The sequence below is a fragment of the Vibrio sp. Vb0598 genome, from assembly GCF_033338935.1.
Taxonomy (GTDB): domain Bacteria; phylum Pseudomonadota; class Gammaproteobacteria; order Enterobacterales; family Vibrionaceae; genus Vibrio; species Vibrio alginolyticus.
Map to the genome: position 1 here is coordinate 173,014 of NZ_JAWOTP010000003.1, position 114,706 is coordinate 287,719.

Genomic DNA, 114,706 nt, shown 5'->3' on the forward strand with positions numbered 1-114,706 from the left:
CTTCTTCTGCATCGATTGTGATTGCAACGTCGACTTCAATTGCACGTTTCAATAGCTGCATTAGTGAGTCATACAACTCTGTCATTACACGTTCTTCATTTGCGACTTCGTAGCGCGGGTGTAATGCAGAAAGCTTGATGGAAATCGAAGGCGCAGGGCTGGTGTCGTTACCGTAAGTCTCGCGACCCACCGCTTCGATCGCCATTAGGTAATCTTTGAAGTACTTGTTCGCGTCCGCTGTAGTTAACGCCGCCTCACCCAACATATCAAATGAGTAGGTGAAACCTTTGTCGCGCATTGGACGACCGTTCTTCTGCGCTTCTTCGATCGTACGACCACGAACAAACTGGTGACCCATGATCTTCATTGCCTGATACATGGCTTTACGAATCACAGGCTCAGAGAATTTATTTACCAGACGGTTTACAGCCTGACCTGGGCTCTGGGTGCCTTGCTCACCAAGACCAACCACTTTACCTGTTAGCATGAGGCCCCATGTTGATGCGTTAACAAACACAGAGTCAGAGTTCTTCAGGTGAGATTTCCAGTCTGCGACACTCAACTTATCTTTAATCAAAGAATCTGCTGTCGCGGCATCTGGGATGCGCATTAATGCTTCTGCAAGACACATCAGCAAGATACCTTCTTGAGTATCTAAGCTGTATTCCAGCAATAAAGCATCAATCATCTGGATTGACTTCTTATCGGCACGAATGGCTTCGATAAGGTGGGTCGTTTGGGTAGTGATCGCCGATTTTTCATCCTCTGTCGGCGTCGCTAGTGGCAATAGTTGCTCTAGCCATTGAGACTCGTCCACCATATATAATGGCGAGATCAGTGACCACAACTTATCAAGCGGCTGCCCGATAAATTCCGGTGTCAACACGTTCGTAGCTGTAAACATGTGTGTTCCTCAATCTCACTCCTCGAAAACCGCTTCGAGGATTATCAATGGCTGGCAGTGTATTTTGAGGCCGATAAGAATACTTGTCAAAAACTACGACATTTTTGCCAAAAACTCGCTTTTATAACAAAACATCCACATAGTCACATTCAAATAGGTAATATTTTGTGTTGTAAATTTTAATTTTTTCATTGCATTCACAACAAAATATCAAGAATATCAATAAGATTTTTGTGAAGAGCTCGTTCTAAGAGAAAATGTAGGATCAAGTGGCATATCAACCACTGCAAAGAACAGAGAATTTAAAAAAACGAGAGATAGGTCACGTGAATAAAACATAAAAAAACCATGCATAGTGCATGGCTTTATTCTGATTGATGATTATTTGACCTAAAAAACGCGTTGTTATCCAACTTGTTTTTTATAACGGGAAGGTGATATTCCCTGTAAGCGAGTAAAAGTATGAGTAAAAGTACTCTGGCTTGAGAAGCCAGTAAACTCGGCAATTTGCCCTAAAGAAAGGTGCCCTTGCTCGATTAATTCACGAGCCATGTCGATACGCTTTCCAAGAACATATTGATGAGGTGTAATCCCCATCTGCTCTTTAAACAAGCAATGGAACTGACTTTCCCCAAGAAACACTCGCCCGGCCAATTGAGCCACACTAATCTTATGACTCAGGTGCTGCTCAATGTAACGATCAATCGCCTCCAAATCAAAGCGCGACTCTTTTCGACTGGTCTCAAATGCCGAGATATGGCGCTGCATTAATGCAATCACAGTGTCGTTACACGCACGACTTAACAGCAGGTCATCCGGATGGTTTCGCATTTCCTGAACCAACATCTGTATCAACTTCTGAATTTGACTATCTAACTGGAAGTAGACATGATCTCTCTCCAGGTTATTGATTTTTTGAAGCATTTCAGGATCATCATTTGTCGGTTTGGGCATATTCAGCACCAAAATATCCGATTGATTGATGACGCCACCGAAAGCATGATCAGAGCATGCGGTGACCACACAACCTTGACCAGGGCCGACAAGATTACCTCGCCCGCGCACTTCAAATTCGGCTTGCCCTTTTAAACCAATCACGATCTGCGTATAAGAATGATCGTGGCAATCCATATAAGACGGAAGTGTGATCAGCTCCGCCGGCTTTGGCAGAATAATCTCTTGATATGAAAGGATTTTTTGGTTATCTGAGTCACTCATTTCAAACAGTCGTCTTTACACGGTCAGCTTACGTCTTCGCATCATATACCTTCTTTGTTGGGTTGCAACTTTTACCCAACTCAATCGACAAGATCAAATCAGCATGATCAAGTTCATTTACATGATCATAGTTCCGGAACGATGATCATGCGAGGTTAATTTACGGTCAGTGATCAACCAATTTTATTAACAAAAACGGATAGATAGGCAACACCTTACGTATATATAATCAATCAATGTAAAGATCCTTATTACCGAACAATCTGTTATTTTGTAAAACACCGTGCTCCATATTAGATAAGTCGTCCCTGAAACGGATCGAAACCCACTCTTAAGCTCAACATAGAGGGATTTCCCCCCTTACTAATATGCTTCTGATTCAATACATTAGTTATCGAGCTTTAAGATGCATACGATCTAAAGCTCTCGGTATCTCATTGATACCTCTAACTTACTTAGCAGACCCTCGCTAGGTAATTTAGAACCTCTTCTACACGTCGACAAGATTATATCTTGTGTTGCCAGCCCGTCTTCAGGCTGGCTTTTTTTTTTCGCTTCTCAACAATGAAAACAATGGCATAAGCTGATATCATAGCGTTTGTCTCACTGTCCCTCTCATATGCTTAGGTGCTGCTCTTTCGCTCACAAGTGATATGAACGTCAACCACATTACAACTGAGTTGTAGGAAGCATGATCAAGGACGATACGAGTTGTAAGCCGAACATTGGCGGACATCCGTGAGCGCACATATCTGTAATGAAACAGACCATTTTCCCAATTAAACTCTTCGTTCCATTTCGTCGTTGTCTATGACTACCTGACGAAAACATCGAACACCATGAATTTAATTGGATTGAGCGCCAATCAACGAACGTGTTCTAGCAACGTAACTGCCTACTTGGCAACATCAATACGAGCCATGTAACACGGACGTCTCTGTATTGGTAAAAGCAGTATGTAGTGAGTCCTTTTGTGAATATTTCAGTCGATACCATAGAACAATCCCTCCTTAAACAGCTACCAGGTTGTTGGGGATGCAAAGATAAAGATTCGGTATTCCTATACGTAAACCAGGAATACGCAGAACTGTTAGGGCACACGTCGCCCGAGGAGTGCTTGGGTAAAACTGATTTTGATATGGCCAGCCCAACCACTGAATGCGCGCAAGAATTTCAACGCCAAGATAAACACGTTCTCGAAACTGGCGAGTCACTAAAAATTCTGGATATCCACCCTTATCCAGATGGCCGCTGGCGAGCACATATATTTACTAAAACACCGTGGCGAGATGACAAAGGCGACATCGTAGGCACCATTTTCTACGGAAGGGAACTCACCGACACCGCCGTGATTGAAGTCGGGTATTGGGTTTGTCGTGCAATCAGTACCAACCCAAATCAACAATCCATCTTTCGTTTTTCTGACTTACAACCAAAACCAGAGAAGCTCACATGCCGCGAGCAAGAAACGCTTTTCCTCTTGCTCTATGGCAAAAAGCCTCAATTTATCTCTCAGGTCATGGGCATATCAACAAAAACCGTTGAAGGTCACGTCGCACGCTTACGTAATAAGTTTGCAGCGAACAGCAAGAACGAGCTAATAGATAAAGCAATGGAAGCAGGCTACGGCTCTGTTGTACCCAAAACGCTGCTTAAGCATCAATTATCGGTTGTGTTGAATGGAGAGCGATAATTCACATCGCTTCCACCTACAAAAACACCGCCCCAATTCGGCGGTGTTTGTTTATTCATGAGGGACCATAAGCCTATGGCGCTAAACGATCAATGTCCCAACTTCCATCATGCTGGGAGAAAAGAAAACGATCGTGAAGGCGATGTTCGCCACCTTGCCAAAATTCGATGCTCTTTGGTTTTACGCGAAAGCCCCCCCAAAAGGTTGGTACTGGTATTTCACCCTTAGCAAACTTCTGTTTTAGCTCTAAAAACTTACCTTCCAACACACCTCTGGCAGAAATACGGCTACTTTGTTTGCTCGCGATTGCGGCCAACTGGCTCTCTTTAGGACGAGAAGTAAAGTATTTCATATTCTCTACGGCGGTAAGCTTTTCAGCCACACCAGTAATATGAACTTGGCGCTCTAACGGATGCCAAGGGAAGTGCAAACTAATATTGCTGTTATGCTCTAGCTGCTGGGCCTTGCGACTGCCTAGGTTGGTGTAAAACACAAAACCATCTTTGTCGACGTTTTTCAATAGAACAATGCGTTGAAACGGCATGCCATTTTCATCAACCGTTGCAACTGTCATCGCTGTCGGGTCCGTTAAACCCGCTTCAACTGCTTGCTCTAGCCACAGATTAAATTGATCAATAGGATCAGCTTTCAAATCTTTACGACGCAGCCCACCTTTGGTGTACTCACGACGAATATCAGCAAGTTCCATCTTTACTCCTTCACTCGTTTTTGTCGATTGTGCTCCCGATACTGAGGAAATACAAGAACATCATTGTGCTTGTTATCGTTGCCGCTCACAGCATCACAGTGCGTCATTTGATACCATGACACAAAAAACCAGTGAGCCGATCGTGAACTTACTCAACCCCAAAGCCCTACGTCATTTTTTACTGCTACTGTGTGCCGTTGGCATTTCAGGGCTTGCGCTTACTCATCATTACGCAACTCAATACCAACATGATCAATGGCAACAAAAGCTAGAGAGACAAGCCGCGCAAGTATCACAAGAAGTGGACTACGAACTGGCAAAGTTTGAACAGATACCAAACCTATTAAGTCACGACCCAAGACTACTCAAAGCAGTCGAGCGCGGAACGCCCTCTCAAGAGCTCAACCTACTGTTATCAGATTGGTTGAAGCAAAGCTTGGCCGATACGATTTACGTTCATGACCGTACCGGGTTAGTCATAGCCTCAAGTAACTTTCAGCAAGAAGATACGTTTGTTGGCTCTAGCTTTAGCTATCGCCCCTATTTTAAAAATGCGCGACGCGGTGAGCCCGCTCAATACGTTGGATTAGGCGTACGCTCGAATAAACGTGGGTACTTCTTCTCATCTCCGCTGAGGGTAAATGAGGAAGTCGTTGGCGTGATCACAGTAAAAGTGAACTTGGAGCAATTAGAACAGCGCCTTTCGCAAACCACGACTGACGTACTCATTACAGATAAACACAATGTCGTGTTTATGAGCAATTTACCAGACTGGCGCTATCGTGCACTTTTCCCACTGTCATCGAGTGCAATAAATGAACTTACCGAAACGCGTCAATATGGCGATACCTTACCCGAATATTTTGGTGAGTTAACGGCACATAGTGGTGTCACGGAGTTTGATGACAATCAATTGCTTCTATCACCAAATTACCTCGCATACGCAACACACTTATTGGATAAAGGGTTTCGCGTCGTTGCCTTAATTAACCACAACAGCGTTCTTGCCGCCGTTTTACAGGCCGATATCGTCTTCCTGATCTTATATGCGCTCATTGCTCTAATTGCGTTAGCGTGGTTCCAAACCCTAGTTAACAAAGCACGCCTTGCCCATCTCAATGTGAGCCTAGAAGAAAAAGTAGTGCAACGGACACTAGTTCTGAGTGAAGCCAACCAAAAACTACAACAGACCATCCGCCAATATGAGCAAAGCCAACAAGAGCTTAAACAAACACAACAAGAACTGACGCAAGCCGCGAAATTGGCATTGTTGGGCGAGCTATCAGCCAGTATTAATCATGAGATAAATCAGCCACTTTCCGCACTAAGAACCTATACCGAAAACTCGCAGCGTTTGTTGGCAATGGAAAAATACCCAATGGTCGCCGACAATTTGGGCAAAATGCTGACACTTAATGACACCATTTCGGAAGTCATTGCCCGCTTAAAAGTCTTTACTCGGAAAGCCACGCACGATTCACACAATGAAATCTCAGTACTGCACGACGCGGTACATACTGCCACCAGCATTTTGAGCAACAAGCTTATTAAGCAAGGAGTAACACTAAAAGTTCCGGCCATCGACTATGATGTGAAGCTGGCCATTCACAGCGTTGAATTAGAACAAGTGCTGATAAACCTCTTCCACAACGCCGCACAAGCGATGGAAAACCACTGTATCGATCCGCAAATATCCATTGCTGTTCAGTGTCATGATGACAGTTGCGACATTCTTGTTTCCGATAACGGACCAGGGATGTCAGACGAAGCCCTAGCAAAAGTGTTCGACCCATTTTTTACGACTAAGCCGGAGGGTCTTGGATTAGGTTTAACAATCTCCAAGCGGATTATAGAGAGCTATCACGGTTCCCTCTGTGCCTATAAACATCAGAACACAGAACAACAAGCAGGAGGGATGACCTTTATCGTGACGCTACCAATAGTCAATCAGAATAAACGTACCCCAGAAGTGGAAAACGACCATGAATAACCCAGTTTTCTTTGTTGATGACGAACCACACATTCGTGATGCCGTGTCTCAAGCCCTGCTGATTGAAGGGATAGACGTCACCTGCTTACCCAACGCAGTAGAAGCCTTACGCGTAATCGACTCAAATACACCTGCGATTATCATCACCGATATCCATATGCCCGTGATGGATGGCTTGGAGTTTATGCGAACTTTGCGAAGCAAAAACGATCACTTTCAATTCATCGTACTTACTGGACATGGAGATGTGAAAACCGCGGTAGATGCGATGAAAAGCGGCGCGTACGACTTTCTAGAAAAACCGTTTTCAACGGAACAGCTCATGAAATCGCTCAACAATGCCAGCGATAAACTGAACTTGTTGCAAGAAAACATCTGGCTTAAGAAAGAGCTCGACATGCAAACTCATGTTGGTCCGAAAATGATTGGTCACAGTAAGGCCATGGTGAGCATTCGTCGCGCCTTGATCAGTGCGCCCACAAGCCAGCCGCTCATTTTTGTAGGTCAAGATGGTACGGGTCGGCGACTCGCTGCACAATTTGCCCACGACATACATGCAACACCGGATAGTGAGCTAATCGCCGCTTCTGGTGAAGACCTCTATGAGCTTTCATTAGAAGCGCTCGACAAAGCCATACACCGCTTAAGTGAAGGAAAACGCCACTGCAGTTTGTACTTACATAGCGCAGAGCATGTGTCGTTTGAACAATGGGAATACTTGTTCAAGCACCCAAAACTTGAACGTGTTTTTGGCGCGACCACCCAAGCCGAGCCACCTCTAAAATCCCTGGCGACTCTAATTCACTTACCAACGCTCGATGAAAGAAAGGAAGATATAGGGCCTTTATACAAGCACTTTGTGCGCCACACAGCGAGTCGATATCAGTTACAGCCGCCACATATCAGCCTAGAAGAGGTCAAACACCTCTCCAGTCTCGAATGGCCAGAAAACGTTAAGCAGCTACGCCAATTTGCTGAACTTCGTGCCCTCAAGCCAGATACTTTTAGAATGGAAGATTGGAACAGTGAGAAAAGTCTTGAAATTCAGAGTATGACTCAGCGCACAGAATACTTTGAATATTGCTTGTTATTCGATGCATTGCAAAGACATCGCGGCAGACTCAAAGAGGTTCAACTAGAATTACAGGTATCACGCAAAACCTTGTACGACAAACTAAAAAAACATCAGTTGGATAAAGCCAAGTTCAAGGCGTAATAGCTATACTCCGGCGCTAATTATGCTTTTGTTTGATTTAGAAAGTGTAAGAAAGCTCATTTGAAGAGAGAATAACCCTCTTCTCATATTTTATTAGCCGAGCATGCTGACATGATCGGTTAATAATAATAAGATCAAAAAGATAATCCGTAATTATATAAGCAGGGACTGTGATGAGCCGAGATAACTACAACAAACTCAACGATGAAGAGTTGGATTTTGTTGATGACAAAACTGCAGCATTGCTCCTCAATACCCCCAACAGCGCGCGTTTTATGCTCTGGGTTATGGTGCTATTTTTCATTGCAGCAATAGGTTGGGCATCTTGGGCTGAAATCGACAAAGTCACGGTTGGTCAAGGCAAAGTGATTCCCTCCTCACAGATACAAGTAGTCCAAAACTTAGAAGGTGGCTTAGTCAAAGAAATCTTGGTCAAAGAAGGCCAGTTGGTTGAAAAAGGCCAACAGTTACTGCTTATCGACGACACCCGCTTTCGCTCAGATTTTCGTGAACGTGAGCAACAAGTTGCCAACCTTACCGCATCTGTGCTGCAACTATCCGCTTCTATTAACAGTGTTGCCGTTAATCGTGATTTTGAAACGGAAAACTGGCGTCAAAGTGTACTACTTGATTACGGTAAACTGACCTTCCCACCAACCTTGGAAGAGACTCGACCTCAACTCACACAGCGTCAAAAAGCAGAATATCGCGAAGATCTAGATAATTTACGCAACCAACTTTCTGTTATTGACCAACAAGTGCAGCAAAAGCAGCAGGACTTGGTAGAGATCCAAGCGCGAGTAAGGAACTTGCGTCAAAGCTACCAATACGCGAAAAAAGAACTCGATATCACCAAACCTTTGGCAGACGAGGGCGTTGTTCCTCGTATTGAACTGCTCAAATTACAGCGCCAAGTCAACGATACCCGTCGTGAAATGACGTCCAGTGAGCTCAAAATTCCCGTATTGCAATCAGCGATTCGAGAATCCATGCTCAACCGTATTGATGTTGCACTCAAATTCCGCTCTGAACAGCAAGAGAAACTCAACAGCGCCCAAGACCAGTTATCTGCTTTGGTTGAATCAGCGGTGGGCTTGGAAGATAGAGTAAACCGAACGGTTGTGAATTCGCCAGTAACAGGCAAAATCAAAACACTGAACATCAATACTGTCGGTGGTGTTATCCAACCTGGTATGGATATCGTCGAGATCGTACCAACAGAAGACACACTATTGGTAGAAGCGAAAATTGCGCCAAAAGACATCGCATTTTTACGCCCAGATCTTCATGCTATCGTGAAATTTACAGCTTACGACTTCACAAAGTACGGCGGTTTAGAGGGTGAGTTGGAACATATCAGCGCGGATACCACTCAAGATGAAGAAGGCAACAGCTTCTACATTGTTCGTGTACGCACCGAAAAAACAAACTTTGGTCAAGATGCAGATTTACCAATCATTCCAGGAATGACAGCATCGGTCGATATCATCACAGGGAAGCGAACCGTTTTGGAATATCTACTTAAACCGATTTTAAGTGCCAAAACGAACGCCTTGAAGGAGTAAACCACATTAAGGTACTCGCGATAGGGAGTATTGAGCGATAAGTGATTAAATAAAAAGCACTTATTTCTCACTGACGAACTCTCTAGAAGAGTATACTTGTGATACGAGTCGAATATGCGATCCAATTTGCAGCGTAAAGTTACATTATTAATCAGCTTAAGTTGTTTGTCGTTCCAACTTGGTGCGCTGAACAGTAAAGAACAACGATGGGTCAATACGGTCACAGCGGTGTACGGCGAACGTGCGGGATTGCGCGTAAATACATGGCGAAAGAACCTCGACTTATTTAAACAATTAGAGACTCATGAACAGCTCGCTGGCGTTAACGACTTTTTTAATCAGCTGTATTTCGTTGACGACATAAAACTGTGGGGAAAGACAGATTATTGGGCTACGCCACTCGAATTTTTAGGGAGTAACGCAGGAGACTGTGAAGATTTCACTATTGCTAAGTACTTCTCTTTACTCGAGCTAGGAATACCAGATTCAAAGATGCGGTTAATATACGTAAAAGCCATCGAACTGAATCAGTTTCACATGGTATTAGCTTACTACCCTACCCCAAGTTCTGAGCCGCTCATTCTCGATAATATCAATCCTGACATTGTCCGAGCCTCTAAGCGTAGCGACTTGCTACCGATATACAGTTTTAATGGTACAAACCTGTGGTTGATGAAGTCATCTGCTAGCACTGGAGAGCTGGCAGGGAAAGCATCACGGTTGAGCCTTTGGAATGACTTACGCTCGCGCGAACGTAAGTTGCAGTTAAATAAACCTAAAATTAACTATGACGAGTGAGAAACATGACCCTATATAAGAAGCTTGTGGTGGGGATGGTTACGGTCTTTATACTCTTGTTGGCATCAGTATTCGTAATCCAATTCAACACGACTCGAGACAGCTTGGAGCAACAGCAACGTTCAGAGGTCAACAACACTATTAACACCGTAGGTTTGGCATTGGCTCCTTACCTAAAGGACAAAGATAAAGTCGCGGTTGAGTCCGTGATTAATGCTCTGTTTGACGGCAGCACCTACTCAGTTGTTCGCCTTACAGCATTAGATTCTGACTACCAGATCGTGCGTACTTACCCAGTTAAACCAAGTACGGTGCCACAATGGTTTATCGACATGAATCTATTTAAAGCGATTCACGATAAGCGTGTTGTGACCAGTGGTTGGATGCAGCTCGCCGAAGTAGAAATCATTAGCCACCCAGGCGCAGCTTACGAGCAGCTCTGGCAAGGTTTTATTGGGTTGCTGTCTGTATTCAGTGTCATTTTTCTGGCTGGTTTAGTGGCAATTTCATACATCCTACGTCGCTCGCTAAAGCCGTTAACGGCCATCGTGAATAAAATGCATGAAATCGCGAATAACCAATTTGGTGAACCGCTTGCTCGTCCAAGAACCAAAGATCTTATCGCGGTGGTAGATGGCATTAACATGATGTCTGCTCAAATCGAGCTATCATTCAAAGAGCAAGCCAAAGAGGCGCAACGTCTGCGTGCTCAGGCTTACCTCGATCCTATATCTAAATTGGGTAACCGCTCATTCTACATCAACCAAATCGACCAATGGCTTGCAGAGCAAACGCAAGGGGGTATCGCGCTACTCCATGCTGAATACATTGGAGACATTTACGAGACCAAAGATTACCAACGCGCAGATGCCCACGTTAAAGAACTGTCCCAACGTTTGAAAAACACCATTGATGTACCGGGTGCCACTATTGCTCGCTTATCTAGTGATGAGTTCGGCTTGCTTTTCCCTCATATGGATGAGAGCGAGTTACGCATTTTATCGGACAGCATCGTCAATTGTGTGAACGGCCTAAATACTGACCCAACAGGCTTAGCAAAACCTAAAGCGTCACTAGGGGTTGCACACAGCAAAGACCAGAAAACGCGCTCTGAAATCCTCTCGATGGTGGACAACGCACTATCGAAAGCCAAAGCGCAACCAGACAAGCCATACGGCTTCATTGGCAGTGATACACCTTCTAGTTTGATGGGTAAACAGCAATGGAAAGCGTTGGTTGAAGAAGCCATTCATAGTGATTGGGTTAAATTCCGTTTCCAAGCTGCGAAAAACACATGGGGTAAAGTATTCCACAACGAAGTATTTTCAAGCATCGAAAAAGATGGTGAAACGTATCGTGCGAATCAATACCTATTCGCACTAGAACAGTTAGACGCCACCAACATCTTTGACCAGTATGTCATTGAATCAATGATTAAGATGCTAGAAAGTGGTGAACTTAATGACCCAGTCGCGATTAACATCGCGCAAAGCAGCTTGTCTCAACCATCGTTTATTCGCTGGACAACTAGCATGCTGGAAAAACACGCCAAAGTGGCCTCTAAGCTACACTTTGAAATTCCAGAGGAATGCTTTATCGATCAGCCTCACCACACAGCACTGTTATGTAATGCCATTCGCCAATCAGGTGCTGAGTTCGGCGTAGATAACTACGGACGTAACTTCCAATCTTTGGAATACATCCAAGAGTTCCGCCCGAACTATGTGAAGCTCGATTACCTATTCACACACAACTTGCACGACGAAAAACAGAAATTCACGCTAACGTCGATCTCTCGTACTGCCCACAACCTTGGTATTACGACTATCGCATCGCGTATCGAAACTCAAATCCAGTTGGACTTCCTCACTGAACATTTTGTTGAGGTATTCCAAGGATTCATCGTCGACAAGGAATAAAAAGGTTTATCAACGATGAAAGACCCTTTACTGAATTCGCTCATCTACGTTAGCCGTTACTATGGGTTAGCTAACTCGCCAGAAGCGCTAGTCAACGGACTACCGCTATCTGACGGTAAACTGACCCCATTTTTGCTACCAAGAGCAGCGGAAAGGGCCGGATTGGTTGCCAAGGAAAACCGCGCAGAGCTGGAGAGCATCTCTAGCCTAATTCTGCCGGCAATCTTAGTTCTTAAAGGCGGTGACTCTTGCGTTCTCAACAGCATCAATATGGAGAAACGCGAGGCCGAAGTCACCACCCTAGAAAGTGGAATGGTGCCGATCTCTATTCCATTAGAAGACCTACTTGAGCAATACACTGGTCGGTACTTTTTAGTTAAAAAGCAATTCCGTTTCGATGAGCGCTCTCCCGAAGTGCTCAAAACCAACGAAGGCCACTGGTTCTGGTCCACCTTGTGGCAGTCAAAACGCATCTACCGTGATGTTTTAATCGCATCACTTCTCATCAACCTCTTTGCGGTTGCCGCTCCGCTATTCACTCGCTTGGTGTACGACAAAGTGGTTCCGAATCTTGCGTTTGAAACCCTATGGGTACTAGCAAGTGGCATCTTTGTCGTGTTCCTGTTCGACTTCATTCTCAAGTCGCTGAGAAATTACTTCATTGATGTGGCGGGCAAGAAGTCTGACATTCTAATTTCATCCAAACTGTTCAGCAAAGTGATGGGGATTAGAATGGAATCAAAGCCGCCTTCGGTCGGTGCCTTCGCTCGCCATTTACAAGAATTCGAATCTATTCGAGAGTTTTTTACTTCAGCGACCGTCAGTGCTCTCATTGATTTGCCTTTTGCCATTTTGTTCTTAGTGATTATATGGCTAATGGCTGGCGATCTTGTGTATGTACCGATGGTGGGCGTGGTCATTTTGATTATTCACTCGCTACTGATACAAGGGCCGCTGCGCCGCTCCATTGAGGAGGGTTCACGCCTAGCATCGCAAAAATATGCCAATTTGATAGAGAGCTTGGCTGGGTTAGAAACCGTAAAAATGCTCAGTGCGCAAAGCCAATTCCAATACCGCTGGGAAGAGGCAGTTGCGCACATGGCGAACTGGAATATAAAAAGCCGCCGAATTACGGATAGCATTCAAAACGCAGCAGGTTTTGTGCAGCAAAGTAGTAACGTAGGGATGATCATCCTAGGCGTTTACTTGATTGCAGAGGGCGACTTAACCATGGGTGGCTTGATTGCCGCAACCATGCTTAGCGGCCGCGCGATTGGTCCTTTGGTTCAGTTATCCTTACTCTCTACGCGCTACAACCAAGCGAAGTCTTCTATGACAATTATCAATCAAGTCATGGAAATGCCGGATGAACAAGAAGAAGGTAAACGTTACATTCACCGTCCAATAGTACAAGGCAAAATTGAACTTGAACGCGTGACCTTCCACTACCCAGATTCACCGGTGGCGTCGATTCGAGATTTGAGCTTAACCATTAACCCAGGCGAAAAAGTAGCGATCATAGGCCGTATCGGTTCGGGTAAAACCACGTTAGAGCGTCTAATCATGGGCTTGTATCAGCCGACGGAAGGTCATGTTCGCATTGATGATACCGACATCGCACAGCTGCATCATGTCGACATTCGCCGTAATATTGGTTGTGTGCCGCAAGATTCCAATCTGTTCTTTGGTTCTATCCGCGACAACATTACGCTAGGTCGCCCATTAACCGATGACCGTGACGTACTAGACGCAGCGAATCGTGCCGGTGTTACTGCGTTTACGCAATCTGACCCAGCGGGCTTAGAACGCCAAGTTGGTGAAGGTGGTGCAATGCTTTCGGGGGGTCAACGTCAAGCAGTCACGATCGCTCGTGCATTTTTGGGTCGTCCTCCTGTTCTACTCATGGATGAACCAACCAGTGCGATGGATAACCGCTCAGAGATGCACATTAAGCATCAATTAGCACAGTTGAAACCTAGTGAAACGCTGATTCTGATTACGCATAAAACGTCTATGCTCGACATCGTTGATCGCGTAATTGTGATGGAGAAAGGCAGCATCATCGCAGATGGCCCTAAAGCGCAAGTGCTGAACGATTTGAAACAAGGCAAAGTGCGTGCGGTTAGCTAACCTGAATTCACATTGATAAAAGACAAAGGCCCCGTTTAACTTGTGTTTAACGGGGCTTATTTTATTGGGAGCCCGAGATAATTAAGTTCTTCAAGCGCGACCCAAACGAGTACAAGGCCAACAATCACGAATAAAATCATAATCGCCTTTTCATCTTCTTCCATTTTTCAACGCCCTAAAAGCTATTTCAATTAATACACCTTAGGTTATCAGGACAAAAGTCATATTCAGCTCGTTTATAAGGAACTAGCGTCATAGAATGTCGGATATGGGATACAGCTCAAAGATTGCTCTCTTCAAAATCACGTCAGCTTTGATTGAATATAAGTAATGAAGCCAAAGAGTTCGTAATGCTCACTAAGTCTTTGATTAACTCATACAGTACTCTGTGGTACCTCAACACAGAGACAAATGGTGTAAAGAAAAATTGTGATTACTTACAGCAAAAAATCAGCTATAAAAGCCGCTTTCTAGATATCGTCGAGATGAAGAAATGAATGATTGGATCCAATTAGAGCAAGTGAGCCAGTATTTCACTACGGGCTCCCTCGGTTACAAACTATTGATGGGCATTTTTGTCCTGATCGCGTATCGCATCCTGAAGAGGATTGTAAATCGAGCCATCCTAAATTTGGCAACAACGAAAGGTGTAAAAAAGGCTCGTTTGAGTTTTATTCAGCGCTGTTTCAATGTCGCGCTGCTATTTTTGACCGCCTCTATTTTTGCCATTATCACAGGTATTGGCTATGGCGATGTGTCTTTGTTCCTATCGTCCATTTTTGCCGTATTAGGTGTGGCGTTTATTGCGCAGTGGTCAATTCTGAGCAACATCACTGCCAGCTTTTTGATCTTTTTTGTCTTCCCATACCGAGTGGGTGACCGAATTAAAGTCGTAGATAAAGATGAAGACATCTGCGGTGAGATTCAAGAAATCAGTATGTTTCACGTGTTAATTAAGCACGACAACGGAAACTTAATCACTTACCCAAACAACCAGATTTTGCAAAAAGCAGTGCTAAAGCTGGCGAAAAACAAGCCAGAGCCAAGTAAAGTAAAATCTCGGATTTATACTCGCAGAAAGAAATAACCCACTAAAAAGCCGATGTATCTACATCGGCTTTTTAGTATCACTTGGTGGTCACAAATAACCCAAAGTTAATGGCGAAAAACAGTGAAGAGACAAAACGTATAAGCTGAAGGTCACCACTGTATTCTTTCATGATAAAAACATGACACATCGCCGAAACCAAAAGCGCCACTTTAACCAAAGGAAGCTTCTTATTTACGAACCTTAAATAAATACAAAAAATAGAGATGGTGCAAGCAAAGAAAAAATCGTCACTAGTTCCATCTTCCTTAAAATACAAGGACATGGTTTTAGTTAAGCTTATATTTTTAGCTTCATTATGAGCCACCCACTAATATTTAGCGAGATAAGGGCATAAAAGAGGTAAAAAACAAGACTGACCGAAACAAAAAGTAGTGCATGCACTTTTTCTTCTAAGCTCTCTGGATGAACATTCATATCCACATCAAACACACCCGCTATAAAGTGTGCAAATACCGTGGAAGAGGCTGTAGAAAGGCCTCCTACCATAATGATAATAATCCCTCGCCTTAAGAAACGATGAAATGTACTTTTCCCGCCTTGGATCAGATCTGAGTTTACATATTTTAATCTATTTTTCCGCCTATTAATCATCACTAGCATCGGTACCTTTATCATTGTTTCCAAGAGAGTTTTCTACATCTTTAAGATCTTCCTTTAACGCTTTTATACACGACATTCATCGTCGTTGCATTCACTGTAGTTATGCCGTCGACTTACCCTATAAGAAAGCTCTTTAGATACCAATTCGTACTTTATCTATCTCAAATCTCTTCTTGACCTCAACTTAGCTTGAGGTTTTAGCCTTAGTCGCACGATTAAAAATCAACAATGAAAAAAGGAACCATTGTGTCCAAAATTGCGATTATTTATTTCTCTAAAACCGACGTTACTGGTCAGCTTGCTCGCGCGATTGCCGCAGGCGTTGAACAACAAGGCATTAAGCAGCAAGATGAATGTGAAATCCTCTCTCACCGAATTGAAGGCAGTGAGATTATTGAGGGACGTTTTGTGAACCCTAAACTAATGGATGAACTTGCTGAGTGTGATGCGATTATCTTTGGCTCACCGACCTATATGGGCGGTGTAGCAGCGCAGTTTAAAGCATTTGCCGATGCAAGCAGTGAATCTTGGTATTACCAAAAATGGGCGGGCAAAATCGCGGCTGGCTTTACCAGTGGTGGAGCAATGAATGGCGACCAATCTTGCACATTACAATATCTACAAACGCTCGCTAACCAACACGGCATGATGTGGATCGGGTTGGATAAGATCAGCAATTCTGGGGAGCAAAACCTGAATCGTTATGGTGTACAAGGTGGTATTGTTGCACAAGGTGGTGAAGGTGGTCAGTTGCATGCCTCTGATGTTGCAACGGCGGAGTATCTTGGCAAACGAATCGCAATGCTAGTGGACAAGCTCTCCGCTCGCTAACAATAAAAAGAAGCCCCGTAAGACACATCTTCGGGGCTTCGTATTTATCGCTTGTTTTGAGCGCTACTTCTTGATGTAGAGATCTTTCGAGTAAATGCGCCCTTCTACGTTGTTTTTTGCAAAGCCACCCACGGTTGGACGAACCAAACGCGCTTGCATGTAATAATAGATTGGCGCAATGGGCATATCTGCCGCCAGCAACCGTTCAGCTTGGTCGTAAAATCCTTGGCGCGCTTTCTCATCGGTTGCAGCCAATGCACTGTTCATCGCGTTGTCGTACGCTGCATTGCTGTAACGTGCAAAGTTACCCGAAGAACCTGAGCGAAGTAAGCTCAGGAAAGTAGACGCTTCATTGTAATCACCGCACCAGGAAGCACGCATCACATCGAAATTGCCTTGTTTACGCGCCACTAAGTACGACTTCCACTCTTGGTTTTCTAACTCCACGTTTGCACCGAGATTTTTTTGTAGCATCGACGCTATCGCAACCGCGATCGATTTGTTTGCCTCACTGGTGTTGTACAGCAATTTAAAATCGAGCGGCTTGTCTTTGCTGTAACCCGCTTCTTTTAACAACTGACGCGCTTTCTCGTCACGTTGTTGCTGACTCCACTTACTATACTCAGGGGGCGTCGCATCAAAACCGGCAGTGTACTGATGCGCAAAGGTATACGCAGGAAGGTTGCCCACTTGCGTGACACCATTCGTAATCACATCACGCATGATGGAGTACGACACCGCTTGACGCACTCGCGCATCATCAAATGGCGGACGAGTGGTATTGAACGCGTAGTAATACGTGCACAGTAATGGCACCACCGTGTAAGCCTGCTTGTAATCTTGTTTAAGCTTCTGCGCCATATGAGTCGGCACATCGGACGTGATATCCAACTCTCCTGCCGCATAACGATTGATCGACGCGTTTTGGTTTTCAAACGGAATGTAAGTCACTCTGTTTAGATGCGTATCTGCGCTGTCCCAGTAACTTGGACTCTTAACCAGTTCAATGCGCTCATTCACGACCCACTTATCCAATGTGAATGCACCGTTGCTAACAAATTGGTCTGGATCGCTCCACGGCTTGTCGCGGTTTTCCACTGTCGCTTGATGCACTGGCATCATGGACGTGTGCCCAGTCATAGCAACAAAGTACGGCACTTGACTGTCCAACTCAAAACGTAGGGTGTATTTATCCACTGCCTTGATACCGAGATCGTCCAAAGGCTTTTTGCCCTCTGCTACATCGGCGATGTTTTTGATCTTGGTGAGTTTGAGATACCAAACATTTGGAGAAGCGGTCTTCGGGTCCACCGCTCGGCGCAGTGAATAGACAAAATCATCCGCTGTCACAGGCTCGCCATTCGACCATTTCGCGTCTTTGCGCAAGTGAAAAGTAAAGGTTTGGTTGTCGTTGGTTTCCCATGATTCTGCCACACCGGGAATAATGTTTCCGTCACGATCTTGAATCACAAGCCCTTCAAATAAGTCACGAATCACATGCATTTCTGGCAGACCTTCGGCTTTCGCTGGGTCAAGCGTCGCCGCCTCTGCGTCATTCGCACGTACTAAATGCTGTTCTGCGGCAAGTTGAATGTCTTTAGGTAAGGTCTCCGCAGCAACTGATGTAGCAAGAAAAGGGGTGAATAAAGAGGAAATCAGCAACGCCGTTGAATGTTTTTTAAAATCCATATCGTTTTTCGTTCTCCTAACGCGTCTTGTGAAGCAAGTGCCACAATTAACATTTCAACCGTTGACGAGTTTAAACGGTTCAGTTTAGCTAGGTGTAATTAGCTTAGATATTGATACTACTTCATCAATCAGGAGATTACGGTGAGTCTAATTCCAAGAACGGAAAGAGCGGCATTTTTAATTCGGCCAACATCATACGGTCAATCCGTGCTTGGTGCGCCATTACTGTATTTTCCGGCTCAAGTCGAAAGTGCTTCGCGAGGTTTGATTTTGGCAGGCACTCACGGGGACGAGACGGCCTCGATTGCAGGTTTGTCCTGCGCGCTAAGAAGCTTGCCTGCTGAAAACTTACGACATGATGTGATTCTGTCAATGAATCCTGACGGCAACCAACTAGGCACACGCGCAAATGCAAACCAAGTGGATCTCAATCGCGCGTTTCCAACCCAAAATTGGACTGAGCATGGCACAGTGTATCGATGGAGCTCTCACACACCCGTTCGAGACGTACAGGTAAAAACTGGCACTAAAAACCAACTAGAGCCTGAAGTTAGCGCATTAATTAACTTGATTGAACTGCGCAAGCCAAAGTTTGTGGTGTCGTTTCATGAACCGCTTGCGTTTGTGGATGATCCCAAACATTCCGACCTTGCCAAATGGCTCGGCGAGCAGTTTCAGCTGCCAATCGTGGACGATGTCGACTACGAAACACCCGGCTCATTCGGCACTTGGTGTAGTGAACGTGATTTACCTTGCATCACGTTGGAGTTACCGGCAATTTCTGCCGATCTCACCATTGAAAAGCATCTATCCGCTTTTATTGCTTTACTGAGGCACGATCCGGATCTTTAGTCCACTGTTGAACAAGCGATCATGTGAGGATCTGTTTGATGTCGGTACTGATATCGCTGATCAACTGACGGGCACTGTCGTCTCTTTGTTGAACCAAGATGATAAACAGCAAATCGGTGATCACGTTTTGCGCGGTACGCGAAGCAATGGATGAGCTGCGATGTTCCGTTTCATTGGCAATCGTATCAAACGTAATATCGGCAATACCGCGCAAGCGACTTCTTCCAGGCGCAGATAACGCAATCACCTTCGCGCCCTGCTCTTTTGCCGCTTCTGCCGCAACGAGAATTTCTTTGCGCTCACCCGAAAACGAGATTGCGATCTGAACATCTTCTGGAGAGAGCGTGCGGGCAACAGCAATCTGCACGTGGCTGTCTTGTTCAGAAAGCGCCGTAATACCAAGTTTAAGCAGCTTAAAGCTTAAATCCTTCGCGGTCAGTGCAGAGCCCCCAATCCCGACCACTTGCACTCGACGCGCTTCACTCAACCATTTCACCGCTTGGTGACACGCTTCGTAAGACAGCGTATTGGTGGTTTGAAACATAGCGTCGGTTTTCGCTTTCACCAGTTTCTGTGAAATAACCGCAATGGGGTCGTCAGCCAAAATATCACTGTGCAGCGGTGTCGACTGCATCGCATGCTTACGGCCAATCTCTTCATTCAGAGCTAATTTAAACTCGCTGTAACCTTTAAAGCCGATACGCTGAGTAAATTTCACAATGCTCGATTGACTCACTTTTACTTGCGCCGCAAGTTCTTGGCTAGTGAGCAGCGCCGCCTTTTCTGCGTTTTCAACAATCCAATCGCCGACCAAACGACCACTTTGCGAAAGCTGAGTACGCCTCGCGACTATCTTATTGATAACTGACACAACAAAAACCTCAAAAAATTTAAATAAATTATTCCAAAACAAAAATAATTGGAGTTTGATTTAACTCCATGATTATTCTAACCAAGCCAGTTTATATCGGATGTAATGGACGTATATTTTCTCTCATTATTCCAAATTTCTCCTGCACAAAGAATAACCTCAAGTGTGATTTTTATCACCAAAACAGAATATTTTATTCCATAGAATCGCCCTCAGATTGAACATTACGAAGAGTGTAAAACATGAAAATTGATTTAAGCCGATTGGTGACAGAAAGCCGTAATCCAGCCAGTGCAGAGATTGATACGCTTTCGACCATCGAGATGCTGCAAGTCATTAATGAAGAGGATCAAAAAGTCGCGCTCGCGGTCAAAGCAGTGCTACCACAAATTGCAAAGACGGTTGATGCAATTACTGCAGCGTTCGCCAATGGTGGCCGTTTGGTTTACATGGGAGCTGGCACATCAGGCCGCTTAGGAATTCTTGATGCGAGCGAGTGTCCTCCTACCTACGGCACGCATCCAGATATGGTGATTGGCTTAATTGCTGGTGGACACCAAGCGATTTTGAAAGCGGTAGAAAACGCAGAAGACAACGCGAAAATGGGTCAAGACGACTTAAAAGCGCTTCACCTCACCAAACATGACGTGGTTGTAGGCATTGCAGCGAGTGGCCGTACACCTTATGTACTAGGTGGTTTGGACTACGCTAAATCCATCGGATCTACGACCGCATCTATCGCCTGTAATCCGGAATGTGCCATGGCAAAAGCGGCCGACATCGCGATTCTGCCGATAGTTGGCGCAGAGGTTGTCACTGGCTCTTCTCGCATGAAAGCCGGCACCGCACAAAAACTGGTGTTAAACATGCTCACGACAGGTGCAATGATTCGTAGCGGTAAGGTATTTGGCAACTTAATGGTGGATGTAGAGGCCACCAACGCCAAGCTCATCCAACGCCAAACCAACATTGTTGTAGAAGCAACTGGCGCATCAAAAGAAGAATCAGAGCGAGCATTAAATGCCTGCGATCGCCACTGCAAAACTGCCATCTTAATGATTTTGGCCGATTTGGATGCCGAACAAGCCAAATCACGCCTCGCCGCGCACAACGGTTTTATTCGCGCAGCACTAAATAATAACTAAATAATCCGAGTTCTGAAGGATAGACCCTATGGCAAAAATAACTTCAAACACAGTATCGCAGTTGTTGTCCGCAGTGGGTGGCAGCAGCAACGTAAGCAAATGTGGTAACTGTATGACGCGTTTGCGTTTATCGCTCGCCAACAATGGTTTGGCTGATCAGTCAGTTATCAAGCAAATTCCCGGCGTAATGGGTGTGGTGGAAAGCGATGAGCAGTTTCAGATCATTCTCGGTCCCGGAAAAGCTCAACAAGCGGCTGAGATGATGAATCAATTGATCGACAGCTTAACCTCTGGTGACAGTGAAGAACCAGATATGCCGCAACAAGATCTTTCTGCCGTCGCGGCCGAGCAAAAAAAGCAGATGAAGAGCAAACAAACCAGTGCGGTTCAGCGTTTTTTAAGCAAGTTTGCTACCATCTTTACGCCGTTGATCCCTGGTTTCATTGCCGCTGGTTTGTTGCTAGGTTTTGCGACGTTATTGGAACAGATGTTTGTTCTCGACCAGACACCAAGCCAGTTTATGCTGGATTTGATCGCCTACATGAAAGTCTTTGGTAAGGGTCTGTTTGCTTTCTTAAGTATTCTGATTGGTTACAACGCGCAGCAAGCGTTTGGCGGCTCTGGTGTTAATGGTGCCATTCTCGCCTCTTTGTTTGTGCTGGGTTACAACCCAGAGGCGACATCCGGCATTTACTCTGGCATGAACGAGTTTTTCGGCTTTGCGATTGATCCGCGCGGCAACATTATCGGCGTACTTTTGGCGGCGATCATCGGTGCGCAAGTCGAGCGTAAGGTTCGTCAATACATGCCAGATGATCTGGACATGATCTTAACGTCCGTTATCACTCTGTTGATCATGGGTGCGGTAACCTTCTTGATCATCATGCCAATCGGCGGCGAGCTGTTTAAAGGGATGTCTTGGTTGTTCCTCAACTTGAACGATAACCCATTAGGCGCTGCAATTTTGGCAGGTTTGTTCTTAATTTCTGTGGTATTTGGCATCCACCAGGGTTTTGTTCCAGTGTACTTCGCATTGATGGAAGCACAGGGCTTTAACTCGCTATTCCCTATCCTGGCGATGGCTGGTGGCGGTCAGGTTGGCGCGTCTATGGCGCTGTATTTCAAAGCCAAAAAAGACGCTCTACTGCGCACTCAAGTTAAAGGCGCTATTATTCCTGGCCTTCTAGGTATTGGCGAACCATTAATTTACGGCGTGACATTACCACGCGTAAAACCATTCGTTACCGCTTGTATTGGTGGTGCTGCGGGCGGCTTCTTTATCGGTTTAGTTTCTTACCTTGGCTTACCAGTTGGTCTTAATACGGTGTTTGGCCCGTCCGGTATCGTGGCAATTCCTCTCATGACATCAGAAAATGGCATCTTCCCGGGCATGATGGTGTTTGTTGCTGGCCTGCTTATCTCTTACATCGTCGGCTTCCTCGCGACTTACTTCTTTGGCTGCAAAGACGTCGATTTAAGCTAAATCATTCTTCCCCTATAGGAATGGACTAGCTCGCGCCCTTGGCAAACAAGGGCGCACCCTCTCTCTACTTCACGACAATTTTTCTTATTCCGTTACTCGGAAGGGGCTTTGTCGTACCTAAAACAATAGAAATGAAAGGTCGTTAATCATGAAAAAGCACATTTTGACTCTACTTCTCCCAACATTGATGGCATCAAACGCAATGGCAGCGCAGCTGTATCAAGCGGAAGATGGGTCAGTTTTAAATATTTACTCTCGTCTTGGTTTCAATGTCACCAGTAAAAATGACGAGCACGGCGATGCAAATGGCGAGTTTGATGGCCGTATTGGTTTAAACGGTTCACAAACCATCAACGAGTACGCGTCGATCATCGGCCAAGCGCAATACCAAGTGGGTGCAGCTGAATACGCAAACCAAGTAAACGACAAACCGTCTCTGACCGCACGTTATGTATGGGCGGGTATTGATGCGAAAGATTATGGTCGCATTACTGGTGGTCGCGTGGCATCTGGGTTGATTATGTTTACCGACATTGGTGATGTGTTCGCCTCTTCCGATGTTTCTATGGCGCGCCAAGCGAATAAAGTCGACAAAACCGCGACGCAAGTTTTCCGTCAAGATGGCACGCTGCAATACCAAAACAGCCTAGGTAATTTCGATTTTTCTGTCGCGTACATTTTAGGAAACAACACTTCTGAGCTCGACTACGGTTACAACGCTGCACTGCGGTATACGCTAGACATGGGGAATTTGGGTACCTTGGCACCAGTGGTAGCGATGCAGAAAAATAAAGGTGATGCACGTGAAAGCAACGACACCGATTACACATTCTGGGGCGCAGGTACGCGTTACTACCTAGGTGATTTGATGTTGGGTGCGTTGTACTCGGAAGATGAACTAGAGGGCTATTACTCACAAACCAGCACCGACAAAGTGATGGAACTGACGGCGGTTTACAGTGTAAATGACAAATGGGCACTGCGTGCTGGTTATCGTTCTTTAGAAAACAGTGATGGTGACGAGCTAGAGCTGAAAGATACAACGCTAGAAGTGCAATACAAACTGACGCCTCGTTCTTCTATCTACACAAACTACGTTGATCGTAACGGCTCGCGTGGCTACAGCAATGGACAAGAAGTCTCGTTTGGCGGTGCGCACGCAGACGAAAGCTACTACCACTTAGGTCTGCGTTACGAGCTGTAAGCACGATACTTAATGTAAGTTAGCTGAATCCAATGAGCTTCTTCTGTGTCCGGTCAGTAGTTATTGCCTTTAATGCTGATTTGAAGAAGCTCACCCTCGCAATATGTTTTCTTCGTTACCTGTTTTAACCAACACACCGGCATCAGGAAAGCTGGTGACAGTAGCTAACAATTTTCCATCGACAAAGTGCAATGCCGCATAATCGTGAATGCCATAACAAGTGATGCTCGGTTGAGAACGAGCAAAGGCTTGGAAAACCTCGAACTTCTCACCTACATGAGAAAAATGTGCCGCAGCCAAACCGTCAATAAATCCAAGACAACGCATAACTTGGTATGCTTCGGGATCACTGTCTGTCACCGCAAACTCAAACCAACAAATTGCACCTGCGCTCATGCCACAAATGATGATGCCTTGTTCATAACACTGCTTGAGTATTCTATCGATTCCCCATTCGCGCCAAATGGCCAACATCGAACGCGTATTACCGCCACCGACGTAAATGATGTCTTGTTCAAATAGCGTTTCTTTCCAACCAGCATCAAACTTAAACAGCGGAAAATGGGTTACGTTTTCACTAAGCTTCGCATTGTAAAAACGTTCAATAACTTCATCGGCGTCTCCCGTGGCTGTCGGTAGAAAACAAATGTTTGGATTCTCCTTACCAGACAAAGACAAAATGTATTGATCGAGCGGGCTCGGATTCTCTCCCATCATCCAGCCACCACCACCAATCGCAATACAGTGTTTTCGCATTCCTTTGCTTCCTCAATTGTTGCTAAGTTTGTTGTCGCTATTCGCCGACAGAATATATGTTCCTAAAGTGCTCAATGAACGCTCGCGTTCTTCTTGGTAAGTGCTCACGTTTTGGGTAAAGCAGATAAAGCGGCAAAATCGCATCCGTTTGCCATTCTGGCAGCAAACTCACGAGTTGTTCTTTTTGTGCAGGGTCGAGTCTAGCCAGTGCAAATTCATCTAACATGGCTACACCACAGCCAGCCAAAGTAGCATCCAACATGGACTGGACAAGATTAAAACTCAGCGTACTTTCTAACTCAATGCTGCACTGCTGTTGAGTTTGCTTATGCGTAAACGTCCACTTGTCTAACACCAAGTCGCGACTTTTATAAAGGATGTGCTTTAAGTCACCAAGATCCTCTGGCGTACTTACATTTGGTTTATCAGCTAAATACGAGCGATGAGCGATCGGTTTACAGTGTAAAGTGCGTAGCTGATGGCCGACGTATCCCTCTGGAGGAGTATCGGTAAAGTAGAATGCGATATCAAACCCAGCCTCAATCAAGTCGAGAGGCGTCTCTGTGAAGATCACTTCGACACTCACTTGTGGATGTTGCAATCGAAACTCGATCAATGTTTGGCTGAGTAACGCAGCTCCGAAAGAAGCAGACGTCGCTATTCTCAATTTTCCCGATACGATCTCGTTTGCAATGACTTGCTCATTGATCTGCTCAGCGCCTTCGAGCAGTTGCTTTACCTGCTGATAAAACCGCAAACCATCGTAGGTCAAATTAAACTGGCGCGTAGTTCGCTGAATAAGCTGCACCGACAATATGTCTTCAAGCTGTTTAAGTTGCCGACTTACATGCGCATTCGAACATTTCAGTCGCTTTACTGCGCCAGCAATACTTCGCTCCTCGCACAAAGCGACGTAAAGTGGTACGTAGCTGAGCCATTTTATTTCCATACAGTAATTCTGAATCTCTAAAATCAAACTATTGGAAATAATAGAAAGCCTCTAAACTCTATACAACCTAAATTTGAAAGGATGAGTTATGAGTGTTTTCGACACGTGGTTAAAAGGTCAAGTCATTAAAGATCACATCACTAATCCCAATATCATCGTTGGCGATTACAGCTATTACTCGGGCTTCTATCATCAAAAAAGCTTCGAAGAGCAAGCAGTACGCTACTTGTTGGGTGACCCCGTCACACTTCAAGAATGGCAAAGTAGAGAACCCAATAGCATCGACAAATTAATCATTGGCAAGTTTTGTTCCATCGCTTCTGGAGCCACCTTCATGATGGCAGGAAACCAAGGTCATCGCATTGACTGGATTTCGACCTTCCCCTTCTCTCCTGAAGAATTTGGAGAAGGCGTGCAAGACGGTTTCGAGCGTGCCGGAGACACGGTGGTGGGGAACGATGTTTGGATTGGCAGCGAGGCGATGATCATGCCCGGAGTAAACATCGGCGATGGAGCCGTCATCGGAGCACGCACCGTAGTGACGAAAGACGTGCAACCTTATTCGGTGGTGGTTGGAAACAACCAAGTCGTACGTCAACGATTCAGCGATAAAGAGATTGAAACTCTACTCAATATCCAATGGTGGAACTGGCCAATAGAACACATTAAACAAGCAATGAAAGTAATGTGTAGCAGCCAAGTCGGTGCGCTTGCGGACTACTATCAAGAGCACATTGTCGATTTGTAGATAAACAAAAGCCCACACATCTTGTTGCGACGTGTGGGCTCAGTGAGTAAGAAAGCTTAAACCGCAGCGACGTCCTCTTCTTCCAAGTTCGCCGAGACTTTAATTTCGTATTGATTGAAACGGAACGAACAACCGCCATGAGTGCGCTTTGTCGTTACTTGTTCGTCGCCAAACTGCACCGTTACGCGAGTGAAGACACGCTCTTTGGCTTCGACAATATTTTCTTCTAACGCGACTTCAAAGTCATGTTCCGTTTGTTCTAGCTTTTGCTTTATCGCTTCAAGCTGCTCGTTGTTTTGTGTTTTCATCACGTCAATCTGAGCTTGTTCTTCGTCGGTACGTTCGGCTTTAGGACGTTTCTTAAATTCGAGCTCTTTACGAATCACATCCATCGTGCCTTCTTGAGCGCGTTTGTATTGTTCTTTAAGCTCTGCTAATCGTTCCTTAAATGCAGAATAGCGTGCGAACGCTTCTACCTTAGTGGCGGTGTCGCCTTCTACGCCCAATTGTAAGCACACCACTTTGCCACCGACTTTTGCATCTCCGCCGCTGAGCGTGCCGTTCCTACCGTTCGCGTCTAGCACCGTCAGATTGCGCCCACAAACAATATCGTTATTCATGCTGTGCACCGCCAACTCAATATCTTCGCCGGCTTGCAAATCACAATATTGGGCGTAGCTGGCACGAATCGAACCTTTGGCTTTGACGTGACAACTCTTTGGCTGGCCATCACTCACGGTGTGGCCAATGATCCCTTTACCAACTTGGATGTCGTCTTGCGCTTGTACGTCAGCCGATTCAATGAAGCCGCCTACAGTAATAGAACCCGTCGCTTTAACAATCATGCCAGATTCAATGTTGCCACCGATAATCACATTCCCTTTGAATTTCACGTGGCCTGTATTCACGCCAACGCTATTGAGGCAGAGTGCGTTATCAACTTCGATGGTTTTGTCTTTAATCAGAGGCGTACCGGATACCGATGCAATCAATAGGTTTGGGTCTTGCTTGCTTATCTCGGTGCCCTTGCCTGGCTTCATTGGGCTGTCTTTTCCGGCTTGTGGAGGAATCACTCGCCCTTGAACAGTAAAACCAGGCGTACCTTTGGTCGCAGGCGTGCGGCGCATCACCTCATCGCCTACGTCAACCGCGATAGTTTCACCGAGGTTACGTAAATCAATTTTGTCGCTAGCAGATTGGCCGTCTTTGGGTTTGAGGATGCGTTTGGTGATGTCTTTAACAAGAGGAGTAAAAAGAGCGTCTTTGCCTTTGATAGGTTGCTTACCAACCGCTACAGGTTGAGAAAAAGTTTCGCCGGGTTTGAGCTGAGTGCTGACAACCAACACTTTCTTCAAAGCCAGTTTGTTGATGCCTTTCGAAACTCGCGCTTGAGCAAGGGCTTGAACAATCTCGGGGCCACGTAAACCTCGGCCTCCGTACGCGCCGACAACGTTCATACTGGCGAGCATGTCATTATTCGATAATTCAACCTCAACTTGCGCGTTGCGTTTTTCCGCAATGACGATGCCTTCGTAGGCCTCGGCTTTACGTTCTTTGGCGCAGTTAATGAATCTCACGACTTCCCCCTCAACAACAAACATCTTTTCAGCGTTCATTGCGACGAGCTGCTCGTTTAATTCATTTTGATTTAGCTCACCACCGAGGTCCACTTCTCCCGGAAGACGGGCTATCACCTTGGTCTTATCTTCAGATAACTCAAGACACAGCTTCCACATACCCTTACCACTTTGCTTCCCATCAACACTTTCAGTCTACCCAAATCCGTTTTCTGAACAAACCTCGCATTTCTTATTATAGGGCTCACGTCACTAAAGAAAGTAATCCATCAATAACGGTTAAACAGATATTAAGAGAGCATTTCGATTTAACCTAAAGCTCAATCAAAATACACGCCGAAATAAAAAGGAGCTGGATTTACAGTGTAAAATCAGCTCCTAATAATTTCATTTACAGTGTAAATTTCCCTTTAGTGTTTACAGTGTAAATCGTTCCAAATGTGTCTTACTTCGTCCCTTAACTGCTGCTCAACTTGCCTTCTTCCAGGTAAACCAAATTGCTGAGCACATTCAGTCCAACTACGGTTAAGAAAAAGCTTACTGATCATCAAGTCGGAAGCGGAGTTCAAACCTAAGTTAAGTAACCACTGCTGAAGCCAAGCAGACACGGACTCATAACTGTTACCACCATCAGCATAGCATTCAATTAGTAATAACTTAGCGGGATGAAGTGGACTCATTCCCAAAGGTTGCGGTAATAGAGCTCGAAAAATAGAGGCTTCTAATTTTGGATAGACGTCCGCCACATTGTTAGACAACACTTCTTCAAATAGCGCCTGAGATTCATCGACCCAAGCCGTCTGTTGGGAATCACAAGGTTTGACCATCAAGACTGAATAACAACCGCTAGCAGCATCGCGCATTGACCCTAAACGAATTGCACGGAAGTTCGATTGTAGCCAGAAATGGACCAACTCTTCCGTCGCACCGAAACTCGTGGATAAGTAAGCAATGTGTTTAGCCGCCATTTGATCAAGTTGCTGCAGCATTTTTTGACCGATGCCTCTTCCTTGCAATTCCGGATGAACAGCAATTCTCATGACTCGCAGCGTCGATAGATTCGCGACATTCGGAAATCCTAGGTGGTTTGCAATCGTAACTGGGGCTAAGTGTCCTTTAGGACGACGCTTACCAAGCTGAATTTCTTCAACCAATTCAGCGTCAAGCCCACCCTCTTCGACCGCTAATATTACCCCCACAACCGCATTATCTTGCTTAGCAAAATAGAGCTGACTGTTGTCGTCTTGCAAAAGGTGAATCAAATCATTCGGCGAGGTCTGATAATGAGCATTAACCAAAAGAGCGAAGCACTCGCGCAGCAAACTAGGCTGCGATATCAAATCGTCCTTATCGGCTTTAGAAAGGGAAATTGAGTCGACCTGGTTAAGTTGATGGTGCGTTAACTCCGCATCCAACAAAAACGCGTCATAGAGCCATGATTCGAGCGCATCATTCATGCTCCAGCGGATGGGCTGTGTCATGTGCCACGTTTTCATTCCCGAACGCTGTTTCTGAAGCCAATCAACAAATTTAATCGTAAAGCCCCGGCCACAACCTTCATAACCGTGAATAGTCGTAGAAAAAATGAGTCGATGATAATGTTCGGTAATGCTCTTGAGCATAGGAACTGGAATTGCAGCCGCTTCATCGACAAGTAACAAATCACATTCAGGTCGACTCAATAATAGTTCATCTGGAGCAATAAATTGAATGGCTCCCTGCCCTGATTCTAATCTGTCCTTCTTAATACGCTGTGCGCTAGGGAGTAAACGTAAAGCATGTTGGTAAACAGGCTCAACGGCTTTTATAGATGGTGCCGTAATTAAGATTCTAAGCGGCTTCTGCTGTAATAAGTTCGCACACGCAATTCCGAGGGCACTTGTTTTTCCACGTCCACGATCAGCGGTCAAAATTAATGGTCGCTTTCGATGTCCTGTCACCACCTTTTCAATTAGAGAAATGGCATGTTCTTGTTCCGTGTAGTGGCTTTCTTTTTCTGCTTGCTTGATGTCTGGAGCCGTTGGCAATGGTTTGTCTTGCTCAATAACAACGAGCTTCTCCCATTGTTTGTGCATCCATTGCTGAGCAAAATTCGCATTTTGTCGCAGCTCAGTAATGACAATAAGAAAACCGCCGCCAACCAATGAGCCAAGCGCGGCGGTAAAACTATTGGCGTCAAAGCCATTTCGAGCATCAAACAATAGAACGTCACACTCTCTGCCTAGCAACATGTGCCCTTGTTTAGACGAAACACTGGATACGTTTTTCAAACCAAAATCACCAACAGAAAACCAACGTTGATGGCGCTGCGTTTTATGGAACTCTGACATCAACGCATTTTGCCAAGAAGCCTCGCCTTGAATGACAACACCAATCCTTTGGAAAGATTGGTGAGCTTGATGTTGAAGTGATGAAAGGAAATCAGATTGTGTCTGCATTTTGTCTATCCAACGTTGAACTGACGCAATGGTATCACATCTTTAATTTGACGCTTCTCAGATATAAAAAAACCGCCCGGAGGCGGTTGATTCAATCATCATTTGTTATTGCAGTTTGGTTTGTACAAACGCAAGAATCTCTTCCATTAAGCTGTCATCAACTTTCTTCAAGTTCAACGCCAGGCTGCTACCTTTTCGGCTATAGCTTGCTCGACCTTTTACTAAGTCGACTTTTTCCGTCTTCTTGCCAGGTTTTGCTGGTGCAAGTTCAGTAATCCAATTTTCGATGCTTTCCGTGACTTCTTTTGTCAGACGAGCAACGCCTTGAGCTGTGCTTCGCTGCCATAAAAACCCTTCGCTAGAGCGACATTTATCTAACAGCTCTTGCTGCTGCTCTGGCGTCAGCGTTGAAAACTGTTTGTGCAGTTTCACGATAGTTGGACGACCGAGATCGCCAACATTCGGATACGCTTGAAGCAGTTCTAACGGTAATGCTGCGGCTTTTAAAGCGCCACTTACCAACGCTTCACTGCACTGGAACATTTTTGCCAATGCTTTCTGATCTTCAGCTTCACCACTATCAAGCTTAGCCTGCATCTCTTTCCCTTTTTCATATAAAGAGAGCGGCTTGTGAGCATTTGCCACATCAGACAAAAACTTAGCATGGTCAGTATTGATGTTGTCAGCAACATAAACCAAAAAGTCTTGTTCAGCGAGGATACAAGACATGCGACGACGGCTACCATCTAAAACTTCAATCTTGCCATCTTCAGTTCTACGACCCACTGCTGGATATTGTTGGCCACGCTCTTTGAGTGTGACTAAAACATCAGATAAAGCATGTTCGTTTAAGAACGATTGCTCACGAGCGTTATCAACAAATACTGTTGTTTCTGTCGCAACTTTATTTGCAGGAATACGCACAAGTTCAAACTGAACAATATTTTCACCTGCAACTGCTAGTTCAATCGTTTGAGCTTTCTCTTTTGCCGCAGTTTGCGCCTCTTGCGGAGTCACAACACGACGCTTATTCGTTTTGCCAAATAATTTCGCGTTTAATTCAGACGTTTTCAAAGCCATTTACTTATTACCCCTGATTCAATGACGGCCAATTAGAGTGCAGCACACGCTCTAATTCCAGTGCGCTTTTATGAACAGCGTCTTGCGCGGTAGCTAGTGTCTTCTTACCGCCTTCAAAATCGCTTACTGTCAGATCAAATACTGTGCTGTAGGTATCGGCACAGGTTTCAAACGCACGGCTACGAGGAATAGTAGCCATCATAACTTGGTCACCTAGAAGATAGTTCATTTCAGTTAAAACAGAAACTTGCTTCTTATTGTCGTCCTCAAACATGGTTGGCATCAAGCGAACAAACTCAAGACCATTCCAGTCCTCCGGGAACATTTCATATACCGTAGGCAAATGCTGGAAGAAGTTTACTGTTGAAGCCCAGTCCAGACGCTTAGCCGCACAAGGAATTAGCAAGGCATTTGATGCATACATCGCATTCCATACTAATGGGTCAACGTGTGGACCGGTATCAATCATAATGATATCGAAGTCATCAGCAATTTTATCAATCAGTTGCTCTTTCAGCAGACGGACGATATCGAGTGATGGGTCTTCAGATAGCGTTTGCCATGCTTCCGCATTAAACATCGCGTCTTCTGGAAACGCTGAAATCGACTTTAAGTTCGGATATTGCGTTGGCAGCAATACGTTTTTACGTAAAAATTCACTGTCAATTTCCACACCATCAGGCACGTTACCCAACATAATGTCTACCGCAGAATAGATATTATCATGCTCTGCCATGCTGATTTGCGGGTTGAGGAATAAACGTAGCGAGCCTTGTGGGTCTAAGTCGATTAAACAAATACGGTATCGTTTATCCAAATTTAGCGCTAAACATGCCGCTAAATGAACCGCGGTCATTGATTTACCTGTACCGCCCTTTTGGTTCTGCACATTAATAATCCAAGGTTTGTTACCTGAATTCTTTTTACGCTCATGAAATTTAGGCACTTCAGCCGCATCCATGAGCATGTGTGCTTCTTCTAACGTAATTGAATAATGATTCGCGTTGTTTTTAGTAAATTGATGCCCAGCGGCTTCCATTTTACCAATCGCGTCGTCGAGCTTACGGCGAGTTAGACCAGAACGGGTTTCCATCATCGCTTTCGACATTGGTGGGAAGTAGTTATCGCTTCGCTCTTCTAAAACAATTTCAATACGGTCAGCTTGAACCTGCTGAGTCAGCTCCGCTAACTCAAGAAGGTTTTCAATCGTTTTTTCTCTTTTCATGCCAAATTCCGTTGGAAGGATTTATAATTGCAATTGTACAGCAGTAAAGACCAAAAACAACAAAAAGGTGCACGAACATTTTGAATTACCATCACATAAAAAAACACCCAAATCGACGCTTTTATGATTTATGGTCAAAAAGATAACTATTTTTAATCAAATAATCTTCTCATAAGTTGGACACCTAAACTTAAAAATAAAAAGTGTTACAGCGTCACTCATTTACAATGTAAATCAATTTTCTACCGGAACGATTATAATCTTAAGCTAAATTACGGATTATGTTAGACCAACCTAATTTAAACGAAAAATAGTAAGTAATATCGGAACAATAAAGACCTGAACACCTTGATCATGTCTCCGAGCAAAATAGGGCAGTTCCAGCGAAACATCTATGGAAGTATGATCAAGGTATGCTTATGATCATGCTTCCGTGTTAATAAGCAAATCCGAAAGCATGATCATGGAAAAATAGAGCAGAGTACGGTGTAAACACGCAAATAAAATAAGATCCATTAATCGGAAATATGATCAAGCCTTAGAATCTCTCGGAAGCATGAGTTTTCTTCTCTGATTTACGGTTGAGTGCAGACAGAATGGGGGATTGAGCAGAAATTGACGTTATAGAAGCCGGAACAATGAAATTGCTCAAGTTGCTATGATAAATCACGCTCTCATGATCATGCTTCCTGTAAATAAGCAGAGACTAGGATTTACTTCTAAATATGAGCGACTTGAATGTATTTTAATCAGATGAGTGATATCTCATCAATATGGGCGCCAGAACGATAGATATATTGGCTCTTGATCATCGATCCGAGTATAAATAACATCACCAATGCACAATATAATCATCGTGAAGATCATTATTAAATACTGCATCTGTGGATAACCTGTAAAAACATCATGATCATCGTTTCAAGACTCTTTTGATCATCTTTTCATAACCTTAATGATCATGCTTACGAATAAATATGATCATGCTTTCAGGTTATTGTTGATCATACTTTCAGATTTCTTATGATCATAGTTCCGAAACACATGGAAATAATAGTCTTATAGAACAAAAGCTTAGCGAGAAATTTCAAGCCAGATCATTAGATCATATAATCAATTAAGATCAGATTAATCAAAAAGATCAGTTATTTAAAAAACAATCTTTTTTCTTTATTTATGATCTGTTTTTCTTTATTCTTCGGAACCATAGCACAACTACGGCTAGTGTGATCTGGATCTAAAATGACGGCTGATGAAAAAATTCTGATTAAAGCACCGAGAAGCCACAAAGATGGCCATCTTTTTGAGGTACATGAATCCTCTGCGGATTGGGTAGAGCAGTACCAACATTTCAAAGGGGTGACCAAAAGCATCTTAGAGTTGCTTAATCTGATCTCATTACGAGGCTTCAGCAGCAAGGATGGTTTGGTTTCAACCACAGAGATTGTTGAAGCAACAGATGGGCAACTTACACGTGCAGCTCTGCAACAACGTTTGCGCGCAGCAGTAAATATTGGTTTATTTACTCAAACACCAGTGCGTTTTGAAGAGGGACTTGCTGGTAAAACGATGCTACATAAATTTGTGAATCCAAATCAGCTTATATCTGTATTGGGAGCAACAAGTCTTGTTACCGACAAAGTTCGCCAGAACGAGAAACAAAAACGTTCGAAAGCATTGGCTCAGACTCAAGTAAACAAACGTTTGTTGAATGAGCACGGGTTAAACACACCTCCCACGATGAAAGATGAAGCCGATCAATTTGTTGTATCTCCAACAAATTGGGCTGGGATCATTGACCAAGCACTTGCGCCACCAAGAACTCGAAAAAGTTATCAGAAATCCATGGTGTCGATCTCTGGCACAAAAGCCGTTATCGAGACGCGATCATCCAAAAATATCATGACTGTGGATGATCTCATGACCCTGTTCGCTCTCTTCACGTTAACGGTTCAATATCATGATCATCACAAAGATCAGTATCAGCTTGATGCGGCTCACGTACCAAACAAAACGCCGCTATACATCACTGATATTTTGTCGCTCAGAGGCAAAAAAGACAGTGGCCCAGCTCGTGATTCCATTCGCGATAGCATTGATCGCATTGAATTCACTGATTTTCAGCTCCATGAACTTACTGGACGTTGGCTAAGTGAAAACATGCCAGAGGGCTTCAAAAGTGATCGTTTTCGTTTTCTTGCTCGAACCATCACGGCCTCTGAAGAGGCACCTGTGGAGGGAAGCGATGGTGAAATTCGTATCAAGCCAAACTTATATATTTTAGTTTGGGAACCTTCGTTTTATGAAGAGCTGTTAACACGCGATTATTTCTTCTTGTTTCCGCCAGAGATCTTGAAACAACATACTTTGGTGTTTCAACTGTACTCTTTCTTCCGTAGTCGCATGGTTCGTCGTCACACGGATTGCATGCTACTGAGTGAGTTAAACCAGAAACTTGCACGTAACATTGAATGGCGACGTTTCTCCATGGATCTGATCCGAGAACTAAAGCGTTTGTCTGATGGAAAAGGGAATGATGATCTATTCGTCGTTAATTTGTGGGGTTATCACCTGACGATCGAAACCATGATCGAAAATGACAAAGTGATGGACTACCAGATCGACATCAAATGTGATGTCGAAGAGGTCTTACGTTACTCGCGAGCGCGAACGACCAACGCAGGAAAGCGTAACATGGCGCCTACGCTGCCAAATCCACTTCGTAATGAGATGGTAACCCGACAACAGCTTGAGGAGCTCTCAGGCATCATAGACGGCGAATTTGAGCCCATTCAACGCAAAGCACCGTCTCCAAGAGGAAATTTAGGGCGACGCGTGAAGCAAAGAAAACATTTGGTAGAGATCAATGCTGATGAGATCACCATTACTCTATCTAAATATACCTCACCAGAGGCTCTAGAACGCAGTATAACGGCTTTGTCTGCGATGACAGGGCACTCCTATGCCTCAATCAAAGAAGAGTGCTCAGATTACATAGAGAAGCTCGATTGGCTAAGGGTAGGGGATGAGCCGATTCCTTATGAGACATTAAGTAAAACCGTCGAGCTGTTTAACACCCAGAACGATGTTAAGCATCTTACCATCGAGCGCTTGATTGCGGGGTTAGCGGTGCGTCGGAAAGTTTGTCGTCAAATCTTCGATGGTCACATGGATGAAATGGTATTTCGTGCCTTGGATGAAATGGCGATTTAAAAAGTGTCGCTTGATGTGTATCAAGCTATAGGTGTGATGTATCGGTTTGAAATGTAACAATGTCTTTCGATGATAAAAAACAGACTTAACTCTTACAAACCACTGACATTAGAAGCCAAGCCTAATACTACTATTTATCCCGAATAGACAACCTTTTGTCCTTTCTGATGATTAATAGATTGGCTCATATTGTTACATTCATTCTGAATAGACTTCGCGAGTTTCTCCTCAGGAAACTCGCTTTTTTTTGCCTAAAATTCCGCTAATTAAGCCTTGATCATTTTTCCGGACTAATGAGGTAAACCTTGATCATGCTTCTTGGATTCATTCCAGTGTAATGAACGCATCAACGCAACATGTGATTCGATTAAGCTATGGGCTTGTTCCTGCCACTTGTTTTGATCACACTGCTGATTACAAAACTCTAACGCCACAACGGTGAGATGCTGAAGTCGTCTCAAACACCAATCTTTGATCAGAATATCAGTCGAGACTTGGCATGCTGCTTGTTCAAGCTTTGCACTCGTATAAAGCAAGGTTTGATATGCTTTCTGAGGGTCTTGGTACCTTGCATGTTGAAACACGCGTAAACATCCATCCAACCAGCAAGCAATCGCTTTACTTTGAAGATCACTCAATTCGGGTCCAAACACGTCATCAGGCACCTGATATAAGATCGTTTCCAATTTTTCTACTTGATCATGTTTCCGCTGTTCGTACCACATGGCGATTTGATCTTGCCAAGTACTCAAATCCATTACGCTGCCTCAGTCCATTGTTTTACATAGTGATTTGGCCCTATTTGATCAAATTCGTCGACAATTATGCTGCTACGTTGACGAATTTCATCGGCATCTATCGAATAGTTTGGCTCATTTTTCACTAAGTTACCAAAAGGTAAGTCAGGATCAGGAACGGCAGAAATCAACAGCTTAGTATAAGGATGCTGCGGATTCTTAAGTATTGAATGAGTGTCGCCCCATTCAACGATTTGCCCTTTGTACATTACTGCGGTTTCTTCCGCGATGTAGTGCGCAGTCGCCAGATCATGAGTGATGTATAAAAAACCAATTCCCAGCTCTTGCTTCATTCGTTGCATTAAATTCAACACTCCCAAGCGAATAGAAACATCCAGCATAGACGTAGGCTCATCTGCAAGAATGATTTGCGAACCTACCGCTAAAGCCCTTGCTAAGTTTACTCGCTGACGTTGCCCACCACTGAGTTCGTGAGGGAACTTATTCAATGTCTCTTCAGGTAGTTCCACCAGCTTTAGGAGCTCTTCCAAGCGGGCTGGGATGTCGCGCGCGTTTTTGACTTGTTTATGAATTTTTAAAGGACGTGTTAGGTGATGGCGAATGGTATGAGTTGGATTGAGAGAGCCAAACGGATCTTGAAACACCATTTGTACTTTACTGCGATATTCTTGTAGAGCCGATCGTGACGTGATCTCATTTATGTCAGTGCCATTGAAAAGGATCTCGCCTTGCGTTGCTGGATAGACTTTGGTTATTAAACGAGCGCAAGTACTCTTACCGCAGCCTGACTCTCCAACCAAAGCCAAGGTTTTTCCTGCGTACAGATCAAAAGTCACTCCTTGAAGCGCACGAAAGGTTTCCTCTTTCGCTAAACCACCGCCCACTTTGAATTCTTTAATCACATTTTTCATTTGGATGATAGGCTGGCTCATGGTTACGCTCCTTGTAACTCTGGTTGTTTGTGGACGTCATGGATGTTTGGGAAAGAAGCCCATAGCTTTTGCGTGTAGGGGTGTTGAGGATGATTGCGTATATCGTATGCTCGATTGACTTCGACGATTTCTCCGTGACGCATGATTGCAATTCGATCACATAGTTGGCTCATGAGTGCCAGGTCATGAGTGATAAAGAGGACTGAAAAACCGAACTCATCTCTAAGCTGATAAATTTGCTGTAAAATTTCTCTCTGTACCACTACATCTAATGCTGTTGTGGGTTCATCCATAATGATCAGTTTTGGATTTAGAGACAAAGCAATGGCTATCACCAAGCGCTGACGCATTCCTCCTGAAAATTGATGAGGATATTCTGCTAAGCGTTCTCGAGGAATATTGACCAAGTCCAACAACTTTTCTGCTCTATCTTTTGCTTGAGCGTTAGTGAGGCCTTGATGATGTCGTAACACATCTGCAAATTGCTCTTGTATCGTTAAGACAGGGTTGAGTGAGTTCATCGCGCTCTGGAACACCATGGCGATTTCACTCCACCTTAGAGCGGTCAGTTCAGAGTCTGAGATACTAAGGATATCTTTGCCATCAAACCATATTTTACCGCCAGAAATGAACGCTGGCGGCTTATGAAGACGATTTATTGAGAATGCGATTGTGCTTTTACCACATCCAGATTCACCGGCAAGACCAAATACTTCGCCTTTGCCGATATCAAAGCTGACGGACTTTACCGCATTAAAATCACCATTATCAGTGATGTAATCGACGCACAAATCTCGGATCTGGATGACCGGGTCATTGTGGTATGCATGACTTAAGTTAATACCATCCATATAAACACCTTACCAATCTAAAAGATAATTATTATCATTATCAGGTGTGGCGGTTTTTAGAAAGTATCAAACTATGAATCAGTGAAGTGACTCGAAAGTTAGGTGAAACAGGAAGTGGTGTAATGCGTCGTTGATAAAACTAAAGAAGAGCAGAATTGAGAGCTAGATCAGCACACTTTTCGTAGGGGGAATTACTCAAATTTAATCGTAAATTTGTCCCTTGGCAAAACTTAAATGATGAATCTATTAAGGAGTTAGCGAAAGGGCGGGAGGGGTCACATTTCCCTACAGTTTTTCTTACCACCTTGTTCCGGTTTTGCTATAGATTACGCATCGAAAACATGGTGTGTTCGGAGGAAATATGTCCATTAATTCTATCGACCATGACGAGATGACCAACATCGCTCACAAATGGGAATTACCTGATGAGGAAACCGTTGTGAAGCCAGAGAAAACAGTGAAATCAGCAGAAGCCAGAAGACGCATTGAAGCGTTACGTGAGATCCGTGAAAGTGGGTTGACCATTGAAGAAGCAAGGGAGCTTGGCTTGATACACTGATCGCCTCAGGTTGGTTTAGCAACCCATAGGGTAGTCGACGGACTGCCCTTTTTATTTTTTCACTCTATTACTCTCTTATTCAAACTCTCCATTTATCTGTCTTGCGCCTCAAAAGCACGAGTTTCACACTCACGTCCCGTCCCGAAGAAGTTTGACAATCTGACCTTGTGTTACTAGATATATCAGTAGCGATATGCTTTTTGTTGATTATCGCAACCACAAAGCAAGGAGCGCAAGTATGGTTGATCAAATCCTTTTTTATGAGCCCGATGAGCCCCACGGTTTTCTCTCAAATTTTTGCCATGCCCCAGTCAATATCTCCTCCCAAACTTGGCCCACCAGCGAACATTATTACCAAGCCCAAAAGTTTCTCGATGCTCAGTTGCAAAGTAAAATTCAGCACGCAAGCACCCCTGACGAAGCGTTTGCTTTAAGCCGCAAATACGAACACTTTGTCAGAAGCGATTGGGACGATATAAAGTTGGCTGTTATGGCTTTCATCGTTAGGGAAAAGTTTCTACAAAATCCACCATTAGCGCAGCAATTAATGAGAACGGGTAACGCTTGCCTAACAGAGCATTCTCATAAAGATGCCTTTTGGGGAGACGGGGGAGATGGTAAAGGAGAAAATCATCTAGGAGAGATTCTGATGAATGTGCGGGCAGAGCTGAGACATGTTGAGCCTTACAATCTCGTGAAGTTTATCGATAAAGCCAAATTGCCCACCCAGTGGGGCACATTTATGATGTACGGCTTTATTGAAGCCGCGACAAATAAAGAGCATCTTGCTCTGGTCTATGGTGAGCCAACAAAAAGTGCAGCTCCACTTATTCGGTTGCATTCGGAGTGTCTTACAGGAGATGCTCTATTTAGCACGCGTTGTGATTGTGGTTTTCAGCTTAATAGAGCGCTACAAAACATCGTCAAAGAGGGATGTGGCGTGCTGCTTTATTTACGTCAAGAAGGGCGTGGAATCGGCTTGATTAATAAAATTCGTGCCTATCACTTACAAGATGATGGCGCAGATACCGTGGAAGCAAATGAGCGTTTAGGTTTTGCCGCTGATATGCGTGATTACGCGTTCTGTAAAGGAATGCTAGAGCATTTGGGGATTGACGCTGTGCGTCTAATGACGAATAACCCACGCAAGCTCGCCGCCTTAAAAGCGGTTGATATTAACGTCATTGAACGAGTGCCATTACAAGAAGGGAATAACCCAAGTAATCAACATTACCTGCAAACCAAGGCGAGTAAATTGGGGCACATGTTTGATCCTAAGTTTGTTAACCACACTAAGTAAGTGCTACAGATTTTACAGAAACAAAAACGCCAACGTATCATCGTTGGCGTTTTTGTTAATGATTTGATTCATTGATACTTTTGAATGATTTCATCAATTTCCCCTGAGGTTTTTAATTCAACGAGTCGTGTATTAATGTAATTTTGAGTTTCTGGTTGCATTTGAGGTGAAAAAGCCAGGTAGATTGAGTAGTCAGGAATAACCGAGCTGAAAGGCTGTATCTGAAAATTCTCTAACGGCAAATTGAGTCGCTTTAAGTTGTAAAGGACTCGGGATTCCATCTCGACAAAAGCTGTATCTCCAGGGGTTCGGCTTATCACTCGGTATGCGGCGCTGTAGTCTTTCACACGCATTTCATTGACACTGCCATTTTCAAAGAACGGTGTTAAATTTGGATAATCAAACCCCAGCAGTAATACAATAGAACGACCATGCATCGTATCCATATTTTTGAATTCTAAAGGCTTCTCGCTACTCGACACCAGTACATGTTTTACAGTGTAAATGGGCTCCTCAGATAAATTTTCCGATTGCACCTTGCCCCAGTTCGGGCTGCCATAAGTTAACCAGTTTGGCTCAGCGCCTTCTTCCAATATGGAAATCATACGTTTAAATGGATAAGTATGATAATTCACTTGGTAATCCGACTCCGCGAAGATAGCGCTGACGATATCGGTCACAATTCCGGAGTGCATTTGTCCCTGTTGTTCAATTTGAAATGGTCGAGCTTGTTCAGCAATGACGTAATAGTTCACTTGATTTGCGGTCACATGAGAACTTACAACAATTAAGCTAAAAGCCAATCTAAGTAGAAGTCTTTTCATCGTATCCTCGATTATTATTTGTGCGTAGCTATATTTAGAGTAGCGCAAGTTTATCGGAGCGGTTTCATATGGATGAAAAAGAGCGATCTCAACGTCGTTTTAGTATCGGCAACCAACTTATGTTGGCGGTATTAACGTTGAGTTTAATCTTTACGGTCATCATTTCTACAGTGAGCTTGTATCGAGTTTTTCACGAAGATTTAGCCCATTTAGATGTTGAATTAAAGCAGGTTGAGTCTAGCTATTTATCGAGCTTTTCTGCGAGTTTGTGGGTAGAGGATAGGGAGCTGTTGCTGACACAAGCTCAAGGTGCAATGCGTATGCCCTCGGTGGACTACTTACGTATTGCTAGTGAAGACGAAGTTATCATTGAATTAGGTTCGGCGCTTTCTGAGGATGTTGTCGAGAGAAGCTGGCCGATGCAGTATCGGGTCGGCGATAAAACGTATGATCTCGCGATATTAACGGTTCAATCGGATCTTAGCGCGATATATGAAGATCTTTGGCAGCAGTTCTTTTTTCTACTTACGACAGAAGCGATCAAAATTCTTGTCCTCATCATTGGTGTTCTTTGGGTGGCGTTTCGCTTGTTGGTCAATCCGTTACAATTGCTGTCTGGTGCGGTGAGCGATTTTCGTGGCGGTACAGTGCCGAGTAAAGTGACTCTCCCTAAACGATGGTGCTTTGATGAAGTGAGTGTTTTGGCAGAGAAATACAACCGAAGTGTTGAGAAAGTGAAAGAGCACCAGACTGAGTTAGAGGCTGAACGCGATAGGGCAGAAGTCGCTAATCGTAAAAAAAGTGAGTTTCTTGCCACTATGAGCCATGAGATCCGCACACCGATGAATGGCATTATTGGTGTGTCGTCGTTGCTCAATGACACCGACCTCGATCCCCAGCAAAAAGAGTTTGTAGAGATCATTGACAGTTCTTCTCACTCACTAATGACGATAATCGACGACATTTTGGACTTCTCTAAAGTTGAAGCTGGCAAAGTAGAGCTGGAATACACGAGCTATGATCTTCGCGAGCTACTTGACGATGTCATCAGTTTACATAGTGTCAAAGCCAAGCAGAAAAACTTACAGCTGCTCAGCGATATTGATCCTCACTTGCCAATGGAAGTGCAAGGTGATGCCACACGATTGAAACAAGTTCTGAACAATTTGTTGAGCAACGCGATTAAATTTACCGAGCGCGGCCATGTGAAGCTTCTTGTAGCGTTATCTCGACTTGATGGAGAGACCGCTCATATCCGGTTTCGAGTTGTGGATTCTGGTATTGGTATTGCGAAAGAGCACCAACAAGCAATCTTCGAACGCTTCCAACAAGCTGATGGTAGTACTACCAGAAAGTATGGTGGGACAGGGCTTGGTTTGGCGATAGCTGCACAGTTGGTTAACTTGATGGGAGGGGAAATACAACTAACAAGTGAGCTTGGGCTGGGAAGCTGTTTTGAATTTTCGATTCCTGTTGCTGTAATAAATGCGCAATCGACCTATACCGACCAACTTAATGTATTAGATTTCCGGAAAGCGGAAGACAACGAAATCAGCCCTCAAGATAATGATAAACCTTGGGTACTGGTTGTTGAAGATACCATCGTCAATCAGAAGGTAGTTCGCATCATGTTAGAAAAACTGGGTGTGCGAGTGAGTGTCGCCAACCATGGCGAAGAAGCATTGCAGCTGTGTGATCAGCAGCCTTTCGATTTGATTTTTATGGACTGCCAAATGCCTGTGATGGATGGGTTTATTGCTACGGAGCGAATTCGAAAAATGGGAGAGTGGGGGAAACACGTTCCAATTATTGCGCTAAGTGCCAATGTCATTAAAGAGGATCAGCAACATTGCTTCGATGTTGGGATGAACGAGTTCGTGGCTAAACCCGTTACCAAGACTCGATTACAACAAATATTCGAACAGCATTTACCAAAAGCACTGAAAATCAGCGCTGTGCCTAAATAGTTAACTTGAAATCGATCAAGTTAAGTGCGTTTCTATTCTGTAATTGTAACTCTGTGTGATATAGTGCCCGGCTAGTATTTAAAGTACCTTGAGGCTGTGAATGTCGTTTAATCTATCCCTATTGCCGCCTGACGAAAAAAACAAAATCGAACTGGATAAGCAGGCGTCGTTTTTGGTTTGGAAGCTCAGAGAGGCCAAATCTGGTCCTGAAGCAATAGAAGAACAGTTGTCCAAGATTAACGATGCTGATGAAAAGGCGTTTTTCCAGCAATCGGTCGAAAAGTACAAACGAGTAATGGGTGTCGCTTAACGCGAACCGTGGCAATGGTTCAATCCAATGCGACGAATGAGGTAACCTCCCTATTCCTTTGCTAAGCGAAATTGAAAAGGTTTCGCTTTTTGCTAAAATCCTTCGCATTAAATTTGAATTTAGAGAGACATCCCGATGGGAAGAAGTTTTGAAGTGCGCAAAGCCTCTATGGCGAAAACTGCAGGCGCGAAAATTAAAGTTTATTCCAAATACGGTAAAGAAATTTACATGTGCGCGAAAAACGGTGGTGGTGATCCAGACATGAACTTGTCTTTGAAGCACCTGATCGCAAAAGCGAAAAAAGACCAAGTTCCTGCGCACGTTATCGATAAAGCGATCGACAAAGCGAACGGTGGCGGTGGTGAAGACTACACTCCAGCACGTTACGAAGGCTTCGGTCCTGGCGGTACTAGCGTTATCGTTGACTGTCTAACAGACAACGGCAACCGTACTTTCCAAGATGTACGCCAATGCTTTGTGAAAGTCGGTGCGAAAATTGGTGTAGAGGGCTCGGTTTCTCACATGTTCGATCACCAAGCGGTATTTCAGTTCAAAGGCGACGATGATGAAATCATCCTAGAAACGCTAATGATGGAAGACGTAGACGTTACTGACGTTGAGCTAGAAGACGGTGTTATCACTGTATTCGCACCTCACACTGAATTCTTCAAAACAAAAACTGCGCTTAACGGTGCATTCCCAGATCTAACGATCGATGTTGAAGAAATCACATTCGTTCCGCAAACTCATACGCCTGTATCGGGTGAAGATGCTGAGAAGTTCCAGAAATTCCTAGATCTTCTAGATGACTGTGATGATGTTCAGCAGGTTTACCACAACGCAGAGCTGTAATTAATTCGCTCATATCGTTGTAAAAAGGCTTCCTCAGGGAAGCCTTTTTTTGATCGCTTTTTCTCAAGCAGAGCTATGCGTTACGATATTTGGAATAACACAGCGACATGATTACACCAAAACAGATACCTTGAGTTAGCATCGCCGTGCCGCCATAGCTAAAGAAGGGAAGTGGGCTACCCATTACTGGCAACAAGCCACTCACCATGCCCGTATTGATAAAAGCATACAGAAAAAAGCTCATCGCTAATGCGCCACTTACCAGCCGACTAAAAAAGTGGTCAGACTGACATGCAAGCAACATAACGCGTGCAGTAATAAACAAGTACAATGCGAGTAAGACTAAACTGCCAACAAAGCCCCATTCTTCCGCATAGGTCGAAAAAATAAAGTCCGTATGACTTTCTGGAATAAAGCCAAGTGTTCCCTGCGTTGCATTCATCCAACCTTTGCCTTTCATACCGCCTGAGCCAATCGCAATCAAAGATTGGATGATTTGGTAGCCCGAACCCAGTGGATCGGACTCAGGGTGCAAGAACTGTGTTACACGGCTCTTTTGATAGGTTTCCATAACGAAGAACCATAAAATAGGTGCTAACGTTAAAATGCTCGCAATAAACCCGCAGATTATTTTCCAGCTCATGCCAGCCAAAAACAAAACGAACAATGCATAAATGATGGTAAAAACTGCACCGTCTAAATCCGGTTGTAGCGCGATTAACCCGGCAGGAATCATTGTAATAAGTAAGCAAAACGCAATTTTCCGACTGTTTGGTCGACCTCCTTCAATATGAAGCATCCAGGCGATCATGATTGGAATGGAAAGTTTGATTAGTTCGGACGGTTGAAAGCGGAAGAAGCCGATATCGAGCCAACGTTGAGAGCCATTGGTGCTATCACCAAATAAAGCGACAGCAAGTAGTAGCGCAACCGCAATAATGTAGAGATATGGAGCTGAGCGCTGATAGCTGGACGCTGGAATCGAGGACATGACCAAGATACAAACTAATGTCAGTCCGCAGCGCGCCAAATGTTTGAAGAGCATCGCCTCATTAAAGCTACTGGCACTCCAGAGAGTGAGCGAACTTAACAGCATGATCGGAATGATCGCCATGAGCAGTGGCAAATCAACTCTTGGGAAATAACGCTTATTCATTTTCAACGACCTAATAACGCACCTATTTTGAGTGCGAAAACAACTAAAACTCGAAGAGTTCAAACTATTCCGATGCTAAGAATCTCGATTTGGAAACAACAGACACCATGCAAAGGTGTGTAAGAAAGGAGAGTGCGACACTGTCTGTTATGGGTAGCTGTGGGATGGATAAATACACTAGCCTCAGATTTTAAGCCAGTGTTTTTATTGTTACTGCCGTAAAAATGTAGAGTTACGAATGAGCGGAATTGTATTTTCTGTTTAAGTGAATGTCATTCATCCTCTCTCAATACCATTCACTCCGCATAATTGCCATTGGTCGCATGCAAAAGCAGCGTGCGATCTTCTCCCTTAATCTGAAACCATCAAATCACGTTCAACTAAGGACAGTACATGATGGTTTCTCAATCTCGCTCAATCAAAGCTCTTAAACTGGCAAGTACGTTTATCGCCGCATTTGCACTCAGCAGCAATTTGGCTCTGGCTAATCCAAGCGAGCGCACACTCAGTCAATTCAACCAAGCAGCGCAAGGTGACTCTGGCTTAGTTGATACCGTTTACGGCGAATTATCCAAACAACTCGAAGAGCAAGGCGCAACACCGGTGACCTTGGTTTACTTAGGCAGTGCTGAGACGTTGCAAGGTCGTGAGGCGTTTATGCCTTGGAACAAGATGAAGTTCACCGAGCGCGGTCTTGCCACAATCCAAAAAGGTTTGGACCTAATGGCGAATCAGCCAGTACCACTGCAAGAGCAACAACGCTTACAAGGTTTGCCGGAATACCAACTAGCCACCGCCATGGCAGCCACCACATTTACTTCTCTACCTGACATGTTCAATCACTTTGAGCGTGGCTACGAGCTGTACCTTTCATTGCTCGATGAGCCGAGTTTTAGTCAGCAACCTTTCGCCGCAACGTCTTGGATTTATCGCTACGCCATTGAAGCAGCACTACGAGCTGAAGATGTTCAACAAGCCAAAACATGGTTAGCGCAAATGGAGCAGTTAGGTGATAGCAATCTAGAAACGCAAACCGCGAAAGCGCTGCTAGCGAAATATTAGGGAGGCGTCATGATCGTTTTTAATCAACTTAGTCGCGATTACGCCCTTGGCAGACAAACCGTACGTGCATTGCGAGACGTGTCTGGTGAAGTGTTTGCCGGCGAAATGGTGGCTCTGTGTGGACCGTCTGGCTCGGGAAAAAGCACCTTACTTAACGTGCTTGGCATGCTGGATACTCAATACCAAGGTCAGGTGACATTTGCAGGCAGCCCATACCCAACCGGACAAATGCAGGCGGCGAAAATGCGTCGTGAAAAGCTTGGTTTTGTATTTCAAAAATTCAATCTTGTCCCCGTGATGACGGCGTTGGAGAACGTGGCGTATCCGTTACACCTCAACGGTTTTTCAAAAGCAGAACAAACCGAGCTCGCTACACAAATGCTAGAACACGTTGGCTTGGGTGAGTTTATTCATCACATGCCCGATAGCCTATCTGGCGGTCAGCAGCAACGCGTGGCAATTGCTCGTGCGTTAGTGCACAAACCAGCGTTGGTGATTGCTGATGAGCCAACAGCAAGTCTTGATAGCCAAACTGCCAACAAGGTCATCGACATTATGAAAGGGCTTGGACACGAGCTAGGCACCACTTTTATCGTCGCCACTCACGACCCTCGCATGGCATCCCGCTGCGATCGAACCATTGAATTGGTGGATGGCAAAATTACCCAAACGTACGCAAGTGTGGAGGAGGTTTCATGGGCAAGCTAATTCCTGTTTCGGTTTGCCTTGCTTGGTTGAATCTGCAACGCAATCGCCGTCGCAGTTTATTGTCGATGCTGATCATTGCCATTGCCGTGTTTGCGTTAACCAGTGCGGGCGGTTTTGGTCTGTACACCTATGACAGTTTGAAAGAGTCGACAGCGCGTGACACGGGGCACCTGACGTTAACCACACCGGGTTACTTTGCCAAAGAAGAAGAGATGCCGCTGAGTAACGGTTTAACTCATGCGGACGACATCACCAAGCAATTGATTGGATTGAATGAAGTGCGAGGCGTGCAGCCGCGAGTTGAATTCAGCGGTTTAATTTCCAACGGCAACAAGTCATCGATCTTTATCGGCATTGGTGTTAACGAGCGCGAATTCGATATGAAAGGGCCGTTTTTAGACGTGCGTGAAGGGCAGACGCTGTCCAACATTCATGCATCGCGTTATGACCCTGCAGAGCCAGAAGTGATGCTTGGCGTTGATTTGGCGAACAACCTAAGTGTGCACGTTGGCGATTGGATTACCTTGCTGGCGACCACTACCGACGGCGCATTGAACGCGTATGACTTCAAAGTTCGTGGTATCTATTCAACTGGCGTGCCTGAGCTTGATAAACGCCAACTGTACGTGCATATCAACAGCGCGCAATCGCTGCTCGGTTCAGACAAAGTCAGTGCGTTATCTGTCTTCCTGTTCGACACCAGTTTAACTAACCAAGTCGAGCAACAAGTGGCTTCGGTTCTGAGTAAGCAAAAACAGAACTTTGGTGATCAAGATATTGAGATTACGCCTTGGCAAGAGCGCGCGTTCTTCTATCTCAAAGTGAAAGATTTGTACGATCGTATCTTCGGCATCATGGGTGCAGTAATGGCGCTGGTGGTCTTTGTTGCGCTGTTCAACACCATGACTATGTCGGTGACTGAGCGCACCCGTGAAATCGGCACCTTATCGGCTCTTGGTAGCTACCCTCGCGAAATTATTGCTGGGTTCTTGCGCGAAGCAGGGTTACTTGCGGTGATTGGTAGCTTAATCGGCGCTTTGTTTACGGCGCTAGTCACCGTCTTACTGATGGTCGTGGATGTGCAAATGCCGCCACCGCCAGGACGCACAGAAGGTTACCCATTAACGATTTACTTCTCTTGGGAGCTGGTAGCTATAGCAGGATTTGCAGTATTGATGATTTGTTTGGTTGCGGCGTTTTTCTCGGCACGCAAAGGGGTGAACAAGCCAATTACGGAGGCACTGATTTATGTTTAATTTCAAATCACTATTACCAATTGCATTGCTGATGGTAACTGGCGTTGCAAGCATCAATACCAGTGCGAATGAAACAGCGTTAGATGCACAGCAAGTCGCGCAATTGATTGAAAAAGCCGACAGCTACCGCTTGCAAGATGATTCCTCCAAAGTGGTGTCATTGGTGCGCTTATATCAAGACCAAGAACTAGATAAAACCCGCCTTTACCACGTGTACACGCGCCCAAATCGTGAATCGCTGGTGGTGTTCAAATCGGCAGTCGAAGCCGGGCAAAAGATGTTGATGATGGGCGACAACTATTGGCTACAAATGCCAAAGAGCCGCCGTCCGATTCGCATTACGCCAATGCAGAAGCTGCTTGGTGAAGCGTCTATCGGCGACATCTCAACTTTGACGTGGAGCCAAGATTATCAAGGTGAATGGAAAGCGACAGAAACTGTCTCGGTAAACGGGGAAAGTGTCGCGGCTTATCACCTTGCGTTAACCGCGAAAACCAAAGGGGCGAGCTATCAGAAGATCGACTTGTGGTTGTCTGAGCAAGATGCGTTTCCAATCAAAGCTGATCTTTACTTGCGCTCTGGCAAACTCGCCAAGCAAGCGCAATATGGGCGTGCAACTGACAAAGGTGAAGACTACGTCAGTGAGATGACCTTGCTTGATAGCATTCAGCCGAGCAAAAAGACCGTTATCGAGTATCAAGAGATCGTGCCTTGGCAGCTGGACAACAAGTTCTACAACCCAAGCTATTTGCCGAAAGCCAATACGACTCAGCTTTAGCCTGAACTCCTTAAATAGAACCATGAAAACGAGCAAGGAAGTCACATGAAATCGCACCAGCCTAACCTTAACAAAAGCACCAGTTTGTTGATTGCTGCGTCGTTGTGTGTGGGCGCAGCAGCCCCAGTTTTTGCCAATGATGAGCTGAGTTTTGAGTGGGATTGGGCTGTCAGTTACGAAACTGCCAAGCAGCGTGATAGCGCATTTATGCAGGCGCAGGGCAGTTCTCGTGATTCACTTAATGCACTGTTGGATGTGCAAGTGAACTATCAAAACTTCAGTGGCTTGTTCGCTCTGTACAGCCAAGGTTTGTACCTCAACCAACAAGGAGAGAGTGACTGGTGGAGTGAAGCTGATAACCAACTACTGATTCGAGAACTTGCTTGGCTAGGGGAGTGGCAAGTCGGTGACACCACACTTGATGTGAGCTTAGGTAAGTTGCGCATTGATTGGGGCGTGGGTTATGGCTACCGACCTTTGGATCTGTTTAAGCCTTATCGACAAAATCCTGTTGGCTTAGTAGCAGAAGAAGGTGCGGGTGTGTTTTCACTCTCACACTACGATATGGCAGGCGAGTGGACGGTTATTGCAACGGATTCAAGCTGGGGGCAACAAGACCAGAGTGCTCTTGATCAAGCCGCAGAGCAACAAGGTGTTGGTATTCGTCGTTATGCACTGGTGGGTGGCACCGAGTATCAACTTATTGGTTATTACGATGATGTGCGCCGAGGTTTGCTTGGCTCCAGTGCCATTGCCGTGTGGGATGAATCCATCGCCATGCACGGATCAATACTGTGGCAAAAGCAAAGTGTCGGCTATCAGTTTCAGCAGGATGCTCTTTACCAATCCGTTTCAGTTGAGGAGCAGGGAAGCGCATTCCAAGCTTTAGTTGGGGTGAACTGGGCAAACCAAGCCGGACACAACGTGATTGCTGAATATTGGTACGACAGCCGAGCATGGTCGAAAAGCGAATGGCAACAAGCAATAGAGCGTGGCGAATTACTCTCTCAGCTCCCTGATCCTAACAACTCTCTGTTGGCTAGCAGCGCTCTACTTGCGACAAGCTACGCCCAAGGGTTTCAGCACGCCAATATCGTTCAGCATAACGTAATGCTGCACTGGAGTTGGGATTTGGAAGCGTGGGCTGCATGGAACGGTAAAGCGGATATGGGCTGGCTAAGTGATGTAACCCCTACGTTGGATGTGATGTTGGCGCCACAAGATGGCGGTGTGATTGTCACGCAGTGGCTTAACTACCAATGGATTGATACTGGCGATCAAAGTGTAGAAGTGGAAGTTGCCGCACGCTTTTTAACCGGAGACGACCAATCTGCTTACGTACAAATCAATGATAAGCATATGATTGTTTTTAACATCAAAGGGAAATTCTAAATGTGTTCAGCAAAATCAGTGGTAAAAAGTGGATGGCCGCGTAGCTTATTAGTGACCACGGCATTTTGTCTCTTTATCGCAGCAATGACGCTCTCGGTTTGGGGCGGTCCATTTTACATTCATGTGGCGGTTAGCTTTGGATTTGGCTATTCGGCTATCTTCTTCTCATGGTTGATTGACCGTTTGTTTCCAACCATCCCACGTATGATAGAAGTGGTGTGTTCGCTTGTTGCCTGTTTATTGTTTGGGGTGATTAATGCGCAATTTTGGCTCGGAGAGTATTTTGGTATCTCCGATATGATCCCTGTTGGCTTAATGGGATTACTGTTTAGCGGTATGTGTTATTTCTATTTTTACTCGCGTGAGAAAGAGGCGGTTGCTCAACGAGAGTTGGAAGCCATCAAGCGCGAGAAAGCAGAGCAAGATCGTGCGCTCTTGCTGAGTCAGCTTAAGCAGATGCAAAGCCAGATTGAACCGCATTTTCTATTCAATACCTTGGCGAATATCAGCGCGCTCATGTCGCAAGATGTCGATAAAGCCAAGCTGATGCTAGAACAGTTGACCGCGCTGCTGCGAGCAACGCTAAAAAGCTCACGCGAAGAACACACCACCATAGACAATGAAACGGCGTTACTTGAGGCTTACTTAAGCATCCAACAAACCCGTTTAGGTGACCGACTCAGTTACAAGATTGAGGTGGAAGAGGGATTAGGCAGAACCGAGCTACCGCCGATGATGCTTCAACCCTTAATCGAAAACGCCATTATCCATGGTATTGAGCCAAAGCGAGAAGGTGGTGAAGTCAGCTTGCTGATTAAGCGCGAACAGAAGAACTTGAAGATTGAAGTCAGAGACACAGGTGTTGGCTTGAATCACGTGAGTGGTCACATGGGCTCTGGCGTGGGTCTAAGTAATCTCAAGCAGCGAGTTGAAGCTTTGTTCGCAGGGCAAGGAGAGGTCTCTATCAGTGAGTCTGCTCAGGGTGGCGTTTGTGTTCGCCTTAGCTGGCCAATGGGATCGTAATCAAGGAAGAAAGGAATGAATACAGGGTTTACTGCCATTATTGCTGATGATGAACCGTTATTGAGGCGTCATCTTGATAAAAGCCTAGCTGAAGTGTGGCCAGAGCTAGAGGTGATAGCCAAAGTCGCCGATGGTGAACAAGCGTTGCAAGCCATTGAGCAAAGCCAACCTGACATTGCGTTTCTTGATATTCGTATGCCAGTTTTGGATGGTATGACATTAGCGCAAAAACTCAATCAACTCGCCAACCCACCTTTGATTGTGTTTGTCACCGCGTACGATGATTACGCTATAAAAGCTTTTGAGCAAAATGCCACCGATTATTTGCTCAAGCCTATTTCAGATGAGCGCCTTCTGACGACGTGTGAAAGAGTGAAAGCACGCCTTGCTAAGCGAGAGCAAGAAAGCAGTAATGTGCAGATGAGCAGCCTGTTAGAACAGTTGCAGCAATTATCCGCTCCACAAACTCCGCAATATCTTCAGTGGATCAAAGCGACGCAAGGGGAAGACATTCATCTGATCGCCACGTCTGATGTGTTGTATTTCAAAGCGGAAGAAAAATACGTTTCTGTGTATGCCCAGCAAGGACAAGGCAAAGTGCAGGAGTATTTGATTCGTACATCGTTGAAAGAGTTGATAGGGCAGCTTAACCCAGAACAGTTCTGGCAAGTACACCGTTCAAGCGTGGTGCAAGTGTGCAAAATTAACAAAGTAAACAAAGACTTTGCTGGCAGAATGTTTGTTCACGTTGGAGAAAACAAGCTCCCTGTGAGCCGTGCATCTCAAAGTTTATTCAAAGGAATGTAATCGCTAGAACTGCTCACTCTTTACACTGTAAACTCGCTGCTCTTAACCCACATTATCAAGGAAGATAAATGAGTTATCGCGTAACCCTGTTAAATGCGACGGGAGAACTGTCTCCAATCTCTGAGTATTTGCATCAGAAACTTGATGATCTGAGCTCACAACTTTCTAGTTACTTTGATTTGAGTAACATTGACCTCACCATTAGCCCGTTTGATCGCAATGACGTACCGCAGACGGGGATTGGTGGCTATTGCTTAAGTGCCTATCGTGTAGAGATTCTGCTTGATACTCAACGTACTGATATTAAAAACGTTATTGAGAAAGAACTGGCTGCGGTGTTAGCGCATGAGTTGCATCACCTGTTCCGTATGCGAGCGGGAGAAAGTGGCGTTGCACTTGGTGATGTACTAATTATGGAAGGGTTAGCTTGTCACTTCGAACGTAAGGTGAATGGCGGCGTCACTCCGACCTTGTTTGAGCAAATCAAAGATCAAGATTGGCGCCCTTTCTACGCTGAGATGAAAGGCAAGTTGACCAGCTTAGATTACAACTTCGACGCTTACTTTCTTGGCAGCGATGAAAGCCGCTGGCCGAAATACATGGGGTATTGGGTTGGGTACAACCTTGTTGCTGAATATCTGGCTGATTTTCAAGGCTCTGAACTGGATTTGGTTGGAGCCAAAGCTGAGCTTTTCTATCAATAACTTCGTTATAAGCCCAACTAATCGGCTGAGTCATAAAAACAAAAAGCGCCTAAGTCATCAGACGTTAGGCGCTTTCTTCGTTTTATAGCGACGATTTCTCTGCAGAGGCGAATGGGCTTATTCGCTGATCGTCACTTTCTCGATAATGATTGGATCGCATGGCACATCATCGTGACCAAGTTTAGAGGTCGTTTTCACTTTCGCTATGCGATTTACGACATCCATACCCGCGGTCACTTTACCAAACACGGCGTAGCCCCAGCCTAGGTTGGTGGTTGCGGTGTGGTCTAGGAAATCATTGTCTTCTAAGTTAATGAAGAATTGTGCTGTTGCAGAGTGCGGTGCATCGGTTCGTGCCATTGCGATAGTGCCAACAAGGTTCTTAAGACCACGGTTTGCTTCGTTCGCGATTGGTGCGCGCGTTGGCTTTTCTGCCATGTCTTCGGTATGACCGCCACCTTGAATCATAAAGCCGTCGATAACGCGGTGGAACATGGTGCCGTTGTAGAAGCCATCTTCACAGTATTTTTTGAAGTTCTTTGAGCTAACTGGCGCTCGTTCTAGGTTCAGTTCAATCTCGATATCACCGAAATTGGTGGTCATAATAATCATCTGGTTTTGCCCTTATGGATGCTAAGTTGGCGGCATTATAGCTAAGACTTCTGAGGATAGCAGAAATAAAAACAGCGACGTTTGGCGTCGCTGTTTGCATAGTGAATGGGTGAGGAAAGCGTTAAACCGTAAAGCGACCGACCAAGTCGTACAGCTCGTTAGCTTTGTGGTTAAGGTTGCCACTGCCTGCACGGTTTTGGTTGGCAAGGTGTGCCGATTGGCTGCTTTGTTGAGAGATCACTTCAATACGTTGTGAAATCTCTTGGCCAACTTGGCTTTGCTCTTCAGTTGCCGTTGCGATAAGCGTGTTCATGTCCATGATGTTAGCAATTGCGGCTTGGATTTCTTGCAGTGCGGCAGAGGCTGCTCGTGCTTCTTCTACCGTTGCTTCACCACGCGCTTGGCTTGAACCCATGGCTTTCACTGCCGCATCCGAGCCAGACTTCAACTGCTCGATCATTTGGTGAATTTCGCCTGTGCTGTCTTGAGTGCGACTTGCCAGTTTACGGACTTCATCGGCAACGACTGCGAAGCCGCGACCTTGTTCACCAGCACGGGCTGCTTCAATGGCTGCGTTCAGTGCCAATAGGTTGGTTTGCTCGGCGATGTCTTGAATAACCTCTAGCGAAGAAGAAATGTTTTTTACGTCGCTCTCTAAACGAGAAATCACCGTGCTGGCTTCTGACACCTCTAGCGCGAGTGCTTCGACAGAGTTCGCTGCCGAATCAACAATGTGTTTTGCTTGTTGTGAGTTTTCATCGGCGTCTCTGGCTGATTGCGCTGCTTGGTTAGCGTTGTTTGAAATCTCGTGCGCCGTTGCTGTCATCTCGGTCATTGCCGCTGCGACTTGTTCGGTCTCTTCACGTTGACCAGAAGCCAACTCGTCCACTTGCGATGCACGCTGTGACATCTCGTTGGTCTCTGAAACCACTTCTTGTCCTACGTGGCTAACGCTCTTGATGATGCCTTGCAGGCTTTCAACGAAGATATTGAAGTTACGGCTCAGCTGCGTGAACTCCGGCACGCTTGATTCTTCCATGCGCGCGGTTAAATCTGCATCGCCTTGTGCGAAAGAGTGAATTGAAGCATCAAACTGCTCAATAGGTTTCATGATGCTGCGGTTAACAAATACGGCAAAGACTGCAACTATCGCTGTTATCGAGGCACAAAACAGGGCTATCGCAGTTAGTGTGGTGTTGAGATCTTCGTGTGCGGCTTTTTCCATGTCTGCCACAATGGCGTCGATATCGTCCGTGTAGAAACCCGTTCCCAACATCAAGTCCCATTCAGGAATAAAGACTGAGTAGCTGAGTTTCGGTAGTGCTTCACTCTGACCGAGTTTCGGGAAGTAATAAGTCGTGAACTCGCCAGTTTTGGCATTTTTTAACAAATCCTGAATCAGGTAATTGCCTTTCTTGTCCTGCAAGTTATAGAAGTTTTCCCCGATGCCTTTGGTGTTTTTGCCCACCACGACGCGAACGCCTTTTGAATCATAACCAAAGATGTAGCCGGATTGACCAAACTCTAGTTGTTTTAAGATAGGCAGAGCCTCTTCCAGTGGGGCATTTTGTGCGAGTAGCGGCTCGACAGCGGAACGCGCCATTTGTACGTAGCTTTTGAGTTCGGCTTTTTTCATCTCCATCATTCGACTTCGAGTTTGCTCAATCTCGTGCTCGTTGTAGGCTGTGGTTTGTACGTAGGTGAACCACATCATGCCTATTGCCATAGTTAGAATTGGAATTATTGAAAGGATATATAGTCGTTTTCTGATCGTCAGATTCATAGAGACGTCCTTCTCTCGGCGCAGCGTTACAAGTGACAAGCTGAATAAGCTTGCCTGATAAAAGTGTTAATACTTATTGTTGTAATGCTTAGAGATTAACCGAGTTACTCAATCAGAAGTACTGGAAATTTGTAAATCTAGACGAAGGTCGTAGCATTTTTAAGCGGGATCACAATTAACGTGAACACGACCCACTATTGCAACGAGAAGTCCCTGTTAACCAATATGAGACGCGATACCTATTCTTTGCGAATTTGAGGTAAAGCCAGTCAGCAACAGGTTTAACGAGGCGCCAACGCAGTGGAGCGTAGAGCCAACCGCGACCAACTAATTGCCACGCACGATGAGTCACGTCCAACCCAAGCAGAAGCTCCCCCTTTTCGTTGAGGGCGTGCAAAATGGTGTTGGCTTGTTCAGGAGCGATCTGAGGATAATCTGCGAATGCATCACTATAGATATCGACGGTTTTGATGTGCTGCTTGGCATCGCGTTGTTTTAGCGCCTTCATCTCTTTGGCACAAAGCGGGCAGGTTCCGTCATAAAATATGGTGAGTTTTGTCATTGCGGTCTTCTTGTTTGAGATTTTCTAATCGCTTTTACGTGGCGAATTTTCTTTTGGTTCATTGTTTTGCAAGTAATGCAGCCAATTGTCGCGAATGTTGCCGTAATTGAATTGGCAGAACTCTTTGCGATCACGCAGGTAGTCTTTTTCTACTTCATCGAGTAAGGCTTTGTATTGCTCAGGATCACTACCGTACACCAAACATAACGTTGAAAAGTAACGCTGCAAATCAAAGCTGTGTTCGTCAATGTACTCGCCAAAATCGTAGTAGTCCGGTCTGTCGTCGGATTCGAATGCGAACATGTCGGCGGCGCTAATGGCCATATCTGCGCCATCTTCTAGGAAGTCAATCATTAAAATAGTGGCAAAATTATCGACCGCATCTTCTTCTTTTCCGAGAACAGGGATGCTTTGATCTTCGATGTAAGCATGTCCAGCTTCATGAAGTAAAGTGTGCAATAACGTATCTAGCGCCCCTGTTTTTGGGGATTTTCCGAAGCGTTCTTCATACTGATTATTGGAGAAGTAATTGAGCGACTCCAAATAAAAAGTGTAAGGAACGTATATTGTGTGTGTATCAGGATCATACATTGGACCATCTTCTCCGCCGTAAACCAGCGTGAGAGCTTTATCAAATGGAAAGTAGGCCTGAGATAGCTCAGCAAAGATGGTGTTTACATCGCTGCTTTGAATAGATTGTTGGGCGATTTTTTCATGAGTTGTCTCTACGGGAGAATATTGAATACGAATGTTTTCAGCTGCTGTAGCTGATGAGACGACGCTGAGTAATAGTGCAGGGCAAAGCGAATGAATGTTCATGTGGGACTCTTGTTATTGAATAACTTGTATAAAAAATTATACATGTTTTTGTCTGATGCATAGTTGGGGTTGTACTCATTAGCCAAAGTCGGGACGTCGGTCTCGAAAAGCAATCATGATAACATCGCATATTTCGGCTGCTTGGTTCTCTAGGGCGTTTATCAAGACCTCTTGGATAAGAACGGCGGTGAAGTTATTAGCTATGCATCGTATTCTAAGAAGCTTACTGAGTAACTGTGCTTCGATCTTTATCTGTGAAAATGATAATAGGCAGTTAATCATTGCAAGGTTTAACTATGGGGTTGGTGAATGTCACTGAATTGAAGAAAATTATCAGCGATATGTTATAATCCTGCTCCGTTGTGACGAAAACGTTTGTTGCAGCCTGAGAGTTTCCTTGGATTCGGCTCGTTTATACACCATGAGCCAGAGTTGAAAAGCTACGACAGGAACAGGCAAACCCAATTGTTTTGAACGCGCTCTCGGCGTTTAGCGGTTACAACGGGAAGGAACTTTGTTTGATAGTAATTGACACATTCTGTTTAAGTAAGGGAGCCCGAAGTGGTTCAGAAAGTGTCACCCAGAATTTACTCACAACACGACAGCCCAAGCGATAACGCACAGGTATTGCGAGGGGCCATTTGAAGGAGCTGTATCAGCTCCTTTCACATTTAAGGGCTTGCTAACAGCGTAAAAACTGACACATCGCTTAAGGAGCGCCCCTTAAACTAGCCTAAGGCGCATCTACACCAACTTTTTGAGTATTTTCGAAACAATAAAGCGAGAAAATTTGCTATTGAACGAAGGTTAAACTAACACTCATTCATTACGGAGAATGAAGAGAACAATAATAAGAGGCGATATGAATCATTTAATATCTGTAGGTGCACTGGAGTCCTTCTTGGTCGCAATCAGTGTGCTTTTCCTGGGGCATTTTATTAATGCTAAGCTACCGATTTTAAAGAAATTCAACATACCTGAGCCGATTGTAGGTGGTCTTATTGTAGCCTGCATGATTACTGCTCTTCATTTCAACGGCATCGATTTAGAGTTCGACTTGCCATTACAAAATACGTTTATGTTAATGTTTTTTGCGACAGTTGGTTTGGCCGCAAATTACACTCAGTTGATGAAAGGAGGTGCGAAGGTTTTTATCTTCTTAGCTGTCGCATCGTTTTACATCATCATACAAAACGGCGTTGGCGTTTCACTTGCGGCGGCGCTCGGTTTAGATCCTTTGATGGGGTTAATTGCTGGCTCGATTACTCTGTCTGGTGGTCATGGTACAGGTGCTGCGTGGTCACAAACCTTTCAAGACGTGTATGGATTGGATAACGTCTTAGAAATTGCAATGGCATCAGCGACTTTTGGTTTGATCATCGGCGGTATCATTGGTAGCCCTGTAGCGCAGCGCCTAGTCGAAAAGAACAGCATAGAGTCTGAGTATGGTCGTGGTGGTCGAGATGCCAAAACTCACGAGAAATTCCCGGAGTTGGTGACTTACAATGAATACGAAGAAGATAAAGTAACGGCGAAAAAAGTGGTGGAGAAACTCTTCTTCCTACTGATCTGTGTTACTGGGGCCAAGTATGTCGAGCAATGGGTAAGCACGTATGAAATCTCATGGCTGATGATTCCAGACTTCGTATATGCGCTATTCATTGGTGTGATCATTACGAATTTCTTGGAAGTGACCAAGATTCGTAAGTTAGATGCCGAAACGGTCGATATGTTAGGTACGGTATCGCTATCTCTGTTCTTAGCGATGGCTCTGATGAGCTTGAAGTTATGGAATATCTTCGATCTAGCGATTCCATTCTTGGTTATTTTAGCTGTGCAGTCTGTCGTCTTAGCAATCTTTACGTACTATGTTACGTTCAAAGTGATGGGAAGCAACTACGATGCTGCGGTTATTGCAGGGGGGCACTGCGGTTTTGGCTTGGGTGCAACCCCAACAGCCGTAATGAACATGGGTTCAATCGTTAACCGATTTGGCCCGTCGCCACAAGCATTTATGGTGGTGCCAATTGTGGGCGCTTTCTTTATCGACATCGTCAACTTAATTATCTTGCAAGGCTACATTTCATTCCTTGGTTAAAGTTAAGTGGATGAGCTCCTAGAGGCGAAATAAAAACGGTCACAACACTGGTTGTGACCGTTTTTTTATGACTTGGTTTGGTCGTTTATTGAACGAAGAATTATTGGATAGTTCGGCTGAACTTGAGGCTAGCTGTCCAACCAAGAATACCAATGAAGGCGTAAATGCCAACGTTTAACCAACCCGCTTGAGGAATGGCATTGAATGGGTTTGGTGTAATAATGGCGTGCAGCGGAAGGTAAAGCACTTCGGAGAAAAACTGATCTAGCCCGTAGAAACCAAAAAGTGCGATAGGCATCCAACGCAGCGCATAAATGGCGATAAACAAAATGACCAGTGGTGAGTTCACTTTTTGTGAAATAGCCATCGCAGTTAATGCCAGCGGTAACAGCAGAATACCGGCGAAAAACATTCTGATTAAAAACTCTCCCCAATGCAGCAGCACGTAACCTAACGAGGCTTGGCGGTACAATAAAGCCAATTGGTGATCAGTAGAGATGTTCAGCAACCACAACATTAAATTTGCAGCGAGTACGAGCACCGAGCAGACGAGCGGAATCACCAATAAGCCAAATCCTAGCTTCACTAAATGGGTTTTTATGTCACTGACAGGCATACTGCGCCAAAACATAATGCTGCCTTCCGCCCGTTCTTTGCGTAGCGTTCTTGGGAAGTACTGAACGGCTAACAAGATAGACAGCAGCCCTGCTCCTCCGGTAATCAACATATTGACATCATCGCCAAGCTCTTTGTGAATGTCACTGACATCGCCACCAAAGCTCATTTGGAAAAACATATTGTGTTGTAGAGTGTCGTTACTCATTAAACTCACAAAGAGAATAACTCCACACGCCAACACAAACAGTGGAATACGTAAAACAAGAGGGTTTTCTAACCACTCTTTTTGCAACATCGCGACAACTGAACGCATTACGCTGCCTCCTTCTGCAATGCTAAAAATAGATCCGCTAACTTCACCCCATGGATGGAGCCCATTGTTTCTGCTTGTTGGGCATACTGGGCTTTGAGTAACCATTTCGTTGAACCGAGGCCTTTTTGTGACGAGAGTGGGTTCATCGCTTCAATTTGTGTGCGGTGCTCGTCGTTGGCTTCAAGAATGAAATAGTCTTCACTGATACTGTCCATCGAGGTTTGCAGAACGGGGCGACCATGCTTAAGAATCAGAACATCTGTCAGCAAGTGCTCAATCTCTGATACTTCATGACTGGCGATGATCAACACGCGATCGCCGTCGTGAAACCATTCCAATAAGTGACGATAAAACGTCTCGCGATACACGAGATCTAACCCGAGTGTCGGTTCATCCAATATGAGGATTTGGGTGTTGGTTGCGATCACAATCGCGAGGTGTAATTGCACCTTCATCCCTTTGGATAAAGATTTGATACGCGCACGAGGTTTGATGTCCGTTTGACGAAGTAGCGTATCTGCTTGGGCGCGATTGAACCCTGGATGCACGCCCTCGGTATAGTTAAGCAGTTGAGCAACGGTCATCCAATCTGGCAGAACGTTGACATCCGAGATGTAGGATAAGCTCTGCATTATCTTGTCGCGTTGCATAATAGGTTCAAATCCGTTGATACGAATAGTGCCCTGATATTCATGTGCACCGAGTAGGGCATTAATAAGCGTTGATTTACCTGCGCCATTATGGCCGAGTAAGCCAAGTACTTGTCCTGCATGTAGGTCGAAACTCACTTCATGCAGTGCTTCTCCTTGTTGCTGATATTGCTTGGAGACGTTGTTTACACTGACTAATGCGCTCATTGGTCACCTTTCAAGTGTGGTTTTAGTTGTTGAATGAATTCGTCGAGTGACATATCCAGACGCTGTATTGTGTCGGCTATCTGCGGAATTTGTTGCTGAAGAAAACGTGCCTTCTCGTCTGCGAGTAATTTGAGCTTTGCTCCTGAAGCGACAAACATACCTTGACCGCGTTTTTTCTCCACTAGCCCGTCATCAACAAGCAATTGATAGCCTTTCATAACGGTGAGGTGGTTAATTTTCATATCTGCAGAGATGCTACGGACGGAGGGCAGAGCATCGCCTTCTTGCCAGACACCTTGCAGTATTTGCTGCGTGATCTGGTCTGCCAACTGTCGAAATATCGGTTGGCGATCATGCCAATTAGTCATGAGTGAATCTCTTGGTTGAGATGGTGTTATATATATGTATAACACCTAGTGCGTTAGAGAGAAAGTAATAATTTAAAACCTAGTGTATCCGCCTGTCTTATTCGCTCTAAATATCCACCTATGTGGTCGTTGTTTTGAGGTTTTGTTTTATATGGAAATTAATTGCTTCTCATAAGTTGAGAAGTGTTGTTTTTCTCTTCCCATCAATACACTTATCGCCTGTTCTAAATGAATATTCTCACTGAATGATAATTAGCATAATTTTAGGTCTGCCTATTTCTTACTTGATGAGAATCAATGGTCAAAGAGGCCTAGAAAACAAAAGTTTCGAGAGGCAATCTGACTGGCTTAGGCACCTATCTCACGTTGAGCGCGTGCTCAATGAATGAGAAAGAGTAGAGTAAAGAGGTCTCATGAATCAGGTAATATCTATCGGCCCACAGGAGTCGTTCCTCGTCGCAATTTGCGTGTTGTTTTTAGGGCAGTTCATCAATACCAAGTTACCAACCTTAAAAAAATTTAATATTCCAGAGCCAATTGTTGGTGGTCTAGTGGTCGCTTGCGTCATCACGACGATGCACTTAAACGGTGTGGATGTTTCCTTTGATTTACCACTGCAAAACGTCTTTATGCTGATGTTTTTTGCAACCGTTGGCTTAGCGGCAAATTACACCCAACTGATTAAAGGCGGTGCGAAGGTTTTCATCTTCCTAGTTGTGGCATCGGTCTACATTCTTATCCAAAATGCGGTCGGCGTGTCCTTAGCAACAGCGTTGGGGTTAGATCCACTCATGGGGTTGATCGCCGGATCCATTACGCTTTCTGGCGGACATGGAACTGGAGCTGCGTGGTCGCAAACTTTTCAAGAAATGTATGGTTTGCATAATGTTCTAGAGGTGGCAATGGCTTCTGCTACATTTGGCTTGGTGATGGGCGGGATTATTGGCAGCCCTGTTGCACAAAAGCTACTAAACAAACACAACTTGGAATCGGAATACGGACGCACCAATCAAAGTCATCAGAGTTTCCCTGAACTGGTGACGTACAACGAACATGAGGAAGATCGTGTCACAGCGAAAAGAGTCGTTGAAAGCTTGTCCATCATTCTACTTTGCGTGACAGGCGCGAAGTATCTGGAGAGTTGGGTAAGCAGTTTTGACATCAAGTGGCTAATGATTCCCGATTTTGTGTATGCGCTGTTTATTGGTGTTGTTATCACTAACATCATGGAAGTGACGAAGGCGCGCAAGGTTGATTTAGAAACCGTTGATATTCTTGGCACGGTTGCACTATCTCTATTTCTTGCCATGGCCTTGATGAGTTTGAAATTGTGGAATATTTTCGATCTTGCGATCCCATTCCTTATTATTCTTGCTATTCAGTCGGCAGTGTTGGCGATGTTCACTTACTACGTAACATTCCGCATGATGGGAGGCAACTACGATGCGGCGGTGATCGCTAGCGGACACTGCGGTTTTGGGTTAGGTGCTACACCGACTGCGGTCATGAATATGGGCTCCATCGTGAGTCGATATGGCCCATCACCACAAGCATTTATGGTGGTTCCAATTGTCGGTGCATTCTTCATCGACATTGTGAATTTAGTGATTTTGCAAGGATGCATCGCTTTTATTAAATAACATTCGCTTTTTTACCGAAATAACAAAGCCAGCACCTATACGCTGGCTTTGCTATTTGTAACACGAAATCTTGTTTGCCTGACTTCAAGCCGTGAAATCAATGCGTTACTATGACGATATAGTGTTCAATTTTGCAGCAGCATGAGGTACCCACATGTCTGAAAAAATATCGACGTCGGCATTAGCGAAAATGCGCAAGGTAGAAGCTAAGCTGCTGTTTGCCGATCTCAAACGTGCAGGCTACATCGTTCGCCAAGATGAAAAGTGGATTTTGACCGAAGAAGGGGCAAAGTTTGGCGGTGAGTATGTGGATCACCCTAAATTTGGCCAGTTCATCGTCTGGCCGGCCAACTTACATATTGAGCTGACTCCCAGCTCAGGGAAAACATTGAGCGCGACACAACTGGGTGAAAAGCTGAAATTGAATGCGAAGCGCATGAACCAGCTTTTGAGTGAACTGGGTTGGTTGACCAAATCCGAAGAGGGATGGAGTGTCACAGAAGCTGGTGTGCGCGCTGGTGGGCAGCAAAGAACCGATAAAGAAACACAAAATACCTTTGTCGTATGGCACGATGTGGTGCTGCGTAACAAGCGTCTTAAGCAGTCTGTCATTGAGTTTTTAGGGCAAGACGCGGAGTCACATTCTACGGATAAATCGTACTCAAGCTTTCGCCAAAAATTTGAAGCCAAGCACCGAACATTAGATGGGCATTACGTACGCTCTAAGGGTGAGTTGCTCATTGACAACTGGCTGTACTTGGCTGGTGTAGTGCACGCTTATGAGCGTCAGCTGCCGATTGACCAAGATGTCACTAGCGATTTTTACTTACCAGGCGGTAAAGTCTATTTGCAATTTTGGGGAAGTGACGATGGGGAGATGGCTCAGGCCGACCGTGAGACCATTCGTACTGTTTATGAGCAGCATCATTTCAATCTTATCGAAGTCGAACCGAGTGAACTAGACAAGTTGGATGAAGTGCTTCCTAAGCGTCTTCGTCAGTTTGGTATTAAAGCTTATTGACGACTTAAGCCCGCTGTTCAGATAAGAAAAAACCCGTGTTCAACACGGGTTTTGTATTTTTAGTGTATTTCTAGGCTGCAATCCTATGGGTTAAAAGCCTTTGATGTTTTCTGCTTCTAGCTCAGAGAAGTACTTCACTGTCTTCACTTTCAGTTCTTGTTGAGCTGGTTCGTCGCATACGATCACCGCTTTAGGGTGAAGCTGAAGAGCAGAAACTGTCCATAGATGGTTTACACAACCTTCCACGGCTGCTTCAAGTGCCTGAGCTTTGTTATGACCAGTGACCAAGATCATCACTTCTTCTGAGTCTAGAAGCGTACCAACACCGATAGTCAGCGCGTATTTAGGCACTTGGTTGATATCGCCGTCAAAGAAGCGAGAGTTCGCAATGCGAGTGTCTTCAGTGAGGGTCTTGATGCGAGTACGAGAAGAAAGAGATGACGCTGGCTCGTTGAACGCGATGTGACCGTCGTTACCCACGCCGCCCATGAACAGGTTGATCTTGCCGTAAGACTTAATTTTGTCTTCGTAACGCTTACATTCTGCGTCGTGATCGTCTGTGTTACCGTTCAGTAGGTTGATATTTTCTTCTTGAATATCAATGTGATTAAAGAAGTTGTTGTACATGAACGAGCGGTAAGATTCTGGGTGATCCGCAGGGATGCCAATGTACTCATCCATGTTAAAAGTCACGACGTTTTTGAAGCTGACTTCGCCGGCTTGGTAAAGCTCGATTAGGGCTTTGTAGGTTGCTAGAGGAGTGCCACCAGTTGGTAGACCCAGAACGAATGGACGCTCAGCAGTAGGTTTAAAGTCGTTGATACGCTTAGCGATATGCGCAGCTGCCCACTTACCTACTTGTGCTGCTCGAGTTAACGGGATAAGTCTCATTTTGTGCCCCTAGTTATTGGAATTGACGATGTACTGAAACATTAATTCGCATTATAAAATAAGTAATGGCGAACTGCTATTGTTTTAGGTCAAAATTTTGCTTTTTCTTTAACCAATGTTGGTTTTGTCGACGATTTTTATATCTAAATGCTTTTATAAGACGATTTTTTACAAAGAAATTGCATTATGAAACTGACGAATCAATAGATAAAATTTATGATCTAAATTAAGTTCTGCCTTCGCACTTAACCTTGTTTTTTAACAACCTACAGAGTGCGAAATCGCACACGAACTTCAAATATTATGGGTTAGATATGGCATGGCGCTCATTCTTTAACCATAATTGAAATGTGTAAACCAGTGAGGAATTCGGTATGAAAAATGAGTTAGATCCGAGCAAAGTACTACAGGCTTACGAATGTGTGATGAACAACGGTACACCAACCGAATTTGGTAAAATGTATGAAGGTGTAGAAGCGTTTTCTGACTACGATGGGTACAACGTTTTCTTGAGAGGGAATGGTGTTGAGCTAAAAATTGGCTTCCACAACACCTATCACTTGGAATATGACCAAGAGCATTTGAAAGAGAGCTTTCTGAAAAAGATTGCGACGCTCGCCAAGTAAACGGTCATCACCCAAATATTAAAAAAGCCCTTGGGAGAATGCCCCCTTGGGCTTTAGGAGAAGAAATGAGCTTGTCTTGCTCGCTCAGTAAAGTCAAACGAGCTTTCGCCTACTGCTAGAAAAAGGCGAGAACTAGGTTATTGGTTATTAATCGTCTTCAACCAAACTCTCTTCAATGTATTCTTCTGTGGCGTCAGGCTTGTTACGACCATTTAGCGTATGGAAGCGCTTGCGACCACGAGCAAGTTGGGTGTACTTTAGCCACGTACGCTCAAGTTTTGTTTTTGCTTTGCCCGGGTTTTCTAACACCTTGATGAAGTGTTTCTCTTCGCTGTTTTCAGGTGTTAATTCGCCTGACTCTAAGCCAAGCATTGTATCCCCATAAATTGTTAGGATTTCCTCTTCTGAAAGAGTAAAATCGCCAGACTTTGCAAAGCCGCGTGGGAATTTTACGTTATCGTAAAAACGTTTTTTGCCATGACGGAATTCAGTGTCAGACATGTCAACAGCCTCTGTAACCGTTATTGATGAATGTAGTGAACTTACGGCGAAAATTAGGCTTAAATCTAACAAAAGAAAAACAAAACTTTTTTGTCGTCATGATTTTAATTAGTTGTTAATCTGGTTTTATATTAACCAGGAGATGGTTTATGGATGTAAAAGTCTTTCGAACATTTTTAGAGCTGGCAAGAGTTCGTCACTTCGGACGTGCTGCTGAGAACCTTTATATTACCCAAGCCGCTGTGAGCGCACGTATCAAACAATTGGAAAGTTACTTCGATACGCAATTGTTTATTCGTGATCGAAATAACATAAAGTTGACCTCTGCAGGTGAGCGCTTAATCAGCTATGCCGAGGTAATGGTCACTACATTGCAACAAGCGAAGCTAGAATTATCGCTTGAAGATGGCAAAGCGCTGCAACTAACGTTAGGTGGCACGCCAAACATTTGGGACGCTTATTTACAGAATTGTTTAAGTGTCGTCACAGATTCGTTTGGTGGTTATGGCTTCATGGCAGAAGTGATGGGACGTGAGATGCTCAGTCGTAGCTTGCTAGAGCGCACGTTAGATATGGCATTTGCGTTCGATCAGATCAAAGCTGATGAGCTTAACTGTAAAAAAGTGGCAGATGTTGTTCTCGTTCTGGTATCAACTGAGAAAGATTCTTTAGACACCGTTTTCGAAAACAAATATGTGTACGTTGACTGGGGGACGCGTTTCTCCTCGGAGCATTCTGAACGTCACCCTAAGATTCCGGCTCCATATTTACGCACTTCAACAGCGCGTATCGCATTGGACTTTATTTTAGAGAAGGGTGGAGCCGCGTACTTACCAATCTCTCTCGTGGAGCCATTTATCGCTAATGGGCAGCTTCACAAGGTGTCTGGAGTAGAAGATTGGTGTCGCCCTATCTATTTGAGCTATCGTAAAGCTAGCTCGTCTGTAGACGCGATTAAGCAAGTGGAAGAAATTGTCAAAGAGATCGATCCACTGACCGCTTACAGTTTTCAGCAAATTGGTTCTGGCACTTCCGACGAATAGCGTTGAATGAAAAGTCAGAAAAACGAAAAAGCCGCCTTGAGAAATCAAGGCGGCTTTGTTTTTATCTCGATGAATCGATAGTTATGGTAAGTCAAACAACAGGGCTGTTGTGCTTTCGTTTGATGTATTGCGCAAAACAACCTTACTTTGGTGTTCAATCTTCGCGCCGTCGCCAGCCGTCAAAGTGGTATTGTCGACACTAAGGCTGCCTGTCACTTGATGGATGAATAGATTTCGGCCCGACTCAATCTCAAAGTTTAGTTCGCTACTTGGCTCAAGAATTAACTGATGCAAAGTCGCATCTTGCTTAATAAGTAGCGTGCCGTTTTCTCCAGTTGGAGTTGCGATAGTCGTTAACCCAGGATTGCGCCCAAAATCTTTTTGCTGATAACCTGGTTTGGTTCCAAATGCGTTTGGTTGAATCCAAATCTGTAGAAACCGCAGCGTATCTTGGTTCGACGCATTGTACTCACTGTGGTAAATCCCTTTCCCTGCCGACATGAGTTGGAATTCACCTGCAGGTAGTGTTTTGACGTTACCTTCACTGTCTTTGTGTGCGATAACACCTTCCAACACATAGCTGATGATCTCCATATCACGGTGGCCATGTGTATCAAAACCCGCGCCAGGCTTGACTACATCGTCATTAATGACTCTCAGCTCAGAAAAGCCCATATGTTGAGGATCGTAGTAGCTACCAAAAGAAAACGTATGTTTGCTATCAAGCCAGCCAAAGTTTGCTCGACCTCGGTCTGCTGCATGTCTTACCGTAATCATAAGGCCTCCTTAAGAGAGCTTTTTGTTTAAAAAGTTATCTAACGCTGCTTTACCTGCGCCAGAGAACGCCAGAGAAACGCTCGCTGCCAGTAATGCCAAGCCAAACTCGTAACCGTTGTTTGCCATGAACAGGCCATTTTCAAAGTGGACAGAGAATATCGCTACCACCATCGTGAACGCCAAAGCAACCGCTGCTGGTCGAGTTAGCAGACCAAGTAAAATGAACAAGCCGCCAAAGAACTCTGCGCTGCCCGCAAGTAACGCCATGAGCAAGCCAGGACCTAAACCGATAGATGCCATCCACTGACCTGTGCCTTCTAGCCCGTAGCCACCAAACCAGCCAAATAGTTTTTGTGCGCCGTGCGCCATAAAGATAATGCCGATTGGAACGCGAAGTGATAGTGCGCTGTAACCTGCGTTTGATGTGGTAATTTTCTGTAATAGTGCTTTCATGATTCTGTCCTCTGACTCTTTTCAATGAGTGGGAAGCGTGTGCTCCCGTGCTGTTGAGAACAGTTTAGGTAGAGGCGAACATAAAAATAACGGGAGGATTTTGATAAACTCATTCTAAAAAATTGAATAAGTGGTTTTTATTATTTTAAATCAATATCTTGTAAAGTTTTTTGGGTTTATATTTGCCTATTATGTTCTGTTTAAAATCAAGGTCTGTCATTATTTTCGATAAACATTTTTGCTGTTAAACAAAAAAAGAGCACATGTACTGTGCTCTATTGCTTTCGCTTTTAACAAGGGAGAAAGGTGTGTTAAAGAAAACCGTCAGAGGTTCATTAAGCTCTCTAATGACTCCTCTACATTGTTGTAGTGATAAGTCCGAATATTACGTCCATCCGTCGCATTAATCTGAATTTCTGAGATCTCGTTATCTGAGTCTCGTTCGATAATTCCAATAGAATGATCTACGGATTTACTGGTAATAACCTTTTGGTTTCTTAATACAATTACGCAAGTATGTAAGTCCATGCCAATTCCCTTTAGCCGACGTTGTTGTGATGTTCTGGATCTAACTTTAGTGTACAAAAGCGCTAATGCCAATAAATCTCAATATTGAGTTCCGAAAATGGCTAATTGTGGGCACTTAAGCAAGCTACAATAACACTATATTGAACGATGCCTATGAACAATAAATGACAAAAGGCATGAGCAAGGAAAGCACTATGTTTATTCACCCTCATACCTCACTGACCTTCGAGCAGTGCCACAAGGCGCGAGTCGCGCGAGACAGCCGTTTTGATGGGCGATTTTATGTGGCGGTAAAAACAACGGGAATCTTTTGTCGTCCGATTTGCCCGGCAAATTTGCCTAAAGAAGAAAATGTTGAGTATTTCGCTGATAAGACGCAAGCCCTTCAAGCAGGGTACCGTCCGTGTTTACGTTGTCGACCTGACAGCGCGCCTGGATCTTGGGCATGGAAAGGTGTCGAGACGACCTTTCAACGAGCGATTTCGTTAATTGATAGAGGGGAGTTGCATCACCATTCGGTGTCTGAGTTGGCTGAGCGTGTTGGGATTTCTGACCGTTACTTACGTATGTTGTTTGAGCAGTATCTAGGTATGTCACCCAAGCAGTATGCGCAATATCAGCAACTAATGTTCGCCAAACAGTTGCTTCACTCCAGCTCTATGTCGGTCACCGACGTGGGGTTTGCATCAGGTTTTAACAGTACGCGCCGCTTTAACGATGCTTTTCAAAAGTTTCTCAAACTAACGCCTTCTCAAGTACGCCGTAAAGAGTTTGATGGTGCGGGTTGCAATCGAATTGCCTTACCTTATCGAGGTGAGTTGAATTGGTCGCACATGTTGGGCTTCTATCGTTTGCGAGCGGTTGAGGGGGTTGAGCTAGTGAGTGATGAGAGTTATCAGCGCAACGTTTTTTTGGATGACAGCAAAGCCTGGTTTAAAGCGACAAAAGGTGAAGGATACTTAGAACTGGCGTTTGAAATTGAAGACGTAACGAAGCTGCAAAACTTGGTGTCTGACATTCGTCGTATGTTCGATCTTGACGCTGATATTTGTACTGTTGAGCAGCATTTGGAGTATGTCGCGCCTGGACTCGTGTCGAGTAAAGGTATTCGTATTCCTGGTGTATGGAATGCATGGGAAGCAGGGGTTAGAGCGATTTTAGGCCAGCAAGTGTCGGTTAAAGCGGCGATTGGTCAACTTAACTTATTGGTGGCCACACTTAGTGGAGAGTCAGAAAAACGTTTTTTCCCGACTCCCAGTGATATTGCGAACGCCGACGTGAGCTTTTTGCGCATGCCGCAAAGCCGTAAAGAGACGCTAGTGCGCTTCGCCCAGTTTATGCAGGACAACTCAGAAGCTGACCCCCAGCAGTGGCTAGCTTTGAAAGGCATTGGACCTTGGACCGTCAGTTATGCTCAACTGCGAGGGCAATCTCAACCCGATTGCTTTCTAGATAAAGACTTAGTGGTGAAAAAGGCGATGCAGCGTTACCCATCACTGAATACGCACACTGCGGCCCCTTGGGGAAGCTACGCGACGTTTCACTTATGGAATCAATCATGAAAACATTTTATACCGAAATGCCGAGTCCACTAGGAACGGTGACTATCCAATCGAACGCTGAGGGCTTACTTGGCATTTGGTTTGAAACATGCACCACTAAGCCGAGTGAGCTGGGGGTGCGAGACGAGCAGCATCCGGTCTTGCGCCAAGCTGTCACCCAACTGGATGAATACTTTGCTGGTCTGCGCAACGAATTCGACTTGCCCCTTGCTGCGACAGGCACTGATTTTCAAAATCAAGTTTGGCAGGCACTAACGACCATTCCATATGGGGAAACGTGGAGCTATCAAGATCTCGCGAATGCGATAGGTAACCCTAAAGCTGTGCGTGCTGTTGGGTTAGCAAACGGGAAGAATCCGATTTCTATCGTGGTACCTTGTCATCGCGTTATTGGCAAAAGCGGAAAACTGACTGGGTATGCAGGTGGAGTGGAGCGCAAGCAACGTTTGCTCGCGCTGGAGCAAGGTACACCGCTTTAAGTGAGGCGATTCTCGTATTGGGATTAAGCGTGCTACACAGGGGTAACGATAGTGTAGAGTTTCATAATCGTTATATGAATAGAAGAAGGACAATAAGGACATGCCTTTCAAAACGGATTTTGATGCCTTCATGAGAGAGTGTTGGCAGCATCACGAGGAAAATCCCGAACAAGTTTATGCTAAGCTAGAAACGGCTCTGAGCGAGGTGGAAGACGTTACCCAAATCGAGCGAATATTCGCATTGATGCTGCATACCGCTATTGGGCATCTCCAGTGCCCAGAACAGTTTCTTACTTGTTTAGAGCACTTTGATGAACGCAAGGTTGCCGAGAGTTTGGCATTTCAACGCAGTATTGCCGTTGCGCGCTATTTCGTAGATGGCACTGACAATATGGAATTATTGGAAGAGCAAGAACAACGCCGAGTTTACGCTTTGATTTCGAATGAACTTTCTGCACTTGTTCAGCTTTAACTGGCGAGTCAATGGTTGGTGAAGGCAGCGTTAGGAATGACGCCGAACGATGCAGAAGGGCCATTAGCGCGCGCTATCGCGATCACTGCGAACAACTTAGCATGTCAGTACGAAGCGCTGGCTGAGCGCACGTGCATGGAAACATCGAAGATGTTAGAAGCAGCAACACTCGCGCTAGACTATTGGAAAGTGGCAGGGGGTTGGATGCAAGAAGAGCGCGCAGAGTATCGCTTAGCTATGAGCTTGCTTAAAGCGGATAAACCGCAAGAAGCCAAAGTGCATGCTGAGCGCTGTGAAGATATTTGTCAGCAACATGGTAGCGACGCGCTTGAGCTGTTCCACGCACATGACTTGCTGATGCAAGTACACTTCCATCTTAGCCAGAAATATAAAGCTAAATTGGATGAGGAGATGCAGCAGCACTGCAAAACGAGCTCGTTGACGTGATCTTAGCGTAGAATGAAAAAAGCCCCGAGCGACTGGCTGGGGGCTTTAGGGTTGTTGACTATGCAGCGATGATTATGCTGCTTGCGCCTTTGCTTGGTATCGTCCTGGTTTATGGTTCATCGCCAAAATCAAGTTTGTTGCGATGGCACCTAGAACAGATAGAGCGATAAGGTGCACATCTACAATGAACAGTGACATCACCACGATGGCACAATCTAACGCCATTTGAACTTTACCCGCTCGAACTCCAAAACGTTCCTGAAGGTACAACGCTAGAATGTTAAAGCCACCCAAACTCATTTTGTGACGGAAAATTACCAACATACCGATTCCAATCAGCCCACCACCCAAAAGTGCCGCATAGAAAGGTTCGATTCGTGAAATCTCAATCACATGATGCAGATGATCGACCGCAAAAGAGACAATCGAAACCGCAATAAAGGTATTGATAGTGAAGCGCCAACCCATGCGCATCACAGATAAAATATAAAAAGGGAGGTTAAGAGCGAAAAATATCTGACCAAAACTGAAGTCACTCACTTTGGTTAGGAAGATCGCCAAACCAGCCGTACCGCCAGTGAGCAATCCTACTTTGCTAAAAAATATCACCCCAAGTGACACTAACGCACTGCCGAGCGTCAGAGCCAAGAGGTTCTCTCTTAGGCTATGATCTTTGTCCATAAATTAATTTCCTTGGTTTAAAAACCGCGCCGGAGATAACACGTCTCACGGACGCGATAGACAGTCGCCAAAATAGCAACTAACAAATCGGCCAATAAAATGTCGCGAAAAGTGATGGATGTCGAGTTTTTGGACGAGATTATGATGATATTAACCTGTTTAACATAATGTACACAGATAGAAAAACAACAAGGAAAAGTTATGATTAAGAAAGTTGGCAACACCCAAATCAACACATTACATCGACTGAGTTGCCACTGTGGAAAAGTTGAGCTGGAACTGGCGTTACCCAATGGTATTGAGAAACCGAGACGGTGTGACTGTTCTATGTGTCGACGTCGTGGCGCGATTGTCGCATCTGTACCTTTGAACGGTATTCGTATTATGCAAGGTGAAGACGTCTTGAAGCAGTATCAATTTAATACACACACTGCGAAGCACTTTTTCTGTGGCGAGTGCGGTATTTATACGCACCATCAGCGTCGTTCTGACCCGAGTGAGTATGGCTATAATGTCGGCTGCTTAGAGGGCGTCAACCCATATGAGTTGGGAGCGATTGAAGTGATGGATGGCGTTAACCATCCATCCGACCGCTAGGTTGTGTTGCAAGTTAAGCACCTGATTGTCGGTGCTTTTAAGTAAATAAACCGCTATTCATCCACAAGTGTACCGCAATACTGGCGGCATAACCCAAGGCGATGACGGGAGCCCACTTTAGGTGGCCAAAGAAGGTGTATTGTCCACGCGCGGCTCCCATTAAAGCGACGCCTGCCGCGGAGCCAATGGAAAGCAAACTGCCACCGACACCTGCGGTTAATGTGACCAGTAGCCAGTTGCCCATCGACATGCTTGGTTCCATGGTCAGTACAGCAAACATAACCGGAATGTTATCGACGATTGCAGATAGGACACCAACCATTACGTTTGCCCAGACTGGGTTCCATTGCGTGTACATGACGTTTGAAACCAGTTCGAGGTAGCCAAGTAAACTTAAACCGCCAACACACATTACAACACCGTAGAAGAACAACAAGGTGTCCCATTCGGCTCGAGACACACGATGAAACACATCAAACGGAACCACTGAGCCTAAGCGCTTCAATGCCTGATCATCGCCATTGGCAATTGCCATAGCTGCTTTTTTTGCGAGTGAGTGTTTGAGAGTTTGGCGCAAAAAATATCCGAAAAACTGTAAGTACGCCAAGCCCATCATCATGCCCATAACGGGTGGGAAGTGCAGCACAGCATGGAAAGAGACTGCGGTGGCAATCGTCAAAATGAACAACGCGACAATACGCCTTGCCCCGCGTTTTAGCTCAACGTGTTGGTGAATCGTATTCGGTTTTGTGTTTGGAACAAAAAGTGACATCAAAAATGCGGGAACCAAGTAGTTCACCAATGACGGTACAAACAACGGAATGAACTCAGCAAAGCTGACATGACCGGCCTGCCACACCATCAGGGTTGTAATATCACCAAATGGGCTGAATGCACCGCCAGCGTTGGCTGCGATAACAATGTTGATACAAGCAAGATTGACGAACTTAGGATTATCACCAGAGACTTTCATCACTACAGCGCACATCAAAAGGGCCGTAGTTAAGTTATCGGCAATCGGTGAAATGACAAAAGCGAGAAACCCCGTCAGCCAGAACAACTTTTTGAATCCAAAACCTTTACCAACCATCCACGCCTGTAAGGCATCGAAGAGTTTGCGTTCTTCCATTGCGTTGATGTAAGTCATCGCCACGAGCAAAAACAACAGCAACTCGGCATATTCCAACAAGTTGTGTTCTAGTGCGGATTTGGCGATTTCAGGCTGGTTGTGCTGAGCAAAGGTGTAGCCAATCAGAATCCAAATTAATCCTGCAGCGAGCAGCACTGGCTTGGATTTTCTCATTTTCAGATACTCTTCCAACATAACCAGTATGTAAGCGATCGAAAAGATAATCAGAGCCGCGTAACCGACACCAGAATTAACAAGGTTCAGTTCATTGGTTGATGCAGCAAAGGTGGCGCTAGAGAACAACAAACAGCAGAAAGCCACAATTGGATAGATTGGCATAGACATTTCTCCTTTGTCTGGTTGGAGAAATATTAGCCACAAATGAATGAGTTAGTTGTGAGAGAGCTCGAATTAACAGTAGGAGTTAGGAAATGATAGTGTGCGCCACTATTTTCTGAGTGACGCAATGCTTGCTGCGCCGAATAAAACCGCAGCGGCATATAAACCGTAAGTTAACCAGTGACTAATCTCTAAAAAAGGAACGAGTCCTTGACCTGCCCACATACAGCCTCCGTTTAATGAGCAATGTTGTAATAGTCGAGCCAATTTAAAGGAAATGAACAATGTTTTTTGTGAGTGAAAGCAAATTCTGAAGGATTAGAAAGTCAAAAATTGGTCAGTGAGAGAGAAATCTCATTTTTAACTGGCTAGCTCTAACCCTTTTGAGTTAAAGCTAGCTATATCTAGAGCTGAATGCATTTAGCGTAGGAGCCATTTTTTCAACGGTGAAGCATCAATTGCTTTCACAAGCAGTATGGTTGCAACAATCGTTGCAGGATAGATAAACACATCTTTCGCGAGGTGTTGCAGCCCGATAAATTCAGCGACATTCATCATGACAATTATGATAAGCAGATGGCTAACATATATTCCTAACACGCAAGGAGATAGTTTGAAGACCCAAGGCATGTCGCCAAAATGAGGGTGAGCCAAAAGCCACATAAAGACACCTACAGCCCAGATAACGGTACCGAATAGGAAGTCGTGCGAGTTGAAAGCGATGTCATGTTGCATCAGCCAGTAAGCTTCACCAAAATGCAGTGCCATGCCAAGAATAATGCATCGAACCGTATTGTTTCGCGACCACCGCCACTGCACTTCTCGTGCGAAATAACCTAGAGCAACTAGCAACGTGCTGAAAAAAGGCCCGTTACGAGTAAAGAAAGGCGCTGGCAGGTCGGTAATGGTCGCGTAACTGCCAGCAAAGGCCCCGTATATGTATAGCAATACTGCGGTTGGCAGTATCAGTTGCGCCATATTGATATGCACGAGAAAGGCAATTAACGCTACGGCAATGACCAGAGCCGGAATAAACCACAGATGAACGAGTCCGCCTTCGATGAGTGAATTGATCGGGGTTGACCTTAAGTACCCCCAATAACCTTGCCTTTCGGCGAGATACCCAGCCTCAGCGACCGTCTGCCATTGGAATGGCATCAGTAAACTGATCATGCTCCAAATGAGCCAAACCTTCATTAACGGTTTGGCGTAGTTCTTAAGAGTATCGATAGGTGAATGACTCAACTTCGGCTGGATTAGATAACCCGAGATGAGAAAGAACAGCGGAACAGCAAAACGAGCCAGTTGGTTGAGCATATAGCCAACCCATGGTATCCCATCCCACTGCCAGTACGTCAGTGCCATCTGGCAATGCAAACCCACAATCGCAAGCATTGCAATGATACGTGCAAACTCTAAGCTGGCTATTTTTTGTTTCTTTGCCATTACATTGTTTACCTAAATAAAAAACTTAGGTGAAAATAGCAGGTTGTTGTTGAAGTAATACGTGAAAAAGTCAACAGACTTGCGCTTACATTGAAGCTGTTTCGAAAATTAAGACTTACTTCAAACTTCTTAATTATTAACCTATTAACGCAATCAATACCTGATTCGTGAGTCGAAAATAGCACTGAATAATGGTTAGACCAGTTAACTCTAGATTGCAAAAAAGAACGATCGTGCTAAAAATAAGATTATGCAAAAAGGAAAAGTGACAAAAGAGTTTATTCTGCAGCGGGCTTTTGAGATCGCCAGCGAAGACGGATTAGAAAGTCTTACGATTGGAGAGTTAGCCAAGCAATGCGGTATGTCGAAAAGTGGTCTGTTTGCCCACTTTAATTCGAAGTTGAATTTACAGCTATCGGTGCTTGATCACGCCAATAAAGTGTTCGCTGATCGGGTTATTGAGCCTGCTCGAGAACTCGGGGATGGCAATATCGAGCGTAAAATTCGAGGGTTGCTCGACTCTTGGATGACTTGGAATCACGCATTCCAAGGAAGTTGTATGTTTCTTGACGCTTGGAATGATACGGCAGATAAAGATTGCCCGCTTCAGGCCGGACTGCGTAAATCCATAGACACTTGGCTGAGTTATTTGGAGATCCAAATAGCGAAAGGCAAAGAGAAGCAAGAATTTGCAGCAGACTTAGATACACGCCAAGCAACGTTTGATTTGTACGGTCTCTATTTGAGTGCGCATGTTTTTTACTCAATTAAAGGTGAGCAAGAAAGCTTGCGTCTGTTTTGGCAAGGGATCGACAACTTATTTTCTCGCTGGAAAGGCTAATATCGGTTATTCGCTTCCCAGATTCGTAGACATAAAATCACAAAGAGCGGCTGAGTTCGCTCTTTCTTATCAGCATAAAAAGCACGACCGTTCTATTTTGTGCAAAGCTGATAGTTAAGGACATGATTATGAGTGAAAAAATTTACTTTAATACATCGCAACGTTTCAGTATTAAGCGCAGTTTGGTGAACATTAGTACTCGGTTACACCATACACTGGCCCCGTCACATGCAAAGAAGACCGCGCGCAAGCTTCTTCTGACACCGGCTCGTACGCAACCTAAAAATATTGAACCTCAAGGGCTTATCAAAGGTGAAATTAAAGGGCATGCAGGCATCATCAAAACCTATACTTTGGGCTCTGGACCTATTTGGGTGCTAACTCATGGTTGGTCTGGAACGGCAAGTCAGTTTTATCCACTGATGGAACATATTGCGTCGAAAGGGTTTACTGCTTTGGCGTACGATCATCCGGCACATGGTGAGAGTGAGGGGCAGTATGGGCACATTCCGGGGTTTGTCAGAGGATTAGAAGATGTGTTGGATACGGTCGAGGATATTGTTGGCCTAGTTGGGCACAGCATGGGCACCGCTTCTGCTCTTGAGTGTAGGCACAGTAAATTAGAAAACAAGCCTTTGCTGCTTATTGCTCCGGTATTAAATTACGTAGAGAACTTATTCGGTAGCATTGCACGTTCCGGTTACTCGATGAAGCTTTTTAATGCTGTGGTTTCAGAAGTTGAAGACCAATTTGGTTATCCGTTACAGTCCATTGATCCGATGAAGCGTTTGTCTGAGCGTCCGTCTCACACCATTATTATTCACGATGAGCAAGACAAGTTCACCAAATACAGTGTCTCGGCAAAAGCGGCTGAAGAGATTAAAAACGTTGAGTTAGTGACAACACAAGGTCAGGGGCATGGTCGAGTGATGAAGTGTGGGCAAGTCTTCAGTAGTTTTGACCGTTTGCTCGATAGTGCTTGGTAACCCTTACTTTTACTGATTGACTCGCTCCGTTTTGCGCTAATTCGATTTGAAAGTAACACCTCAGATTTTTTCGTCTCTGGTGTTGCTCTCCTCGTTAAGAGGTTAAATCCAAAAAGGACAGCCGAAGCTGTCCTTTGTTTATTTAGCAGAACGTCTGCAAGGCTGAAATTAGTTACAGTTAGCTACGCCAACTTCTTTCCAAACGCCCCATTCGCCAGATTGGCTAGGATCGTCACCCTGAGTCCACCATTTCGCTTCCCACGTTTTACCTGCGTGAGTCACTTGGTTACCACCTGTGTACACTGCGCTCGCATCCCATGCGTTGTCACAAGTACCAGGGTTCGGATCGGTTGTGTGCTGTGCAACAACCACTGTCGCGCTTGCCGATGAAGAAGCTTTACCGTCGCTCACACTTACAGTGAAGCTTAAGCTTGTGTCTTGCGGGTATTCCGCAGCAGTGAACGTGACTTTAGAGCCTTCAACCGTTGCATTCAGACCTTGAGGTAGAGTCCAGTTGAATGTCAGGGTATCGTTGTCTGCATCGCTAGACGCAGCTGCATCTACAACCACAACGTCACCAGCGTTTGCTGTTGCTGGAGCAACAACTTGCGCTACTGGTGCGTTGTTCACTGGGTCAACAACACCTGCTGGTTTCACTGTTACTACAACGAGGTCAGATGCCGTTGCACCTTCGTTATCAGACACCGTCAGCTTGAAAGTTAATTGCTCTTCAACAGTAACTTCTGCTGCATCAAAGCTTGCTTTCGCTGAGTTTGCACCTGTTAGTACCACTGCTGTGCCGGATACTTGTTCCCAAGCGTAGCTTGCGATGGTGCCGTCAGAGTCGTTTGACAGGCTGCCATCTAGAACCACATTTGCAGGACCTGTTACCGATTGATCTGCGCCAGCGGCTGCGGTTGGTTTACGGTTTGGTTGAGGAACCACACCACCAGCCATACCTTCGTGCATCGCGTTTAAAATGTCGCCGTTATCCGCGTCAATTTCCCAAGAGAATAGACCAGCAAGACCAAGAGACTTCGCGTAGCTACCTTTTGCTAGCACTGAACGGTGGTCATCAAATGTGATCAACTCGCCCGTAGTACGGTTCCATACCCATGGTGCTTCTGCTTGTGCATCGTAGCCGTACTCGAAGCCGTTAATACCAGTGTTGTTTGCACCTAGCATGAATGACTTAATGCCTTTGTAGTCAATTACGCCATCTTCCCAAACACCTTGCGCTGTGCTGCCCTTCAGTTTACCTGTAGCAGTACCTGTCATTGGGTCGTTTGGATCGGTTAGCGTATCTGGAGTTACGCCTTCCCAGCCACGACCGTACATTGCTGTACCAAGTACTAGCTTGTTCGCAGGAACGCCTTGAGCAAGAAGAAGTTGGATGCCGTTATCTGCTGTGTAAGCAGGACCCTTGTACGGTTCGCCGTTCTCATCAACGCCACTACCGTCACACTGACCAGGACGCATGAATGAACCACAGTAAAGCGCAGTTTGGTGACCAGGAACGTTATTCCAACCACCGTAGAAGTCGTAAGTCATTGCGAAGATGTAATCCATGTACTGAACTGCATCTGCGTAGTCTACGTCTTCAATCTTGTCGTAACCGACACCGATAGCGGACGTTAGCTCGTAAGTACGGCCTGTCTCAGCTTCTAATTCATCAAGCATTACGCGCAGTTCACGCATCAGTGCGATGTATGCTGGGCCATCGTTTACAGGGTCGCCCTTATCGGCTGCTGCACCGCCGCCGCCAGGGAATTCCCAGTCGATATCAACACCGTCGTAGAATTTCCAAGTTTTCAGGAACTTCTTAACTGATGCGACGAATGTGTCACGGTTTTTCTTGTCCACGAAATCGAAGAATGGGTCAGACAGTGTCCAACCACCGATCGATGGGATGATTTTTAGATCAGGGTTACGTTGTTTCAATGCCATTAGCATTGCGTAGTTACCCTTGATAGGCGTGCTGTATTCATGACCAGCTTGTGGGAAGCTCTTCTGATAAGCAGCCCAAGGGTCATGGATAACGACTTCATAATCAGGCACACCTGTACAAGCAGTTTGTAGCGCGTTGAAACTGTTGCCGCCAACAGACTTCACAGACTCATTTGGGCCACAAATTGGGATAAAACCGTAAAGGATGTGAGTCAAGTTGTCGACCGGCATATTATCGACTGTGTAGTCACGGCCATAGATGCCCCATTCAACAAAATACGTACCCATCACGACGCTTGGATCGGTATTGTAGGTTTTGTTGTTTGGATCAACATTCATCGTTAGTGGCTTCAGGTGAGAACCATCGGTATCTGCAATCGTGATTTCAGCTGGTGCGCTTTTCGCACAACCTGTCGCATCACATGCTTCGATTTCCATTTGGTATAAGCCACCTTGGCCGTATTCAAACGAAGCTGTCGTTTGGCTACCAGTGATAGGGCCGCTTGCTACTTTTACACCATCAAAATAGACGTTGTAAGTGTCACCAGGTGTGCCACTCCACTGGTTAAATTTAACAGTGATCTTCGCTTGCTCATGGTATTTCACCATGTCGTAGTAGCCTGACGTGGTTTCCATCGCGAGTTCAATTTTAGAAAACTGAAGGTTGTTGGAACCGTACATATCGATACTTGGTGCGGTTGGAGCCGCAACTGCAGCACCTGATAGCGCTAAAGCAACTCCAGCTGCACATAGGTTAAATCGAATCATAACTTCTCTCTCAATCCTTGGATTCATGTTCTACCTAGAACATAGGCTGCTCTTGCACCAGATAAGATGATTGGATTTACTCCACGTGCAAAAGCATCACACTCAGCATTTCAGAGAGTTTTTTTTCGTCAAAAAAAATTAAGACGGTTTTCGAGGCACTTGAGAGAACTTAACTAAAACTCGCACTCTGTTACACAGAAAGTGTCAGACTGAGTCAATAATTTATAAAATCTCAGCAGAAACTAAAATTATTGTTTACTCAGTAACGAGTTGGTTAAATGCGATGAAGGCCTTATTTTGTTGTTTATTAAGGTTTTGTTTCATTGATATAGAAAGAGAATTGAAAGGAAAAATAGCCGTGAAGACATACTAGTCACGGCTGAAGTGTTCACTCAACGCGGCGCGACGTTTAGAGGCTGCACCGGTTTCTGAGCCCTGAACGGTATGCTCAAATCCTTTACGAATGAATCGCTGATCTGGAATAAGAGGCTCAATACGGCGTATTTGAGGTGAAAGATGAGAGCCCGAGATCTGATACGCTGTCTTTCCTAATCCGGTATTCAACGTGATGACCTTGCCATCGAATTCAAATTCCGTCGTAATAAGTCGATGGTTTCGGTATACCCCATCTTCAGTGAAAACGAGACGTTCTGTTTGGTAGGGTGGCGCGCCAATCTCAATCCATTCGCCGTACACCTTTTCCGGATCAATGTGGTCTTGATAGGAGAGGTGGATTTGATAGCCAAAAAACGTCAACAGACCCATCCCGAAGCAGACAAATGTACTCTTGAGGATTTTGGATTGGTGGCGAGCCAAAAATGAAAGTTTTGGTTCTTGTCGTGCTTTTCGCCTTCGGCGAGTCGAGTCCGTCATAGATCTAATTTTCTCCACTTTTTTAACATGGTGGAAACCTTCCTTTTTAAAAACAAACAATCCCGCCATTGAGACGACGAAACTATGATCTAATGTCCACTTTTACATTCAGATACACATCTTATTGATGGTTTTGTTGTTTGCTCACATTCATTACTTCGCAGGTTTTCTTGCTCGGTTTAGGTCGCCTGATTAATCCTCGCGAAAAAAGGTTCTCGCTCAGTAGCAAAGGATGTGCGTTATTACGTTGAGTTTAATGGCTTTCAAAGCTTGAGTAACGGAAAGAAACAAGGTAAAAAAGAGCAGACTTTTGATAAGGAAACCAATAATGAATATTAAGGAAAATAGCTATTTTGCTGGTAGTGTAAAATCACTAGGCTTTAACCAGAAAGATCAGGATGTTAGCGTTGGTGTGATGCTTCCTGGTGAGTACACGTTTGGTACTCAAGCACCAGAGCGTATGACGGTTGTAAAAGGTGCGCTTGTGGTCAAGCGTGTTGGCGAGAACGATTGGACGACTTATCAAAGTGGTGAGTTTTTTGAAGTGGAAGGTAATTCTTCATTTGAGCTTCAAGTGAAAGAAGCGACTGCGTATTTATGTGAGTACTTCTAGCGTTCATTTGTTGCTCGTCATAAAACCACCTTCGGGTGGTTTTTTCGTCTATGTGCTTCACTTATAACGCATCTTTTTGGTTATTTGGGTATATACTTAATAAAAATGTACCCATCGACCAGGGAGGAAGTGATGGCAGTACAACGCAAGCATTCTGATCTCCCTCCTCGTTACGAGGACAAAGATCTCACCAATGAGCAAAGACAGCGCTTTACCGAAGTTGCCAATGCCGCTCATAAGAGACGTGAATTTTATCGACGTGCTCTAGGAAAGAGCTTAATGGGCAAAATGAAGGGCCGTGCGTTTAAAGATCACCCCACTCGTCAGCAAGACAAGCCGAACAGAACGTTGCAAGTAGTGTGGTTAATCGTATTCCTCGTTGTGGGGCTTTGGGTGATGCATGTGTTCGCTTAGTCATTAGCAAGCTTCTGGTACCGCTGGTGCATCAGATGTTGACTGTTCTTCCGTATTGCAGTGCTCATAAAAGGCGTACTGGTTTTTACCAGTATGTTTAGCTGCGTACATTGCTTTATCTGCACATCGAGTCAATTCAGACAAATCCTTTGCATCTTGCTTATAGATAGCAGCACCTACACTCATTGTTAACTCGTTAATCATATCGTAGCTTCGGTAACCTGTCGGAAACAGATTCACGATCCGTTTTAGGATGCTGTCGAGGTCATCTTTACTTTTTACATCGTAAAGCATGATTACAAACTCGTCGCCCGCAAATCGAGCGATGGAGTAGTCGTGTTTATCGGTTTTTCTGTCTTTGTTGCGAATGTTATTTTTTAATCGAGTTGCGAAGGCTTGAAGTACTTGGTCACCAATATCGTGCCCGTAGGTGTCGTTGATGTGCTTGAAGTTATCGATATCGAGAAAGACCAATGCGGTGATGCTGTCATCAGATGAGTGCTTGATTTTATCGAGCTTTGCGCGCGCCCAAGTCTCAAAGCTCCAGCGATTGGCAAGCCCAGTGAGCTGGTCAAAATATGCTAACTCCTCAATCCCCTCACGATACAGTGTTTGAATGTAATTGAGGACTTTCGTGTAGTAATACGAGAACGTGTGACACACAAACGCGGTCGCTATCAGGGTCAGCATCAATCTCCGCTCTATGATTTCTGTGGCTGCTGGCAGTCGATCTAAAAAAGCGACCCCAAAAAAGATCAGTAAAATGTAGGTGCCACTGAACAACAGACCGACCTTAAACTCATTAATTAATACCAGAGTGGCGACAATAGGATATAGCCATAACATTTTGCCTGACGGAGCATCGTTATACAGAAGTAACAATAACCCTTCGAACATTAAGACAGCACTTAGCCATAAGTCGGCGTATTGATGGTGCCGCTGGACTTTTATTACATAACTGATTGCTAAGCATGCCAAGGCACACAAAGCATGGAAAAAGCTTAAACCCCAGTTATTCTCAAGTGATTGAGCAATGGAACCATAAGTTAAACAGGCAGCGGCGATACTGGAGCATAAAAAGACAATTTTCTTTTTTCTTGTTGAGCGGATGTCCGCCATTTCTTCTAAGCGCGCCCCAGCCAATGTCGACATTACGTATCCTTGCTTAATTAACGTGTACGCTTATTCTAGGCGGTATTTTCGCGATAAATAGAACAACAAAGTTTCCAAATGTGATATCAGTCATTTTTAGTGCAAAGCCATCAGTGTGATTTGGTGCGAGTGTTCAAAGAGGAATGGTGGCGCATGCAGGTTTTCATGACGGTTCTTCATGGCTCTATATGGTTGGACTGATAACTCAAAGTAATGTATCTAGTTGGAGATATTTCTATTGATTATCCTGATTCTGTTCGGTGCTCGTTGATTGAGAGTATTGTTCACCAATCTCTGCTCTACGTATCGTCAAGGCATATGTCGTTTCGAAAATGCATTAGAAATATTTTTCCGAAACAGGGCGAAATATTGTTGTCGTTATGACCAATATGCGACTAGAATCCGCGCTAAATCACAACCTCATATCGAGCTTCGTTCGAGTCACTATTTTTAAACTGCTTCACAAATATTGTGAGGCAGTTTTTAGTTGTAGGAAAGGTTACAAGCATGCCTAAAAGCCAAAACATCAACCAACGAATGTCCATCGTGGCATTAGCTTGGCCAATTCTTGTCGAAATTTTGCTACGGACGGCTTTAGGAACCAGTGACGTGTTCATGCTGAGTGGCTACTCAGACAAAGCCGTATCCGCTGTTGGTGTGATCACGCAGATTACCTTCTTTTTAATCATCGTTTCGACCTTTGTCAGTAGCGGTACGGGGATTTTGATTGCCCAATACAATGGCGCTGGACGCGAGCAAGAGTCAGTGAGCGTTGGTGTTGCGAGTATTGCGTTGTCTGTGCTCGTCGGTGTGCTATTGAGTGTGATTGCCGTGCTTGGTGCGATATATCTACTCCCGTATTACGGCTTGGAAGCGCAAGTCGAGCAGTACGCTCATGAATATCTGCTGATAAGCGGTGCGATGACGTTTAACGTTACGATTGGCGTTGTTTTTACAACTATTCTGCGTAGTCATGGTTATTCACGTTCCCCAATGGTGGTGAATTTGATCTCGGGTGTGTTCAACATCATTGGTAACTATATTGCGCTTTACCAGCCATTTGGTTTACCTGTGTATGGCGTGCAAGGCGTGGCAATAGCAACCGTCGTCAGCCAAGTCATCGGTACGTTAATGTTATGGTTTATTCTCGCGCGCAGCAGCATTGAGCTACCAATGTCGACCATGAAACAAGTGCCCGTAGAGATTTACAAAAAGATCTTAAAAATCGGCGGCATGAACGCGGGTGAGGTGCTGTCTTACAACGTGGCGCAAATCTGCATTGTGTATTTTGTGGTGCAAATGGGGACGGCATCGTTAGCGGCTTTCACTTATGCGCAAAACATTGCCCGTTTCTCGTTTGCTTTCGCGCTGGCAATTGGTCAGGCAGCGCAAATTCAGACTGGTTACTACATCGGTAAAGGTTGGGTGAGCAGCATTTTAAAACGCGTACAAATCTACTTCTTAGTAGGATTTGTGGCATCAACGGCGGCAACCACACTGATTTACCTGTTTAGAGAAGAGATTCTGCGCGTATTTACCGATCAACCAGAGATACTCGCATTGGCAGGTTCGTTAGTCATGGGCTCAATTTTGCTCGAGGCCGGACGTGTGTTTAACCTGATTTTTATCGCGGGGCTCAAAGGCGCGGGTGACATCAAGTTCCCAGTGCAAATGGGGATTTTGAGTATGTGGGGACTAGGTGTGCTTTTCTCTTACATCTTTGGCATTCACATGGGGTATGGCGTTTTAGGGGCTTGGATGGCAATCGCACTCGATGAATGGGTGCGTGGTATCATCATGGCAAGGCGTTGGCGCTCTCAGGTGTGGACCAAGTTTAAGGTGAGCTAACGGTTTTCGGTATCGCGCATCACGCTTATTCTGTTGTTAGAAACCAAAAAAGGCACTGATAGTCAGTGCCTTTTTGTTATTTAAACTCGGGAAGACGTTAGAATTCGCACTCAGCTTTGAACACCATGCGCTCTTTGCTGTATGGATGATCCAGCTCTAGCATCTCAGCATGCAGGTGTAAGCGGTTGGCTTTTTCGCCGTATAAACCATCACCAACCATCGGCATGTTTAACCCCATGTGATGAGCACTGTGTACACGTAGTTGGTGAGTTCGCCCGGTTTTCGGATACATGTATACCTTGCTGCGCCCATCTTTGACTTCAATCAGTTGCCAGTAGGTTTCTGCATGTTTCCCGTGTTCAAAACACACCAGTTGACGTGGGCGGTCGTCGGGGTCACCACGCATTGGCAGTGAAATTTCCCCTTCAGGCTCGTTTAATACGCCTTCGAGCAGTGCCATATAACGTTTTTGTACGCCGCGAGCCATAAACTGTTTTTGCAGACTTTTGTTCGCGCGCTTAGTTAAGGCAAACACCAAAATGCCAGAGGTCGCCATGTCGAGGCGATGAATCACAAACGGCCCTTCCACATCAGGGAACATCGCTTGTAGGCGCGTATAAGCAGAGTCCTTGATAGTTTTACCTGGCACTGAAAGTAAGCCCGAGGGCTTGTTGACGACGACCATAGCGTCGTCTTGGTAGATTATCTCTAGCTCTTTGTCTTCTGCCCAATTCTCCGCCAATGGGTTAGGTTCGACGTCCAGCCCTTGCATCATATGGCCTAAAATCGGCTGACATTTGCTATTACACGATGGGTAGAACTTTTTGTGTTGGCGAACTTCAGACTTTGGCGACACACCCCACCAAAACTCCGCCAACGCCAGCGGTTTGAATTCGTGTTTAAACGCGTATTGGAGCAGTTTTGGCGCAGCACATTCCCCTGCACCTGCTGGTGGTATTGGGTTTGTGGTGTCCGTAAAAATGTCCACCAAGTCGCGTGCTTCGCCATGGCTGTTTAGGAAGCGGTATTGTTTATGCAGTTTGTGCTGTAAAGCGTTGGAGAGTGTCTTGCGCTGCTCTTTCAGGTGAGCAAGTTGCTGCTCTAACTCGGCCAATCGCGCTTCTTTGATTGCAAGCTTTTCATCCCACGCTTGCTTTAAGTATTTGAGAACGTTTTTCTCGGCGACACTTTGCTTACCCAACTCATCCAACAAGATTTTGAGGTCATCGGCATTGAGTGTTTGCTCGCCCTGTTGACGCTGTCGTTTGCGTGCGGCGCGGCCGTCAATCATCACTTGGCGCTGTGTTTGCTCTTCTTGCTGATAAGCGGCTCGGTCGGCTTGGATTTGCGCTTTAAGCTCCGCCAATTCCGGATTCGCGGCACAGGTTTTGTACTCCGCATTGGCGGCGTTGATGGCATCTGTCTCTGCGCGGAAGAAGCCTTCATCGGTCAGCATGTCGTATACAGGAGGGACAAATCCTGGAATCAAGTTTTGGTCGGCAATTTTGCCAGAAAACGCACTTAAAAAGCCGAGCTCGCCTTGAGGGCTTTCTACCAGCAATACGCCAAACATTTTGCCTCGCCCCGTTTCTTCATTAACCAAACCAAAATCGTGTTCGAAGTCGGTTTGCGCTAATAAGTGCTGCTGCAATTGCTTTGCGGCCATAACGCAAAGAGGATGCGGCGTGTAGTAGAACGGAAACGTAAACTGCGTTGGCGATTCATAGCCAGAAATATCAGCAGTAAAACGAGTAAAATAATGTTCAGGCGAGTGCATGGTGGGTATCCGCGAGAGTAAAAAATCGAGCGAGGATTGTACCTGTTTGAGTCAGGATTGCCATGTCGGTGTTGGCACTCGCTCTTGGATTAAGAACAAGAGCGAGTGGGGAAGAGCTTATTGCAGTTTTTGTAATGCAAGCTTCCACTGTGCCGGTTTGTCGTAGTAGGTCGAGTGCGGCAAGGTCAAGTACTCGCCATTTACTTCTGCAATCATGGTTGGATAACCACCAACGTGTAACTGGCGCATCAATTGTCGGCTAGTGCGAATTCTCTCACCTAGTTCGGCTTCGCTTAACGTCATGTTTTGCTCCCACGCATCACTTGCTAAACCTAGCGATTCTGCAATGGCTTTGAGCGTCGATGCTTCATTCACTTTTAACCCGAGCTGATAATGCGCAGATTGGATGGCCTTTAGCATGTGCCATGGATTCAGCCCCATTTTCTCCGCACTCAAGATCGCTTGTGTGGGTAGATAAGAATCAAGAACAAACGCATCTTCGCTTTTCACGCGTTGCAGATATGCTTCACCAAACGTTGCTCCGGTTTCGGTTGCGATACGAGCGTCACTGTTGATGATGTGCTGACGAAATTCAGATTCAATCGCGCGTTTCTCAATCATACCGCCGGGATGAAGCTCTACCTTAAATTGAGAGGTGTCCATCAAGGCTTCGATGAGTGGGGATGCACCGTAGCACCAACCACACATGGGATCGAAGAAGTAATGCACGGTTACCATGACATTTCACCAGTATGCACTTTCGCACCGATTTCTAGCGCGATTGGCAATTGAGCTTCTGGGTATTTCGCAGACATGGTGTCAATGAGTTGAACGCTGTTATTGCTGTGTTTTTTCGCTTGCTGAAAATCCTGCAAGTATTGTAGCGAGTAGCGAATGGTGTCTGCGTTCAGCTTTGTGCCTGCTTTCATGTGACCAGGAATGACCACTTGAGGTTTAAGCGCAAGCATCTCGCTAAGTTGCTGCTCCCAAGCATTGATGGCGGTTTGGTCAGCGGCATCTGCCATCCACAAATGTACGTTTGAGTACACGGCTACGTTACCTAGAATCGCTTTGTTATCTGGAATCCATAGGTAAGGGCGGTGTGCTGATGTGCCATGGTTACCACGAATTTCAATCTTATGACCTTCTAGCTCCAATGATGTTTTGTCGTACGCGACAGGGATCACTGGTTTTACTGGTGCGTTTGCGCCAAGCTTTGGTCCCCAGTACGCCAGCTTTCCAGCCAATTTCTCTTTAATAATTTTTTGAACCGCAGGCGTTGTGATGATCTGCGCATCAGGGAACTGTTGGTGTAAGGCCTCTGCGCCAAAGTAGTAATCTGGGTCCGCTTGGCTGATAAAAATGGTTTTAAGTGTTTTGCCTGAGTCCAACACTTTAGCGGCAATGCGCATCGCGTCAGCTTTGGTGAAGCCAGTGTCGATAACCATGGCGTCAGTCTCACCGTATACCAAGGTTGAGTTTACGTGGAAGCTGTTACCGTCGGCGTTGTAAACCTCAAGAGTAAGGGGAGAGTGGTTTGCCGCTAGAACAGGGCTTGCCATTAAAATGGATGCAGCAATCAAAGTGAATTTTTTCATAATAAGCTCCTAAAAAATTTGGGGCCAAGCGACCATGGCTTGGGAACGGGAGCTATATTAGGAAATTGATACGCTCGGAAAAATACACAATAATGTGCATCACTATTTCTTATTTCGAGCAAATGTATGGATAGAGTAACGGCAGCAAGAGTATTTGTAGATGTGGTGTATTCTGGCAGTTTTACCGCGACCGCCGAGCGGTTAGACATGTCTCGGCCAATGGTAACTCGTTATGTAGAGGCGATGGAGAACTGGCTGCAAACTCGTTTGTTACACCGCACCACGCGCAAGGTGTCCCTCACCACCGCAGGGGAGCGCAGCTTGCCTCAGATTGAGCGCTGGTTAAAACAGGCCGATACATTAACGTCGAACATTGCCGCTGATGGTGAGCTGTCCGGAAAAATCCGTCTTGCGTCTAGTACTTCATTTGGATTCTCACAGTTGATCCCCGTAGTAAACAGTTTTATGCAAAAGCACCCCAAAGTGCATATCGACATAGATCTGCAAGATTCAGTGAGTGATCTAACCGAACAACGTATCGATCTGGCGATCCGAATTGCGTCAGATCCCGATCCTTCTTTGATTGGTAAGCCGATTGCGGTGTGCGAATCGGTGTTGGTAGCATCACCGCAATATTTACAAACTCACCACGCGATCGCGCATCCGCGAGATTTATCTTCACACGACTGTTTGGGATACAAAAACTTTGAGCGCCACGTGTGGCATTTGTCTCAGGGCGACCAGTTCGAATCGGTGGGAATTGAGTGTCGCCTAACCAGCAATGAGGCCACGGCGTTATTGCATGGCGCTTTACAAGGCATGGGTATTTCGATGTTGCCAACTTACTTGAGCAATATCTATCTCAAATCGGATCAGCTTGAGTCGGTGTTGCCGGATTGGAAGCCAAATGATCTCAACATTTACGCGCTGTATTCATCACGTAAACACTTGTCTCCTGCGGTGAGAGCTTTCATCGATCACAGTGAAGATTACTTTAAACAGCATCCTTGGTAATAGCGAAAGGCGTCGTCATCCCGACTTGAGATTCATACAAGATCCTGTACCTTACATGGATATATTTTCGCAGCGTCATTTAGAGTTTTAGTTAATGTCACAAGTTCGCATCAAATTTATTGCTTCCGATATGGATGGCACATTGCTTGACCAATACGGTCGTTTGGATCCAGAGTTTTTCGATCTGTTTTTGCAACTGGAAGAGCAAGGTATTTTGTTCTCCGCTGCGTCTGGTCGTCAGTATTACAGTCTGCGAGACACGTTCGCGCCAATCAAAGACAGACTGTTGTATGTGGCTGAAAACGGCACCTTAGTGATGTACCAAGACAATGAGCTCTACAGTTGTACCATTCCTAAAGCGGAAGTGTTGGAGATTGTGAAAGCGGCTCGTGAGATTGACGGGGCGAACATCGTATTGTGTGGCAAGCGCTCGGCGTACATCGAAACGCATGATCAGCAATCGCTGGAAGAATTTCAAAAGTACTACCACCGCTGTGAATATGTGCCGGATTTGCTTGAGGTCGAAGACGAGTTTATTAAGGTAGCAATTTGTCACTTTGATGGTTCGGAAGAGCTCCTGTTCCCGACCATGAACGCAAAGTTTGGCGCAACGCATAAAGTCGTGGTGAGTGCAAAAATCTGGCTGGATGTGATGAATGCCGAGGCCTCTAAAGGCGCGGCCATTCAGCATCTTCAAGAGACGATGAATTTTACTCCGGCAGAAACTATGACGTTTGGTGACTACCTCAATGACCTCGAAATGCTGCAAGTCAGTGAGCATTCGTACGCGGTTGCCAACGCGCACGAAGAGATTAAGAAAATTGCTCGTTATTCTGCGCCAAGCAACCAAGAGGCTGGGGTACTCAAAGTGATTAAAGAGAAAGTGTTAGTGAAGTAACGCTCATTTTTTCGATGTTATTTTCTTCTTCACGTAAAAAGCCCCGCAGTACATGCGGGGCTTTGTTTTTTTTGGGAGAGTAAGGTTCCCGTTTTAGCGTACGTATTTGGCGGTTGCGCTGACTAAAAAGTGTTGCAATTTCCCGTCTGATTTTGGCACCCACAAGTCGTTATGATAATGGTAAATACGGCCATTGACGGTCACAGACAAGGTATTATCACCCGTTTGCTCCATGCGAATAAACTGATCCGAAGTGACCAAAAACGGCTCTTGCTCTTCAATGCTCTGGCCCGTTGCCAATACGAAGTAGCCGAATCGGTTGCCAGCATCCGGATCGGTTGAGTAGATTCGATGTCCAACGAGGCTGTAGTCGTCGTTGAGTGCCTGCTCAAGCGTTTTTTGCCCGATGGTTTCGTGCGATGGAATAAATACCCAAGCCAACACACCTGCCGCAATGACTGCCAGTAGAAGCAGTACTTGCATGAACTTTCTCATCATATATACCGTTTAACGTTGAAATTTCATTTTGTACATGCGCTTATCCGCTATGCTGATAAGAAAGTCAACATTGTCACTGTCTTTAGGGTATTGCGCTAAGCCCATGCTTGTTGAAAGTGTTGAGACTTTATCGGAGTTTAATATTTGTGCATCAAAGACGGTATTTATCTGCTCACGTACGTTCTCTTCATTGAGATGTTCACCTTCAAGGATAACCGCGAACTCATCTCCTCCCATGCGATAAACAGTAAAATCATTGAGTGCCATAGAATTAAGCCGCCTAGCGATTTCCCGCAGTACAGTGTCGCCAACTTGGTGTCCGTGTGTGTCGTTGACTTCTTTAAAACCATTTAAATCTAGAATCCAGAGAGAAAAGGGCCTTTTTTCTTGAGTAAATTTGTTTAGGGTAATGAATAGTGCATTGCGGTTCCCTAGGTTCGTTAAAGGGTCGCTGAGCGCCAATTTTCTATGAAAATGGGATTCACGATAAAAGAAATAAGTTAAAGAGATAATCGACAAAACGAACGTCGCAAACAACATATATTGTGCTTGCATTAAGCGCTGGGTTTGACCTTTTTGTGCTTCATAAGCTTTACTGCTTAGACGAAAGTTTTGATTAACGAAGTCTATTAAGCCTAAATATAGTGTTTGAGTTGAACGATAAAATGCAGCAGCAGCTTGGCTATCACCTGTTCTAGCTTCTACTAGTTGTTTTTCTAGCTCTTTGAACTCTTCAAAAAGGTTAATGAAGTAAAGGTGCATGTTGTTCCGAGAAAAGAACTTATTGGCTTTCGTGCTACTGGTCAATAAGTCAAAGCGACTCCACGCTAACTCGTATTGAAGCTCTGCACCATCAATATTCAATACGTTTTCATCTAACCGTCTGGCCTCGCCGACAAGTTCTGATAGTTCTTTGGAGAGTTGGAATAAAAACCAAGTCGCTTGTTTTTGTTCGTTATTAAAATTTTGTGAGAGTGAACGTGTTTGCTGTAAAAGCACGACATTCGCGAGAAGCAAAGAAACGGCAAACACCACCAGCAGCATTTTGCTGGTGGTAGAATATTGCAATATTCTTTGTTTCTTAGAATAGGGTTCTGATAACTTCATTCTTATTATTTTTCTTTTATTTCATTTACTTGCCATACCATTTGCGCATGATATTTATTGTAGTTTAGCTCTGGATAGAGATTGAGTGGATATATCACCCAGAAAGGACCTTTATTCCTGACTTTTATGTAATTCTGATCTTGTTGATAAGCCAGTATTGGTTGATATCGAAGAATATCTTGTCGGGACAATGTCGAGTGATAGTCGTTTAAGCTGCTGATATCAACCTGCTCTGGTACCTTTCCGTAGACGTGTGTAAGAAGCGTGCTGAGTTTAACGCCTAAAAACTCTGACGAGGCAGGAAGCCAAGGCAATGTCATCGTGTAGCTAGTGGTAGGTAAAGCTTGGATCTCTTCCAGTTCCAGTATGACACTAGGCTGCTGGCTACTACTAAATACGATCGTATTTGCAGACAAGAATGGCGCAACAAAAAACAGACCTAGCGCGACTATCTTTTTCATCATATGCCCTTTTGAGTTTTATTCTTTTTTCTTAGCTAGGACAAAGGTGCTAGCGGTAATTTATTTATAATTATAGAGCCAACCGGATGAGATTTTATAATACGTTATGTTTCAAAAATAACTGTCGGTTTACGTCACGTCAAGGTTATTAAGTTGCTTCTTAATTAAAAGCTCAGAGTATTGGGATGATGGTAGAGTTTCGTAATGATTTCGCGGTATTTAATTGGTTTTTAGTGCAACTTTGTGTCATTTTTAATAAAGATACTGTGTCGGAAATGAGAATTTAATAAGGCGAGAAATGGATGTCGAATTTGTTCTTAAGTTACATTATTTTACATATTTAAATCATCGATATTCAGATATGTATTTGTTAGTACGTAAAGAAAATAAAGTCACCTAGTTTTGGTGACTTTATTTTTTATTTCATGAGCTTACTTAAATTAACTATGCAAACAAATATTTTGCATGGAAGTTGAGGTGCTCTTCAATAAAGCTTGAGATGAAGTAATAGCTATGGTCATAGCCTGGTTGCATTCTCAAGGTTAGGTTTGAATCGTGTATTTTTGCCGCAGCAATCAGCGCTTCCGGTCTAAGCTGCTCATTTAAGAAGCCATCAGCATCACCTTGATCAACCAAAATTGGTAATGGTGATTGTTGTTGTTTTAGAAGTTCACTTGCATCGTATTGCTTCCAGCTTTCAAGCTCCTTGCCTAAGTAAGCAGTAAAGGCTTTTTGTCCCCAAGGGCATTGCATTGGGTTACTGATTGGACTGAACGCTGAAATAGAACGGTACTGTTCTGAATTTTTCAGACCAATGGTGAGCGCTCCGTGGCCGCCCATACTGTGACCGGAAATTGACTTCACGTCAGAGACTGGGAAGTTACTTTCGATGATCGCAGGCAACTCCTCAGTCACATAGTCGTACATACAGTAATGCAGTGACCAAGGTGCTTGCGTCGCATTAAGGTAAAAGCCAGCTCCTTTTCCTAGGTCATAGCTTTCGTCGTCAGCGATACCTTCGCCTCTCGGACTTGTGTCTGGTGCAATGATCGCAATGCCAAGCTCGGCCGCCATACGAAATGCGCCCGCTTTCTGCATAAAGTTCTCATCGGTACACGTTAAACCAGAGAGCCAGTATAGCGCGGGTACGGGATTTGATTTCGTTGCGTTAGGTGGCAAGAATATCGCGAAGCGCATGGTGCAGTTTAGGGCATTGGATTCGTGTGTATATTGCTTGTGCCAACCGCCAAACACTTTGGCTTGGCTTACATTTTCAATGGTCATGAATAAACTCTCTAATTAGCAGAAGGAATTCAGGCTCCCCAAAAGGAGAGCCTGAGGCAGCATTATTGATCCATATGGATAACCGTTCGGATGCTCTTACCTTCATGCATCAGATCAAACGCTTTGTTGACGTCTGCTAATCCCATTGTGTGGGTAATGAACTCCTGTAAGCCGAATTCACCAGCCATGTAACGGTTTACGATTTCTGGAAGCTCAGAGCGACCTTTAACGCCACCGAAAGCGCTGCCACGCCATACACGACCAGTTACCAGTTGGAATGGACGAGTTGAGATCTCTTGACCTGCACCAGCAACACCAATGATGACTGACTCACCCCAACCTTTGTGACAGCACTCAAGTGCTTGGCGCATCACGTTTACGTTACCGATACATTCGAATGAGTAGTCAACACCACCGTCTGTCATTTCAACAATCACTTCTTGAATTGGCTTGTCGAATTTTTGTGGGTTTATGCAATCAGTTGCACCAAGTTGTTTCGCTAGGTCGAATTTGCTTTCGTTGATGTCTACACCGATGATGCGGCTGGCACCAGCCATGCGAGCACCGATGATTGCAGAAAGACCGATACCGCCGAGACCAAAGATTGCCACTGTGTCGCCTTTTTCAACTTTAGCTGTGTTTAATACCGCACCCATACCAGTGGTTACGCCACAACCTAGAAGACAAACTTCTTCAAGTGGTGCTTCTTTGTTTACTTTCGCTAGTGAGATTTCTGGAAGAACCGTGTACTCAGAGAAAGTAGAACAACCCATGTAGTGGAAGATAGTTTCGCCGTTGATAGAAAATCGGCTTGTGCCATCTGGCATTAGGCCTTTACCTTGCGTTTCACGAACGGCCTGACATAGGTTCGTTTTGCCAGATTTACAGAACTTACACTCACCACATTCAGCAGTGTAAAGTGGGATAACGTGGTCGCCAACTTCAACGCTTGTTACGCCTTCGCCAACCATTTCAACGATACCGCCACCTTCGTGACCAAGGATTGAAGGGAAGATACCTTCTGGATCGTCACCTGATAGTGTGAATGCGTCAGTGTGACAAACACCAGTTGCTACGATGCGTACTAGCACTTCGCCGGCTTTTGGAAGTTGTACATCAACTTCTTCCATTTTAAGCGGCTCCCCTGCAGCCCAAGCGACCATTGCTTTTGATTTTATGTGAGTTTGACCAGGTTTGATTTCAAGCGACATTGGATGTTTCCTTTATATTTTCAGTATATGGAGTGACGTAATAAGCGTAGTTAAGGTTTGCTTACCGCGCTGCGTCGTTTTGTTGGTGCTCATTTTAGGTGTTTCAGTAAAAATGATAATCCGTCCATTTTGAAAATGATTTTTACATATACGTAATAATGTTAAAGTGAGTGGACAACAAGAGTGTGATGCCTCCTCAAAACAGAAGGGAAAACGGAAAAGGCGATTGACCTGAGGTTAGGTAGAGGGACTAGAGTAGAAAACAATCAAACCATCAGCTAAGTAAGAGTGATTATGAATAAGACGGATCTGAGTGCCTATTTAACCAAGCTAGGCTTGCCTAGTGAATTGCCCGCCGATTTGGAGTCATTGCACAGAATTCACGTGGCGCAGCATCGTTGCCTGCCGTTTGAGAATTTTGACATCGCATTGCAGCGAGGCGTCTCTGTTGAGATTGAAGATATTATTCAAAAAACCGTGTACCACTCTCGCGGTGGTTACTGCTTTGAATTAAATGGTTTAATGCTTGATGTGCTCAACACTCTTGGGTTTGAAGCGCGAAGTTTGCTAGGGCGTGTACATGTGTCTGGTACACCAACAGGTCGTAGTCATCAAATCACGTTAGTGACGTTAGAGGAACAAACATGGATTGTCGATGTGGGTTTTGGCTCCAATACCCCTCGAGCGCCATTGCCATTTATCCTTGACCAAGTGATTCAGACGGATTTACAAACCTTCCGTTTTGTCAAAGATGCTCAGTTTGGTTATTTCCTCCAAGTGCTTTCAACCGATGGAACGGACACGTGGAACAATCTATACAGCTTTGACCTAGAGTTTGTGTTTGCTGGTGACATTGCATGTAGCAACTTCTTTACCTCGACTTCGCCTAATTCGCGTTTTACTAGCGCAAGGGTCGCTGCTAGAGCGACAGAAAGTGGGTTGGTGACGCTGCTTAACTACACACTCAGATGCACAAATCATGAAGCGCTAACAGAAATAGAGCTAGAGCCAGGTCAAGCCTACCTGGATGCGTTGAAAGAATATTTTGGTATTGAGCTTGATGCGCAATACGACGATCTTCGTCCGTTACCTGACGCGTAAAGTTTTCCCGTTTTCAAAGCGTAGCTCGACGAGAACAATGTAATCACTATTTGTCTAGAAGAGGTCGACAGGAATACAGCATGGCGAATTGGGAAGGAGTCAGCGAGTTTGTTGCCGTAGCGGAAACTAACAGCTTTACAGCTGCCGCGGCTAAACTGAAAACGTCAGTGGCACAAATCAGTCGCCGCGTATCGGCACTTGAAGAGCGTCTTGCGGTTAAGTTACTGCATCGCACGACGCGAAAAGTTTCTCTGTCTGAAGCTGGACAGCTTTATTATCAGCAGTGCAAACACTTGGTCGAAGGGCTAGAACTGGCTGAGCTTGCTGTAACGCAAATGCAAACCGAACCGCGAGGTTTGCTGCGTGTGACAGCGCCTGTGACCTATGGGGAAATGAACCTCGCACCGCTCTTGCATCAGTTTTTGGAGAAGTACCCGCGTGTGGATCTCGATTTAGTTCTGACCAATCAAAAACTGGATTTGATAGAGCAAGGGGTAGACGTGGCGATTCGTCTTGGCCGCCTGCAAGATTCCAGCATGATCGCAAAGCGTCTTTCGTCGCGTCAAAATTACGTGTGTGCTAGCCCTATGTATTTGGAGCGATTTGGCGAGCCTCACACATTATCCGAACTGGCTCGACATCAGTGCTTGGTTGGTTCGGTCGATTATTGGCATTTTAAGGAAAATAAACGCGATAAGTCTTTGCGCGTGTCGGGGAGGATTAAATGCAATAGTGGTTTTGCGCTAATGGGCGCCGCCAAACGTAGTTTGGGTTTAGTGCAGTTGCCGGACTATTACGTTCAAGAAGCCCTAGATAACGGTGAGCTAGTCGAGGTGCTGACCGATTACCGAGACGACCGTGAAGGCATTTGGGCACTGTATCCACAAAGCCGAAATTTATCGCCCAAAGTGAGGTTGTTGATCGACTTTTTAGCGCAGGAACTAGCGGATTAGAGTTTTCATGAACTTTAATACAACTGAAGTTGCTAAAACGCCCGGTGATGCCGGGCGTTTTTATTAGGATGAGAGCTGGAATCGAAAAGACATGAATCACTATTGGTTGGATTCCGCGTCTTCACGTTTAATCACTTTGTGCCCATCTTCAGACACGCCTTGCTTCCAATAGCTGCTGATGTAGATATTCTCGCGATCGACTTCTTTTTCGTTGCGGAAATATTGGCGCAGCGTACGCATTGAATCGAACTCACACGCACACCATACCGAAGCGTTACCATCTAACCACTCGAGTTCGCGAACGCTATCAGCCAAGGTTTGCTGTTCAGTTAGCCAAATCAACTCCATACCGGCTGGCGTGTTTAGGGGTTGAATGTCGGCTGGAGACATCACGCTGATCACTGCATAGCCTTTGGCCTCTTCTGGCAGCGTACGAATTTTCGCAGAAAGTGCTGGAAGTGCCGTCATATCGGCAGCCATGAAGAACCAATCCGCCTCAGTATTTAAGTTGGAGATGCTACCTGGCCCAACAATGCTGATCGTGTCGCCTTTTTGCGCGGCCATTGCCCAACGCGCTGCAAATCCGCATTGCAGATCTTGCGTTACGTGTCGGACGAAATCCACTTCGATTGAACTGGTTTCTGGATGAAAGCGTCGAATTGTGTAAGTGCGCATGATTGGTCGGTCGTCTTCTGACAGGATGCTCAGATCCGAGCCACCCATATCGTTAAACAGTAATTTGATGTAACTGCCTTCGCAGTCACGAGGAAAGTGGCTCAGCGCCTCACCTTGCAAGGTAATGCGCTGCATGTTTGGAGTGATGGTTTCTGTGTCTGTGACAACAAGCGTTTTAGGTTGAGGCTTCTTTTTCATTGTTACTTTACTCGATAATTATTCTCTTTCTCATTTAAAGATTATCAAGTTCCCTAACAAGAGGGTAGCGTCTTTAAACAAATTTACACTGTGAATTAACGCCAAAGCCTCAAGCAAAATGCAGTATCTGTCCTTTCCCAATTACGTAAAGTGAGTCGTTTTTTAACCCAAAATAGACTTATATCATTGGAATCGTAGACAAAAGCAACAGCGCAGCCATGCTGTAGTTGAACCCCTTAACGCGTTTATCGGTGGTCAACCAACGCTGCAATTGCATACCTGCCGCCGTCCAAAATGTTACCGATGGCAAGTTGGCTAAACAGAAGATACCGGCGATAAAAGTCAGTTCGAGCCATGCACCGCCACTGCTGTATACCGTAATGGCCGTCAACGCCATCGACCAACCCTTCGGGTTCACCCATTGGAATGCGACAGCCCCTAAAAAAGACATTGGGCGAAAATCGTGTTTTGCTTCGGTTTTGTCGCTGGTGGCGATTTTGTACGTCAAGTACAGCAAATAACTCAAGCTCAACACTTTCAAAATGGAGTGTGTAATTGGATATGCGTGGAACAGGCTCATCAAGCCAATGCCCACCAAAATTAGCATGGCACCAAAGCCAAAGGTAATGCCCAACATATGTGGGATAGTGCGTTTAAAGCCGACATTTGCCCCTGAGGTCATCAACATAATGTTATTGGGACCCGGCGTAAAAGTGGAGACAAAAGCGAACAACGCCAAAGCGCCCAGTTGATGATATTCCATAGATTGTTCCTTGAATCAGTTCTCGATAAGTTGAGAACAACTATAAGTAGAACTGAGGTCAATATTGTGCTTTTATTTGATGATTAGAAACTAAATAAGCAATGAAACATCATGATGGATAGATTTGACGAAAGAATATTGCAAGTGCTCAAACGAGACGGAAGAATCTCCAATGTGGAGCTGTCGGAACGCGTTGGTTTATCTCCATCTGCAACCTTACGCCGAGTGCAAGATTTAGAGCGTAAAGGCGTGATCAAAGGCTACCGAGCAGTACTGGATAATCAGCAACTTGGCGTGGGTTTTGTCGCTTATGTGTCGATTGGTTTGGCCTCGCACTCTAAGCAGGCACAGCTGGGTTTCGAAGAGCATGTGCGTTTTGTAAACGAGGTGGTGGAATGTCACAACATTACGGGATCTAACGAATATCTCATACGCGTAGAGACGCAAAATCTCGCCGCTTATAAAGCGTTTCACGCTGATGTGTTGGGTGAGTGCGAACACGTCAAGTCGATCACAACCATGGTGGTGATGGACACACCAAAAGACGAACGCTAGCCGACCGAGAGTGACAGTTTTGTTGCGCACGAATTTGAAGTGACTCGAAAGAGTCAGTCGAGTATGAGAATGGTTCACAACAAATGCTGGAAAGCAGATGGCACTCTTACAATTTCCATATTTATTCTCACCTTCTAAATAATCCCATCCTGCTAGTTTTGCTTAAACCGCTTGTGTTTCAGAGCGGCGAGTCAGCAAAATTAAGGATGAACGATGAAATCACATGTAACACTTCCTCTTTTGAGCTTAAGCGCTGTTGCCGCATTGAGCTCATTTAACGTCAACGCCCATGGCTGGGTAGAGTTTCCAAGTGCTCGTCAAAATACGTGTTATTTAGACGGTGGTTTTTGGACCAACGAGATCCCTAACCAAGCGTGTAAAGCGGCTTTTGAAGAATCTGGTGCTTACCCGTTTGTGCAGCGCAGTGAAATTGCAGCAAACGTACCAAATTACCGAGATATGGAGCATGTGAAAGCCGTGGTTCGCGACGGTGAGCTATGTTCTGCTGGCGATGCCGCTAAGAAAGGCTTGAACTTTCCTTCTCCAAACTGGCAGCGCACCAATGTTACGCCAGATGCAAATAACCAGATTGAATTGGTGTTTTACGGCAAAGCGCCGCACAACCCATCGTACTGGGAGTTCTATCTCACCAAGCCAACTTATGATGATTCAAAGCCTCTTACTTGGAGTGATTTAGAGCTGATCGACACCGCAGGTGATGTGTATGTTGATGCGGAAAAACGCTACCGTATTCAGGTGACTTTCCCTGCTGATCGTTCCGGCGATGCGGTGCTTTATACTCGTTGGCAGCGCATTGATGTCGCTGGGGAAGGTTTCTACAACTGTAGTGACATTACGTTAAACGGAACGGGCACGACGCCACCGACTGACCCTGTTGATCCAACCGAACCGGGCAATAATCTGACATCTCTGGGCTACTTTGTTCAGCAAGGTTTCGGACCAGTAGAAGCGGGTGACACCATTCGTTTTCGTACGTTTAATGCGACAGGCAATGAAATTGTCGATATTTCACTACCAATCAGTGCAAACAATACGGCGACTTGGGCGGCAGAAATTGCGGATCAATTTAATGCGCAGCAAACGGGCGATTGGTACGTGGGCATTTGGCATCAAGAGATGAGCCACTACATGTTCGATAGTAACAACGTGAATGCGAACCAAGTATTAGCGCCAAGCGCAGACTTCAGTTATGCGTTGTCACTGATCAAAGCGGATGTCACGCCACCAGTTGAACCAACCAACTTGTGGGACAAGACGGCCGTTTACAACCAAGGTGATGTGGTGACGCACAACGGTAAAGAATGGACTGCCCAGTGGTGGACGTCTGGTGAGGAACCAGGCACAACGAGTCAGTGGGGTGTATGGCGTTAAGCCATTTATTCGGGCCCTGAACAATAAAACCCTTCTCATGTGAGAAGGGTTTGTTTTTTCAGTCTAAAACGACCACTTTGGTTGAGTGGCTGTCTTGAAAATCAGAGCACATATCGTTATTCGCTTGCTCTCCACTCGCTCCAGTTGAGCATCGCGTAGTCTGCCAGTTTGAGCATCGGAATGTCTTCATGCGTATCTCCGTAGGCATAAACAGACGCAAACTCGTCGAGCGAAAACGCCGCTTTCACGCGTGAGACTTTTCTTTCTAAACTGCAATCACCTTGCTGGTAAAAGCCACTCAGTTTTGGCTGTTCTGAGATCAGTTCACTGCACAGCAAGTGGTAACCGTTCGCCTCACACCAAGGCTTGAGATACGCATTGAGTGATGCCGACACCACTACGATGGTATCGCCTCGGTGTTGATGCCAAGCAAGCCTTTCCATCGCTTCTGGCCGTAAGTACAGCGGGATCACTTCATGGGCAAACTGAGTGCCAATCGCTTCAATTTTCTGCGTTTCTTTCCCTGAAAATGCAATAAAACTGCTGAGAGGGCGCATAACACGAGCGGGTAACACTCCGAGTTTGTACAGCGCATAAAATGGCATGATAGCGACCTTTCCTACTCGTTTGCGCAGGCCATAAGCAGAATAGTGGAGGAAAAGGCTAAACATATCCTCTCGGGTGATGGTGCCATCAAAATCAAACAGTGCCAGTGACGGCTTAGTAGTATCGAGCAAACTCAGCGCCTATTTTTGGGTTTAAGATCATTTTGTGTTTATTGATAAAACACCGCCAACCAGATGGTTTCTTGCGTTGGGTCAGTCCAGCTCACTTTGTGTTTGGTATGAGCTGGAATCGTAACGTGATCGCCTGCCTCAAGTCGTTGCACGACACCTGATTCAAAAGTCAGCTCACCTGCTCCTTTAAGAACCAAGACCCATTCATGTTCTTCTTGATCGTACCAGCCACTTTTGGGCGAGGTTTGCCCCGTTGAGACAATGCGTTCTATACGCAGGTTTTTGTGGGTCAGCAGGTCTTCGAACACTTCCTCGTCGAGGTTATTCGGTAAGTCTTTAAAAAGATTCATGGCCTTTCCTTAGAGAATGATCAGTCCAAAAGGCGCAAGCAATTGCTCTTGTTGCCAATCACAAATTTTAACACCAAACAGAGAAACGCGGCGAACATCCAGCCCGTCCAGTTCGACATGAGTCAGATCACACTGCTCAACGTTAAAGGTTCCCCATTGTTCTGGCGAGAATTCGCAGCGAGATAAATCCGAGCCTTTGAGAGTTGCCCCTGCGAGGTTCGCACCGTTCCAACGGTTTTCAAAGAGGTCACATTTTTCTAGTAACACTCGCTCGAAGTTACAGTAGGTGAGGTTGCAGCCAGTAATAAAAGCAGAACAGAAAAACATGGTGTTACTGACGCGATTAGCAAAGTTCGCACCTTGGAAGTTTGCCCCTTTGAGATCGCACTTACGCAGCTCCAAGCCCATACAATTTGCGCCGTTAAACAGGCTCATCGCCAACATACAGTTCGTGAAGCTGGCATCTTTTAAGTTCGCGAAGCGAAAACTACACCCTTCTAGCGCTTTGGATTCGATAAAGCGACAGTCGATGAACTTAGCATCGCGCAGATCGGCATGGTCGAAACTGCACATATAAAAGTGGCAGTTTTTAAAGGTGGCATTCTGAAAATCGTGATGAGAAAAGTTTTCTCGTTCAAAAATGAGATCGGTTTTTAACATGTCTTCTCCTTAGCTGCGAGCAGACTAGCACTCCAAGTGACTGATTTTCCAGAAAAATAACTTCTTGTATTTCAGTGTTTTACAAACCCCTCAAATCGCGATTTTAAGGGGTCAAACGAGCGTTTTAAGTGGGTTGTTTTTTGAAAATAGAAGACGTAGAGGAAGAAGAAAGTTTTTGCTGGCTACGAGCCTTAACGAGAGGATTCGCATTTATGGGTATGCATGGCAACTCACACGCACAGTTTGCATTACAGAATTGTATCCGATTTGCATAATTTGTTGATCGGTATGGCGTTTCTCCATACAAAAAACCTATATTTTTCACAAATTGATTTCCATCAAAATAGTAGGGTTTCTATGTGCTAGATTGCGCACAGCTCAAAAAGATATAGATACCCGTGTGCTTCAAGGCGCTGAGTTTACTTGAAATCTCAGATCAGTTAGCAGGCACCCCTTTGGGTACGACATAACGAAGCCCTACGAAAGGAAATAAAAATGAAAAAAACAATCTGCAGTCTAGCAGTGGTTGCTGCACTCGTGTCACCAAGTGTTTTCGCTCATAAACAAGGTGACTTCGTTCTTCGTGTTGGTGCGGCGTCTGTCGTTCCAAACGACAGCAGCGATAAGATTCTTGGTTCTCAAGAAGAATTGAAAGTGGATTCAAATACGCAGCTTGGTTTGACGTTTGGCTACATGTTTACAGACAACATCAGTTTAGAGCTTCTAGCAGCAACACCATTCAGCCACGATATTTCAACAGACTTGTTAGGTCTTGGTGATATCGCGGACACCAAACACCTTCCACCAACGCTTATGGTGCAGTACTACTTTGGCGAGCCACAAAGTAAGTTCCGTCCATACGTGGGTGCAGGTCTCAACTACACCATGTTCTTTGATGAGGGCTTCAATAGCACGGGTAAAGGCGCTGGTCTTTCAGATCTTAAGTTGGATGACTCATTCGGTCTAGCAGCGAATATTGGTGTGGACTACATGATCAACGATCAATGGTTCCTCAACGCTGCTGCGTGGTACGCAAACATTGAAACAGAAGCAACTTACAAAGCAGGTGGAGAGAAGCAAAAAACCGACGTCAAAATTAACCCTTGGGTATTTATGATCAGCGGCGGTTACAAGTTCTAAGAAAAACCAGTAGTTACACGCACATTACTATTATTGGCATGACTTTGGGGGCGGTTACGGGGACTGCCCCTCTTTTTTATCCTCGTTTTGATTGCACATCATTTACTCCACTTAGCAACATGCAAAATTGGATCTTTACCTTGCAGATCATTTTATTGTCGGAAGATCGAAAAGTCCTACACTGATCACATAATTGAACAAGTGGACAATATAAATGAGCGACGACATCGCAAAGCATTCCTCCTCCAGATCTAAGCTGGTAAAAACTCTTTTCTTTACTCTCTGTGTTATCGCATTTGGTGCGATGTATTGGTCTTGGCAGTATTCAGACAGTCACCCAAGCACGGAAGATGCCTACGTTAGGGCAAAAATTCTGTCGGTAGCGCCTCAGGTAAAAGGCCAAGTGGTTTCTGTGGATGTTAAAGATTTCCAATCCGTTAACAAAGGTGACCTACTGCTGAAGATAGATTCACGCCCATATTTGTTGGCAGTGAAGCAAGCAAAAGCGGCATACCAATTGGCGGTCCAGCAACATGACGTTGCCGATAAGCAGGTAACTGAAGCCGTTGCGGGCTTAGATGCGGCGCGCTCTAACCTGACAGAAGCGCAAGTAGAGTACAAACGTACGGATTCTCTAGTGAAACGCAAACTGGCGTCAGACCAAGATTTAGATACGGCGAAAAACAAACTAGCCAATGCTCAAGCGAGCCTAGAGCAAGCGCGCGCGACGGTAGAAAAAGCCATTGCGAACCGTGGTGAAGAAGGCGCAGAGGCTGCGGTTGTTCAACAAGCGGCGGCACAGTTAGCGCAAGCGGAGCTGAACTTGAGTTACACCGACATTACGTCACCAGTGGATGGCATTGCCGGTGAAATCAATACGCACGTAGGCTCGGTCGTTAGCGTGGGTCAAACGCTGTTCCCTGTGATTTTAAAAGACAGCTATTGGGTACGCGCGAATTTTAAAGAAACCGATCTTACTCATATTAAACCTGGCATGCATGCGGATGTGGTGATTGATATGTACCCAGACGTGGTGTGGAAAGCAACGGTAGAACAACTATCGCCTGCGAGTGGTACATCGTTCTCCTTGATGCCACCAGAAAACGCAACGGGTAACTGGGTTAAAATCAAACAGCGTTTCCCTGTACGTTTGGTATTAGAAGTACCGGCCGATGCGCCGCAACTTCGCGTGGGTGCGAGCTCAGAAGTCACCATTGATTTGCAAAGTAGCGTGCAATGAGCCATCAAATTACGGCAGACAAACGGGGGATTGCCACCGTCGCCGTGATGCTTTCTGCCATCATGGTGTTAATCGATATGACCGTTGCGAACGTGTCGCTATCGCACATGATGGGCGCGTTGGGCGCAACGGCAGACCAAATTACGTGGGTGTTGACGGGTTACAGTATGGCGGAAGCGATCTTCATTCCGATGACCAGTTTCTGGGTGTCGCGTTTTGGTGAACGCAAAGTCATGTTGGTTGCTGTGATCGGTTTTGTGATTGCCAGTGCGCTTTGTGGGCAAGCACAGTCTCTTGAAGAGATGGTGCTATTTCGCATTATCCAAGGCGCTTTCGGCGCGTCGGTGATTCCATTGGCGCAGTCGACGTTAGTGCAGATTTATCCGTATGAGCAAAAAGGCAAAGCGATGGCAATTTTCTCCATCGGCATTTTGCTTGGTCCTATTTTGGGCCCAGTTGTGGGTGGTGTGATCACCGACAACATTAACTGGCGCTGGATTTTTTACATCAACTTGCCATTCGGTTTGATCTGTACCTCTCTGATTTATCGCTATATCCACATCGACAACAAATCCAAACCTAACTTTGACTGGTGGATCATCGGTTACATGGCGTTAGGTGTGGGCGCGTTGCAGTTTGTGTTGGATAAAGGGAATGAAGAAGACTGGCTCGACTCACGCATGATTCAGACGGCGATATTGCTCGCAGTCATGGGATTGGTGATGTGGATCTATCGCAGTTGGAAAACCAAAAGTCCAATAGCGCCATTGTGGCTACTGAAAGACCGAAACCTTATGGTCTCGTCATTGATGATTGCCGTGGTGTCGATGGCGATGTTTGGTCTGACGACTCAACAACCAATGCTGTTGGAAAGCTTGCTGGATTATCCGGTCTCAACCACTGGTTTATTAATGGCACCGCGTGGGTTGGCGTCAGCGGCGATGTTGATTTTGGTGATTAAGCTCAATCCGCAATTCGATCCCAGAATCAAAATAGTCTTTGGCTTAAGCTGCATCGGGATTGGTAGTTATTTGATGACGCAATACTCACTGCAGATCGATACATTTTGGATTGTGATGCCGAGTATGATTCAGGGGATGGGGCTTGGTTTAACCTTCTCGACGCTATCCACCTTGGCGTATTTGACGATTCCGAAAGAGCAATCTGTTGCGGCGGCGAGTATTTACAATCTGTTCCGTACCATTGGTAGTTCGTTTGGTATCTCTATCGCAACCACGTTCCAATATCGTGATAGTCAGCAGCAATGGCATGCGCTGGGAGAGGGTATTAATCCTTATAATCCTAACTTGCATGACTGGGCGGCCAATCAGGGGCTTTCTATTACCGACCCGGTTGCGTTAGACCAATACCAACAGATGTTGCAGCAGCAATCGCAAATGGTCGCGTTTGTGCACACCTTCCAGCTTGTGGGAGTGATGTTCGTGATCATGATGCCGATGCTGGTTTTCATTCGGTCGCGTGAATAACATGAAGTTCCGGTGAATAGTGTAAGAGAACGCCTCTCAAGTTGTGGCAGCTTGAGAGGCGTTTTTTATTGGACAGTGCCAGTGAAAGAAGGACGTTTACTCAAACGTCACTTCTTCAAAATGCGGATTGGTTTTGAGCGCGCGCATTGCGACTAATTGTTCAGTCGGGAAGGCGGTGTGCTCACCATCCATATCTAAAAACAAGCACTCTTGTCGCTGCATGTCGTAGCCTGTGTCGAACGCGTTGCCCTGATGAGTTTCACCATTTTTTAGTGTGATCTCGATCGGGAGCTTAAACATACAGGCGATTTCAATAAAATCGTATTGGCTGCAAGTCACCATAGTTTTCTCCTTTCAAACCGACGCAGTATTCAGAAGGTTTGAGAACCGCTTCCTTAATATAGAAAACGTTTGATTGAAACTGAATCTTCATCTTACACCTCATTTTGGTCACGAAATAGACATACACGCACGTTTTAATAAACCTACTGTTGAGCGTTCGCAAGCGAGACAAAACTACGATATGTCTGAAACGATACTTAAGCGCACATACCTAACGAGTGAACAAAAGCCAAGTTCACTGATTCCGCCTCAAACCTACCATGCGCAGTCGGCGCACCGTGTTTACCACTCGCCTCAATTTGAAAACGGCCGCGTTAAAAACGAGATGCCAAATGTCCCTAGCCCGCAATCATTCTGGCAGGTGTGTTGGAGCTATCTTGGTGGTAGAACGCCATTGAGTCCTAACGAACATCTGCCACATTTCCCAATTCAACCTACGCAGTTTGCGCAGAGAAGTGAATCGATGCGCGTTACTTGGCTGGGCCATTCCACCATGCTGGTGGAGGTCGATGGCATTCGAATTCTGACTGATCCGGTATTTGATTACGCTTCTCCGTTCATCGCAAAAGCGTGGTTTGAACGCAATATTCCCAATACCCATGCCAGAGATTGTTTGCCGATTCCTGAAATTATCGTGATTTCGCACGATCATTACGACCATTTAGAAGCATCGACCATACGTTTCTACGCCGATAAACCCGTGACGTTTTATGTGCCCTTAGGGGTTGGCAAGCATCTGATAAAGTGGGGCGTTTGCGCAGACAACATCGTGGAATTCGATTGGTGGGATAGCGTGCACTATGCCGGAATCGAACTGATTTGTACGCCCGCTAACCATAATTCTGGTCGTACTTATTTCGATAAAAACTCGACCTTGTGGGCTTCTTGGGTCATCAAAGGTAAAGAAGAGACGCTCTATTTTAGTGGCGATTCAGCTTACGATTCGCACTTTTCCGAGATCGCAAAGCGATGTGGACCAATCGACATTGCCTGTTTGGAAGTGGCTGCCGATGTGAAAGGCCAAGGTTATCCGGTCGAAAACTGGGGGCACATGCAGGCTCACCATACCGTGCAAGCGTTTCACGATTTAAATGCGAAAAAACTGTTGCCCGTGCATTGGGCTACATACGAGCTATTTACTCACCGTTGGGACGAACCGATTTTAGATTTGCTTACCCATTGTCAAAAAGAACATATAACGCTGCTGACGCCAATGCCGGGGGAGAGTTTTTACGTTCATCAAGAACATATAAATAAACAATGGTGGCGAGAAAAAGAAATAGGTGAGCCAGCTAGAATTTTGACTTAATAATATGTTCTTACTTCAATAATTATTTTAGAAGTTAACCTTGTTATTTTCAGAATATAACAAGGTTTTTTACTCGCTTACTCATCAATCACTTGAGGTTTTAACTCGACGACATTTCCTTCCGGATCATGAATATAGAGTGAGCGACCGAATCCTTGTGCGCCGTAGCGTTTCGCAAACTCTTCGGTTTCAATGCCGTTCGAACGCAGATATTCCAGTAATTCATCCTCGGAAAAAGGCGCCAATTGCAGGCAAAAATGGTCAATATTACGACCATTTTGAACTGGTGGCTTACCGCCGAGTTGGCCCAATTCGCTGTCTACCGTCACTACATCAATTAATGCGTTACCTGCCCTAAGTTGAGTTAAACCAAGTTCCGTTACTTCGCGTTCGACAGGGCAGCCCAAAATGTCTCGATAGAAATGCAACATAGCATCGAGGTTACAGGTCCTTAAAACAACATGATCAAGCGCTTTGATGGCGATTGGATTTTTGGTGGGCATGCTTCACTCCTTTTTGCATTGTGTTGAGGTAAGTATAAAGTGACCTTAAAAGTGGTGAGAGAAATGATCAAATTCCAGATGTTTTTTTGCTAGAGCGAGTGCAGAAACACTGCAACTCAAAGCAAACAAAAAAGGCTAGCGTATTGCTAGCCTTTTGGAATATGGATGGGGCTATTACTCGTAATCAGAAGCGTAAGTTTCTTCGTAAGTGTGTGAGTAAAGCTCGAATAGGTTGCCGAATGGGTCTTCTAGGTAAACCATTTTCGCAGGCTTATTATCGTCTTCTGGGTGGTAACGCATGATGTCCATGCGAACTTTGCCACCTAGTGCTTCGGTGCGTTTGATAGCACCTTCAAAATCGTCTGTCTGCAAACAGAAATGGAAGATACCGATGCGAGAAAAATCCACTTCATGGCGCTCTTGACGCTCTTTCATTTCGAATAACTCAAGGCCGATGCCATCACTTGTCACAAGGTGCGCAATGTTGAAGCCTTTAAAGCCTTCCCCAAAGACCGCAATACACATTCTGCCAATTGCCGTTTCGCGTTCTTCAATCACTTTCGTGTTGCCCATAACGACTTTTAGACCTAGCGCTTGCGTGTAAAACTCAACCGCTTTGTCCATATCTCCGACCATAATACCGACATGATTCATTTTCATTTGTTTGCTCCCAACATGTGTGTTTGAACGTTGTCTTGTTTCGATGTGGGAGAGTATATGGCGTGATTTTGATTACATGAAATTATCATAAATTATAAAAATGATAATTTTACTTAATGCTATGCATGTTGGGATTGAGTTAGTGAGCTAAGGCCTCAACAGCTTGCCTCACCGAGGTGAAATGAATCTTGATAATACACCGTTGCGCGAGGCTGAATTCATGCGATTGGATTAATGACGTAACCTCTTCTACGGACAGCGTTCGTTCTTTTGGGTGTAAAAGAGTGGTGTTCGAACCATTGTTTTTCAATTCAAACGTGTTGCCATTTGAGTCAATAACGTAATCATCTTGCCCAAAAATGAGGGCTTCGCATTCAGAGTCTAAGTCGGACTGGGAATGCGTGTAGATCAGCTCATCGTCGCCGTCTAGTTTTAGCAAGCATGGCCAGCATACTGCGTGGTCTCTCATGGTTAACTCATTATTCATTGTTATTTAGAAACTTGACCCAGGTTGTTGCAAAAACGCTAACTCTTCGGGAGTGCTCTCTCTTCCCAGTATCGCATTGCGATGAGGATAGCGCCCAAACTGGTCGATGATGGCTTTGTGTTTTAGCTCAAAATCGTAGTTATTTTCAAGCCCTGATGCGCGGAACAATTTTTCAGCTTGGACATGAATGAGGCGAGATTCGCTGTGCATAAACGGCATGTACAAAAAGCTTAGCTGCTCAGGCGCTAATTCTTTGTCGTAACCTAACCGAATTGCCTCTTGAGCCAATGCTAATGCGAGTGGGTCTTGTGCAAACGCTTTTTGGGTGTTGCGATACACATTACGTGAAAACTGGTCGAGGACGATGATTTCGGCCAATCGTCCTTGTGCGCTGTTACGCCAATTAAACAGTTCACAACGAGCCGCTTGTTCTAATACCGAGGCAAATCGCGATGCAATACGCTTGTCCAGTTCTGGGTTGTTTTCAAACCAATTTTGGGGCGATAGCTCCTCGAACCAAAATTTGATGACTTCTTGGTACATGGTTCTTCCTTCTTATTGCATTAGCTAAAGAATAAAAAGCCAGAAGGCGAGCTCCTGGCTTTCTGCGTGTTATCGACCGTAAGTCTCTACGATGTAACGTTCAAAATCGTCACACATTTGTTCGTCAGAGATGGCGTTGCTTGCCAGCTCTTTACTGCCGTCGACGACTTTAATCGCGGCGTTCAGTGAAGCGACTGATGCTCGCTCTCGCGTCGCAAGTGAGTCGATTTTCTTCTGCTGCACTTCCCATGCCTGTTCTGGCGACAGGTTACACACGTCTGCAAGGTATTTGGCATTGAAGCCTTCGCCAGTCAGGCTGACAATGGTTTCGTTGTGCGACAAGTGATTGCCTGCGTGCCAGTAGTGTTTTGCCAGCAGTGGGCCAATTTCTGGGTTATCCGTCAGGTAACCAAACTTCTCAAGGAAGTATGCACGGGTCTGATACACCGCCATGTGCGCGAGTAGATAACCTTGATACGCACAAGCCGCTTCGTCGGATAGCAAATGTGGAATCGCCATCAGTGGGCGAGGGCTGCATTCCAAACCAAGGATCTGTTTTTCACAATCGCGAGCGAGCTTAGTGATGCGCTCTGGCGTTAACTCGTCATCGCTCAATTGATACAACGCGCGCTCAAAATATGGCACAACCAAGATGCTACGTTCTTCATAAGCTTTGAATGGCTGACGGCTGTTGATCATCGCTTGAATGATCTCATCAGGAACCGGATTCCCTTCATCATCCAGTGCGTATTGTTTTAGCCAATCGGCATCGGTTAACAGGCTGTCACAGAACATCGACTGAGTTTCTGCATAAGCCATTGACGTCGGCGCAAACTCCTGCGAGAAACAAGGTGCGTTCATTTTTACGTTCGCAAAGTGTGCTGCGTGGCCACCTTCGTGGAACAGCGTGTTAATGCCATCGTAGCCGCTGCCCACTTGGTCTGGTTTGGCATTACTGGTGAAGTTCACCTGCGCTGCGACCCATTCGCCTTGATTATAGAAAGAAGGAATAGGGCCGTGGCAGAACCCATTCGGGTACTTACCTTTGCGATCTAGTAAATCCAGCGTTAGCGTCGCACCAGAGTAATCAATATTTAGGCGACCAAATGATTCTACCCAGCGTCTCAGAGATTTTGAGAACGGCACGTATGGGTCAAGGTCACGCATAACGTCACCCGCGAATGAGTAAACAAAGTTGTAGCCTGCTAGTGCGCTTGCGCCTTTCTCTTTCGCCAAGTTTTCTAAGCTGTTTAGATGCGCATCTCGCGTGCGTTGTTCGAAATCTTCCAAAATCTCGAATAGCTGTTCAGAGCTCATCTTTTCCGTTTTTTGCACGGAGTAATCAAAGAAAGTCGCATAACCGAGTGAGCGAGCGAACTGGTTGCGCAGTTTGATCAGCTCTATAAAGCCGTTTTGCAGTAGCCATTGTTCAAGGTTCAGCAACGCTTGATGAGCCGATTGGCGAACTTCTTCATGATTGCTGGTGCGAATGGTTGAGCTTAATACGGGTAGTGAACCTTCTACTTGCTCGCCGTTCTCATCGGTAAATGTTTGTACGTGGTTCTGTTTTTTCTCGAAGAGCTCAGCTTCAAAGGCAATGAGCTGATTTTTCAACGCTTGTGCTTTTTCGCCCTCGATAGCGTGAGATTCAAACATCGCCAGCCAACCAGATAGACCCGTAATGGTTTGTTGTTTCTCTTGTGGGTCGGTAATTGAGTCCGCGGCTTCAAGCTGTTGTTTGATGGCAGTAATTTGCTCGGCGTTGCTTAAAAAGCTTGTCCATGCCGTTTGTGCTTGCGTCGAGCCATCATGGTCATCGCTGATCCCCATGTAAGTTTCCCAAAAGAAATCTTCTTTGGTGCGGTGAATCGCAAGGTAACGTTGATTGAGGTCGTTGAGGTAATCCGTTGCGGTCATTTTGATCCTTCAAATGGTTTCGTTATGTAGACAGTTGATTATTGCACGCTTGGTCGCGAGAAAGGAACGCTAATCTCATATGTCGATTTTGCATCGCGTAAAGGTGATTTTACTATTTGTTTACATTTGGGTGAGTTAATAGGAGTTATGAGCTTGCAGTGTTAAGACTGGTATGGAGTTTACAGTTTATTAAGTAATTAATCTGCGGTGCGCTATCGATGATCCTTATCAGGTGTAATAAGATTTCCATATCGTGGCGATACAGTTGGAAACGATATGATAAATAAGACAAAAGTTACGTTATTGGCGGTAGGTACGATTTTAGTTGGATGTTCCACAGTCGCGCCACCAAGAAATGATGCGGTTGAAAGCATTCAACAAAAGTGTTCTGTGATTTTAAGCAATGATGTTGCGGGCGACCAGCGCTGGCAGACGTACAACGGCTTGCTTGTAGAATATGCCGTGCATGGCGTTAAGAGTCAGGCACAACTGGAACGTTTTGAAGCGTTTGTGCAGAGAGTGCAAGATGATGAGTCTGGACAGTTAGTTACAGAGTTGATTGAGGTCACCGACTGGGGATGCTCAAACGGCAATTATCTAGAAGAGATGAGCTTGTTTATTCAAGAAGTTCAGAAGTAAAAAACCGAGCGTTAAGTCGCTCGGCTTTTCTGTTTGTGGAACGCTTTTGTACGCTGGTTCGTCAGGACTTTTACTCCTCTGGATACTCGCCCATACCTTGCGTTTTACCTTCCGCTTTCCAATGCTCTCCAGGAGCAAATGCTTCATCGCATAAATCTACGGTGTAGCCCATTTCTGTGATTTCCTTCAAAGTGAGGTTATCAGCAATATTTGCAACTTCCCCCGATTTATTCCGTAACTCCATGTTGATCTCTCCTCTGTAGGTAGACGAGTGGCATCAATGCACAGTGAAGAATGCATTGGTAACCTTTGTTCTAAGTATATAACCCGCTGCTAAAAATGAAGGTTTAATCCACTTTTTAAATATGGGTAATTGGATAATGCTTTGAGCTGCTTCCGTTATTTAGAACCGCAGCATCGCGATAGTTTGCCATTTGTGATTTATTGAGTGATTAAACGGTCAATTTGGAAACTCGAAATGGTGATTCTCGACCACGCTTTAGCACAACAAATTGTTGATCGAACCATGTCCATCATTGGTCACAATGTGAATGTGATGAACTCGGCAGGCATCATCATTGGCAGTGGCGACCCTAAACGTGTTGGGCAAGTGCATGATGGCGCGGTACTGGCGCTGAATCATGGCGATTCGCTAGAGCTTAATGAGCAGCAATGTTTGACGTTGCAGGGTGTCAAACCCGGTATCAATATGTTGTTGAAATTACATGGCGACGTGGTCGGTATTGTTGGCGTCACAGGAGAGCCGGAGAAAATCCGAGATTTTGCAAAACTGGTTAAAATGACCGCTGAACTAACAATCGAGCAAGCTGCGCTGGTGGAAAAATTTCAGTGGGACAGACGTCATCGTGAAGAGTTTATTCTGGCTTGGATCAATGGCAAATTGACCGATGAAGAGCTGAAAGATTGGGCGATGCGTCTTTCTATCGATGTTACTCAACCACGGGTGGCAACGGTGATTGAAGTCTCGACGCCGTCCGCCTCGAAAAGCATGAAGAGTGTGCGCAATATTGTTGAGCTGCTTGAATACCCAGAGCGTAACAACCTGGTTGCGATTGTCTCGGTGAATGAAATTGTGGTGTTGAAACCGTGTCATTCCGCCAAGCAGTGGGATAGCCAAGTTGAAAGTGAACGCATTGATAAGTTGATGTCGCGTTTAAGCGATCACGATTCACATACGTTTCACATTGCGCTAGGGCAGCTGTTTAATGAACCTAAAGATGTCGCGTTGTCATACCAAAGCGCGAAACAGGTATTAGCCATTGGCAAGCAGTTCTACCCAGAGAAACGTAAGTACCTGTTCGATGAACTTCGTTTGCCTGTGCTGTTAGCGCCGTTGGCGGATATTTGGCAAGGTGAACAAATTATTGATGGTGTGAAACGGTTGAAAGAGAAAGACAAATCTGGGCAATTATTGAAAACCCTAGATGCACTGTTTGAATGCAATGGCAATGTAACAGAATGCTCTAAAATGCTGTTTATTCACCGGAACACTCTGCGCTATCGGTTAGAGAAAATCACCGAGATAACAGGGCTACCAACTACCAATTTTGTGGGGTTAGCGGAGCTTTATATTGCGACTCGGCTCTCAAAAATGTCGTGATATTGTGCATCTGCACAATACGCGTCATTTTTTGACCACATCATTTGTCACTCCGCCTAAAGGAATTCTAAAGCAAACGATTAATAATTCATGCGTCCCTACATGTTGAGTGAGCCAACACGGACTCGCTCAGCAAAATAAGAATAAATGGAGTTATCATGAACCTTATATTAATCCTGCTTGGGGTGATCGCATTTATTGTGCTCACGACCACCAAATTCAAATTACATCCCTTTTTAGCGCTGATCATCGCAGCGTTTCTTGCGGCATTTGCTTACGGCTTACCGGCAGATAGCATTGCCAAAACCATTGCTTCTGGCTTTGGCGGCATC

109 protein-coding genes and 1 pseudogene (2 of these 110 running past the window's edge) are annotated in these 114,706 nt (G+C 45.1%); 55 read left to right on the forward strand and 55 right to left on the reverse strand.

Features of this window, described 5'->3' with window-relative positions; genetic code table 11:
* A protein-coding gene (putA, locus tag R7Q38_RS04925) for a bifunctional proline dehydrogenase/L-glutamate gamma-semialdehyde dehydrogenase PutA (protein ID WP_213891009.1) crosses the window boundary here: on the reverse strand, positions 1–904 show its beginning. Its footprint begins 2,228 nt before the window's first position; only the first 904 of its 3,132 coding nucleotides appear in the window; it begins with the start codon at positions 902–904; its stop codon lies beyond the left edge, outside the window.
* 405 nt (positions 905–1,309) lie between these two features.
* Positions 1,310–2,122 carry an AraC family transcriptional regulator gene (locus tag R7Q38_RS04930; RefSeq protein ID WP_017820064.1) on the reverse strand — a complete coding sequence of 271 codons (813 nt, stop codon included), beginning with the start codon at positions 2,120–2,122 and terminating at the stop codon, positions 1,310–1,312.
* A gap of 973 nt (positions 2,123–3,095) precedes the next feature.
* Here R7Q38_RS04930 and R7Q38_RS04935 point away from each other — a divergent pair.
* Entirely contained in the window at positions 3,096–3,815 is a 720-nt protein-coding gene (locus tag R7Q38_RS04935) for a PAS domain-containing protein (RefSeq protein WP_017820063.1), read from the forward strand.
* 73 nt (positions 3,816–3,888) lie between these two features.
* Here R7Q38_RS04935 and pdxH read toward each other — a convergent pair whose 3' ends face one another.
* The gene (gene pdxH, locus R7Q38_RS04940) at positions 3,889–4,524 is read right to left on the reverse strand and encodes a pyridoxamine 5'-phosphate oxidase (protein WP_005374570.1); all 636 of its coding nucleotides are present in this window, start codon (positions 4,522–4,524) and stop codon (positions 3,889–3,891) included.
* A 115-nt stretch (positions 4,525–4,639) separates the two neighbouring features.
* Between pdxH and R7Q38_RS04945 the strand changes: the two genes are divergently transcribed.
* The 7 genes from R7Q38_RS04945 (at position 4,640) to R7Q38_RS04975 (ending at position 15,229) form a co-directional block, all read left to right on the forward strand.
* Complete coding sequence (locus R7Q38_RS04945; protein ID WP_239938466.1) at positions 4,640–6,514, forward strand: ATP-binding protein; 1,875 nt, start codon at positions 4,640–4,642, stop codon at positions 6,512–6,514.
* Positions 6,507–7,730, forward strand: coding sequence for a sigma-54-dependent transcriptional regulator (locus R7Q38_RS04950; protein ID WP_151515231.1), 1,224 nt, complete (start codon positions 6,507–6,509; stop codon positions 7,728–7,730). The genes R7Q38_RS04945 and R7Q38_RS04950 overlap by 8 nt, the downstream gene beginning before the upstream one ends.
* A gap of 173 nt (positions 7,731–7,903) precedes the next feature.
* Positions 7,904–9,295: an HlyD family type I secretion periplasmic adaptor subunit gene (locus R7Q38_RS04955; RefSeq protein WP_005374562.1), complete on the forward strand. Its 1,392-nt coding sequence runs from the start codon at positions 7,904–7,906 to the stop codon at positions 9,293–9,295.
* A 114-nt stretch (positions 9,296–9,409) separates the two neighbouring features.
* Complete coding sequence (locus R7Q38_RS04960) at positions 9,410–10,093, forward strand: transglutaminase-like cysteine peptidase (RefSeq protein WP_005374561.1); 684 nt, start codon at positions 9,410–9,412, stop codon at positions 10,091–10,093.
* A 5-nt stretch (positions 10,094–10,098) separates the two neighbouring features.
* Complete coding sequence (locus tag R7Q38_RS04965) at positions 10,099–12,012, forward strand: EAL domain-containing protein (protein ID WP_005383568.1); 1,914 nt, start codon at positions 10,099–10,101, stop codon at positions 12,010–12,012.
* 15 nt (positions 12,013–12,027) lie between these two features.
* On the forward strand, positions 12,028–14,142 hold the full coding sequence (locus tag R7Q38_RS04970) for a type I secretion system permease/ATPase (RefSeq protein WP_005374556.1): 2,115 nt from the start codon (positions 12,028–12,030) through the stop codon (positions 14,140–14,142).
* A 493-nt stretch (positions 14,143–14,635) separates the two neighbouring features.
* A complete protein-coding gene (locus tag R7Q38_RS04975; protein ID WP_042522270.1) occupies positions 14,636–15,229 on the forward strand; it encodes a mechanosensitive ion channel family protein in 594 nt (197 codons plus the stop codon).
* 300 nt (positions 15,230–15,529) lie between these two features.
* On the opposite strand, the gene R7Q38_RS04980 is transcribed toward R7Q38_RS04975, so the two are convergent.
* Positions 15,530–15,868 carry a hypothetical protein gene (locus R7Q38_RS04980; RefSeq protein WP_017821886.1) on the reverse strand — a complete coding sequence of 113 codons (339 nt, stop codon included), beginning with the start codon at positions 15,866–15,868 and terminating at the stop codon, positions 15,530–15,532.
* 231 nt (positions 15,869–16,099) lie between these two features.
* On the opposite strand from R7Q38_RS04980, the gene R7Q38_RS04985 reads away from it, so the two are divergent.
* Positions 16,100–16,684: a flavodoxin family protein gene (locus R7Q38_RS04985; protein ID WP_054575572.1), complete on the forward strand. Its 585-nt coding sequence runs from the start codon at positions 16,100–16,102 to the stop codon at positions 16,682–16,684.
* A gap of 63 nt (positions 16,685–16,747) precedes the next feature.
* Here the strand turns inward: R7Q38_RS04985 and R7Q38_RS04990 are convergent, their stop codons facing one another.
* Positions 16,748–18,373 carry an ABC transporter substrate-binding protein gene (locus R7Q38_RS04990; protein WP_005383575.1) on the reverse strand — a complete coding sequence of 542 codons (1,626 nt, stop codon included), beginning with the start codon at positions 18,371–18,373 and terminating at the stop codon, positions 16,748–16,750.
* Positions 18,374–18,514: 141 nt separating this feature from the next.
* Here R7Q38_RS04990 and mpaA point away from each other — a divergent pair, with 141 nt between their 5' ends.
* Positions 18,515–19,225, forward strand: coding sequence for a murein tripeptide amidase MpaA (gene mpaA, locus R7Q38_RS04995; RefSeq protein ID WP_005383577.1), 711 nt, complete (start codon positions 18,515–18,517; stop codon positions 19,223–19,225).
* Positions 19,226–19,244: 19 nt separating this feature from the next.
* On the opposite strand, the gene R7Q38_RS05000 is transcribed toward mpaA, so the two are convergent.
* Positions 19,245–20,096, reverse strand: a complete 852-nt coding sequence (locus R7Q38_RS05000; RefSeq protein ID WP_033907250.1) for a MurR/RpiR family transcriptional regulator — start codon at positions 20,094–20,096, stop codon at positions 19,245–19,247.
* Between the two features lie 242 nt (positions 20,097–20,338).
* Between R7Q38_RS05000 and murQ the strand changes: the two genes are divergently transcribed.
* From murQ to R7Q38_RS05015, 3 genes are all read left to right on the forward strand, one after another.
* Complete coding sequence (gene murQ / locus R7Q38_RS05005) at positions 20,339–21,241, forward strand: N-acetylmuramic acid 6-phosphate etherase (RefSeq protein WP_154204098.1); 903 nt, start codon at positions 20,339–20,341, stop codon at positions 21,239–21,241.
* A 28-nt stretch (positions 21,242–21,269) separates the two neighbouring features.
* Positions 21,270–22,724, forward strand: a complete 1,455-nt coding sequence (murP, locus tag R7Q38_RS05010; protein WP_005500182.1) for a PTS N-acetylmuramic acid transporter subunit IIBC — start codon at positions 21,270–21,272, stop codon at positions 22,722–22,724.
* A gap of 148 nt (positions 22,725–22,872) precedes the next feature.
* Positions 22,873–23,928 (forward strand): porin, encoded by a 1,056-nt coding sequence (locus R7Q38_RS05015; protein ID WP_006740897.1) that lies wholly within the window; start codon positions 22,873–22,875, stop codon positions 23,926–23,928.
* 90 nt (positions 23,929–24,018) lie between these two features.
* Here R7Q38_RS05015 and R7Q38_RS05020 read toward each other — a convergent pair whose 3' ends face one another.
* Both R7Q38_RS05020 and R7Q38_RS05025 read right to left on the reverse strand, forming a co-directional pair.
* The gene (locus R7Q38_RS05020) at positions 24,019–24,684 is read right to left on the reverse strand and encodes a peptidase E (protein ID WP_203510140.1); all 666 of its coding nucleotides are present in this window, start codon (positions 24,682–24,684) and stop codon (positions 24,019–24,021) included.
* A gap of 37 nt (positions 24,685–24,721) precedes the next feature.
* Positions 24,722–25,633 (reverse strand): LysR family transcriptional regulator, encoded by a 912-nt coding sequence (locus tag R7Q38_RS05025; RefSeq protein WP_318114144.1) that lies wholly within the window; start codon positions 25,631–25,633, stop codon positions 24,722–24,724.
* Positions 25,634–25,721: 88 nt separating this feature from the next.
* Here R7Q38_RS05025 and catC point away from each other — a divergent pair, with 88 nt between their 5' ends.
* A complete protein-coding gene (gene catC, locus R7Q38_RS05030; protein WP_031847126.1) occupies positions 25,722–26,381 on the forward strand; it encodes a type C chloramphenicol O-acetyltransferase in 660 nt (219 codons plus the stop codon).
* Between the two features lie 56 nt (positions 26,382–26,437).
* Here the strand turns inward: catC and R7Q38_RS05035 are convergent, their stop codons facing one another.
* The 4 genes from R7Q38_RS05035 to R7Q38_RS05050 form a co-directional block, all read right to left on the reverse strand.
* Positions 26,438–28,117, reverse strand: a complete 1,680-nt coding sequence (locus tag R7Q38_RS05035) for a DUF342 domain-containing protein (RefSeq protein ID WP_167415796.1) — start codon at positions 28,115–28,117, stop codon at positions 26,438–26,440.
* A 251-nt stretch (positions 28,118–28,368) separates the two neighbouring features.
* On the reverse strand, positions 28,369–30,396 hold the full coding sequence (locus R7Q38_RS05040; RefSeq protein ID WP_225495784.1) for a tRNA(Met) cytidine acetyltransferase TmcA: 2,028 nt from the start codon (positions 30,394–30,396) through the stop codon (positions 28,369–28,371).
* A 105-nt stretch (positions 30,397–30,501) separates the two neighbouring features.
* Complete coding sequence (locus R7Q38_RS05045; RefSeq protein ID WP_005374504.1) at positions 30,502–31,476, reverse strand: ParB/RepB/Spo0J family partition protein; 975 nt, start codon at positions 31,474–31,476, stop codon at positions 30,502–30,504.
* A 7-nt stretch (positions 31,477–31,483) separates the two neighbouring features.
* Positions 31,484–32,701 (reverse strand): AAA family ATPase, encoded by a 1,218-nt coding sequence (locus R7Q38_RS05050; protein WP_005374503.1) that lies wholly within the window; start codon positions 32,699–32,701, stop codon positions 31,484–31,486.
* Between the two features lie 1,239 nt (positions 32,702–33,940).
* Between R7Q38_RS05050 and R7Q38_RS05055 the strand changes: the two genes are divergently transcribed.
* Positions 33,941–35,911, forward strand: coding sequence for a replication initiator protein RctB domain-containing protein (locus R7Q38_RS05055; protein WP_017635223.1), 1,971 nt, complete (start codon positions 33,941–33,943; stop codon positions 35,909–35,911).
* Between the two features lie 290 nt (positions 35,912–36,201).
* Here R7Q38_RS05055 and R7Q38_RS05060 read toward each other — a convergent pair whose 3' ends face one another.
* From R7Q38_RS05060 to R7Q38_RS05070, 3 genes are read right to left on the reverse strand one after another with little or no spacing between them, the layout of a single operon-like run.
* Positions 36,202–36,669, reverse strand: a complete 468-nt coding sequence (locus tag R7Q38_RS05060) for a transcriptional regulator (protein WP_065275567.1) — start codon at positions 36,667–36,669, stop codon at positions 36,202–36,204.
* Positions 36,669–37,601 carry an ATP-binding cassette domain-containing protein gene (locus R7Q38_RS05065; protein ID WP_104980285.1) on the reverse strand — a complete coding sequence of 311 codons (933 nt, stop codon included), beginning with the start codon at positions 37,599–37,601 and terminating at the stop codon, positions 36,669–36,671. Before R7Q38_RS05065 ends, R7Q38_RS05060 begins: the two co-directional genes overlap by 1 nt.
* 2 nt (positions 37,602–37,603) lie before the next feature.
* A complete protein-coding gene (locus R7Q38_RS05070) occupies positions 37,604–38,452 on the reverse strand; it encodes an ABC transporter ATP-binding protein (protein ID WP_005374497.1) in 849 nt (282 codons plus the stop codon).
* Positions 38,453–38,813: 361 nt separating this feature from the next.
* Between R7Q38_RS05070 and R7Q38_RS05075 the strand changes: the two genes are divergently transcribed.
* Together R7Q38_RS05075 and ribA are read left to right on the forward strand one after the other, a co-directional pair.
* Positions 38,814–39,011 carry a PA3496 family putative envelope integrity protein gene (locus tag R7Q38_RS05075; RefSeq protein WP_005374493.1) on the forward strand — a complete coding sequence of 66 codons (198 nt, stop codon included), beginning with the start codon at positions 38,814–38,816 and terminating at the stop codon, positions 39,009–39,011.
* A gap of 238 nt (positions 39,012–39,249) precedes the next feature.
* A complete protein-coding gene (ribA, locus tag R7Q38_RS05080; RefSeq protein WP_017635221.1) occupies positions 39,250–40,311 on the forward strand; it encodes a GTP cyclohydrolase II in 1,062 nt (353 codons plus the stop codon).
* 68 nt (positions 40,312–40,379) lie between these two features.
* On the opposite strand, the gene R7Q38_RS05085 is transcribed toward ribA, so the two are convergent.
* Positions 40,380–41,135, reverse strand: a complete 756-nt coding sequence (locus R7Q38_RS05085) for a substrate-binding periplasmic protein (RefSeq protein WP_193843889.1) — start codon at positions 41,133–41,135, stop codon at positions 40,380–40,382.
* A gap of 68 nt (positions 41,136–41,203) precedes the next feature.
* Here R7Q38_RS05085 and R7Q38_RS05090 point away from each other — a divergent pair, with 68 nt between their 5' ends.
* The 3 genes from R7Q38_RS05090 to R7Q38_RS05100 all read left to right on the forward strand — a co-directional run bounded on the left by R7Q38_RS05090 (position 41,204) and on the right by R7Q38_RS05100 (position 44,264).
* On the forward strand, positions 41,204–43,102 hold the full coding sequence (locus R7Q38_RS05090) for an ATP-binding protein (RefSeq protein WP_005383197.1): 1,899 nt from the start codon (positions 41,204–41,206) through the stop codon (positions 43,100–43,102).
* 100 nt (positions 43,103–43,202) lie between these two features.
* Positions 43,203–43,412, forward strand: a complete 210-nt coding sequence (locus tag R7Q38_RS05095) for a DUF3283 family protein (RefSeq protein ID WP_005374484.1) — start codon at positions 43,203–43,205, stop codon at positions 43,410–43,412.
* A gap of 135 nt (positions 43,413–43,547) precedes the next feature.
* Entirely contained in the window at positions 43,548–44,264 is a 717-nt protein-coding gene (locus R7Q38_RS05100; protein ID WP_005374482.1) for a YebC/PmpR family DNA-binding transcriptional regulator, read from the forward strand.
* 73 nt (positions 44,265–44,337) lie between these two features.
* Here R7Q38_RS05100 and rodA read toward each other — a convergent pair whose 3' ends face one another.
* Positions 44,338–45,420 (reverse strand): rod shape-determining protein RodA, encoded by a 1,083-nt coding sequence (gene rodA, locus R7Q38_RS05105; RefSeq protein WP_017633806.1) that lies wholly within the window; start codon positions 45,418–45,420, stop codon positions 44,338–44,340.
* Between the two features lie 393 nt (positions 45,421–45,813).
* On the opposite strand from rodA, the gene R7Q38_RS05110 reads away from it, so the two are divergent.
* From R7Q38_RS05110 to R7Q38_RS05145, 8 genes are all read left to right on the forward strand, one after another.
* On the forward strand, positions 45,814–46,482 hold the full coding sequence (locus R7Q38_RS05110; protein WP_017189795.1) for a hypothetical protein: 669 nt from the start codon (positions 45,814–45,816) through the stop codon (positions 46,480–46,482).
* Between the two features lie 9 nt (positions 46,483–46,491).
* Entirely contained in the window at positions 46,492–47,190 is a 699-nt protein-coding gene (locus R7Q38_RS05115; RefSeq protein WP_239938996.1) for an ABC transporter ATP-binding protein, read from the forward strand.
* Positions 47,178–48,446: an ABC transporter permease gene (locus R7Q38_RS05120; protein ID WP_239938998.1), complete on the forward strand. Its 1,269-nt coding sequence runs from the start codon at positions 47,178–47,180 to the stop codon at positions 48,444–48,446. The genes R7Q38_RS05115 and R7Q38_RS05120 overlap by 13 nt, the downstream gene beginning before the upstream one ends.
* Positions 48,439–49,224 carry an outer membrane lipoprotein-sorting protein gene (locus R7Q38_RS05125; RefSeq protein WP_064376346.1) on the forward strand — a complete coding sequence of 262 codons (786 nt, stop codon included), beginning with the start codon at positions 48,439–48,441 and terminating at the stop codon, positions 49,222–49,224. Before R7Q38_RS05120 ends, R7Q38_RS05125 begins: the two co-directional genes overlap by 8 nt.
* A gap of 45 nt (positions 49,225–49,269) precedes the next feature.
* Positions 49,270–50,616, forward strand: a complete 1,347-nt coding sequence (locus R7Q38_RS05130; protein ID WP_213873657.1) for a hypothetical protein — start codon at positions 49,270–49,272, stop codon at positions 50,614–50,616.
* Positions 50,617–51,639 carry a sensor histidine kinase gene (locus R7Q38_RS05135; protein WP_005383206.1) on the forward strand — a complete coding sequence of 341 codons (1,023 nt, stop codon included), beginning with the start codon at positions 50,617–50,619 and terminating at the stop codon, positions 51,637–51,639.
* A gap of 15 nt (positions 51,640–51,654) precedes the next feature.
* A complete protein-coding gene (locus R7Q38_RS05140; RefSeq protein WP_005383208.1) occupies positions 51,655–52,446 on the forward strand; it encodes a LytR/AlgR family response regulator transcription factor in 792 nt (263 codons plus the stop codon).
* Positions 52,447–52,514: 68 nt separating this feature from the next.
* Entirely contained in the window at positions 52,515–53,150 is a 636-nt protein-coding gene (locus R7Q38_RS05145; protein WP_005383209.1) for a DUF2268 domain-containing putative Zn-dependent protease, read from the forward strand.
* 117 nt (positions 53,151–53,267) lie between these two features.
* Here R7Q38_RS05145 and R7Q38_RS05150 read toward each other — a convergent pair whose 3' ends face one another.
* From R7Q38_RS05150 to R7Q38_RS05165, 4 genes are all read right to left on the reverse strand, one after another.
* Positions 53,268–53,762, reverse strand: coding sequence for a peptidylprolyl isomerase (locus tag R7Q38_RS05150; protein ID WP_167415788.1), 495 nt, complete (start codon positions 53,760–53,762; stop codon positions 53,268–53,270).
* A 121-nt stretch (positions 53,763–53,883) separates the two neighbouring features.
* On the reverse strand, positions 53,884–55,545 hold the full coding sequence (locus tag R7Q38_RS05155) for a methyl-accepting chemotaxis protein (RefSeq protein WP_025768726.1): 1,662 nt from the start codon (positions 55,543–55,545) through the stop codon (positions 53,884–53,886).
* Positions 55,546–55,720: 175 nt separating this feature from the next.
* The gene (locus R7Q38_RS05160; RefSeq protein WP_025998548.1) at positions 55,721–56,107 is read right to left on the reverse strand and encodes a thiol-disulfide oxidoreductase DCC family protein; all 387 of its coding nucleotides are present in this window, start codon (positions 56,105–56,107) and stop codon (positions 55,721–55,723) included.
* Between the two features lie 24 nt (positions 56,108–56,131).
* On the reverse strand, positions 56,132–56,926 hold the full coding sequence (locus R7Q38_RS05165) for a DUF4344 domain-containing metallopeptidase (RefSeq protein ID WP_213871339.1): 795 nt from the start codon (positions 56,924–56,926) through the stop codon (positions 56,132–56,134).
* 862 nt (positions 56,927–57,788) lie between these two features.
* Here R7Q38_RS05165 and gltS (R7Q38_RS05170) point away from each other — a divergent pair.
* On the forward strand, positions 57,789–59,024 hold the full coding sequence (gene gltS / locus R7Q38_RS05170; RefSeq protein ID WP_005374448.1) for a sodium/glutamate symporter: 1,236 nt from the start codon (positions 57,789–57,791) through the stop codon (positions 59,022–59,024).
* A 100-nt stretch (positions 59,025–59,124) separates the two neighbouring features.
* Here gltS (R7Q38_RS05170) and R7Q38_RS05175 read toward each other — a convergent pair whose 3' ends face one another.
* Genes R7Q38_RS05175 through R7Q38_RS05185 form a run of 3 tightly spaced genes read right to left on the reverse strand, consistent with a single transcriptional unit; the run spans position 59,125 to position 61,180 of the window.
* Positions 59,125–59,955, reverse strand: a complete 831-nt coding sequence (locus tag R7Q38_RS05175) for a membrane protein (RefSeq protein WP_017821047.1) — start codon at positions 59,953–59,955, stop codon at positions 59,125–59,127.
* Complete coding sequence (locus tag R7Q38_RS05180) at positions 59,955–60,812, reverse strand: ABC transporter ATP-binding protein (RefSeq protein ID WP_213967955.1); 858 nt, start codon at positions 60,810–60,812, stop codon at positions 59,955–59,957. The genes R7Q38_RS05175 and R7Q38_RS05180 overlap by 1 nt, the downstream gene beginning before the upstream one ends.
* On the reverse strand, positions 60,809–61,180 hold the full coding sequence (locus R7Q38_RS05185; protein ID WP_005374444.1) for a GntR family transcriptional regulator: 372 nt from the start codon (positions 61,178–61,180) through the stop codon (positions 60,809–60,811). The genes R7Q38_RS05180 and R7Q38_RS05185 overlap by 4 nt, the downstream gene beginning before the upstream one ends.
* Before the next feature lie 413 nt (positions 61,181–61,593).
* On the opposite strand from R7Q38_RS05185, the gene gltS (R7Q38_RS05190) reads away from it, so the two are divergent.
* Positions 61,594–62,820 carry a sodium/glutamate symporter gene (gene gltS / locus R7Q38_RS05190; RefSeq protein WP_025768732.1) on the forward strand — a complete coding sequence of 409 codons (1,227 nt, stop codon included), beginning with the start codon at positions 61,594–61,596 and terminating at the stop codon, positions 62,818–62,820.
* Between the two features lie 154 nt (positions 62,821–62,974).
* Positions 62,975–63,841 carry a glycerol kinase gene (locus tag R7Q38_RS05195; RefSeq protein WP_191116169.1) on the forward strand — a complete coding sequence of 289 codons (867 nt, stop codon included), beginning with the start codon at positions 62,975–62,977 and terminating at the stop codon, positions 63,839–63,841.
* A 90-nt stretch (positions 63,842–63,931) separates the two neighbouring features.
* Here R7Q38_RS05195 and nagB read toward each other — a convergent pair whose 3' ends face one another.
* Positions 63,932–64,732 (reverse strand): glucosamine-6-phosphate deaminase, encoded by an 801-nt coding sequence (gene nagB / locus R7Q38_RS05200; RefSeq protein ID WP_005374441.1) that lies wholly within the window; start codon positions 64,730–64,732, stop codon positions 63,932–63,934.
* Between the two features lie 374 nt (positions 64,733–65,106).
* Between nagB and R7Q38_RS05205 the strand changes: the two genes are divergently transcribed.
* Positions 65,107–65,358 carry a DUF3081 domain-containing protein gene (locus R7Q38_RS05205; RefSeq protein ID WP_005374440.1) on the forward strand — a complete coding sequence of 84 codons (252 nt, stop codon included), beginning with the start codon at positions 65,107–65,109 and terminating at the stop codon, positions 65,356–65,358.
* A 147-nt stretch (positions 65,359–65,505) separates the two neighbouring features.
* Here the strand turns inward: R7Q38_RS05205 and R7Q38_RS05210 are convergent, their stop codons facing one another.
* Positions 65,506–65,859 carry a DUF413 domain-containing protein gene (locus R7Q38_RS05210; RefSeq protein WP_005374439.1) on the reverse strand — a complete coding sequence of 118 codons (354 nt, stop codon included), beginning with the start codon at positions 65,857–65,859 and terminating at the stop codon, positions 65,506–65,508.
* 149 nt (positions 65,860–66,008) lie between these two features.
* Here R7Q38_RS05210 and R7Q38_RS05215 point away from each other — a divergent pair, with 149 nt between their 5' ends.
* On the forward strand, positions 66,009–66,902 hold the full coding sequence (locus tag R7Q38_RS05215; protein WP_005374436.1) for a LysR family transcriptional regulator: 894 nt from the start codon (positions 66,009–66,011) through the stop codon (positions 66,900–66,902).
* An 81-nt stretch (positions 66,903–66,983) separates the two neighbouring features.
* Here R7Q38_RS05215 and R7Q38_RS05220 read toward each other — a convergent pair whose 3' ends face one another.
* From R7Q38_RS05220 to R7Q38_RS05230, 3 genes are all read right to left on the reverse strand, one after another.
* Positions 66,984–67,679: a pirin family protein gene (locus R7Q38_RS05220; RefSeq protein ID WP_047102489.1), complete on the reverse strand. Its 696-nt coding sequence runs from the start codon at positions 67,677–67,679 to the stop codon at positions 66,984–66,986.
* A 9-nt stretch (positions 67,680–67,688) separates the two neighbouring features.
* Positions 67,689–68,132, reverse strand: coding sequence for a DoxX family protein (locus R7Q38_RS05225; protein ID WP_064369535.1), 444 nt, complete (start codon positions 68,130–68,132; stop codon positions 67,689–67,691).
* A gap of 324 nt (positions 68,133–68,456) precedes the next feature.
* Positions 68,457–68,660, reverse strand: coding sequence for a hypothetical protein (locus R7Q38_RS05230; protein WP_017633816.1), 204 nt, complete (start codon positions 68,658–68,660; stop codon positions 68,457–68,459).
* 194 nt (positions 68,661–68,854) lie between these two features.
* Here R7Q38_RS05230 and R7Q38_RS05235 point away from each other — a divergent pair, with 194 nt between their 5' ends.
* From R7Q38_RS05235 to R7Q38_RS05245, 3 genes and pseudogenes are all read left to right on the forward strand, one after another.
* Complete coding sequence (locus R7Q38_RS05235; protein WP_064369534.1) at positions 68,855–70,222, forward strand: AlkA N-terminal domain-containing protein; 1,368 nt, start codon at positions 68,855–68,857, stop codon at positions 70,220–70,222.
* Positions 70,219–70,701, forward strand: a complete 483-nt coding sequence (locus R7Q38_RS05240; protein WP_005374431.1) for a methylated-DNA--[protein]-cysteine S-methyltransferase — start codon at positions 70,219–70,221, stop codon at positions 70,699–70,701. The genes R7Q38_RS05235 and R7Q38_RS05240 overlap by 4 nt, the downstream gene beginning before the upstream one ends.
* 100 nt (positions 70,702–70,801) lie before the next feature.
* Positions 70,802–71,620: pseudogene (locus tag R7Q38_RS05245) on the forward strand (hypothetical protein).
* 72 nt (positions 71,621–71,692) lie between these two features.
* Here the strand turns inward: R7Q38_RS05245 and R7Q38_RS05250 are convergent.
* A complete protein-coding gene (locus R7Q38_RS05250; RefSeq protein WP_005374427.1) occupies positions 71,693–72,301 on the reverse strand; it encodes a YitT family protein in 609 nt (202 codons plus the stop codon).
* 201 nt (positions 72,302–72,502) lie between these two features.
* Between R7Q38_RS05250 and R7Q38_RS05255 the strand changes: the two genes are divergently transcribed.
* Positions 72,503–72,898 carry a GFA family protein gene (locus R7Q38_RS05255; protein ID WP_053308033.1) on the forward strand — a complete coding sequence of 132 codons (396 nt, stop codon included), beginning with the start codon at positions 72,503–72,505 and terminating at the stop codon, positions 72,896–72,898.
* Between the two features lie 37 nt (positions 72,899–72,935).
* Here R7Q38_RS05255 and nhaD read toward each other — a convergent pair whose 3' ends face one another.
* Positions 72,936–74,366 (reverse strand): sodium:proton antiporter NhaD, encoded by a 1,431-nt coding sequence (gene nhaD, locus R7Q38_RS05260; RefSeq protein WP_005374422.1) that lies wholly within the window; start codon positions 74,364–74,366, stop codon positions 72,936–72,938.
* Between the two features lie 420 nt (positions 74,367–74,786).
* Positions 74,787–75,812: an acyltransferase gene (locus R7Q38_RS05265; RefSeq protein WP_213965758.1), complete on the reverse strand. Its 1,026-nt coding sequence runs from the start codon at positions 75,810–75,812 to the stop codon at positions 74,787–74,789.
* Between the two features lie 250 nt (positions 75,813–76,062).
* Here R7Q38_RS05265 and R7Q38_RS05270 point away from each other — a divergent pair, with 250 nt between their 5' ends.
* A complete protein-coding gene (locus tag R7Q38_RS05270; RefSeq protein ID WP_005374416.1) occupies positions 76,063–76,653 on the forward strand; it encodes a TetR/AcrR family transcriptional regulator in 591 nt (196 codons plus the stop codon).
* A 128-nt stretch (positions 76,654–76,781) separates the two neighbouring features.
* Entirely contained in the window at positions 76,782–77,639 is an 858-nt protein-coding gene (locus tag R7Q38_RS05275) for an alpha/beta hydrolase (protein ID WP_086047587.1), read from the forward strand.
* A 168-nt stretch (positions 77,640–77,807) separates the two neighbouring features.
* On the opposite strand, the gene R7Q38_RS05280 is transcribed toward R7Q38_RS05275, so the two are convergent.
* A complete protein-coding gene (locus R7Q38_RS05280; protein ID WP_149191663.1) occupies positions 77,808–80,354 on the reverse strand; it encodes a glycosyl hydrolase family 18 protein in 2,547 nt (848 codons plus the stop codon).
* A 369-nt stretch (positions 80,355–80,723) separates the two neighbouring features.
* Positions 80,724–81,227, reverse strand: a complete 504-nt coding sequence (locus tag R7Q38_RS05285) for a DUF2850 domain-containing protein (RefSeq protein WP_005374408.1) — start codon at positions 81,225–81,227, stop codon at positions 80,724–80,726.
* Between the two features lie 328 nt (positions 81,228–81,555).
* Between R7Q38_RS05285 and R7Q38_RS05290 the strand changes: the two genes are divergently transcribed.
* Positions 81,556–81,840 (forward strand): pyrimidine/purine nucleoside phosphorylase, encoded by a 285-nt coding sequence (locus tag R7Q38_RS05290; protein ID WP_137282907.1) that lies wholly within the window; start codon positions 81,556–81,558, stop codon positions 81,838–81,840.
* A gap of 132 nt (positions 81,841–81,972) precedes the next feature.
* A complete protein-coding gene (locus R7Q38_RS05295; protein WP_005374405.1) occupies positions 81,973–82,254 on the forward strand; it encodes a hypothetical protein in 282 nt (93 codons plus the stop codon).
* Positions 82,255–82,257: 3 nt separating this feature from the next.
* On the opposite strand, the gene R7Q38_RS05300 is transcribed toward R7Q38_RS05295, so the two are convergent.
* On the reverse strand, positions 82,258–83,406 hold the full coding sequence (locus R7Q38_RS05300) for a GGDEF domain-containing protein (RefSeq protein ID WP_005374403.1): 1,149 nt from the start codon (positions 83,404–83,406) through the stop codon (positions 82,258–82,260).
* Between the two features lie 507 nt (positions 83,407–83,913).
* On the opposite strand from R7Q38_RS05300, the gene R7Q38_RS05305 reads away from it, so the two are divergent.
* Positions 83,914–85,254, forward strand: coding sequence for an MATE family efflux transporter (locus tag R7Q38_RS05305; protein WP_064354450.1), 1,341 nt, complete (start codon positions 83,914–83,916; stop codon positions 85,252–85,254).
* A gap of 97 nt (positions 85,255–85,351) precedes the next feature.
* Here the strand turns inward: R7Q38_RS05305 and R7Q38_RS05310 are convergent, their stop codons facing one another.
* The 3 genes from R7Q38_RS05310 to R7Q38_RS05320 form a co-directional block, all read right to left on the reverse strand.
* Positions 85,352–87,031, reverse strand: coding sequence for an RluA family pseudouridine synthase (locus tag R7Q38_RS05310; RefSeq protein WP_239939118.1), 1,680 nt, complete (start codon positions 87,029–87,031; stop codon positions 85,352–85,354).
* A gap of 117 nt (positions 87,032–87,148) precedes the next feature.
* Positions 87,149–87,769, reverse strand: coding sequence for a DsbA family protein (locus R7Q38_RS05315; protein ID WP_137282905.1), 621 nt, complete (start codon positions 87,767–87,769; stop codon positions 87,149–87,151).
* A complete protein-coding gene (locus R7Q38_RS05320; RefSeq protein WP_318114145.1) occupies positions 87,763–88,629 on the reverse strand; it encodes an MBL fold metallo-hydrolase in 867 nt (288 codons plus the stop codon). Before R7Q38_RS05320 ends, R7Q38_RS05315 begins: the two co-directional genes overlap by 7 nt.
* A 126-nt stretch (positions 88,630–88,755) precedes the next feature.
* Here R7Q38_RS05320 and R7Q38_RS05325 point away from each other — a divergent pair, with 126 nt between their 5' ends.
* Positions 88,756–89,643: a LysR family transcriptional regulator gene (locus tag R7Q38_RS05325; protein WP_137282903.1), complete on the forward strand. Its 888-nt coding sequence runs from the start codon at positions 88,756–88,758 to the stop codon at positions 89,641–89,643.
* 94 nt (positions 89,644–89,737) lie between these two features.
* Positions 89,738–90,541: an HAD family hydrolase gene (locus R7Q38_RS05330; RefSeq protein WP_137282902.1), complete on the forward strand. Its 804-nt coding sequence runs from the start codon at positions 89,738–89,740 to the stop codon at positions 90,539–90,541.
* A 93-nt stretch (positions 90,542–90,634) separates the two neighbouring features.
* Here R7Q38_RS05330 and R7Q38_RS05335 read toward each other — a convergent pair whose 3' ends face one another.
* The 5 genes from R7Q38_RS05335 to R7Q38_RS05355 form a co-directional block, all read right to left on the reverse strand.
* Positions 90,635–91,039 (reverse strand): hypothetical protein, encoded by a 405-nt coding sequence (locus R7Q38_RS05335; protein ID WP_044129611.1) that lies wholly within the window; start codon positions 91,037–91,039, stop codon positions 90,635–90,637.
* A gap of 9 nt (positions 91,040–91,048) precedes the next feature.
* Positions 91,049–92,146 carry a GGDEF domain-containing protein gene (locus R7Q38_RS05340; protein ID WP_005383270.1) on the reverse strand — a complete coding sequence of 366 codons (1,098 nt, stop codon included), beginning with the start codon at positions 92,144–92,146 and terminating at the stop codon, positions 91,049–91,051.
* Between the two features lie 5 nt (positions 92,147–92,151).
* Positions 92,152–92,607, reverse strand: a complete 456-nt coding sequence (locus R7Q38_RS05345; RefSeq protein WP_005374384.1) for a hypothetical protein — start codon at positions 92,605–92,607, stop codon at positions 92,152–92,154.
* 444 nt (positions 92,608–93,051) lie between these two features.
* Entirely contained in the window at positions 93,052–93,891 is an 840-nt protein-coding gene (gene fghA, locus R7Q38_RS05350) for an S-formylglutathione hydrolase (protein WP_005374382.1), read from the reverse strand.
* Between the two features lie 62 nt (positions 93,892–93,953).
* Positions 93,954–95,102: an S-(hydroxymethyl)glutathione dehydrogenase/class III alcohol dehydrogenase gene (locus R7Q38_RS05355; protein ID WP_017821027.1), complete on the reverse strand. Its 1,149-nt coding sequence runs from the start codon at positions 95,100–95,102 to the stop codon at positions 93,954–93,956.
* A gap of 294 nt (positions 95,103–95,396) precedes the next feature.
* On the opposite strand from R7Q38_RS05355, the gene R7Q38_RS05360 reads away from it, so the two are divergent.
* Both R7Q38_RS05360 and R7Q38_RS05365 read left to right on the forward strand, forming a co-directional pair.
* Positions 95,397–96,203 (forward strand): arylamine N-acetyltransferase family protein, encoded by an 807-nt coding sequence (locus R7Q38_RS05360; RefSeq protein WP_005374380.1) that lies wholly within the window; start codon positions 95,397–95,399, stop codon positions 96,201–96,203.
* Between the two features lie 80 nt (positions 96,204–96,283).
* Positions 96,284–97,156, forward strand: a complete 873-nt coding sequence (locus tag R7Q38_RS05365; RefSeq protein ID WP_045603379.1) for a LysR family transcriptional regulator — start codon at positions 96,284–96,286, stop codon at positions 97,154–97,156.
* A gap of 99 nt (positions 97,157–97,255) precedes the next feature.
* Here R7Q38_RS05365 and R7Q38_RS05370 read toward each other — a convergent pair whose 3' ends face one another.
* The gene (locus tag R7Q38_RS05370) at positions 97,256–98,029 is read right to left on the reverse strand and encodes a siderophore-interacting protein (protein WP_045603380.1); all 774 of its coding nucleotides are present in this window, start codon (positions 98,027–98,029) and stop codon (positions 97,256–97,258) included.
* A 178-nt stretch (positions 98,030–98,207) separates the two neighbouring features.
* Entirely contained in the window at positions 98,208–98,792 is a 585-nt protein-coding gene (locus tag R7Q38_RS05375; RefSeq protein WP_062730858.1) for a LysE family translocator, read from the reverse strand.
* A gap of 114 nt (positions 98,793–98,906) precedes the next feature.
* Between R7Q38_RS05375 and R7Q38_RS05380 the strand changes: the two genes are divergently transcribed.
* Positions 98,907–99,347 (forward strand): Lrp/AsnC family transcriptional regulator, encoded by a 441-nt coding sequence (locus tag R7Q38_RS05380; protein ID WP_031780811.1) that lies wholly within the window; start codon positions 98,907–98,909, stop codon positions 99,345–99,347.
* Positions 99,348–99,560: 213 nt separating this feature from the next.
* On the forward strand, positions 99,561–100,739 hold the full coding sequence (locus tag R7Q38_RS05385; protein ID WP_318114146.1) for a lytic polysaccharide monooxygenase: 1,179 nt from the start codon (positions 99,561–99,563) through the stop codon (positions 100,737–100,739).
* Positions 100,740–100,855: 116 nt separating this feature from the next.
* On the opposite strand, the gene R7Q38_RS05390 is transcribed toward R7Q38_RS05385, so the two are convergent.
* From R7Q38_RS05390 to R7Q38_RS05400, 3 genes are read right to left on the reverse strand one after another with little or no spacing between them, the layout of a single operon-like run.
* Positions 100,856–101,476, reverse strand: a complete 621-nt coding sequence (locus tag R7Q38_RS05390) for an HAD-IB family hydrolase (RefSeq protein WP_033907205.1) — start codon at positions 101,474–101,476, stop codon at positions 100,856–100,858.
* 38 nt (positions 101,477–101,514) lie between these two features.
* A complete protein-coding gene (locus R7Q38_RS05395) occupies positions 101,515–101,826 on the reverse strand; it encodes a cupin domain-containing protein (RefSeq protein ID WP_025522087.1) in 312 nt (103 codons plus the stop codon).
* Between the two features lie 9 nt (positions 101,827–101,835).
* On the reverse strand, positions 101,836–102,486 hold the full coding sequence (locus tag R7Q38_RS05400) for a Qnr family pentapeptide repeat protein (RefSeq protein WP_005460782.1): 651 nt from the start codon (positions 102,484–102,486) through the stop codon (positions 101,836–101,838).
* A 495-nt stretch (positions 102,487–102,981) separates the two neighbouring features.
* On the opposite strand from R7Q38_RS05400, the gene ompW reads away from it, so the two are divergent.
* The 3 genes from ompW (at position 102,982) to R7Q38_RS05415 (ending at position 106,353) form a co-directional block, all read left to right on the forward strand.
* A complete protein-coding gene (gene ompW, locus R7Q38_RS05405; protein ID WP_064354457.1) occupies positions 102,982–103,626 on the forward strand; it encodes an outer membrane protein OmpW in 645 nt (214 codons plus the stop codon).
* 214 nt (positions 103,627–103,840) lie between these two features.
* Entirely contained in the window at positions 103,841–104,866 is a 1,026-nt protein-coding gene (locus R7Q38_RS05410) for an HlyD family secretion protein (protein WP_239939206.1), read from the forward strand.
* Positions 104,863–106,353: an MDR family MFS transporter gene (locus tag R7Q38_RS05415; protein ID WP_054576495.1), complete on the forward strand. Its 1,491-nt coding sequence runs from the start codon at positions 104,863–104,865 to the stop codon at positions 106,351–106,353. Before R7Q38_RS05410 ends, R7Q38_RS05415 begins: the two co-directional genes overlap by 4 nt.
* 96 nt (positions 106,354–106,449) lie before the next feature.
* Here the strand turns inward: R7Q38_RS05415 and R7Q38_RS05420 are convergent, their stop codons facing one another.
* Positions 106,450–106,695 (reverse strand): Rho-binding antiterminator, encoded by a 246-nt coding sequence (locus R7Q38_RS05420; protein WP_239939207.1) that lies wholly within the window; start codon positions 106,693–106,695, stop codon positions 106,450–106,452.
* A gap of 181 nt (positions 106,696–106,876) precedes the next feature.
* Between R7Q38_RS05420 and R7Q38_RS05425 the strand changes: the two genes are divergently transcribed.
* The gene (locus R7Q38_RS05425; RefSeq protein WP_318114147.1) at positions 106,877–108,004 is read left to right on the forward strand and encodes an MBL fold metallo-hydrolase; all 1,128 of its coding nucleotides are present in this window, start codon (positions 106,877–106,879) and stop codon (positions 108,002–108,004) included.
* Between the two features lie 77 nt (positions 108,005–108,081).
* Here R7Q38_RS05425 and R7Q38_RS05430 read toward each other — a convergent pair whose 3' ends face one another.
* The 5 genes from R7Q38_RS05430 to R7Q38_RS05450 all read right to left on the reverse strand — a co-directional run bounded on the left by R7Q38_RS05430 (position 108,082) and on the right by R7Q38_RS05450 (position 112,114).
* Positions 108,082–108,507, reverse strand: a complete 426-nt coding sequence (locus tag R7Q38_RS05430) for a VOC family protein (RefSeq protein WP_017821017.1) — start codon at positions 108,505–108,507, stop codon at positions 108,082–108,084.
* Positions 108,508–108,681: 174 nt separating this feature from the next.
* The gene (locus R7Q38_RS05435; protein WP_005374344.1) at positions 108,682–109,167 is read right to left on the reverse strand and encodes a VOC family protein; all 486 of its coding nucleotides are present in this window, start codon (positions 109,165–109,167) and stop codon (positions 108,682–108,684) included.
* 139 nt (positions 109,168–109,306) lie between these two features.
* On the reverse strand, positions 109,307–109,636 hold the full coding sequence (locus tag R7Q38_RS05440) for a DUF4144 domain-containing protein (RefSeq protein WP_033907198.1): 330 nt from the start codon (positions 109,634–109,636) through the stop codon (positions 109,307–109,309).
* A 24-nt stretch (positions 109,637–109,660) separates the two neighbouring features.
* Complete coding sequence (locus R7Q38_RS05445) at positions 109,661–110,197, reverse strand: DUF924 family protein (protein ID WP_239939071.1); 537 nt, start codon at positions 110,195–110,197, stop codon at positions 109,661–109,663.
* Positions 110,198–110,266: 69 nt separating this feature from the next.
* Positions 110,267–112,114 carry a M3 family metallopeptidase gene (locus R7Q38_RS05450; RefSeq protein WP_239939070.1) on the reverse strand — a complete coding sequence of 616 codons (1,848 nt, stop codon included), beginning with the start codon at positions 112,112–112,114 and terminating at the stop codon, positions 110,267–110,269.
* A gap of 276 nt (positions 112,115–112,390) precedes the next feature.
* Here R7Q38_RS05450 and R7Q38_RS05455 point away from each other — a divergent pair, with 276 nt between their 5' ends.
* Positions 112,391–112,753, forward strand: a complete 363-nt coding sequence (locus R7Q38_RS05455; protein WP_017634365.1) for a hypothetical protein — start codon at positions 112,391–112,393, stop codon at positions 112,751–112,753.
* A 70-nt stretch (positions 112,754–112,823) separates the two neighbouring features.
* Here the strand turns inward: R7Q38_RS05455 and R7Q38_RS05460 are convergent, their stop codons facing one another.
* On the reverse strand, positions 112,824–112,997 hold the full coding sequence (locus R7Q38_RS05460) for a hypothetical protein (protein ID WP_005374332.1): 174 nt from the start codon (positions 112,995–112,997) through the stop codon (positions 112,824–112,826).
* Between the two features lie 234 nt (positions 112,998–113,231).
* Here R7Q38_RS05460 and R7Q38_RS05465 point away from each other — a divergent pair, with 234 nt between their 5' ends.
* A complete protein-coding gene (locus R7Q38_RS05465) occupies positions 113,232–114,374 on the forward strand; it encodes a sugar diacid recognition domain-containing protein (protein WP_005374330.1) in 1,143 nt (380 codons plus the stop codon).
* Between the two features lie 158 nt (positions 114,375–114,532).
* Positions 114,533–114,706, forward strand: partial view of a GntP family permease gene (locus R7Q38_RS05470; RefSeq protein ID WP_005391886.1) — the beginning only. 1,179 nt of this gene lie beyond the right edge of the window; 174 of the gene's 1,353 nt are visible here — the first part of the coding sequence; its start codon is at positions 114,533–114,535; its stop codon lies off the right edge, out of view.

Excerpts from the sequence above, each read along its gene's own strand:
- R7Q38_RS05185 (WP_005374444.1), bottom strand. The coding sequence starts at position 61,180 with ATGACTAATTGGCATGATCGCCAACCGATATTTCGACAGTTGGCAGAC.
- R7Q38_RS05225 (WP_064369535.1), bottom strand. The coding sequence starts at position 68,132 with ATGAAAGCACTATTACAGAAAATTACCACATCAAACGCAGGTTACAGC.
- R7Q38_RS05210 (WP_005374439.1), bottom strand. The coding sequence starts at position 65,859 with ATGTCTGACACTGAATTCCGTCATGGCAAAAAACGTTTTTACGATAAC.
- R7Q38_RS04980 (WP_017821886.1), bottom strand. The coding sequence starts at position 15,868 with ATGATAAAGGTACCGATGCTAGTGATGATTAATAGGCGGAAAAATAGA.
- R7Q38_RS05335 (WP_044129611.1), bottom strand. The coding sequence starts at position 91,039 with ATGATGAGAAAGTTCATGCAAGTACTGCTTCTACTGGCAGTCATTGCG.
- R7Q38_RS05040 (WP_225495784.1), bottom strand. The coding sequence starts at position 30,396 with ATGCAGACACAATCTGATTTCCTTTCATCACTTCAACATCAAGCTCAC.
- R7Q38_RS05240 (WP_005374431.1), top strand. The coding sequence starts at position 70,219 with ATGAAAACATTTTATACCGAAATGCCGAGTCCACTAGGAACGGTGACT.
- nhaD (WP_005374422.1), bottom strand. The coding sequence starts at position 74,366 with ATGCCAATCTATCCAATTGTGGCTTTCTGCTGTTTGTTGTTCTCTAGC.
- R7Q38_RS05430 (WP_017821017.1), bottom strand. The coding sequence starts at position 108,507 with ATGCCCACCAAAAATCCAATCGCCATCAAAGCGCTTGATCATGTTGTT.
- R7Q38_RS05230 (WP_017633816.1), bottom strand. The coding sequence starts at position 68,660 with ATGGACTTACATACTTGCGTAATTGTATTAAGAAACCAAAAGGTTATT.
- R7Q38_RS05360 (WP_005374380.1), top strand. The coding sequence starts at position 95,397 with ATGAATAAGACGGATCTGAGTGCCTATTTAACCAAGCTAGGCTTGCCT.
- ribA (WP_017635221.1), top strand. The coding sequence starts at position 39,250 with ATGGTTGATCAAATCCTTTTTTATGAGCCCGATGAGCCCCACGGTTTT.
- R7Q38_RS05365 (WP_045603379.1), top strand. The coding sequence starts at position 96,284 with ATGGCGAATTGGGAAGGAGTCAGCGAGTTTGTTGCCGTAGCGGAAACT.
- R7Q38_RS05175 (WP_017821047.1), bottom strand. The coding sequence starts at position 59,955 with ATGCGTTCAGTTGTCGCGATGTTGCAAAAAGAGTGGTTAGAAAACCCT.
- R7Q38_RS05345 (WP_005374384.1), bottom strand. The coding sequence starts at position 92,607 with ATGAAAAAGATAGTCGCGCTAGGTCTGTTTTTTGTTGCGCCATTCTTG.
- R7Q38_RS05060 (WP_065275567.1), bottom strand. The coding sequence starts at position 36,669 with ATGGATTTGAGTACTTGGCAAGATCAAATCGCCATGTGGTACGAACAG.
- R7Q38_RS05445 (WP_239939071.1), bottom strand. The coding sequence starts at position 110,197 with ATGTACCAAGAAGTCATCAAATTTTGGTTCGAGGAGCTATCGCCCCAA.
- R7Q38_RS04965 (WP_005383568.1), top strand. The coding sequence starts at position 10,099 with ATGACCCTATATAAGAAGCTTGTGGTGGGGATGGTTACGGTCTTTATA.
- R7Q38_RS05025 (WP_318114144.1), bottom strand. The coding sequence starts at position 25,633 with ATGGAAATAAAATGGCTCAGCTACGTACCACTTTACGTCGCTTTGTGC.
- fghA (WP_005374382.1), bottom strand. The coding sequence starts at position 93,891 with ATGACCATTGAAAATGTAAGCCAAGCCAAAGTGTTTGGCGGTTGGCAC.
- R7Q38_RS05220 (WP_047102489.1), bottom strand. The coding sequence starts at position 67,679 with ATGATTACGGTAAGACATGCAGCAGACCGAGGTCGAGCAAACTTTGGC.
- R7Q38_RS05290 (WP_137282907.1), top strand. The coding sequence starts at position 81,556 with ATGAATATTAAGGAAAATAGCTATTTTGCTGGTAGTGTAAAATCACTA.
- R7Q38_RS05300 (WP_005374403.1), bottom strand. The coding sequence starts at position 83,406 with ATGTCGACATTGGCTGGGGCGCGCTTAGAAGAAATGGCGGACATCCGC.
- R7Q38_RS05125 (WP_064376346.1), top strand. The coding sequence starts at position 48,439 with ATGTTTAATTTCAAATCACTATTACCAATTGCATTGCTGATGGTAACT.
- R7Q38_RS05410 (WP_239939206.1), top strand. The coding sequence starts at position 103,841 with ATGAGCGACGACATCGCAAAGCATTCCTCCTCCAGATCTAAGCTGGTA.
- R7Q38_RS05195 (WP_191116169.1), top strand. The coding sequence starts at position 62,975 with ATGTCTGAAAAAATATCGACGTCGGCATTAGCGAAAATGCGCAAGGTA.
- R7Q38_RS05265 (WP_213965758.1), bottom strand. The coding sequence starts at position 75,812 with ATGGCAAAGAAACAAAAAATAGCCAGCTTAGAGTTTGCACGTATCATT.
- R7Q38_RS05320 (WP_318114145.1), bottom strand. The coding sequence starts at position 88,629 with ATGAAAAAATTCACTTTGATTGCTGCATCCATTTTAATGGCAAGCCCT.
- R7Q38_RS05275 (WP_086047587.1), top strand. The coding sequence starts at position 76,782 with ATGAGTGAAAAAATTTACTTTAATACATCGCAACGTTTCAGTATTAAG.
- R7Q38_RS04930 (WP_017820064.1), bottom strand. The coding sequence starts at position 2,122 with ATGAGTGACTCAGATAACCAAAAAATCCTTTCATATCAAGAGATTATT.
- R7Q38_RS05285 (WP_005374408.1), bottom strand. The coding sequence starts at position 81,227 with ATGACGGACTCGACTCGCCGAAGGCGAAAAGCACGACAAGAACCAAAA.
- R7Q38_RS05075 (WP_005374493.1), top strand. The coding sequence starts at position 38,814 with ATGTCCATTAATTCTATCGACCATGACGAGATGACCAACATCGCTCAC.
- R7Q38_RS04945 (WP_239938466.1), top strand. The coding sequence starts at position 4,640 with ATGACACAAAAAACCAGTGAGCCGATCGTGAACTTACTCAACCCCAAA.
- R7Q38_RS05100 (WP_005374482.1), top strand. The coding sequence starts at position 43,548 with ATGGGAAGAAGTTTTGAAGTGCGCAAAGCCTCTATGGCGAAAACTGCA.
- R7Q38_RS05280 (WP_149191663.1), bottom strand. The coding sequence starts at position 80,354 with ATGATTCGATTTAACCTATGTGCAGCTGGAGTTGCTTTAGCGCTATCA.
- R7Q38_RS05255 (WP_053308033.1), top strand. The coding sequence starts at position 72,503 with ATGATTAAGAAAGTTGGCAACACCCAAATCAACACATTACATCGACTG.
- R7Q38_RS05055 (WP_017635223.1), top strand. The coding sequence starts at position 33,941 with ATGACGGCTGATGAAAAAATTCTGATTAAAGCACCGAGAAGCCACAAA.
- R7Q38_RS05015 (WP_006740897.1), top strand. The coding sequence starts at position 22,873 with ATGAAAAAGCACATTTTGACTCTACTTCTCCCAACATTGATGGCATCA.
- R7Q38_RS05295 (WP_005374405.1), top strand. The coding sequence starts at position 81,973 with ATGGCAGTACAACGCAAGCATTCTGATCTCCCTCCTCGTTACGAGGAC.
- R7Q38_RS05235 (WP_064369534.1), top strand. The coding sequence starts at position 68,855 with ATGTTTATTCACCCTCATACCTCACTGACCTTCGAGCAGTGCCACAAG.
- R7Q38_RS05160 (WP_025998548.1), bottom strand. The coding sequence starts at position 56,107 with ATGACAAAACTCACCATATTTTATGACGGAACCTGCCCGCTTTGTGCC.
- R7Q38_RS05455 (WP_017634365.1), top strand. The coding sequence starts at position 112,391 with ATGATAAATAAGACAAAAGTTACGTTATTGGCGGTAGGTACGATTTTA.
- pdxH (WP_005374570.1), bottom strand. The coding sequence starts at position 4,524 with ATGGAACTTGCTGATATTCGTCGTGAGTACACCAAAGGTGGGCTGCGT.
- R7Q38_RS05130 (WP_213873657.1), top strand. The coding sequence starts at position 49,270 with ATGAAATCGCACCAGCCTAACCTTAACAAAAGCACCAGTTTGTTGATT.
- ompW (WP_064354457.1), top strand. The coding sequence starts at position 102,982 with ATGAAAAAAACAATCTGCAGTCTAGCAGTGGTTGCTGCACTCGTGTCA.
- R7Q38_RS05120 (WP_239938998.1), top strand. The coding sequence starts at position 47,178 with ATGGGCAAGCTAATTCCTGTTTCGGTTTGCCTTGCTTGGTTGAATCTG.
- R7Q38_RS05340 (WP_005383270.1), bottom strand. The coding sequence starts at position 92,146 with ATGAAGTTATCAGAACCCTATTCTAAGAAACAAAGAATATTGCAATAT.
- R7Q38_RS05355 (WP_017821027.1), bottom strand. The coding sequence starts at position 95,102 with ATGTCGCTTGAAATCAAACCTGGTCAAACTCACATAAAATCAAAAGCA.
- R7Q38_RS05035 (WP_167415796.1), bottom strand. The coding sequence starts at position 28,117 with ATGTGGAAGCTGTGTCTTGAGTTATCTGAAGATAAGACCAAGGTGATA.
- R7Q38_RS05460 (WP_005374332.1), bottom strand. The coding sequence starts at position 112,997 with ATGGAGTTACGGAATAAATCGGGGGAAGTTGCAAATATTGCTGATAAC.
- rodA (WP_017633806.1), bottom strand. The coding sequence starts at position 45,420 with ATGAATAAGCGTTATTTCCCAAGAGTTGATTTGCCACTGCTCATGGCG.
- R7Q38_RS05095 (WP_005374484.1), top strand. The coding sequence starts at position 43,203 with ATGTCGTTTAATCTATCCCTATTGCCGCCTGACGAAAAAAACAAAATC.
- R7Q38_RS05085 (WP_193843889.1), bottom strand. The coding sequence starts at position 41,135 with ATGAAAAGACTTCTACTTAGATTGGCTTTTAGCTTAATTGTTGTAAGT.
- gltS (WP_025768732.1), top strand. The coding sequence starts at position 61,594 with ATGAATCAGGTAATATCTATCGGCCCACAGGAGTCGTTCCTCGTCGCA.
- R7Q38_RS05145 (WP_005383209.1), top strand. The coding sequence starts at position 52,515 with ATGAGTTATCGCGTAACCCTGTTAAATGCGACGGGAGAACTGTCTCCA.
- R7Q38_RS05420 (WP_239939207.1), bottom strand. The coding sequence starts at position 106,695 with ATGGTGACTTGCAGCCAATACGATTTTATTGAAATCGCCTGTATGTTT.
- gltS (WP_005374448.1), top strand. The coding sequence starts at position 57,789 with ATGAATCATTTAATATCTGTAGGTGCACTGGAGTCCTTCTTGGTCGCA.
- R7Q38_RS04970 (WP_005374556.1), top strand. The coding sequence starts at position 12,028 with ATGAAAGACCCTTTACTGAATTCGCTCATCTACGTTAGCCGTTACTAT.
- R7Q38_RS05135 (WP_005383206.1), top strand. The coding sequence starts at position 50,617 with ATGTGTTCAGCAAAATCAGTGGTAAAAAGTGGATGGCCGCGTAGCTTA.
- R7Q38_RS05150 (WP_167415788.1), bottom strand. The coding sequence starts at position 53,762 with ATGATTATTATGACCACCAATTTCGGTGATATCGAGATTGAACTGAAC.
- R7Q38_RS05090 (WP_005383197.1), top strand. The coding sequence starts at position 41,204 with ATGGATGAAAAAGAGCGATCTCAACGTCGTTTTAGTATCGGCAACCAA.
- murP (WP_005500182.1), top strand. The coding sequence starts at position 21,270 with ATGGCAAAAATAACTTCAAACACAGTATCGCAGTTGTTGTCCGCAGTG.
- R7Q38_RS05165 (WP_213871339.1), bottom strand. The coding sequence starts at position 56,926 with ATGAACATTCATTCGCTTTGCCCTGCACTATTACTCAGCGTCGTCTCA.
- R7Q38_RS05310 (WP_239939118.1), bottom strand. The coding sequence starts at position 87,031 with ATGCACTCGCCTGAACATTATTTTACTCGTTTTACTGCTGATATTTCT.
- R7Q38_RS04955 (WP_005374562.1), top strand. The coding sequence starts at position 7,904 with ATGAGCCGAGATAACTACAACAAACTCAACGATGAAGAGTTGGATTTT.
- R7Q38_RS04950 (WP_151515231.1), top strand. The coding sequence starts at position 6,507 with ATGAATAACCCAGTTTTCTTTGTTGATGACGAACCACACATTCGTGAT.
- R7Q38_RS05325 (WP_137282903.1), top strand. The coding sequence starts at position 88,756 with ATGGATAGAGTAACGGCAGCAAGAGTATTTGTAGATGTGGTGTATTCT.
- R7Q38_RS05155 (WP_025768726.1), bottom strand. The coding sequence starts at position 55,545 with ATGAATCTGACGATCAGAAAACGACTATATATCCTTTCAATAATTCCA.
- R7Q38_RS05065 (WP_104980285.1), bottom strand. The coding sequence starts at position 37,601 with ATGAGCCAGCCTATCATCCAAATGAAAAATGTGATTAAAGAATTCAAA.
- R7Q38_RS05020 (WP_203510140.1), bottom strand. The coding sequence starts at position 24,684 with ATGCGAAAACACTGTATTGCGATTGGTGGTGGTGGCTGGATGATGGGA.
- R7Q38_RS05440 (WP_033907198.1), bottom strand. The coding sequence starts at position 109,636 with ATGAGAGACCACGCAGTATGCTGGCCATGCTTGCTAAAACTAGACGGC.
- R7Q38_RS05045 (WP_005374504.1), bottom strand. The coding sequence starts at position 31,476 with ATGGCTTTGAAAACGTCTGAATTAAACGCGAAATTATTTGGCAAAACG.
- R7Q38_RS05305 (WP_064354450.1), top strand. The coding sequence starts at position 83,914 with ATGCCTAAAAGCCAAAACATCAACCAACGAATGTCCATCGTGGCATTA.
- R7Q38_RS04960 (WP_005374561.1), top strand. The coding sequence starts at position 9,410 with ATGCGATCCAATTTGCAGCGTAAAGTTACATTATTAATCAGCTTAAGT.
- R7Q38_RS05370 (WP_045603380.1), bottom strand. The coding sequence starts at position 98,029 with ATGAAAAAGAAGCCTCAACCTAAAACGCTTGTTGTCACAGACACAGAA.
- catC (WP_031847126.1), top strand. The coding sequence starts at position 25,722 with ATGAGTGTTTTCGACACGTGGTTAAAAGGTCAAGTCATTAAAGATCAC.
- murQ (WP_154204098.1), top strand. The coding sequence starts at position 20,339 with ATGAAAATTGATTTAAGCCGATTGGTGACAGAAAGCCGTAATCCAGCC.
- nagB (WP_005374441.1), bottom strand. The coding sequence starts at position 64,732 with ATGAGACTTATCCCGTTAACTCGAGCAGCACAAGTAGGTAAGTGGGCA.
- R7Q38_RS05435 (WP_005374344.1), bottom strand. The coding sequence starts at position 109,167 with ATGAAAATGAATCATGTCGGTATTATGGTCGGAGATATGGACAAAGCG.
- R7Q38_RS05315 (WP_137282905.1), bottom strand. The coding sequence starts at position 87,769 with ATGGTAACCGTGCATTACTTCTTCGATCCCATGTGTGGTTGGTGCTAC.
- R7Q38_RS05395 (WP_025522087.1), bottom strand. The coding sequence starts at position 101,826 with ATGAATCTTTTTAAAGACTTACCGAATAACCTCGACGAGGAAGTGTTC.
- R7Q38_RS05415 (WP_054576495.1), top strand. The coding sequence starts at position 104,863 with ATGAGCCATCAAATTACGGCAGACAAACGGGGGATTGCCACCGTCGCC.
- R7Q38_RS05070 (WP_005374497.1), bottom strand. The coding sequence starts at position 38,452 with ATGGATGGTATTAACTTAAGTCATGCATACCACAATGACCCGGTCATC.
- R7Q38_RS05140 (WP_005383208.1), top strand. The coding sequence starts at position 51,655 with ATGAATACAGGGTTTACTGCCATTATTGCTGATGATGAACCGTTATTG.
- R7Q38_RS05110 (WP_017189795.1), top strand. The coding sequence starts at position 45,814 with ATGATGGTTTCTCAATCTCGCTCAATCAAAGCTCTTAAACTGGCAAGT.
- R7Q38_RS05215 (WP_005374436.1), top strand. The coding sequence starts at position 66,009 with ATGGATGTAAAAGTCTTTCGAACATTTTTAGAGCTGGCAAGAGTTCGT.
- R7Q38_RS05380 (WP_031780811.1), top strand. The coding sequence starts at position 98,907 with ATGGATAGATTTGACGAAAGAATATTGCAAGTGCTCAAACGAGACGGA.
- R7Q38_RS05375 (WP_062730858.1), bottom strand. The coding sequence starts at position 98,792 with ATGGAATATCATCAACTGGGCGCTTTGGCGTTGTTCGCTTTTGTCTCC.
- R7Q38_RS05465 (WP_005374330.1), top strand. The coding sequence starts at position 113,232 with ATGGTGATTCTCGACCACGCTTTAGCACAACAAATTGTTGATCGAACC.
- R7Q38_RS04990 (WP_005383575.1), bottom strand. The coding sequence starts at position 18,373 with ATGGATTTTAAAAAACATTCAACGGCGTTGCTGATTTCCTCTTTATTC.
- R7Q38_RS05270 (WP_005374416.1), top strand. The coding sequence starts at position 76,063 with ATGCAAAAAGGAAAAGTGACAAAAGAGTTTATTCTGCAGCGGGCTTTT.
- R7Q38_RS05050 (WP_005374503.1), bottom strand. The coding sequence starts at position 32,701 with ATGAAAAGAGAAAAAACGATTGAAAACCTTCTTGAGTTAGCGGAGCTG.
- R7Q38_RS05425 (WP_318114147.1), top strand. The coding sequence starts at position 106,877 with ATGTCTGAAACGATACTTAAGCGCACATACCTAACGAGTGAACAAAAG.
- R7Q38_RS05385 (WP_318114146.1), top strand. The coding sequence starts at position 99,561 with ATGAAATCACATGTAACACTTCCTCTTTTGAGCTTAAGCGCTGTTGCC.
- R7Q38_RS05450 (WP_239939070.1), bottom strand. The coding sequence starts at position 112,114 with ATGACCGCAACGGATTACCTCAACGACCTCAATCAACGTTACCTTGCG.
- R7Q38_RS05330 (WP_137282902.1), top strand. The coding sequence starts at position 89,738 with ATGTCACAAGTTCGCATCAAATTTATTGCTTCCGATATGGATGGCACA.
- R7Q38_RS05115 (WP_239938996.1), top strand. The coding sequence starts at position 46,492 with ATGATCGTTTTTAATCAACTTAGTCGCGATTACGCCCTTGGCAGACAA.
- R7Q38_RS05180 (WP_213967955.1), bottom strand. The coding sequence starts at position 60,812 with ATGAGCGCATTAGTCAGTGTAAACAACGTCTCCAAGCAATATCAGCAA.
- R7Q38_RS05205 (WP_005374440.1), top strand. The coding sequence starts at position 65,107 with ATGAAAAATGAGTTAGATCCGAGCAAAGTACTACAGGCTTACGAATGT.
- R7Q38_RS05400 (WP_005460782.1), bottom strand. The coding sequence starts at position 102,486 with ATGTTAAAAACCGATCTCATTTTTGAACGAGAAAACTTTTCTCATCAC.
- R7Q38_RS05250 (WP_005374427.1), bottom strand. The coding sequence starts at position 72,301 with ATGGACAAAGATCATAGCCTAAGAGAGAACCTCTTGGCTCTGACGCTC.
- R7Q38_RS04975 (WP_042522270.1), top strand. The coding sequence starts at position 14,636 with ATGAATGATTGGATCCAATTAGAGCAAGTGAGCCAGTATTTCACTACG.